Source organism: Streptomyces sp. NRRL S-340 (assembly GCF_000720185.1).
Taxonomy (GTDB): domain Bacteria; phylum Actinomycetota; class Actinomycetes; order Streptomycetales; family Streptomycetaceae; genus Streptomyces.
On sequence record NZ_JOIY01000010.1, the window covers coordinates 228097 to 337262 of the forward strand.

The following is a 109166-nucleotide window of genomic DNA, read 5'->3' on the forward strand; positions in this document are numbered from 1 at the left end:
GCGGCCTCGACCGGGAAGGGCACGATCCGGTCGGCGAGGCCTTCGAGGTCGATCCGGGTGGCCGGGGTGCCCTCGCCCTCGGGGGTCTCGTCCTTGTCGGCGGACTCGAAGGGGCGGCCGTGGCGCTGCGGCCCGAACGGGGACGGTGTGGTCGCGGCCAGGGTGATCAGGTGCGGGCGGGAACTCTCCACGAACGCCAGGTCGAAGACGTGCTCGTCGTAGACCGGGTCGAAGGAGCGGTGGGAGAGGAAGGCGAGGTGCTTGCCGTCCAGGGTGAACGCGGGCGCGTAGTCCTGGAAGCGCAGCGGGGTGGCCTCGGTGACCGACAGGTCGGTGGTGTTGGCCAGGCGGAGCTGGCTGAGCGGGCTCGGGCCCGGGTGGGACCAGGCGATCCAGGCAGAGTCGGGCGAGAAGGCGATGCCGGTGACGTCGCCGTTGTCGCTGCGGTCCACCTCGCGGACCTCGCCGGTCTCGCGTTCGACGAGGAGCAGGCGGCCGTCGTGGGAGGCGACGGCGGCGCGGCTGCCGTCGGGGGCCATGGCCAGTTCCAGGACCCGGCCGAGCTGTCCGGCGGCGAGGCGGCGCGGGGTGGCGCCGGGGGCGAGGCCGGTGGCGGGCGCGAACTCCAGGGCGTCCTCGCCCTCGGCGTCGGTCACCCACGCCACCCACTCCTCGCCGTCGGCGCGGAAGGTGCGCGGCAGCCGGGTGCGGACGCCGGGTTCGGCGGCCAGCGCGCGGGCCGGGCCCGAGCGGTGGGTGACCCAGTGGACGGCGCCGCGCACGGCGACGGCGCTGCCGCGGGCGGTGTGGTCGGGTGCGGCGGACCCGAACCAGCGGCCGGCGTTGACCGGGTGGGGCCGCAGGTCGACGCGCGGTCCGCCGAGGCGGATGCCGAGGCGGCGCGGTTCGGCGCCGTCCAGGTCGTCCAGGAGCCAGAGTTCACCGGCGCTCGCGTACACGACCCGGGTGCCGTCGGTGGCGGCGTGCCGGGCGTAGAAACCGTCCAGAGGGGTGTGGCGGCGCAGTTCGGAGCCGTCGGCGCGGGAGGAGTACAGCGCGCCGGTGCCCTCGTGGTCCGAGAGGAAGGCGACCCTGTCCCCCACCCACAGCGGGTACTCGAGGTTGCCGTCCAGGTCTTCGTGCAGGCGTACGAACTCGCCGGTGTCCTCCGGGTCGATCCACAGCTTCCCGGCCGTGCCGCCCCGGTACCGCTTCCACCAGGCCGCCTCGCGGCCCATGGTCGCGGACAGCAGTACGGTGTGCGGCCCGTACGCGACGGCACCGACCGGGCCGTAGGGCAGGACGGCGGCCTCCGAGCCGTCCAGCGGGACGGCGCGGGCCCAGGTGCGGCGCAGGCTGGCCTGGCCCTGGGTGCTGATGGCGAGGACTTCGCCACCGGGCGTCCAGCCCCGCACCTGGGTGCGCCAGCTGCCCCAGTGGGTGAGGCGCTCGGCGGGCCCGCCGTCGACCGGCGCGACGTGCACCTCGGGGGCGCCGTCACGGGTGGAGGTCCAGGCGACGGTGGTGCCGTCGGGCGAGATGCGCGGGTGGTTCACCGGCACGTTGTCGGCGCTGACCCGCCAGGCCCGCCCGCCGTCCAGCGGCGCGAGCCACACGTCGTCCTCGGCGGTGAAGGCGACCAACTCCCCGTGCAGGTGCGGAAAACGGAGATAGGCGGACGGTACGGTCGATGCGGAGGATGCGGACTGAGTCACCCGATCACCCTACGCAGCGCCCGCGGTCACGGACAGGGGAACGGATCACTTCGGTGATCACTTCGCGTTCCGCCCGGCCCGCACGGGCCGCCGCGGGCCGCCCGTCGTGCCGCTGCGATCGGGGCCGTCCTGCCGCTACTTGCCCCGGACGGGGCCGCAGGCGGGGTCGGTGCCGCACCAGAGGGTCCGGGTGACGGTGACGGTGACCACCGGCGCCGGCTGCCGGTGGGAGGGGCGGTGGGCGGGCTCGCGGGTGGCGGGCGGCCGGCCGCCGGGGCCGGTGGCCGCGTCGCAGTCGCCGAGCCCGTCCACGTGGAAGACCGTCCGGCCGCCCGCCTTCGCGGTCAGGTCGCCGCGCACGCAGACGCCGTCGACGGCCCGGGTGACCTTCCCGGTGACGGTGATCTCCCGGCCGTCCCCGGTACGGCCCCGGCAGTCGACGGTGACGACGGTGACCCGCGACGCCGACGGCTGCTGCCGTCCCGGCGTGTGCGCCCTGCCGCCGTCGCCGTCGCGTGCCGTGCAGCTGAGCCGGCTCACGGACGTGTGACGCCGGTTCAGTTCGGCGGTGGCCGTGCGGTCGGTCGTGTACGACACCGTCGCGGTGCTCAGCCCGCCGGGGTCGCACGCGGCGAGCGCGCCCGCGGCGGCCACCGCGAGCCCGGCCGCGGCCAGCGCCCGCCGTCCGCCCGGCAGGTGCCGGAACCGTCTCGATACCCCCATACCCGGCAGAGTGCCACCGGGGAGCCGTGGGCGGTAGAGCGCATACGGCCACCTGTGCGCCGTGCGCGCCCGCGCGCGGTCAGGACCGCAGCAGCAGCCACTCCTGGAGCTCCACCAGGTTGCCCTCCGGGTCCTTCAGGTGGGCGACGCGCATCCGGTCCGTCAGGGGGGCCGGGCCGTGCAGCAGCGTGGCGCCGCGGCCGGTGATCTCGGCGCAGTAGGCGTCCAGGTCGTCCACGCGCAGCACCACCAGGGAGCGGTGCCCGGTGGCGGTGCCGCCCAGCTCGCCCAGCACCTCCGCCATCATCGCCCGGTCCTGGAGGGCGATGCCCGCGGACCCGGTGGCGGGGCTGAACTTCTCGTACGGCCCCTGCGCCGCGCCGGACTGCGGCTTGAGGCCGAGCACGTCGGCGTAGAAGCGGTAGGAGGCGGCGAAGTCGGTGACGAGGAGCCGTACTTGGGCGAGTTCCACGGTGTTTCCCCCCTGGCGCGGTCAGGACCAGCGGCCCGTGCGGCCCAGGAGCAGGGCCGCGGCGGCGGTGCCGGCGGTCGATGTACGCAACACAGTAGGCCCCAGGACGTAGGGCCCGGCGCCGGCCTCGGCGAACAGCGCCAGCTCCTCGGGGGAGACGCCGCCTTCGGGCCCCACGACCAGCACGATCTCTCCCCGGGCGGGGAGTTCGGCGGTGGCCAGCCGCTCCCGGCCGCTCTCGTGGAGCACGGCGGCGAAGTCCGCTCCGGCGAGGAGTGCGGCGACCTGCCTGGTCGTCGCGGCGTCCGCGACCTCGGGGAAGCGCACGCGGCGCGACTGCTTGCCGGCCTCGCGGGCGGTGGCCCGCCACTTGCCGAGCGCCTTGAGTCCCCGCTCGCCCCTCCACTGGGTGATGCAGCGGGAGGCGGCCCAGGGCACGATGGCGTCGACGCCGACCTCCGTCATGGTCTCCACGGCCAGTTCACCGCGGTCACCCTTGGGAAGTGCCTGGACGACGGTGATCCGGGGCGAGGGCGGGGGTTCCTCGGTCACCGGGCCCAGCCGCACGACGAGCCGGTCCTTGCCCTCCGTGGCGCTCACCTCGCCCTCGGCCCACCGTCCGGCGCCGTCCGTGAGCACGACCCGCTCGCCGGTCTGCAGCCGCTTCACCGAGACGGCGTGCCGCCCCTCGGCGCCGTCCAGCACGAACGGGCCCGGGCCGCCCTCCAGCCGGTCGGCCACGAACACGGGTGCGGTCATCGCGCATCGCCTCCCCTGCGCGGACCGGCCGCCGACTGACGCCGGGCGGCGTCCAGTTCGTCCGCCAGCACCTCGACCAGCTCGCCCGCGGGCAGCGCGCGGACCTGGCGGTGGCCCTGCCCCGCCCACAGCGCCATGCCCTGCGGGTCGCCGGCCTTCGCGGCGGCCTTGCGCAGCGGCGAGGTGAGGTGGTGGACCTCCGGGTAGGCGGCGGGCGCGTACGGGCCGTGTTCGCGCACGAAGCGGTTGACCAGGGCGCGGGCGGGCCGCCCGGAGAACGCGCGGGTCAGCTCGGTGTGCGGGAAGACGGGGTCGGTCAGGGCCTGCTTGTGCAGGGCGTGCGCCCCGGACTCGGGGGCGGCGAGGAACGCCGTGCCCAGCTGGGCGGCGCTCGCTCCGGCCGCGAGGACGGCGGCGATCTGGCTGCCGCGCATGATGCCGCCGGCGGCGACGACCGGCAGGTCCACGGCCTCGCGGATCTGCGTGACCAGGGAGAGCACGCCGATGCCGGCGCCGTCGTTCTCCGGCCGGTCGCGGTGGGTGCCCTGGTGGCCGCCCGCCTCCACGCCCTGGGCGATCACCGCGTCCGCGCCCGCCCGCGCCACGGCCAGCGCCTCGTCGACGGTGGTCGCGGTGGCCAGGACGTACGTGCCGACGCGGTGCAGGGAGTCGATGACCTGGCGGGTGGGGACGCCGAAGTGGAAGGAGACCACGGGGACCGGGTCGTCCAGGAGGACGGCGAGCTTGACCTCGTAACCGTCGTCCCGCCCGCACTCGGGGTCGCCCAGCTCCGTCTCGTACCAGGTGGCCTCACCGGCCAGCTGCTGCGCGTAGAGGTCCACGGCGCCGGACGGGGGCGCGGCGTAGGCCGTTTTGGCGGAGCCGGTGCCCGCACCGGAGTGCTCCGGCTGGGGCATGAAGACGTTCACCCCGAAGGGGCGGCCGGTCAGCCCGCGCATCTGCTTGATCTCCTGGTACATGCCGTCCGCCGTCTTGTACCCGGCCGCCAGGAAGCCCAGCCCGCCGGCCTCGGACACCGCGGCGGCGAGCTGTGGCCCGGCGGGGCCGCCCGCCATCGGAGCCTGCACGATCGGACGGGGGAAGAGATCGGTCAGCGCGGACAATGCGGAGGACATGACCGCATGGTGTCACGTCCCGCGTACGGCTCCGAATCCGGGCGCCCGCCGGCAGGTGCCGGGGGGCGGCCACCGGCGTCGGTGGCCGCCCCCCGGCACAGCGGCACGGCGTTCAGCCCGCCTCAGCGGCCGTTGAACGCGTCCTTCAACCGGGAGAAAAGGCCCTGCTGGCCGGGCTGGAACTGCCCCTGGGGCCGCTCCTCGCCGCGCAGTTCGGCCAGCTCGCGCAGCAGTCGCTCCTGCTCGGGGTCGAGCTTGGTCGGGGTCTGGACCTCGACGTGGACGATGAGGTCGCCCCGGCCGCCGCCGCGCAGGTGCGTGACGCCGCGGCCGTGCAGCGGGATCGACTGGCCGGACTGCGTGCCGGGCCGGATGTCGACCTCCTCCATGCCGTCCAGCGTCTCCAGCGGCACCTTGGTGCCGAGGGCCGCCGCGGTCATCGGGATGGTGACCGTGCAGTGCAGGTCGTCGCCGCGCCGCTGGAACGTGGCGTGCGGCAGCTCGTGGATCTCGACGTAGAGGTCACCGGCCGGGCCGCCGCCGGGACCGACCTCGCCCTCGCCCGCGAGCTGGATCCGCGTGCCGTTGTCCACACCGGCCGGGATCTTCACCGTCAGGGTGCGGCGGGCGCGGATGCGGCCGTCGCCGGCGCACTCCGGGCACGGGGTCGGCACGACGGTGCCGAAGCCCTGGCACTGCGGGCAGGGCCGGGAGGTCATGACCTGGCCCAGGAAGGACCGGGTGACCTGCGAGACCTCGCCGCGGCCGCGGCACATGTCACACGTCTGCGCGGTGGTGCCGGGCGCGGCGCCCTCGCCGTTGCAGGTGGTGCAGACGACGGCCGTGTCGACCTGGATGTCCTTCGTCGTGCCGAAGGCCGCCTCGTCCAGCTCGACCTCGAGCCGGATCATGGCGTCCTGGCCGCGCCGGGTGCGCGAGCGCGGCCCGCGCTGCGACGCCGTGCCGAAGAACGCGTCCATGATGTCGGAGAAGTTGCCGAAGGAACCGGCACCGAAGCCGCCCGCGCCGGCCCCGCCGGACTGCGAGAGCGGGTCGCCGCCGAGGTCGTAGACCTGCTTCTTCTGCGGGTCCGACAGCACCTCGTAGGCGGCGTTGATCTCCTTGAACCGCTCCTGGGTCTTCGGGTCCGGGTTGACGTCCGGGTGGAGCTCGCGCGCGAGCCGCCGGAACGCCTTCTTGATCTCATCCTGCGACGCGTCGCGGCGCACGCCGAGAACGGCGTAGTAGTCCGTGGCCACTTACGACTCCGCCAGGATCTGTCCGACGTACCGTGCCACTGCGCGTACCGCTCCCATCGTTCCCGGGTAGTCCATGCGGGTCGGTCCGACCACGCCGAGCTTGGCGACTGCCTCGCCGCCCGAACCGTAGCCCACCGACACGATGGACGTGGAGTTGAGTCCTTCGTAGGCGTTCTCGTGACCGATGCGCACGGTCATGCCCGGATCCTGTGTCTCACCGAGCAGCTTCAGCAGGACGACCTGCTCCTCCAGCGCCTCCAGAACGGGCCGGATGGTGAGGGGGAAGTCGTGGGGGAAGCGGGTCAGATTGGCGGTGCCGCCGATCATCAGCCGCTCCTCGTTCTCCTCGACGAGGGTCTCCAGGAGGGCGGAGAGCACGGTGGCGACCGTCCCCCGGTCCTCCACGTCGAAGCCGTCGGCGAGGTCCTCCACCAGGTGCGGCACGTCCGTGAAGCGGCGGCCCGCGACCCGGCTGTTCAGCCGCGCCCGCAGGTCCGCCAGGGACGTCTCGCCGAACGGCGCCGGGCAGTCGATCATCCGCTGCTCGACCCGCCCGGTGTCCGTGATCAGCACGAGCATCACCCGCGCGGGCGCGAGCGAGAGCAGTTCCACGTGCCGGACGGTCGAACGGGTCAGCGAGGGGTACTGCACCACGGCCACCTGCCGGGTCAGCTGCGCCAGCAGCCGCACCGTGCGGGCCACCACGTCGTCGAGGTCGACCGCGCCGTCGAGGAAGTTCTGGATGGCGCGCCGCTCGGGCGCGGTCATCGGCTTGACCCCGGCGAGCTTGTCGACGAAGAGGCGGTACCCCTTGTCGGTGGGGATGCGGCCGGCGCTGGTGTGCGGCTGGGCGATGAAGCCCTCGTCCTCCAGGGCGGCCATGTCGTTGCGGACGGTGGCCGGTGAGACGCCGAGGTTGTGCCGCTCGGTGAGGGCCTTGGACCCCACCGGCTCCTCGGTGCCGACGTAGTCCTGGACGATGGCACGCAGCACCTGCAGCCTTCGCTCGCTGAGCATCGCGCACACCTCCAGAGTCGTCACTCGGTTCCCGCCTGGCACTCGGCGCATACGAGTGCCAGCATCCCCCGGCCCAGTGTACGGCCGTCGGGTACGCCGGGGGCAAGACTGGTCCGCGCAACGCTAGCGTCCAGGTATGACGGTGACTTGGGAAGACCTGGGGTGGGAGCGGCTGGCCGAGGGCGTGGGCCGGGTGCGGCTGCCGGTGTGGGACTGCACGGCCGGACTGGTCGTCGGGGACGGTGCGGCACTGTGGGTGGACCCGGGGGCGTCCGTCGCGCAGGGCGCGATGTTGCGTGCGCGGGCGCGCGAGATCACGCGCGGCCGTGTGACTCTTCTCGCGCTCACGCACCTGCACTTCGACCACGTCTTCGGGGCTGCGGCCTTCGAGGGGGCGGCCGAGGTCTTCGCCGCCGAGGGGGCGGGCGCGGTGCTCGGCGACGCGCGCGAGCGCGCGGAGCTGCGCGCGGACGCGGTGCGCCAGGGGCTGGACGCGCGGGCGGCCGAGGAGGCCGCCGCGGCCCTGGTACGGCCCGGCCGCGAGGTCCGCGACCGGCTGACCGTCCCGCTGGGCGGCGGCCGGGAGGTGCTGCTGGCGAACGTGGGCCCGGGGCACACCGCGCACGACCTCGCCGTGGTGGTGCCCGGTGAGCGGCCGGCCCGGGGGCCGGTGGTCTTCTGCGGTGACCTGGTCGAGGAGTCCGGCGAACCGCAGGCGGGCCCGGACGCCGTGGCCGAGCGGTGGCCGGCCGCGCTGGACCGGCTGCTGGAGCTGGGCGGCGAGGACGCGCTGTACGTCCCCGGGCACGGCGCCACGGTCGACGCGGCCTTCGTCCGGGCCCAGCGGGACGCGCTGGCCGAACGCTTCGGCGTGTCGCGCTGATCAACGCCCCGGATCTCCCTATCGTCACTCGAATGCGCCAGTACTCCGCCGACCTGACCCCGCCCTGGAAGAAGAAGTCCCAGCCGGTGCCGGAGGTCGCGGCCGAGCCCGGCCTGGTCGTCGAGGAACCGGTGACCGGCTTCTGCGGGGCGGTGATCCGCTGCGAGGCGGGCACGGTGACCCTGGAGGACCGTTTCGGCAAGCACCGCGCCTTCCCGCTCCAGCCGCGGGGCTTCCTGCTGGAGGGGCGGCCGGTGACGCTGGTGAGGCCCGCCACTGGTCCGGTACGGCCCACCCGCACGGCCTCCGGTTCGGTCGCCGTGCCCGGCGCACGCGCGCGTGTGGCCCGCGCCGGGCGCATCTACGTGGAGGGCCGGCACGACGCCGAACTGGTCGAGAAGGTGTGGGGCGACGACCTGCGCGTCGAGGGCGTCGTCGTGGAGTACCTGGAGGGCGTCGACGACCTCCCCTCGGTCGTCGCCGAGTTCGCGCCCGGCCCGGACGCCCGCCTCGGCGTCCTCGTCGACCACCTCGTCCCGGGCAGCAAGGAGTGGCGCATCGCCGAGTCGGTGACCAGCGAGCACGCCCTGGTCGTCGGCCATCCGTACATCGACGTCTGGGAGGCCGTGAAGCCGGCCTGTCTCGGCATCGGGTCCTGGCCCCGGATCCCGCACGGCCAGGACTGGAAGAAGGGCGTCTGCCGCGCGCTGGGCTGGCCGGAGAACACGGGCGCCGCCTGGCAGCAGATCCTCGCGCGGGTGCGGTCGTACAAGGATCTGGAGCCGGAGCTGCTGGGCCGGGTCGAGCAGCTGATCGATTTCGTGACGGAACCCGCGTAGCTCCCGCGGCCGGGCGCGCCTCAGTCCACCAGGTCCCGCACCACCGCGTCCGCCAGGAGCCGCCCGCGCAGGGTGAGCACGGCGCGTCCGGCGTCGTACGGGCCCTGTTCCAGGAGCCCGTCGGACAGCGCGCGCCGGGAGGCGGCCAGGCCCTCCGGACGCAGCAGGGAGAGCGGCACGCCCTCCTTGAGCCGCAGCTCCAGCAGGATCCGCTCCACCCGGCGGTCCTCCTCGGTGAGGAGTTCGCGCCCGGCGCCCGGGGAGCGGCCCTGGGCCAGGGCGGCGGCGTACGCGCCGGGGTGCTTGACGTTCCACCAGCGCACGCCGCCGACGTGGCTGTGCGCGCCGGGGCCCGCGCCCCACCAGTCCGCGCCGCGCCAGTACAGCTCGTTGTGCAGGCAGCGGCCCGCCTCGGAGGTGGCCCAGTTGGACACCTCGTACCAGTCGAAGCCCGCCGCGGACAGCGTCTCCTCGGCGATCAGGTACCGGTCGGCGTGCACGTCGTCGTCGGTCATGGGGACCTCGCCGCGGCGGATCCGGCGGGCGAGCCGGGTGCCCTCCTCGACGATCAGCGCGTAGGCGGAGACGTGGTCGGGGCCCGCGCCGAGGGCCGCGTCCAGGGAAGCGCGCCAGTCGTCGTCGGACTCGCCGGGGGTGCCGTAGATCAGGTCCAGGTTGACGTGCGTGAAACCGGCCGCGCGGGCCTCGGCGACGCAGGCCTCGGGGCGGCCGGGGGTGTGGGTGCGGTCGAGGATCTTCAGCACGTGCTGCCGGGCGCTCTGCATGCCGAAGGAGATCCGGTTGAAGCCGCCCTCCCGCAGGGCCGCCAGGTACGCCGGGCCGACCGACTCGGGGTTGGCCTCGGTGGTGACCTCCGCGTCGGGGGCCAGACCGAACTCCTCGCGGACCGCCGCCAGCATCCGTACGAGGTCGTCGGCGGCGAGCAGCGTGGGCGTGCCGCCGCCGACGAAGACCGTACGCACCTGGCGCGGGTCGTCGCCGAGGACCTTGCGGGCCAGACGCACCTCCTCGACGAGGGCCGCCGCGTAGTTGTCGCGGGAGGCGAGCACACCGCCGGTGCCGCGCAGCTCGGTGGCGGTGTAGGTGTTGAAGTCGCAGTAGCCGCAGCGGGTGGCGCAGTAGGGCACGTGCAGGTAGAACCCGAGGGGCCGGCCGGCGGCCCCGGCGAGCGCGGACGCGGGCAGCGCGCCGTCGGCGGGGACGGGCTCGCCGTCGGGGAGTGCGGAAGGCATGCCTTCCATTGTCCAGTACGGCGGCCCGTACCGTGCCTGGAGCACGGGGAGGGCCGGGTCGTCACTGTGCCTGGAGCACGAGGAGGGCCAGGTCGTCCTCGGGCGGGCGCTCGCCGAACTCGTGCACGAGCTGCCGGATGCGTTCGGCGATCAGGCCGGCGTCGAGGCCCGAGCAGTCGGCGAGGGCGGCGGCGAGCCCGTCGCCGTCGTCGAACTGGCGGGAGCCGGAGCGCCGCTCGGTGACCCCGTCGGTGACGCACAGGAGGGTGTCGCCGGGCGCCAGCTCGAAGCTCTCGCACAGGTACGTCTCGTCCTCGATGACGCCGAGCAGGGTCTGCGGGCGGGCGACCGTGCGGACGTCGCCGTCGCGGGCGAGGACCAGCGGCAGCGGGTGACCGGCGCAGGCCAGGGTGCAGCGCACACCGCCCTCGAAGGGGGCCAGCTCGCCGTAGAGCAGGGACAGGAAGCGGGTCTGCGGGGCGTCGCCGGGCGCGGCGGGGCCCACCAGGGCGCGGGCCGCGGCGTCGGCGGCCTCGGTGGCGTCGTCGAGGAGGAGCTGGTTGAGGCGGTCGAGGACGTCGGCGACGCCGTACCCCTCGCGGGCCAGCAGCCGCAGCCACGGTCGGGCGAGTCCGATGACCACGGCGGCCTCCGGCCCCTTGCCCTGGACGTCGCCGATGGCGAAGCACCAGCGGCCGTCGCCCGCCGGGAAGAGGTCGTAGAAGTCGCCGCTCGGGCCGCCCTGGTCGCACGGTTCGTAGACGAGGGCGCTGCGCACGCCGGGGATCTCGGCGACCGCGCCGGGCAGCAGTCCGCGCTGGAGCACGGCGCTGATGGTGGCCTGGCGGGCGTACTGCCGGGCCGCGCCGATGCCGAGCGCGACCCGCCTGCTGAGGTCCTCCACCAGGCCGGTGATCTCGTCGGGGAAGCGGAGCAGCCCGGCCCGGCCGATGACGAGCGTGCCGAGCGGGCGGCCGCCCGCGATCAGCCGGTAGGCGAGCGCGGCTCCGTCCGCGGCGTGCGGGCCCAGCGCCTCGCCGGGCCACGGGTAGGGGACGGGACCGGAACTCAGTACGTCGTCGGCCGGGCGCGGCGGGTCCTTCTCCAGGGCACGGCGCAGCTCCTCGAGGTGGTTCTCGCTGACGTGCCAGACGCGGGCGAGGCGCGGGCCGGGCGCGCCGGTGGCGTCGTTCCACAGGCCGCGTGCCGTGGACTCGTCCTCCAGCCAGACCGCGCACCAGTCGGCCAGCCGGGGGACGACGAGCTGGCCGGTGAGCGCGGCGACGAGGTCCTCGTCGAGCTGCCCGGCGAGCAGGTCGGACGCCTCCGCGAGGAAGGACAGCGCGCCGCGGCCCAGCCATTCGCGGTCGCGTTCGGCGCGCTGGGGTGCGGGGGCGAGGATCTCGGCGACGCCGAGCCAGGGCGCGGCGTCCTGCCCGGCCGCCCCGGCGCTCCCCTCCTCGCCCGCGTCCTTCCCGGCGTCGGCGGACAGCCGCGCCCACACGGTCTTGACCCCGGCCCGGTAGGTGATGCCCCACTCCTGGGCGAGCGCGGCGACCAGCCGCAGGCCGCGGCCGTACTCGGCGGTCTCGCAGGGCGTCTCCCGGCCGGAGCCGTGACCTTGCCCGTGGTCGCGCGGGGCGCGCGAGGGGTGCCGGTCGGTCACCTCGACGACGCACGCGCCGGTCTCCGCCTCCATCCGGCAGGTCAGCTCGGTGTCCGTGCCCGCGTGGACGACGACGTTGGTGACCAGTTCGCTGACGACGACCAGCACCTCGTCGGCGAGCCGGTCCGCGATGCCGAGGCCGAGGTCGCGCCATTGCTGGAGGCCCGCGCGGACCAGCGCACGGGCGGTGCCCGGCGCCAGCGGGCTGCCGGGCAGCGTGGCGCACACCTCGCCATCCGCCTCCGCACCCTGCCGCGCGGCCGGCTCACCGGCGCGGGAACCCGTCTCCCGCTGCGTCGGAATGGCCCCCATCTACAGCTCCCCGAGCAATCGGACGATAGGTCGTTCGTTGCCGACAGGGTGACAGACCGGCCGCGCCCGTAAGCACGGAGTTACCGAACTCGACCGCCGGGGGCGAGAACTGTGCTACGCGTGAGCCAGACCCTCACGCCTCCCGTGCCCCCGCGTACATGTCGTCGATCAGGTGCTTGTACGCGCGCTCCACCACCGGCCGCTTCAGCTTCAGGGACGGGGTGATCTCGCCGTGCTCGACGTCGAGGTCGCGCGGCAGGAGGCGGAACTTCTTGATGGTCTGCCAGCGCTGCAGTCCCTCGTTGAGCTGCTTGACGTAGCCGTCGATCAGCTCGACGGTCTGCGGGGCGGCGACGACCTCGGCGTAGGGCCTGCCCCCCAGACCGTTCTCCCCGGCCCATTCCAGGATCGCGGCCTCGTCGAGCGCGATGAGGGCGGTGCAGAAGTTGCGGTCGGCGCCGTGGACCAGGATGTTCGAGACGTACGGGCACACCGCCTTGAACTGGCCCTCGACCTCGGCGGGCGCGATGTACTTGCCGCCGGAGGTCTTGATCAGGTCCTTCTTGCGGTCGGTGATGCGCAGGTAGCCGTCCGGGGACAGCTCGCCGATGTCGCCGGTGTGGAACCAGCCGTCGGACTCCAGCACCTCGCCGGTCTTCTCGGGCAGCTTGTGGTAGCCCTGCATGATGCCGGGGCCGCGCAGCAGGATCTCGCCGTCCTCCGCGATGCGGACCTCCGTGCCGGGCAGCGGCTTGCCGACCGTGCCGGTGCGGTAGGCCTCGCCGGGGTTGACGAAGGAGGCCGCGGAGGACTCGGTGAGCCCGTAGCCCTCCAGGATGTGGATGCCGGCCCCCGCGAAGAAGTAGCCGATCTCGGGGGCGAGGGCGGCGCTGCCCGAGACGCAGGCGCGCAGCCGGCCGCCGAAGGCTTCGCGGATCTTGGCGAAGACGAGGGTGTCGGCGACCTTGTGCCGGGCGGCGAGCCCGAAGGGCGCGGAGTGGACGCCGGTGCGCTGGAAGTTGTCCTGCGTGACCTTGGCGTACTCGCGTCCGACCTCGGCCGCCCACTGGAAGATCTTGTACTTGGCGTTGCCGCCTGCGCGAGCCTTGGCCGCGACCCCGTTGTAGACCTTCTCGAAGATGCGCGGCACGGCGGCCATGTAGGTGGGCTGCACGACCGGCAGGTTCTCGATGATCTTGTCGACGCGGCCGTCGACGGCGGTGACGTGCCCCAGTTCGATCTGCCCCGAGGTGAGCACCTTGCCGAAGACGTGGGCGAGCGGCAGCCACAGGTACTGGACGTCGTCGGGGCCGAGCAGGCCGGTGGAGGCGATCGCCTTCGCCATGTACGACCAGTTGTCGTGCGGGAGCCGGACGCCCTTGGGGCGGCCGGTGGTGCCGGAGGTGTAGATGAGGGTGGCGAGCTGGTCCTTGGTGATCGCGCCGACCCGTTCCTTGATCAGCTCCGGGTGCTCCTCCAGGTAGGCGGCGCCGCGCTGCTCCAGTTCGGCGAGGGTGAGGACCCAGTCGTCCTCGCCCCTCTCCACGCCCGCCGGGTCGATCACGACGACGTGGTGCAGCTCGGGCAGTTCGGCGCGCCGTTCGACGGCCTTGGCCAGCTGCGCGGCGTTCTCCGCGACGAGCACTCTGCTCTCGGAGTCGGACAGGATGAACGCGGACTCGTCGGCGTTGGTCTGCGGATAGACCGTGGTGGTGGCCGCGCCGGCGCACATGATGCCGAGGTCGGCCAGCACCCACTCCACGCGCGTGGAGGAGGCGAGCGCGACGCGCTCCTCGGGGCGCACCCCCAGGTCGATGAGTCCGGCGGCGATGGCGTACACCCGCTCGGCGGCCTGCTCCCAGCTCAGCGAACGCCACTCGTCCGGGCCCTCGCCGGAGGACGGCGGTACGGGGTAGCGGTAGGCCTCGGCGTCCGGTGTGGCCGCCACACGCTCCAGGAAGAGGGCCGCCACGGACGGCGGACGGTTCTCGATCAGGGTCTGTGCGTCGCTCACGACATCCTCCGGGGCCCGCGGCAGTGCGGCGGCTGGCTCAGGTGCGGCTGGGTTGACTCACGGGTGGTGGTTCGGCGTTGTTTAACTCGCGAGTAACTAGCGAGCAGGCATCAGGGTAAAGGGCGACCGGCCACCGCGTAAGGGGCTGTGGCCTGAGACTTCCCACAGAGCGCTACCACGCGCGTGCGCAGGGGCCCGCCGCACTTTCGTGCGACGGGCCCCTTTTCACCCGGTTCACCGGCGCGGCGGACGCCCGCCCCCTGTTGCCGCCGGTTACTTCTTGCCCTTGGCCGGCGCCGCGCTGTCATCGCTGGAGAGCACCGCGATGAAGGCCTCCTGCGGAACCTCCACGGAACCCACCATCTTCATGCGCTTCTTGCCCTCCTTCTGCTTCTCCAGCAGCTTCCGCTTGCGCGAGATGTCACCGCCGTAGCACTTGGCGAGGACGTCCTTGCGGATGGCGCGGATGGTCTCGCGGGCGATCACGCGCGAGCCGACGGCCGCCTGCACGGGGACCTCGAAGTTCTGCCGCGGGATCAGCTCCTTGAGCTTGGCGACGAGCCGCACGCCGTACGCGTACGCCTGGTCCCGGTGGGTGATCGCCGAGAAGGCGTCCACCTTGTCGCCGTGCAGCAGGATGTCGACCTTGACGAGGCTCGAGGACTGCTCGCCCGTGGGCTCGTAGTCCAGGGAGGCGTACCCGCGGGTCTTGGACTTCAGCTGGTCGAAGAAGTCGAAGACGATCTCAGCCAGCGGGAGGGTGTAGCGGATCTCGACGCGGTCCTCGGACAGGTAGTCCATGCCGAGCAGGGTGCCGCGCCGGGTCTGGCACAGCTCCATGATCGCGCCGATGAACTCGGTGGGCGCGAGGATCGTGGCCCGCACGACCGGCTCGTACACCTCCGCGATCTTCCCCTCGGGGAACTCGCTCGGGTTGGTGACGGTGATCTCCGTGCCGTCCTCCATGATCACGCGGTAGACCACGTTGGGCGCGGTGGCGATCAGGTCGAGGCCGAACTCGCGCTCCAGCCGCTCCCGGATCACGTCCAGGTGGAGCAGGCCGAGGAAGCCGACGCGGAAACCGAAGCCGAGCGCTGCGGAGGTCTCCGGCTCGTAGACGAGCGCGGCGTCGTTGAGCTGGAGCTTGTCCAGCGCCTCGCGCAGCTCCGGGTAGTCGGAGCCGTCCAGCGGGTACAGCCCGGAGAAGACCATGGGCTTGGGGTCCTTGTACCCGCCGAGCGCCTCGGTGGCGCCCTTGTGCTGGCTGGTGACGGTGTCACCGACCTTGGACTGGCGGACGTCCTTCACACCGGTGATCAGGTAGCCGACCTCGCCGACGCCCAGACCGTCGGCCGGCAGCATCTCCGGGGAGTTGGTGCCGATCTCCAGCAGCTCGTGCGTGGCGCCGGTGGACATCATCCGGATCCGCTCGCGCCTGTTGAGCTGGCCGTCGATGACACGGACGTACGTCACCACGCCGCGGTAGGAGTCGTAGACCGAGTCGAAGATCATCGCGCGAGCGGGGGCGTCCTTGACGCCGACCGGGGCCGGGATCTGGTCGACCACCTTGTCCAGCAGCGCCTCGACGCCGAGACCGGTCTTGGCGGAGACCTTCAGCACGTCGTCGGGGTCGCAGCCGACCAGGTTCGCCAGCTCCTCGGCGAACTTCTCCGGCTGCGCGGCCGGCAGGTCGATCTTGTTGAGGACCGGGATGATCGTGAGGTCGTTCTCCATCGCCAGGTAGAGGTTGGCGAGAGTCTGTGCCTCGATGCCCTGGGCCGCGTCCACCAGGAGGATCGTCCCCTCGCAGGCGGCGAGCGAGCGGGACACCTCGTAGGTGAAGTCGACGTGCCCCGGCGTGTCGATCATGTTGAGGATGTGCGTGTTGCCGGGCTCGTGAGTCGGGGCCCACGGCAGCCGCACCGCCTGGGACTTGATCGTGATGCCGCGCTCGCGCTCGATGTCCATGCGGTCGAGGTACTGGGCACGCATCTGCCGCTGCTCGACCACACCGGTCAGCTGCAGCATCCGGTCGGCGAGAGTGGACTTGCCGTGGTCGATGTGCGCGATGATGCAGAAATTGCGGATCAGCGCCGGGTCGGTACGGCTCGGCTCGGGCACATGGCTGGGGGTCGCGGGCACGCAGGGTCCTGATTCTTGAGGCGTCCGCATACGTGTGCTTGTCCGTCTGCGGTCTCGGGTCGGATCGATACGTAGTCTTTCCATGGTCCCATGTCCGGCCGGGACCGGTGCGCCGCGACCGGTTTGGGCGCTGGAACGGGCCGCTGGTAACGTGGGGGGCTGTGTCTCATGCCCTCTAGCGCGAGGCACATCGGAAAATTTTCGAAAGAGAAGGCTCATTCGTGGCGAACATCAAGTCCCAGATCAAGCGGATCAAGACCAACGAGAAGGCTCGGCTGCGCAACAAGGCGGTCAAGTCCTCCCTGAAGACGGCGATCCGCAAGGCCCGCGAGGCCGCTGCCGCGGGTGACGTCGAGAAGGCCACCGAGTACCAGCGCGCTGCCGCGCGTCAGCTCGACAAGGCCGTCTCCAAGGGCGTCATCCACAAGAACCAGGCCGCCAACAAGAAGTCGGCGCTTGCTTCGAAGGTCGCGTCCCTCAAGGGCTGAGTCCCTGACTTGACGCCGGACGGACCCGAGCGGGCCCTCTCTCATCCGCTCCCGCCCGGCCCCCCGGACCCGTGCGCGGCCTGCGTTCGCCACGCGGGCATGGGTCCACGAGCGTCATCCGAAGGCCCCGACGGCCCTCCCTTCCCCAGGGACGGCCGACGGGGCCTTTCGGCATTCTGCTGGGAGTGAGCGCGTCGGGACGGACCGGGCGGTTCGGGCGGGGGCGGACCCGTCGGGCGGGGATCTGGTGCCGGGGCTGGGGGGAGGGCCCGGTGCTTTCCGCAGGGGAGGGCGGTGCCTAGGGAGGGCCGGTGCTTCCGCGAGGGGAGGGCGGTGCCTAGGGAGGGCCGGTGCTTTCCGCGAGGGGGGTCGGTGCCTGGGCCGTCCGCGGGAGGGGGTCGGAACTGTCCGTGAAGGACGGGTGGGCGCCGAGGACGTCCGAGGGAAGGCGAGCGACGGCGCTTTCCGTGAGGGAGGTTCGGTGCCTGGGCCGTCCGGGGGAGCGAGTGACGGCGTTCCGCGAGGGGATGGGCCCCGAGGTCGTCCGGGCCGGCACCCGCACCGCCTGCGACGGAGGATCCGTGCCGTTCGGACGGAAAGGGGATCAGCCGCGTCCTCATGAGCAGGCCGGCACCCGGAGCGGGCCGGCACCCGCACCGCCTGCGACGGAGGATCCGTGCCGTTCGGACGGAAGGGGGGGTCAGCCGCGACCTCGTGAGCGGGCCGCGCGGGCGATGGTGACCACCGCTTTCTCCAGGGCGTACTCCGGGTCGTCGCCGCCGCCCTTCACGCCGGCGTCCGCCTCGGCCACCGCGCGCAGGGCGACCGCCACCCCGTCCGGGGTCCAGCCGCGCATCTGCTGGCGGACGCGGTCGATCTTCCACGGCGGCATGCCCAGCTCCCGCGCCAGGTCGGCGGGGCGCCCGCCGCGCGCCGACGACAGCTTGCCGATGGCCCGCACGCCCTGCGCCAGCGCGCTGGTGATCAGCACCGGAGCCACGCCGGTCGCGAGCGACCACCGCAGCGCCTCCAGGGCCTCCGCCGCACGGCCCTCGACGGCCCGGTCGGCGACGGTGAAGCTGGAGGCCTCCGCCCGGCCCGTGTAGTAGCGGGCGACGACGGCCTCGTCGATCGTGCCCTCCACGTCCGCGACGAGCTGGGACACCGCCGACGCCAGTTCCCGCAGATCACTGCCGATCGCGTCGACCAGCGCCTGGCACGCCTCGGGCGTCGCCGAGCGGCCCAGCCCGCGGAACTCGCCCCGCACGAAGGCCAGCCGGTCGGCCGGCTTGGTCATCTTCGGGCAGGCCACCTCCCGCGCGCCCGCCTTGCGGGCCGCGTCCAGCAGGCCCTTGCCCTTGGCGCCGCCCGCGTGCAGCAGCACGAGGGTGATCTCCTCGGCGGGCGAGGCCAGGTACGCCTTCACGTCCTTGACCGTGTCGGCCGACAGGTCCTGCGCGCTGCGGACGACCACGACCTTGCGCTCCGCGAAGAGCGAGGGGCTGGTCAGCTCGGCGAGCGTGCCGGGCTGCAACTGGTCCGGGGTCAGGTCCCGCACGTCCGTGTCGGCGTCGGCGGCCCGCGCGGCGGCCACCACCTCCCGCACGGCACGGTCGAGCAGCAGGTCCTCCTGGCCCACGGCGAGTGTCACCGGGGCGAGAGGGTCGTCGTTCGCAGTCTTCCTGGCCATCGCGACAAGCATCGCACGACCCACTGACAACGCCCCCGCCCCGCGACCGCCCGTGCTCCGGCACCGGGGCGCATCAGTGGCATCGGGACGGATCAGGACTCACGGCCCGTCCCCGGCTGCGACGACTGCCCGCCGCGACGGCGCCATGCCGCCTTGCCGCCTCGCCGCTGCGCGCCTCGTCACTGCGACGGCTCACCGCTACCGCTGTCCATCGCTACGGCTCCTCGCGCCAGCCGTCCCACTCCCCCGCGAACGCGTCCAGCTCCGCCGGGTCGAGCCGGTCCTCCTCGTCGCGCAGGACGACGAGCCACTGGGCGTCCTCGGCGTCGTCCTCGCCCGCCAGCGCGTCCCGTACCAGCTGCGGCTCCTCCCGCAGCCCGAACCGCTCTCCCAGCGCCTCCGCGGCCTCCTCGGCCGCATCGCGGTCGGGCAGCACCAGAACATGTCTCACGTCACTCACGCACGCCATTGTCGGTCACCGCCTGTGCGTCCCGTCAGCGACGGCGGGCCGGCCGCTCAGCCCTTGGGCACGACCTGTATGTCGAGTTCGACCTTGATGGTCGGGCCCACCACGGCGATGCCGCGCGCCAGCATCGTCTGCCAGCTCACCGTGAAGTCGTCACGGTGCAGTTCGGTGGTGGCGCGGCAGGCGGCCCGGACCTCGCCCTCCATGCCGTTGCCGAGGCCGAGGTACTCCGTGTCCAGGGTGACCGTACGGGTCACGCCGTGCAGCGACAGTGCTCCGGTGACGGCCCATTTGTTGCCGCCGCGGTGCGCGAACCGGTCGCTGTAGAACTCCAGGGTCGGAAACCGCGCCACGTCCAGGAAGTCCCCCGAGCGCAGGTGGTCGTCGCGCATCTTGACGTTGGTGTCGATGGACGCCGCGTCGATCACCACGTGCATCGCCGAGCGCTCGGCGTCCTCGGCGACCCGCACCACTCCGGCGAACGAGTTGAACCGGCCGCGGATGCGGGCCAGCCCGATGTGCCGGGCGGTGAAACCGATCGCGGAATGCGTGGGCTCGATCTCCCAGTCGCCGGGCGCGGGCAGCTCGGGCGGCTGCGCGACCTGGAGCGTCACATCGCCGAGCGAGGTGAGCGAGTTCTCGGCGACCGTCGCCGCGGCCCGGTAGGGCGCGTACCCCTCGGCGGACACCGCGAGCCGGTACTCCCCCGCGGGCACCGCCGCCACGAACGACCCGAACGGGTCCGTCCCGCCGCTGACCACCTTGCGCCCCGCGGTGTCGGTCACCGTGAACTCCGCCTGCGGCACCGGCTGGTTGACGGGATCGAGCACCCGGCAGCTCAACGCCCCCGCGCTCGGTGGGGTCCACACCGCCGCCAGGGGACTCGTCCGTTGCGCCCGCTTCGTTCGGCTTCCCAGCAACCGGCCGATCATCTACGACACCTTCTGCACGATGTGAAAACAGCTGTTACCAAAGAAGCATTCGATCACCGATGGGGCTTTCGAGGCAACACGGGATCACATCATGGGAAACCGTCACATGTGCCGTGGCTCGCACGAGTGGCACCGTGTGGCCCGAATTCATCACTCTCGCGTGATTTCGCACAGCCCCCCGTAGCCTCCGAACTGACGACGCCCCACCGCCGTCGGCCGCGTTCGGCAGCGACAGCGCGCATCAGCCCGGCGCCGGCCGCGTCGGGCGATGCGCCACTCGGAGCCGCGGCGTCCACCGGCCGGAGTGAGCCGGAGGATGCTCACCCGGACGCCGCGCTCGCAGTGGTACGCCTCAGCCCGCTCGGCAGCCGTGTCCTCACTCCCGGGCCACGCGCAGCGCCGTGCCCTCCCCGGTGACGGCCAGTGTGCCGTCGTGGTCCGTTCGCAGGACCGTCGCTCCCTCCGCCCGCAGTGCCGCCACCGTGCGCGGGGCCGGGTGGCCGTACATGTTGTCCGCGCCACACGAGATCAGGGCCAGCCTCGGGGACACCAGCCGTATCAGGCCGGGGTCCTGATACGCCGATCCGTGGTGGGCGACTTTGAGGACGTCCACCCGGGTCAGCCCTGTCGCCTGCGGGGAACGCGCCAACTCCTGCTGGGCGAGGGGTTCCAGGTCGCCCAGCAGCAGCAGCCGCAGGCCGCCGGAGCGGACGAGCAGGGTGACGCTGGCGTCGTTGGGGCCGTCGGGCCGGGCTGAGGGGCGGTCCGGCGGCCACAGGACCCGCCAGGACAGGGCGCCCGTGCGCCGCTCCTCCCCCGCGACGGCACGGCTGAGGGGGACGCCCCGCCGCGCCGCCTCCTTCCGTACGAACCCGGCCTGTTCGGCGGGCTCTTCGTACCCGGTGGTCTCGATAGCGCCCACCGAGCGCCCCCGCAGGACACCGGGCAGGCCGGTCACGTGGTCGGCGTGGAAGTGGGTCAGGACGACCAGCGGGATCCGGGTGATCCCGAGGGCGCGCAGGCAGCGGTCGACGCGCCGGGGATCGGGTCCGGCGTCCACCACCACACCGGCTCCCGGCCCCGCCGCCAGTACCGTCGCGTCGCCCTGCCCCACGTCGCACATCGCGAACCGCCACCCCGGCGGCGGCCAGCCGGTGAACACCCGGGTCAGCGACGGCGGCCGCACCACCGCCAGCAGGAGCAGCACCCCGCAGACGCCGCACAGCCACGGACGCCCCAGCAGCCGCCGGCCCAGCAGCACGGCCCCCGCCGTGACCAGCCCCAGCAGCAGCGCTCCGGTCCAGTCGCCCGGCCAGTCCACTGCCCCGCCGGGCAGTCCCGCGCCGGTGCGGGCGACGCCCGCGATCCACCGGGTGGGCCAGCTCGCGCACCAGGCGAGCGCCTTGGCCGGCGCCATCGCCAGCGGGGCGCACGCCAGTGCCGCGAAGCCCAGCACCGTGGCGGGGGCGACCGCGACCTCCGCCAGCAGGTTGCACGGCACCGCCACCAGGCTCACCCGGGCGGACAGCACGGCGACGACCGGCGCGCACAGCGCTTGCGCCGCGGCCGCCGCGGCGAGCGCCTCGGCCAGGCGGGCGGGCACCCCGCGCCGGCGCAGCGCCGTGCTCCAGCGGGGCGCCAGCGTGAGCAGGGCGCCGGTCGCCAGGACCGAGAGCAGGAAACCGTAACTGCGGGCCAGCCACGGGTCGTAGAGCACCAGCAGCAGAACGGCCGTGGCCAGGGCGGGGATCAGCGATCTGCGCCGACCGGTGGCCAGGGCGAGCAGCACCACCGCCCCGCAGGCCGCGGCCCGCAGCACGCTCGGGTCGGGCCTGCACACGACGACGAACCCGAGGGTGAGCGCCGCACCCAGCAGTGCGGTGACCCGCAGCGGCAGGCCGAGTCCGGGCGCGAGGCCCCGGCGCTCGGCCTGCTGGGCCAGGCCGGGCGGCCCGATGAGCAGGGCGAGGAGGATCGTGAGGTTGCTTCCCGAGACGGCCAGGACGTGGGCGAGGTCGGTCTCCTTGAACGCCTCGTCCAGTTCGGGGCCGATCCGCGAGGTGTCCCCGACGACCAGTCCCGGCAGCAGGGCCCGCGCGTCCGCCGGGAGTCCGTCGGTCGCCGCACGCAGCCCGGCCCGCAGCCGTCCCGCCAGGCGCTGCGGCCCGGACGGGCCCCCGGTCACCTCGGGCGCCGCGCCGTCCCGGACCCTCAGCACCGCGGCGATCCGGTCGCCGCCCGTGAGCGGGGGCGCCAGCCGTGCCGTCACCCGCAGCCGCGTGGACGGCAGCAGCCCCAGCCAGGGCGAGCCCCGGCCCCCGGCGGCGGACGCCCCCGGCCCGTCGCCTCCCCGCGCGCCGGCGCCCACGAGGACCAGCACCGGGGCACGGGTACTCACCGCCGTACCGTCCGGTCCCCGCACACGTCGCACCTCGGCGTCGACCAGCACGGAGACCGGTGCCATGTGGTCGCCGCTGACCCGGGGCCGGGTGAGCCGCGGGTCGGAGGTCAGCTCGACCTCCGCGGTGACCGTCGCGTACTGCCGTGCCAGCCCCGGGACCGGGCCGCGCCGCAGGTCCGCGCCGTGCAGTCCCGCCGAGGCGGCGGCTGCCGCGGCGGCGAGCAGCGCGGCCGAGACGGAGGTGCGCACCCAGGCCGGCGCGGCGCCGCGGAGGCGGCCCGTCCGAGCGCTGGGCTGCTGTCCGGTCCGTGCCCGGTCCGGCGGGTGCCGGTGGCCGCGCCGCCGGCTGAGGGCGAGGACGGCGGTCGTCGCGAGAGAGACGATCACGAAAACCGTCACCCACCTCGCGGAGACGTCGAGCGTCAGGGCCGCCGTCGCCCAGGCTGCGAGCGCGGGTGGCACGAGCCGGAGGTCGGCCGGTCCCTCCTGCCGTGGGTGAGCGGCTCCGAGCCGGTTGCCGGAGTCGGCGTGCACCGGCGGGCGAGCGCGGCCGGCGGGCGCGGCCGGCAAAGGCCCGGGCGGGGCTCCGGTCGGCGCCTTCCTGTCCGCGCTCATTCCCGCACCAGGTTGCGCAGGTCGGCGAAGCGGCGGTCGCCGATACCGCTGACCTGCCGCAGTTCCCGCACCGAACGGAAACCTCCGTGCTGCGTGCGGTAGTCGATGATGTGCCGGGCCAGTACCGGGCCGACGCCGGGCAGAGTCTCCAACTGGTCGGCGGTGGCGGTGTTGAGGGAGACGGGGGCCGCCGGTGCCCCTGCCGCGCCCGGGCCGGACCCGCCGCCGGCCGCCCCTCCCGGCGCGGCCGGACCTGTCCCGGCCGGTCCTGTCGCGGGTGCCGGTCCGCCGACGACCACCTGTTCGCCGTCCACGAGGAACCTGGCCCGGTTGAGACCGCCGAGGTCGGTGCCCGGCCGTGCGCCGCCCGCCGCCCGGATCGCGTCGGCCACCCGCGCACCCGCCGGGAGGCGGTGGACCCCGGGGTGGCGGACCTTGCCGCTGACGTCCACCACGATCTGCGGCGCCCCGGACGAGGGTGCGGTGGCCGGCACGGAGACCGAGACGCCGTCCCAGGCGCTCCTGCCCTCGTCCGGGCCGGGGCGCGGTGCCGCCGCACGCACCACTTGGGGGGCCGCGACGGACTGGGGGCGGCCGGTCCAGAAGTGCTGTACGGCCAGGGCCGCGACGGCCACGAGCACCACCGTCAGGGCGATCACGTTCCTGCGCTCGAGCGCGCACCGCGTCTGCAACCACAGGGGCATCCGCTCCCGCAGCGCGAGACCGGCCCGCTCCCGCCACGCCCGCTCCCCCGGCGTCCACTCCCCTGGGGTCCGGTCGTGCAGCGTCCGGTCGTGCAGCGTCCGCTCCTCTGGGGTCCGGTCGTGCGACGTCCGGTCCCGCCACGTCCGCTGCCGCGGCGTCCGGTCCTGCCAGGTCCGCACCGCGCCGGCCACGTCGGGGGTGCCGGCCGTGTCGGGGGCATCGGGCGCGTCGGCTGCGCCAGGCGCGCAGAACGCGTCGGCCGCGTCGGACGCGCCGGCCACAGCGCCCGCACCGGCCTCGCCGCCCGCCTCCCCGGTGCGCACCGCGTCGGACGTGCCCGGCCCAGGGGTCCGGGGCGGTCCGCTGCCCGACTCCCCGGCCGGCGCGGTGGAGCCGGCGAAGAGGACTTCCGCGCGCCGGCGCAGATCCTCGGCCGGGGCCTGCCGCTGACGCAGGGCGTGACGTGCGGGAGCGTGGCCACGGTGCGGGTGACGGCGGTCGCGGGTCCTGCCGTCCGAGCCGGGAACGCGGCCGGGTCCGCTGGTGGCGGTCGCCGTACCGGAACGTGAGTGTGAGCGTGGTCGAAGTGCCATGCCGTCAGCATCGGGCAGCCCGGCCGCCCCGCGATGATCTTGCTCGTTTCCCGGGGACTACCCACCGGTTGTGGACAACTCCGTCACCCGCGTGAGTGATCCCTTGAGCTGTCCTCCCCGCTCCGTCGACGACTGGGCCGCCCCCGACCGGCTCCGCCGGCGGCCGAGCCGCCCCGGCAGCCCCGTCGCGTCCGAGCCGTCGGCGTCTCAGCGCGGAGAGACCACGACCCCGAGCAGCCCCGGGCCGGTGTGCGCGCCGATGACCGCACCGACCTCGCTCACGTGCAGGTCGGCGAGTCCCGGTACACGGGCCCGCAGCCGGTCGGCGAGAGCCGCCGCCCGCTCGGGGGCGGCGAGGTGGTGGACGGCGAGGTCGATGCCCGCTCCGCTCGCCCGCTCGGCCACGATCTCCTCCAGGCGGCCGATCGCCTTGGAGGCCGTCCGCACCTTCTCCAGCAGTTCGATCCGGCCGTCCTGGAGTTGCAGCAGGGGCTTGACGGCGAGGGCGGAACCGAGCAGGGCCTGGGCGGTGCCGATACGGCCGCCGCGGCGCAGATAGTCGAGGGTGTCGACGTAGAAGTAGGCGGAGGTGCCCGCGGCCCGTTTCTCCGCGGCCGTGACCGCGTCGTCCACCGTGCCTCCGCCGCCGGCCGTCTCGGCGGCGGCCAGGGCGCAGAAGCCGAGTGCCATCGCGACCGTCCCGGTGTCCACGACCCGGACCGGCACCGGTGCCTCGCGCGCCGCGAGCACGGCGGCGTCGTAGGTGCCCGACAGCTCGGCGGACAGGTGCAGCGAGACGATCTCGGTCGCCCCGGACGCGGCGACCTTGCGGTAGGTCTCGGCGAACAGCGCGGGGCTGGGACGCGAGGTGGTGACGGACCGCCGCTTCTGCAGCGCCTGGGCCAGGGAGCGGGTCGAGATCTCGGTGCCCTCTTCGAGCGCCTGGTCGCCGAGGACCACGGTCAGCGGGACCGTGGTGATGCCGTGGCGCTCCATCGTCCGGGGCGGCAGGTAGGCCGTTGAATCGGTGACGATCGCGACATGGCGGGACATGAGCTGGAGGTTACCTGCCGTAGCGCCGGGGCGGCAGCCCAGCCCCTCTGACCGGGTGGACGCGTGGCCGGATCAGGTGGTGCTCTCCGGGCGGGGCTTCTTCTGCCAGGAGTACGGGGGGCGGCGTCCCGGCGGGGTCAGGGCGGCGCGGGGCCGGTCCTGGGCGGACTCCGGCCGGGGGGCTTCGGCCGGCGGGGTGCGCCCGTCGGAGCCGGTGGTCCCGGCGGCCGGTGCCCCGGCGCGCGGCGGCGCGGCGGAGGGCTCGCCCCATGCGGGGGTGTCGGCCGCGGGCTGCGCGCTGGTCCAGTGCCGCAGGGCGTCGGCCTCGACGCCGATCTGAGCGCTCAGGGTGTCCAGGTCGTCGTCGGCGAAGCGGCGGGCCCGGTCGCGGGCCGCCCAGCGCAGGGCGTCGGCCGACTGCGTGATGCGGCGGGTCCGCTCGGTCAGGTGCGGCAGCCGCTCGGCGAGCGTCGCCCGGTCCGGCTCGCTCTCCAGGCGCTTGAGTTCGTGGTCCAGCTCGTGCCCGTGGGCGCTGAGGCGGTCGAACAGGGCGACGGATTCCTTGAGCGACTCGTCCTCGGCCGCGCCCGCGTGGAGGGCGTCCTGGGTGGCGCGCATCGAGGTGCGCAGCGTGAGCCGGAGCTGGGCCAGTTCGCCCGCCGGGCCCGGCTGGGCGAAGGACTTGGCCCGCAGGGTCTGGTCCTCCACAGCGCGGCGGGCCTGGCTGATCGTGCGGTCCACGCCGCGCTTGGCGGCGCCGACCGCCTTGACCGCGGCGTAGGCGCCGAGGGCCAGACAGAGCACGAAGAGCACGGCGACGACCGCGACGACTGCTTCCACGAAGCTCCTCCTCGGCTCGGCGGCGCAGGCCGCGCCGCTCTTCCACGGTAAACGCACAGGGCAGGTCCAGGGTTCCGTCCGAACCCCGAACCTGCCCGTAGGGGACTACCCCGAGGCGAGCGCGTCTCACGTCACGCGGGCACGATGTTCACCAGCTTCGGCGCCCGCACGATCACCTTGCGGACGGCCGCGCCGCCCAGTGCCGCGACGACCTTCTCGTCGGCCAGCGCGACCTTCTCCAGTTCGTCCTCGGAGATGGACGGGGAGACCTCCAGGCGCGCCTTGACCTTGCCCTTGATCTGGACGACGCAGGTCACGGCCTCGTCGACCGCGTACGCCGGGTCGGCGACCGGGAAGTCGCGGTGGACGACGGAGTCGGTGTGGCCCAGCTTGTGCCACAGCTCCTCGGCGATGTGCGGGGCCAGCGGGGCCACCATCAGCACCAGCGGTTCGGCGACCGCGCGCGGTACCGGGCCGCCCGTCTTGGTCAGGTGGTTGTTCAGCTCGGTGACCTTGGCGATGGCGGTGTTGAAGCGCAGGCCCTCCAGGTCCTGGCGCACGCCGTCGATCGCCTTGTGCAGGGCGCGCAGCGTCTGCTCGTCGGGCTCGGCGTCGGTGACGGTGACCTCGCCGGTGGTCTCGTCGACGATGTTGCGCCACAGCCGCTGCAGCAGCCGGAACTGGCCGACCACCGCGCGCGTGTCCCACGGCCGGGAGACGTCCAGCGGGCCCATCGCCATCTCGTACAGGCGCAGCGTGTCGGCGCCGTACTCGGCGCAGATCTCGTCCGGGGTGACGGCGTTCTTCAGGGACTTGCCCATCTTGCCCAGCAGCCGGGAGACCTTCTCGCCCTGGTAGTAGTAGGCGCCGTCGCGCTCCTCCACCTCGGCGGCGGGCACCGCGATGCCACGGCTGTCGCGGTAGACGAAGGCCTGGATCATGCCCTGGTTGAACAGCTTGTGGAACGGCTCGGCGGAGGAGACGTGTCCCAGGTCGTACAGGACCTTGGACCAGAAGCGCGCGTACAGCAGGTGGAGCACGGCGTGCTCGGCGCCGCCGACGTACAGGTCGACACCGCCGTGCGGCTGGCCCTCGCGGGGGCCCATCCAGTACCGCTCGATCTCCGGGTCGACCAGCTGCCGCTCGTTGTGCGGGTCCAGGTAGCGGAACTCGTACCAGCAGGAACCGGCCCAGTTGGGCATGGTGTTGGTCTCGCGGCGGTACTTCCTGGGACCGTCGCCCAGGTCCAGGGTGACGTTGACCCAGTCCTCGTTGCGCGACAGGGGCGTCTCGGGCTGGGTGTCGGCGTCGTCGGGGTCGAAGGTGCGCGGCGAGTAGTCCTCGACCTCGGGCAGTTCCAGGGGCAGCATCGACTCGGGCAGCGGGTGGGCGATGCCGTCCTCGTCGTAGACGATCGGGAAGGGCTCGCCCCAGTAGCGCTGGCGGCTGAACAGCCAGTCGCGCAGGCGGAAGTTGACGGTGCCCTCGCCGGTGCCGGACCGCTCCAGCCACTCGGTGATGCGCGCCTTGGCGTCGACGACGCCCAGGCCGTCCAGGGAGATCTCGTCGTTGGAGGAGTTGATGATCTTCGCGTCGTAGGACCCGAAGGCGTCCTCCCACGTGGAGGTGTCCGTGCCGCGGCCGTCGGTCGGCTCGACGACGCAGCGGATCGGCAGCTCGAAGGCGCGCGCGAACTCGAAGTCGCGCTGGTCGCCCGCCGGGACGGCCATGATCGCGCCGGTGCCGTAGCCCATCAGCACGTAGTCGGCGATGAAGACGGGGACCTGCTCGCCGTTGACCGGATTGGTCGCGAACGCGCCGATGAAGACGCCCGTCTTGTCCTTGGCCTCGGCCTGGCGTTCCACGTCGGACTTGGCGGCGGCCTGCGCGCGGTAGGCGGCGACGGCCTCGGCGGGGGTGGCGTGGCCGCCGGTCCACACCTCGTGGGTGCCCTCCGGCCAGGCGGCCGGGGTGAACTTCTCGACCAGCGGGTGCTCGGGGGCCAGCACCATGTACGTCGCGCCGAACAGGGTGTCCGGGCGGGTGGTGAAGACGGTGATCCGCTCGCCGTCGATCGGGAAGTCGACGCGGGCGCCCTCGGAGCGGCCGATCCAGTTGCGCTGCTGGAGCTTGATGGCCTCCGGCCAGTCCAGCTCCTCCAGGTCCTCCAGCAGCCGGTCGGCGTAGGCGGTGATGCGCATGTTCCACTGGCGCAGCTTGGCCTTGAAGACCGGGAAGTTGCCGCGTTCGGAGCGGCCTTCGGCGGTGACCTCCTCGTTGGCCAGCACGGTGCCCAGGCCGGGGCACCAGTTGACGGGCGCGTCGGAGGCGTAGGCCAGGCGGAACTCGCCCAGGACGTCGGCACGCTCGGCGGCGGTCAGCTCGCCCCACGCGCGCTTGTGCCCCGGTACGGGCCGCTCACCGGACTCGAACCGCGCGATCAGCTCACTGATCGGGCGGGCCTGCCGGGCCTCGTCGTCGTACCAGGAGTTGAAGATCTGCAGGAAGATCCACTGGGTCCACTTGTAGTAGTCCGGGTCGATCGTGGCGAAGGACCGGCGCTTGTCGTGACCCAGGCCCAGCCGGCGCAGCTGGGCCTTCATGTTCTCGATGTTGGCCTCGGTGGACACGCGCGGGTGCGTGCCGGTCTGCACGGCGTACTGCTCGGCGGGCAGGCCGAAGGCGTCGAAGCCGAGGGTGTGCAGCACGTTGTGGCCGGTCATCCGCTGGAACCTGGCGTACACGTCGGTGGCGATGTAGCCCAGGGGGTGGCCGACGTGCAGGCCCGCACCGGAGGGGTACGGGAACATGTCCATGATGAACTTCTTGGGGCGGGCGACCAGCTCCGGGTCGCCCGCCAGGTCACCCTTGGGGTTGGGCGCGGCGTACGTCCCGTCCGCGTCCCAGAAGTCCTGCCAGCGTGCCTCGATGTCGGCCGCCACGGCGGCCGTGTAGCGGTGCGGCGCAGCCTCCGCCGACATGGCGGCGGGGGCGGCGGGGTTCGTCTCGCTCATGATCCTCAAAGCTCCATCGATCGTCTCTGCCCGCGGCTGCGACTTTCCGGAAATGAAAAATCCCCTCGCACAGGAGGGGACGCCGCGCCGATTCCGACCAACCGATTCGCCCGGCGGTCGGGACTGATCAGCGCGGCTCGCTAAGCAGAAGGCGTACGGCACGCATGGCGTCAGGGTACCGCAGCCGTCGAGCGCCCCGCGACAGCCTGGCGATCACCCGGCGTGACGACCGCCGACGGGGGACGGCCGGGCTGGTCGGCGCGTTCCTCGGGGCGCGGCCGTGGATGCGGGCGGCCGCACGGGACCTGCCGGCCGAACCTGCCGATCCTCCCGCCGGGCGCGGGCGGCGTGCGCCGGGCCGTTGAGCGAGCGGGCGGGGCGGCGGTCCGCAGGCAGGCCGGTGCGCCGGGGAGGGCCGGTGCACGGCCGGGCCTCAGACCGTCACACCGACCGGTACGCCGAAGGCGGGCCACCCTGGTGGGTGACCCGCCTTCGACTTCTGTGGAGCTAAGGAGAATTGAACTCCTGACCTCCTGCATGCCATGCAGGCGCTCTACCAACTGAGCTATAGCCCCTTGCTGCGTTCCGCCCGGTTTCCCCGGCGGCGACGCCAACATTACACGGTCCAGGGGGTGCTTCACCAAATCGGTTTCCGCTACGCCCGTTATGACCGGTATTCACCACTCGGGCGGGGGACACGCAGGGTCTGACCTGCGGTGCTCACGCCGTGACGAACGAGTAGAACCGCTTCAGCGTGCAGTGCTCCTCCAGCAGCCGCCCGTAGATCGGTTCGCCCTCCAGCTCGCGGTACGTCTCGATCGGGTCGCCTTTTATGATCAGCGCCCGCGCGCACTCCTCGCACCAGTACTGGTAGTCGGGGTTGATCGGCTCCATGTCACGGACGATCGGCGTACCGCTGCCGCACCAGTCGCACTTTCGCCTGTGTGCACCCATCGATCAGCTCCAGCTGTGGCCGCAGGCCGTGCACACGTACGACACCCCGCCGTTGTCACCGAGGACCTGGGCAACGTGGAGCGAGCCGCAGGAGGGGCAGACGAGGCGGGTGATGGTGTCCCGTATCAACGCCGCGCCGAGGAGGTGACCGCCCTCCTCGAGGATGCTCGCAGGCATCGTCACTCCCTCCCAGTCGGGCCGCGCCCCCTTCCGGCCGTTTGATTCTGCCACGGCCGGGCCAATACGGTCAGCGACGCCTCGGTACCGGTCCGGCCACGGCGGCCGGCGCGGCGACCGGGCCGGCGGGGCAGGCGCACGCCGGGGTGTCCTTGCGGAGGTATACGCCCCTGGGCCTCGGGTGGCTCGAGCCGGCTGGGGCGGAACGCAGAGAATCCCGCCCCTTCAGGGACGGGATTCTCATCACCGATCACTGGCACTCGTGAAGAGTGCCGATCTGTGGAGCTAAGGAGAATTGAACTCCTGACCTCCTGCATGCCATGCAGGCGCTCTACCAACTGAGCTATAGCCCCTCGTTCGCTCCCCGCTCGGCGGGGCGAACAAGAAGAACTTTAGCCTGCGACCTGCCGGAAAGTGAAATCCGGGCTTCGGGGCCCCGGCCGGGCCGACCCGGCGGAGACGGGCGGCCGGTCCGTCGCACCGGCCAGACGTCGCGACGGGCGCCGGCCGGGCGGCGCCGTGGGGGACCGACGGGCCGGTCGGGGGCGGCCGGGCGTGGCGGTACCTGGCGGTACGAACGGCCACGCCGCCCGCCGGTCGGCGCAGGGGACAGCCGGGCCGTCCGGTCCGCCATGGGCGCCGGGGGCGGCCGGTGCGCGGTGGGGCGCCGCCCGCCAGCGGCGAGGCCGGCGCGCTCGCACGGGCGGGCCCGGGCGGCCAGACGGCCAGGCGGGCCCCCGCGGCGACGCGGGTGGGGGCCGGGGTCAGGTGTCGTCGCCCAGGACCGGTTCCGGGAGGGTGCCGGCGTTGTGTTCCAGCAGGCGCCAGCCGCGGGCGCCCTCGCCGAGTACGGACCAGCAGCAGTTGGAGAGGCCGCCCAGGCTCTCCCAGTGACGGGCCTCCAGGCCGAGGAGGCGCCCGATGGTGGTGCGGATGGTGCCGCCGTGGCTGACGACGACGAGCGTGCCGTCCTCCGGCAGCTTGTCCACGTGCCGCAGCACCACGGGGGCGGCGCGGTCGGCGACCTCGCTCTCCAGTTCGCCCCCGCCCCGGCGTACCGGCTCGCCGCGCTTCCAGGCGGCGTACTCCTCGCCGTACCGGGAGATGATCTCCTCGTGCGTCAGCCCCTGCCAGGCACCCGCGTAGGTCTCGCGCAGGCCCTCGTCGCGGGCGACGTCCAGGCCGGTGAGGGCGGCCAGCTCCGCGGCCGTGCGGGCGGCCCGCTTCAGGTCGGAGGAGACGATCGCGTCGGGACCGAGGGAGGCCAGCAGGCGGGCGGCGCGGCGGGCCTGGCCGATGCCGGTCTCGGTCAGCTCGACGTCCGTGGACCCCTGGAAGCGGCGCTCCACGTTCCAGGACGTCTGGCCGTGCCGCCACAGGATGACGCGGCGGCCCCGGCCCTGCGGCCGGCCGGCTGCCTCACCGGCGCCGCTCACCGCCACTCACCGTCCGGCTGCGCCGGCTCCTCGGCGGTCTGGAGCCTGGCGTGCTCCTCGGCCTTGCCCCGGGTCGCCCTGGCGTCCTCGGGCAGTTCCAGCTCGGGGCAGTCCTTCCACAGCCGCTCCAGGGCGTAGAAGACACGCTCCTCGCTGTGCTGGACGTGGACGACGATGTCGACGTAGTCGAGGAGGACCCAGCGGGCCTCGCGGTCGCCCTCACGGCGCACCGGCTTGGCGCCCAGCTCCTTGAGCAGACGCTCCTCGATCTCGTCGACGATGGACTTGACCTGGCGGTCGTTGGGTGCGGACGCCAGCAGGAAGGCGTCGGTGATCGACAGGACGTCACTGACGTCGTAGGCGATGATGTCGTGCGCGAGCTTGTCGGCGGCCGCCTGGGCGGCGGTGTTGATCAGCTCTAGGGAACGGTCGGTCGCGGTCACTACAGGGCTTTCCGTCGGCGGTCACTTGAGACCAAGGGTCTCACGGACCGCCGACGGAGCCCCACGCGATTACGGGATCACCGGGCGGAGGCGGGCTTGTAGTCCTGGCCGAGGACGACGGAGACGTCGGCGTTCGCGGTGACCTTGCCCTTCGTCACGGCGCCCGCGGGCAGGCCCAGCGTCTTGGCCGCCTCGGTGGCGTCGTCCTTGTGGGCGGCGTCGGCGTAGACGACCTCGGACGCGGAGCGGACCGCGGCCGCCGTACCGCCCTCGACGAAGGTGAAACCGCCGTTGAGGAGGGCGACGCGCGCCTTGTCGGTGTCGGCCTTGGCGCCGGAGGCGTTCTGGACGGCGACGCGGACGGCCGAGCCCTGGGCGGGGCTCTTCGCGGTGCCGCCCAGGACGGCCTTGACCACACTGTCACTGGTCTGCGCGGACAGCGTGCCGTCGCTCTGCACGGGCAGCAGCGCGGTCTTCCAGTCACCGCCCTTGGCCAGCTCCGAGAGCTTGGCGAGGAACGTGCCGAGGTCCTTGTCGGTGAGTGAGGGGTCGAGGATCTGCGCCAGCGTCTGCACCGTGGTGGTGGCGGCCTGCGGGTCGGAGGAGATCTTGCGCAGCACGCCCTGCATCACCTGTCCGAACCGCTTCAGCTGGGCGTTCTCGTCCTCGCCCGGGGCGCGGTAGGTGGCGTAGGCGACGGCCATCCGGCCGCTGAGGGTCTGGGCCCGGCCCTTGTGGACGAGCACCGTCGTGCCCTTCTTCTTCACGTCCGGGTCGGGCACGTCGGCGTCGGTGTCGGCCTCGATGCCGCCGACCAGGTCGACGAGGTTCTGCAGGTAGGGGGTGTCCAGGCGCCAGGTGCCCTGGATGCTGGTGCCGAGCACGGTGTCGAGCTGCTCACGGGTCCCGGAGGAGCCGTCGTCCTTGACCGACTTGGCGAGGGTCGTGGCCGTGCCGTCGTCGGCCGCCACCGCCAGGGAGTTGGGCAGCAGCACGGTGGTGCCCTGCTTGGTGGTGGTGTTGTCGACGAGCAGCGCCGTCGAGGTGCCGCCCTTGGCGGTGTCGTGCAGGTGGACGACGATGACGTCGCGCTTCTGGGCGCCCGCGGCGGTCGCCGCGCCACCGCCGTCGCCCGACGACGACACCCCGGGGAGCTTGCCCGCGTACCAGAGCCAGCCGACGCCGCCGACCGCGACCAGGGCGAGGACCACCGCCAGGGCGATCACGCGGCTGCGCGCGCGGCGGCGGGCCTCCTCGCGGCGCTCGGTGCGGTTCTCGGTGAACTTCAGCCAGTCGATGACGTCCTCGGAGTCGTCGGTCGGCTCCTCGACGAACGCGAACTGCTCGGTGTGGTACTCCCCCGCTCCCGCCTCCGGCCGGTCGGACCGCTCCGCGGTCTCCTCCCCCGCCGGGTTCGCCGCGGGGTGCGCGGCAGGGCCGGCGGCCTGGTCCGCCGGCGGGCCGGCCTGCTGCGGGATGCGGGCGGCGGTCTGCTCGGCGACCCGGTGCTGCTGCCCGCCGCCGGCCGCCTGACCGTAGGGGTCGTAGGGGTCGTACGGGGCCGCCGGAGCCGTAGGGGTGCCCTGGCCGTAGGGGTCGTAGGGGTCGTAGGCACCAGCGGCTCCGGGAGCCCCCTGGGGCTGGTGCGCCGGGTACGGCTCCTGCGACGTCGGGTAGGTCCCGTAGGGGTCGTCGGCGGCCGGGGCGGCCTGCTGCCCGCCGCCCGCGGCGTACGGGTCGTAGCCGTAGCCCTGCGGGCCGTACGCGTCGTACGTCTGCTGCGGGGTCTGCTGCGCGGGGACCTGCCGGTACACAGGCCGGCCGTAGTCGTCGTAGCCGACCAGTTCGTAACCGTCGTCCCCGTACGCAGCGTCGTATCGGTCGTTCACCGGTGCCCCTCTCGGCTCACTCGCCGCGGTACAGCTCGCGTTTGGCGATGTAGCGCACGACTCCGTCCGGCACCATGTACCAGATGGGGTCCCCCTTGGCGACTCTCGCCCGGCAGTCCGTGGACGAGATGGCGAGGGCGGGGACCTCGACGAGCGAGACACCGCCCTCGGGGAGACCGGGGTCGGTGAGGTGGTGACCCGGCCGGGTCACCCCGATGAAGTGCGCGAGGGAGAACAGCTCCTCCGAGTCGCGCCAGGTGAGGATCTGGCCGAGGGCGTCGGCACCCGTGATGAAGAACAGGTCCGTGTCCGGATTGAGGGCGCGCAGGTCGCGCAGGGTGTCCACGGTGTACGTGGCACCGCCGCGGTCGATGTCGATGCGGCTGACGGAGAACTGCGGGTTCTCGGCGGTCGCGATGACCGTCATCAGGTAGCGGTCCTCGGCGGCGGAGACCTTGCGGTGGGACTTCTGCCAGGGCTGGCCGGTGGGGACGAACACCACCTCGTCCAGCTGGAACTGCGCGGCCACTTCGCTGGCCGCCACGAGGTGACCGTGGTGGATCGGGTCAAACGTTCCGCCCATGACGCCCAGGCGGCGCTTGCCCGAGGACGAGGGGCCGCTGCCGGGTCCGTCGCCGAGGTGCTTCACCGTGTCACTCACCGGACCGGTAGGCATGTCCTGCTCTCCCATGCGTGCAGACCCTACCGGCCCGGCCCGAAGGCTCCCGCCGGGCTCAGCGGTCGCGGTTGAAGCGGGTGGTGATCCAGAGCAGGAGCAGCAGGATGATGAGGGCGGCGCCGCCCGTCACCGCGGGGTTGAGGCTCTCGTGGTTGCCGCCCTCGGCCTCGGCGAGGTTGACCAACTGGGCAGCGGTGCTGGGGATGCTCATCTTCGGCAGACCTATCCGGGTGTGGGCGGGATAAAGATGCCCGCCCATCGTAAGCGCCCGCCTTCACGGCGCTCACCCCGACTCCACGGTTGCGCGGCCCCCGGCACCGGGTGCGGGGACCGTGCGGGGGTGCGGGAACCTTGCGGGAGGGTCAGTCGTCGTTCCGTTTGTAGCCGCGCAGCAGGAACCAGCCGGTGAGCACGCAGCCCAGGACCATCACGACCAGGACGATGCGGAGCAGGTCGCCCGACCCCTGATGCTGCGCTGTGGTGTTCGCGGCCTCGGCCAGCCGGGCGGCTGCGGGGTAGTGCTCCATGGCGTGACTCCTTCGCTGTACTGCCCGTCCACGGTATCTCCGCCTAGGCTGGCCCCTGCTTCGGGGGCACATTGGGCGACACAGACGCACATGGGGGATCACATGTCCGACGACCGCCGCGAACACCACGGCCCCGAGCGGGCGCCCGGCCGGCGGCGCACGCGCTTCCCGGGGATCTCCTCGCGTGCGTACGAGCACCCGGCCGACCGCTCCGCGCTGGTCGCGCTGCGCAAGCTGAGCGGATTCGACACCGTGTTCAAGGCCCTCAGCGGCCTGCTGCCCGAGCGCAGTCTCCGGCTGCTCTTCCTGTCCGACTCGGTGCGCGTCTCGGACGAGCAGTTCGCACACCTGCACGACATGCTGCGGGACGCCTGTTACATCCTGGACCTGGAGAAGGTCCCGCCGATGTACGTGAACCAGGACCCGCAGCCCAACGCCATGTGCATCGGCCTGGACGAGCCGGTCATCGTCGTGACCACGGGGCTGGTCGAGCTGCTCGACGAGGAGGAGATGCGCGCGGTCGTCGGCCACGAGGTGGGCCACGCCCTCTCGGGCCACGCGGTGTACCGCACGATCCTGCTGTTCCTGACCAGTCTGGCGGTGCGGGTGGCCTGGATCCCGCTGGGCAACATCGCGATCATGGCGATCGTGACGGCGCTGCGCGAGTGGTTCCGCAAGTCGGAGCTGTCGGCGGACCGGGCCGGGCTGCTGGTCGGGCAGGACCTGCGGGCGTCCATGCGCGGCCTGATGAAGATCGCGGGCGGCAACCACCTGCACGAGATGAACGTCGACGCCTTCCTGCGGCAGGCCGAGGAGTACGAGTCGGCGGGCGACCTGCGCGACTCCGTCCTGAAGATCCTCAACGTGCTGCCGCGCACCCACCCCTTCACCACCGTGCGCGCCGCCGAGCTGAAGAAGTGGGCCGAGTCCCGCGACTACCAGCGGATCGTGGACGGCCACTACCCGCGCCGCAGCGAGGACAAGGACACCTCGGTCAGCGACTCCTTCCGGGAGTCGGCCGCGCACTACGCCGGCCATGTGAAGAACTCCAAGGACCCGCTGATGAAGCTGGTGACCGACCTCGCGGGCGGGGCGGGCGACCTGGGCGACCGGTTCCGGCGCGGCTTCAGCGGATTCACCGGCTCGGCGCCGCCCAAGGACACCCGGGGCGCCGAGGACTCCGGTGCCGGGGGCGCCGCGCCCGGGGAGGGCCGGGACGCCAGGGACGAGCCGCCCGGCGAAGGCTCCTCGCGCGAGCGGCGGGAGCGGCGGGAGCGGGACGAGGACTGAGCCTCACGCCTTCGGCTGGGCGCCCGGCGCCAGCGCGCCGCACACGGCGCTCACGCCGTCGGGCGCGTACGGGTCGGTCGCGGCCGGGCCGCCCGCCCGCGCGCTCCGGCCGGCCAGCAGCGGCTGGAAGCGGTCGGCCGCGTCGTCGCCGCAGGACAGCGGGCCCGCCTCGACGGTGGCGAGGACCAGTTGGACCTGGTGCAGCCGCAGGTCGTCCGGGTCGAAGCGGAACCGCAGTTCCCGCCGGACGGTGAACAGCGAGGCCGGGGCCGTGGCGCCGGCGCCCGCGGGCTTGAGCGCGTAGACGAGGACGGGGTCGGCGGTGACCTCCAGGGTGGCGGAGTCCGCCTCGGCGACGCGGAGGGATCCCCGCACCCGGACGAGGGGGTCGGCGAGCTGGACGCGGCGGGGGTCGAAGCGGACCAGCCATGCGGTGGCGGCGGCCTCGCCCGCACCCCCGCCGACGCTCCCGGCCCCGCCCCGGCCGGTGCTCGCGCCGCCGCTCCCGCCGGCGTCCGTGCCTGTGACGCTCCGGTCGAACTGGGCGAGCTGGCCCGGGTCGAGCAGGGCCCGCACGGCGTCCGTCCGGTCGCCGACGAGCACCCCGGGGTCGAGGGAGGAGGCCACGATGTAGTCCCGCGCGCCGGTCAGGGCGGCGACGACCTGGCTGTCCGAGAAGTGCGCCGTGCCGCGGTGGGCGGGCAGCGGCAGGCCCTCGGCGCCGGTGGCGTACCGGGCGGCGGGACTGCGCGCGTACAGGCCCGCGAGGTCGCTGCTGCCGGGCACCTCGCCGGCGGGGGCGAGCGGGACGACGGTCGCCCGCAGCTGTTCGACGGCGCGCGGCGGCAGCAGGGACCGGTACGGCGTGCGTACGCCCATGTAGATCGCGGTGGCGAAGGCGACGGCGATCAGCAGGACGAGGAACAGCGCCTGCCGCGGCAGGGCGCGGTGCGGACGCGGGCGGCGGCGGACGGCGGGCGTGTGGTCGGTCATCCGCTCCTGGGCGGAGTACTCCTGGAGGCGGGCAGCGCGGACGAACGACTCGTCGAAGACGACGGATCGGTATTCGTCCTCCGCGCCCGAGGGGGTGCCGTCGGGAACCCCTTCAGGCGGGTCGCCAGGCCCTCCCATACTTTCAGGGTAGGTCCCGGCGAGCGCCGGTAAACGCGCTGCTGTGCGCCAAGTTCTGACAACCGCTCACCGGCGTGGCCGGCGGGCGCTCAGTGGCTGCGCGGGACCGCCGGCACGGGCGGACGGGAGGGGGCGGCGGACGCCGGGGGCGCGGCGGCGCTGCCCTGCTCCAGGCCGGTCGAGGCGGGCGGCGGTGCCTGCTCGCGGCTGCCGGACGAGCCGCCCCGGTAGACCGCCGCGAAGGCCAGGGCGACCATGCCGATGCCCATGACGAGCGCGAGCACCCAGGCGACGGGCCGGTGCCAGCGGACCTGTCTGCCGAACGCGCCGGGGCCGCCGAAGCGGCGTTCGAGCACGTCGGGATCGTCCAGGTCGTCGAGGCCGTGGCCGGCGCCGAGCGCGCGCGGACCGGCCCCGAAACCGTCGTCGTAGCGCTCGCCTCTCGCGCGGGCTCGGCGGGCCTCGGCCTCGGTGGCCTCGGCTCTGGCCTGCGCCGCGGCCAGGAGGCGTTCGACGGCGGTCGGCTCGTGGATCACGGCCGCCCGTACGAAGGCCTCGTCGAAGACCACGGAGGCGAACTCTTCGTCCGACACCCCGCGGTCGTGGTCGTCGTCGGGCTCCCAGCCGTCCGGGAACGGCGTGCCCCCCACGTCCTCCGGCACGGATCCAGAGTAGACCTGGGGGGTCAATTTGGGCAGACGGTGCGGAAATTCATCCGCCAGGTGAGACGGCCGGCGACGGCCGCGGGGCGGCGGCTCAGCGCCGGATGTGCCCGTCGCCGGTGACGATGTACTTGGTGCTGGTCAGCTCCGGCAGGCCCATGGGGCCGCGGGCGTGCAGCTTCTGCGTGGAGATGCCGATCTCCGCGCCGAAGCCGAACTGGCCGCCGTCGGTGAACCGGGTCGAGGCGTTCACGGCGACGGTGGTGGAGTCGACCAGCCGGGTGAAGCGGCGGGCGGCCTGCTGCGAGGTGGTGACGATGGCCTCGGTGTGGCCCGAGCTCCACAGCCGGATGTGGCTGACGGCCCGGTCCAGGGAGTCGACGACGGCGGCGGCGATGTCGTAGGACAGGTACTCGGTGTCCCAGTCCTCCGGGGTCGCCTCGACGACCGTGGCCCGGGAGTCCTTGGCGTAGGCCATGACCCGTTCGTCGGCGTGCACGGTGACCCCGGCGTCGGCGAGGGCGTCCAGGGCGCGCGGCAGGAACTCGGCGGCGATGTCCTGGTGGACGAGGAGCGTCTCGGCGGCGTTGCAGACGCTGGGACGCTGCGCCTTGGAGTTGATCAGGATGTCGACGGCCATGTCGAGGTCGGCCTGGGCGTCGACGTAGACGTGGCAGTTGCCGGTGCCGGTCTCGATCACGGGGACGGTGGACTCGTTGACCACGGTGCGGATGAGGGAGGCGCCGCCGCGCGGGATCAGCACGTCGACCAGGCCGCGGGCGCGCATCAGCTCGCGCACGCTCTCACGGCTCTCGCCGGGGACGAGCTGGACGGCGTCGGCGGGCAGCCCGGCGCCGCCGACCGCGTCGCGGATCACCCGGACCAGGGCGGTGTTCGACTCGTAGGCGGAGGCCGAGCCGCGCAGCAGCACCGCGTTGCCCGACTTCAGGCACAGGACGGCCGCGTCCACGGTGACGTTGGGGCGGGCCTCGTAGATGATGCCGACCACGCCGAGCGGGACACGGACCTGGCGCAGGTCCAGCCCGTTGGGCAGGGTGGAGCCGCGGACGACCTCGCCGACCGGGTCGGGCAGCGCCACCACGTCGCGCACGTCGGCGGCGATGGCCCGCACCCGCTCGGGGGTGAGCGTGAGCCGGTCGACGACGGCCTCGGCGGTGCCGGCCGCGCGGGCCTTGGCCACGTCCTTCGCGTTGGCCTCGACGATCTCGCTGGTACGGACCTCCAGGGCGTCCGCGATGGCGAGCAGCGCGTCGTCCTTCTCCGCGCGCGGCAGCGGCGCGAGGTCGGCTGCGGCGGCCTTGGCCCGGTAGGCGGCCTGGGCCACCGGGGACATCGAGTCGTACGGCGAGAGCGTGGTCATGGGGGAAGCGTAGTGCGCCGAGCTGGGGCGTTCACGCGCTGTTCCACACCGCGAGACGGCTACGGCCGGCCGTGGGACGGCCGGACGGAAGAGCCCGGAGAGGGCGGAAGGGACGGTCAGAAGGGGTGGACGCCGACCGGGGTGGCCGGGGGCGGCCCGTAGCCCTCGGCCAGGCGCTGGTGGTAGGTCTCGCGGTCGATGACCTCCAGGCCGACGATCTCCCAGGGCGGCAGCCGGGCGCTCTGCCGGTGCTCGCCCCACAGGCGCAGGGCGACGGCGGCCGCGTCGTGCAGGTCGCGGGCCTCTTCCCAGTAGCGGATCTCGGCGTGGTCGTCGGCGTAGCGGCTGGTCAGCAGGAAGGGGTGGTCGTGGGCGAGCTGTTCCAGGCCGCGCCGGACCTCCTGCAACGGGGTCCCGGCACCGGAGACCCGCAGGGTGATGTGCCACAGCCGGGGCAGGTCCGCCGGTTCCTCGCGCCCGTCGTGCGCCCGGCGCGTCCCGCGCTCCCCCTCGCGCTCGTGGGCCTGCTGCTCCCGCGCGTACCGGTCGCCGGCGGCGACGCTGGTCAGGGCCCGCTCCTCACCGGGTGCGCGGGAGGGGGACCCGCCGGCACCACCGCGGGACGCCGCCGCCCCAGGGCGCACTCGTCTCACGACGGCCTCCTTCACCCAGTGCTCGTGCGGAATGTGTCCCCGGGACAAAGTGCAGCAGGCCCTACGGCTCCGTGGGGCGGTTTTGCGGAAGGTCCCCCACCTTCAGGGACCGGACGGCCGGACGTTTCGGCCCATTACGGCTCCAGGAGCACCAGGTCGTCCCTGTGTACGACCTCGCGTTCGTACGCCGGTCCCAGCTCGCGGGCGAGTTCCCGGGTGGAGCGGCCGATCAGCCGGGGGATCTCCTTCGCGTCGAAGTTGACGAGGCCGCGGGCGACGGGGTGGCCGCGGCCGTCGCGCAGTTCGACCGGGTCGCCGGCGGCGAAGTCGCCCTCGACGCCGGCGATGCCCGCCGGGAGCAGCGACTTGCGGCCCTCGACGACGGCGTGCACCGCGCCGTCGTCGAGGGTGAGGGCGCCCTGCGGGGTGGAGGCGTGCTGGAGCCACAGCAGCCGGTCGGCGGAACGCCTGCCGGTGGGGTGGAAGTAGGTGCCGGTGTCGTTGCCGGCCAGGGCGTCGGCGGCGTGCACGGCGCTGGTGAGGACGACGGGGATGCCCGCGGCGGCGGCGATCCTGGCGGCCTCGACCTTGGTGACCATGCCGCCGGTGCCGACTCCCGCCTTGCCGGCGCTGCCGATCTCCACGCCCGCGAGGTCGGCGGGGCCGCGCACCTCGGTGATCCGGGAGGTGCCCGGCCGGCTCGGGTCGCCGTCGTAGACGCCGTCGACGTCGGAGAGCAGGACGAGCAGGTCGGCGCGGACCAGGTGGGCGACGAGGGCGGCGAGACGGTCGTTGTCGCCGAAGCGGATCTCGTCGGTGGCGACGGTGTCGTTCTCGTTGACGATCGGCAGGGCGCCCATGGCCAGCAGCTTGTCGAGGGTGCGGGAGGCGTTGCGGTGGTGGGCGCGGCGGCTGGTGTCGTCGCCGGTCAGCAGGACCTGGCCGACGCGGATGCCGTAGCGGGCGAAGGAGGCGGTGTAGCGGGCCACGAGCAGGCCCTGGCCGACGCTGGCGGCGGCCTGCTGGCGGGCGAGGTCCTTGGGGCGGCGGCGCAGGCCGAGCGGCGCGAGACCGGCGGCGATGGCGCCGGAGGAGACGAGGACGACCTCCTTGCGGCCGGGGCCGCCGTGCTTGGCGAGGGCGTCGACGAGGGCGTCCACCCGGTCGGCGTCCAGGCCGCCGGCGGCGGTGGTCAGCGACGAGGAGCCCACCTTGACGACGATCCTGCGGGCCTCCCGCACGGCCTGCCTTGCCCCTGCCACCTTGCCGCCCGTCCCCTCCGTGTTCCGGTGATCCCGTCCCTGCGGTGATCCGCCTCGCAATCTACGCGAGCCGGCCGGCGACCGCTCGTTCGTCCAGTACGCGGACGAATGACCGGATCGCACCCCGGGGCGCGCCTGAAACGTGAGGTGTCTCTCAACTGCCGCTCAAGCCCGGTGAGCCAGCGCCCGGTTGACCGGAAGATGGCGCAAAACCATCGGTGAGGGTCCGTATTTGGCCAACGACTCCTTCACAGGTGTTCAACAAACTCTCCGAAGTGCGTATCTTCGCGTGGCGCTCTGTCGTGTCCCTGCTCAACTTCTGCACCAACGGGGGGACATGCGCGCGGCCGGCACCAGTCTGTCCGGCGGCGTTCCGCCGCCTTCGCGCAGCCGTCGGGCACCGACAACGAAGGACCGCTTTGGACACCACCTACTGGAGCAGACGACGCGTTCTCGGCGCCCTCGCCGCCACCGCGGCCGTCACCGCCACGTCGAGTCTCGTCCTCAACCCCGTCGCCGCCCGGGCCGCCGACACGCCCCCGGCGGACGACGACGGCGACCCGCTCAACCTGCCCGACACCGACCGGGCGAAGGCCGTGAAGGCGTGGCTGCTGGGCGGTCCGGCCGTGCGCGCCGCCGCGGAACTGGCGCTGAGCGGCACCGACGCCGACATCCAGACCTTCCTGGCCACCGAGCTGCCCGCGGCCACGGCCGAGGACAACCGGGTGGCCGTCCTGACCTCGCTGGCGGCGGGCGGCACGGGCACCCGGCGGGCCGCCTCCGCCGCGCTCGACGGCGGCGACGCGGCCGTCACCGACTACCTCGGCACCGGCTTCAAGACCGCGATCGTGGAGGACCTGCGCGTCGCCACCAGCACCGTGATGGCGACCGGGGACAAGGCCGTGCGCCGGGACGGCGACGCCGCCCTGAGCGCGGGCACGCAGGAGGCCCTGGAGGACTTCCTCACCGAGGGCCAGTACAGCGCCCGCCTGGAGGACATGCGCTTCCAGGTGTCCGCGCTCACCGTGAACGCGGGCCCCGAGGTGCAGAAGTACGCCACCCGGGCGCTGGACGGCACCGCCGACGACGTCGAGTGGTTCCTCGACACCGGCCAGCACATCGCCCGGGCCCGGGACCAGGAGTCCGCCAAGATCGAGGAACTGGTCGCGGTCGTCGAGCGCGAGGGCAAGATCGCCGACGCGAAGACGAAGGAGGCCGAGGAGGCCGCCGCCCGCGCCGTCGAGGCCGCCGCGAAGGCCAAGGAGGCCGCCGAGAAGGCCGCGGCCGAGGCCCAGGCCGCCCAGGAGGACGTGGTCAAGTCGGGCAAGGCGGCCCGCAAGGCGGCGCAGGCCGCGCAGGGCGCCGCCGACTCCTCCCGGGTCGCCATCCGCGCCTCGCACGCCGCCGTGCAGGCCTCCCGCCGGGCCGCCTACGCCGCCACCGCCGCGAGCCAGGCGGCGGCCACCGCCGGTTCCGCCGCCGCCCGCGCCTACAACGCGGCCATCGCCGCCTCCAAGGACGCCTCCAAGGCGTCCGCCGCCAAGGACGCCGCCGTCGCCGCGCGCAACGCCGCCGCCAAGGCGCGCAGCGCCGCGAAGGCCGCCGACTACGCCGCCACCTCCTCCGCCCAGGCCGCGAGCGCCGGTTCGGCCGCCGCCTCGGCCGCCCGCAACGCGGCCGCCGCCGCGAACGCCTCCGCCGCCGCCGCGTCCGCCGCCGGCAAGGCGCAGGCCGAGGCCGCCGAGGCCAAGCGGCAGGCGCAGATCGCCAGCAGCAACGCGCAGATCGCCACCAACGCGGCCGGCACGGCGCAGGCGCTGGCGAACACCGCGGCCAGTGCCGCGCGCACCGCACGCGACGCCGCCAACAGCGCGGCCGACCACGCCGACAAGGCCGCGGACGCCGCCGAGTGGGCCGTCAAGTACGCGGGCCAGGCCGTCGAGTACGCGAAGAAGTCCACCGAGTTCGCCAACGCGGCCACCGCGGCGGCCAACACCGCGACCGACGCCGTCAACCAGGCGGTCGCGGTGGAGAAGCAGGCCCGCGACGCCGAGTGGCAGCGGCTGGACGAGGACCTGAAGCAGGCGCTGGAGGAGGCCCGCGACCTCGCGCAGATCGAGGAGCGGGAGCGGGCGGAGTACGCCGAGAAGCGCACCCAGGTCTCGCAGGCCGAGCAGGCCACCAAGGACCTCGTCGCGCAGGCCGAGGCGGCCCTGAAGAGCGGCGACCTGGGGCTCGCCGCCACCCTCGGGCGCAAGGCGGCCCTCGCCCACCTGGACTCCCGCGGTTCCTGGTCGCGCGAGGCGGCCCGGTTCGCGCTGTCCGGCGCGGACGCCGACGTGCACGGCTGGATCGACACCGACCGGGCGCTCGCCCAGAAGCAGGACGACCGGGAGACCGTCCTGTACCTGGCGCAGATCACCACCCCGGACGTGGCCGACGCCGCGACCAGGGCGCTGGAGAGCGACGACCCGGACGCCGGCACCTCCTTCCTCGCCACCGGTGTGGTCGAGGCCGCCGCGACCGACAACCGGGTCGCGGTCTCCCGCGTCCTGGCGGCCGGTCCGGGCAGCGCGGTGACGAAGGCGGCGAACGACGCCCTGAACGCGGGGACCGCCGAGGCCCTGCACGAGTTCCTCAGCGTCACCTACGAGGCGGCGCAGCGCGAGGACGACGCGGTCGCCACCGCCGCCCTCATCGACAAGGGCGGCCCGTACACCAAGGCGCACGCCCAGGCCGCGATGGAGGGCCCGACGTGGATGCGTCGCAACTTCATCGCCTCGGTGCAGTACAAGACCGCGCAGCTCGACTACGACTCGGCCGCCCACATCGCCGCCGTGCAGGGCGCGATCGCCGCCGCCGCGAAGATCGCGAACAAGGCGCAGGAGGACGCCGCCCGGGCGCAGGAGGCGGCGGCCAAGGCCCGCAACGCCGCCACCGAGGCGCTGCAGTGGGCGGACAAGGCGAAGAAGGCCGCCGACCAGGCCGCCGCGTCCGCGCAGCAGGCGGACGCGAACGCGGACGCCGCCGAGCAGTCGGCCAAGGACGCGCAGGCCTCCGCCGACCGCGCGAAGGCCGCGGCGGCCACCGCCCGTACGGCCGCGCGCTCGGCGAACTACTCCGCCAACCGCGCGGTGGACGCCGCGCAGCGCGCGGTGGCCTCGGCGAACTCGGCGCAGGCGTCGGCGGCCTCGGCGCGTGCCTCGGCCGTCCAGGCGGGCAAGGACGCGCAGACCGCCGCCGCGGCGGCGAGCCAGGCCCACCAGATCGCCGCGGCCAAGCGGAAGGCGGAGATCGCGGCGGCGGCCAAGGCGGCGGCCGAGCAGGCCCGCAAGGCCAAGGAGGCCGGCCAGAACCCGGCCGACACGTCCGACAACGACGATGTCAAGGGCGGCCTGCCCTGGTGGAAGAAGGACGCCCGGTGGCTGGCGAACGCCACCAACTGGGCGAGCATCGGCACCGGGTTCGCCTCGGTGGGCATCGGCCTGGTCGGGCTCGGGGTGGGTGTCTTCTTCCCGCCGGCCGGACTGGCGCTCGAAGGCATCGCGGCCGGCTTCGGATATGCCTCGCTCGCATTCACCGGACTGAACGTCCTGTTCACCGGAATCGGCTACGGCTGGACGAGCAGCGAGTTCCAGTCCTCTCTCGGGAGCGCCGCCCTCAGCCTGATCACGTTCGGGCAGTCCAAGTGGATCGGCGCGCTCGGCGGGGCCAAGGTGGCGACCAAGCTCACGCAGGCGGGACACGATCTCATCTCGCCGGTGACGGGTCTGCTCGGATCCCTCTTCTGACCGGTCCGGTGTAAGGTCCCCGCCAGGGCCGGCGGCGCATCCGCCGCCGGCCCTGGCGGGTTTTCGGAAAGGAGCGGCCATGCTCGCGCGGCTTCCCCTCGGCTGGCTGCTGCTCATGGCGGCTCTCGCCGCTTTCCTGCTCACCGCCGAGATGCACCGCTGGATGAAAGTCCGCAGGCTGACCCTGTGGGTGGCCGTCGTTTCCGCGGCCTGCTGCCTCGGCATGGTGGCGGTGGGAAATCTCCAGCAGCAGCACTGGAACGCGCGGCAGATGCTGGTTCTTTACTCCTTCACCTGGACGGGTCTCGCCCTCGGTCTGCTCCCTTCCGGGAAACTCTTCACCGAATGGTGCGAAGAATGGCGAAGGGGCGTACGCAGGGACAAGTACGAGTACCCTGCGCGATATCAGGCGGCCGTCTACGTTTCGGTTATCGTGATGGGATTTCTGGCGTTTCTGCTGGCCGTCTGAGAAACATCCCCCCACTGTGATTCACCTCACAACAGGGCCCCCACTTTACGCCCCATTTAGGTACTTTGCGAAGTGGACAAGGGTTCATCGCAGAGGGTTTTATAGCCAAGTTCGAGCAGTTTCCCGACAGTCGGACAGAAGCCCGGTCAGGGCCGTATGCCAAATGAATGGCAGGGCGGGCACGCCGCCATTCGTTCGATTGCCGGGAGTGGGGGCACTGCGCGTCACTTCCGGCTGCCTTCACACGACTGCATGAAACGCGCTCCGGACCATCCGATCCGGAGGCCGACGAGTGAGGACTGTGATGAAGGCACGTGCCGTAATGGCGAAGCCGTACCAGAGAAGGATCGCCGGCACCGTTCTGGCCGCCGCGGCCGCGGGCGCCCTGGCGTTCACGGCACTGACGGGCGGTACCTCCGCCGCCAAGGACGTCACGGCCGACTCGGTCACCTCCGTCGCCGGCGAGGCCCCCGGCTACGCCGTGGAGGACTTCAACTACCCGGGCGCGGACAAGATCCTCGCGGAGAAGAACATCGTCCTCAAGCGGGGCGACGGGCACATCACGCTCGCCGACTGCGCGAGCGGCACCGGCTTCCTCGAGGTCTGGGCCCGCAGCAAGGACAAGATCTGCTTCCAGGTCACCGGGAACACCGGCTGGCTGACGATGGAGATCCCCTCCGTCTACGCCGTCCGGGGCAACGACTACGCGGCCCAGGTGGACATGACCGTCGACTCGGAGCAGAAGAGCTTCGACGTCGCCAAGAACACCTGGACCGCGGTCGGCGAGAGCGCTGACCCGCAGGGCCGGGAGCACATGCTCGTGGAGATCCGCACCTCCAAGTAACCCCGGGCCCTCCGCCGTCCGCCCCCCTCCTCCGCGCGGCCGCACCGGCCTCACGGATCACAAGCTCAAGGACTTTCTTCATGCCACATTCCAGACACGTGCGTCTCGCCGCACTCGCCACCGCGGTCCTCGCGGGCCCCCTGGCCGTGTGCGCCGCGCCCGCGTCCGCCGTCACCGGCAACCCGGTCACCGACGCCTCCTTCGCCCCCACCGCGCAGGTCATCGTCGGCGACCACGACCACGGCTGCTCCGGCGTCCTGGTCGACACCGAATGGCTGCTCACCGCGGCCAGCTGCTTCGCCGACAACCCCGCCACGGACCTCACCGTGCCCGCCGGCAAGCCGAAGGTGAAGACGACCGCGACCATCGGCCGTGCCGACCTGAGCGGCACCGACGGTGCCGTGCGCGAGATCGTCGAACTGGTGCCCCGCACCGACCGCGACGTGGTCCTGGCCCGGCTGAACCGCCCGGTCACCAACGTCGCCCCCATCGCCCTGGCCACCACCGCGCCCGCCGCCGGTGAGGAGCTGAAGTTCGCCGGCTACGGGCGCAGCAAGACCGAGTGGGCGCCCCTGAAGCTGCACAGCGGCGCGCTGACCGTGGACTCCGCCGACGCCACCACGGCCGCGGTCACCGGCAAGGACGGCGCCGCCGCCTGCATGGGCGACAGCGGCGGTCCCGTGGTGCGCACGAGCAGCGGCACCACCCAGCTCGTGGCCCTCAACAGCCGCTCCTACCAGGGCGGTTGCTTCGGCATCGACGCGACCGAGACCCGTACCGGCGGTGTCACCACCCGCGTCGACGACCTCGCCTCCTGGGTGAGCTCCAAGACCGGTGCCGCGCGCATCACCGACTTCAACTGCGACGGCGTCGAGGACGTCGCCATCGCCGACCCGAAGGCGGCCGTGGCCGGCAAGGACGGCGCGGGTGTCGTCCGCATCGTCTACGGCGGCGGCAAGGGCACCGCCGAGATCAACCAGGACCTCGACTGGGTGCCCGGCGGCTCCGAGGCCGGCGACTGGTTCGGCGAGGCCATGGACACCGTCGACTACAACGAGGACGGCTGCACCGACCTGGTCGTCGGCACCCCCTCCGAGGACCTCGGCACCGCCGCCGACGCAGGCATGGTCGACATCCTCTACGGCGCCCCGGCCGGCATCGGCACCGGCTCCCTGAAGGACACCCACTTCGAGCAGGGCTCGGGCACCGGCTCCTTCAAGTCGTCCACCGCGGAGGCCGGTGACCGCACCGGCCAGTCCGTCGCGGCCGGCGTCACCGCCGCGGGCGAGCCGTTCGTCGTGATCGGCTCCCCGGGCGAGGCCATCGGCAGCGTCGCCAAGGCGGGCATGATCTTCTACGTGCACGGCGACACCAACATCGCCATCAGCCAGGACAGCACCGGCGTGCCCGGCGCCGTGGAGGCGAACGACGGCTTCGGCGGCGCGGTCGCGGCCGACGCCAACCACATCGCCGTCTCCGCCTCGAACGAGACGATCGGCACCGACGCCGGCGCCGGCAACGTGGCGGTCTTCTCGCACCAGCTGAACTCCGAGAAGCGGCCCACCCCGCTGTTCGGCCTCGACCAGGACCTGGACACCGTCTCCGGCGGCGCCGAGCCGGGCGACCAGTTCGGCAAGTCGCTGGCCATGGTCGCCTACCGCCCCTCGGGCGCGGCCACCGCCAACGAGTCGATCATCGCGGTCGGCGTGCCGGGCGAGGACCTGGACATCGACGGCGTCAACAAGACCGACGCCGGCATGGTGCAGACCTTCCGCGTCACCGCGGCCGGTACCTACAGCCAGCTGAACTCGTACTCGTCCGGCACCAGCACGGACACCGTGCCGGGCACCGCCGAGGCCGGTGACCACTTCGGCACCGCCGTGGCCGCCGTGAACACCGCGCCGCGCGCGGTGAGCACCACGGCGACGATGAAGCTGGCCGTCGGCATCACCGACGAGGCCATCGGCACCACCGCGAAGGCCGGTGCCATCACCACCTTCTCGCTGCTCGGCTCGCCCGGCGCGAACAACCGCTGGATCGAGGCCGGCACCTCCGGCATCCCGGGTCCGGCCGGTGCCGACCAGCACCTCGGCCAGAGCATCCACTACAGCGGCACCCAGCTGTACCTGGGCATGCCCTACGGCCCGGGCAGCTACGGCACGGTCTACGCCCTGCCGCTGTCCAACGTGACCGCGGGCGGTTCCAACGCGGCCATCACCACGTACCAGCCCGGCAAGGGCGGTCTGCCGGCGGCCGGCGGCCGCTTCGGCTACGTGGTCCGCTAGCACCGCGCGACACAGCGGAAGGGGGGCTTCCCCGGCACTCGGTGCCGGGGAAGCCCCCCTTTCCGTGTCCTGCCGGATCAGAGCTCGTACGGGCTCTTCACCGGGAAGTAGGCGCGCAGGAACGAGCTGATGATGCGGGCCTGCTCCTGGTCGGGGACCTCCGCGTCCTGCGACTCGCCCAGGCAGAACGCGTCGTGGCCGCGGATGGCGAGCAGACGCGTCAGCTCCGGGTGACGGGAGTAGGTGCCCACGTCGATGTAGGCGCAGCGGATGCTGCTCGGCACCGCGCTGCCCGTCAGGAAGCCGTAGTGGTGGTGCAGCGAGGAGACCATCGAGATGTCCTGCCAGCCGCGCATCGGGTTGGCGGCGGTGCGGGCCACGCTCTCGGGGAAGTCCGCCTCGATGCTCTCCAGGACACTCCTGCGCAGCGGGTGCGGGGCGTGCGCGAAGCTGTTCGCCACGGTCACCCCGAAGCGCTCCTCGAGCAGCTTGCGGTTGTTCTTCGCCGCGGCGAAGTAGCCCTCGTCCGTCTCGGCCGGATCCCCGATCGGCACGGTGGTGGGCGTCCAGTAGAAACGGCTGGTGCCGTTGGCCTGGAAGAACTTCTGCGGGTTGAGCGGCCTGCCGATGAACACGTCGTCGTTCATGTACAGGAAGTGCTCGGACAGCCCGTCGATGTGGTGCAACTGGCTCTCGATGGCGTGCGAGTTGAACGTCGGCAGGCAGGACGGGTCGGTGAAGATGTCGCGGTGCGACACCACCTCGATGTCCGGGTGCTCGGTGTTCAGCCACTGCGGGGTCTGGTCGTCGGTGACCAGGTAGATCTTGCGCACCCAGGGCGCGAACATCGCCAGGGAGCGCAGCGAGTACCGCAGTTCGTCCCGGTTGCGGAAGCGCGCGGCCTCGTCACCGGAGCCGGAGGCCTCGGCGGCGAAGCCGAGTTCCGCGCGCCGCCGCGCCCGCCGCTCCTGCCAGCTGGGGTCCGAGTCGTCGACCCAGGTGTAGACGACGTCCACCGGGAAGGTGATGTCGCTGACCAGCTGCTTGGTGAACGGCTCCAGCGTCGGGTACTCCCGGTCGCGCACGCGCAGGCGGGCGTCCGCGGTCAGCGACGGCAGCTTCGGGCCGACGGCGCTGGCGCGCAGCGGCGCGACGAACTGGCCGTCGCCGCCCTCCTCCTCCGGGACCTGGCGCCAGAACTCCACGTCGCAGCCGTAGGCGGGGCCGAAGCGCAGCGTGCGGCTGGAGGTCACCACGGGACGGAAGACCCGCAGCCCGGCCACCTCTCCGGCGGCCTCCAGGCGCTCGGCGAGCAGGACGCCGGGCGCGTGCGTGCGGGGCTTGAGGAGTTCGGCGTAGACCGCCTTGCCCTCGTAGTCGGTGGCCAGGGCCTTGCGGACGGCCGCCTGGTGGACGGTGTCCACCGCCAGGCGCCGGCGCGGGCTGTCCTCCCGGTCGCGCACCAGCACGTAGGGGATGCCGTGCTTCTCCAGCGCGGCGACGACGGTCTCGAAGTTCCGCTGCACTATGTCGGTGCCCTGGAGGTCGTCGTGGACCTCGGAGAGCCGGCCGCTGGCCCGTACCAGGGAGCGGTTGGACGCGCCGATCACCAGCTCACGGGCGCGCTGGTCGCCCGACGAGGGCGCGGTGCGGTCGGCGGCGACCGCGGCGTGGAAGCGGCCGGCCCCGCCGTGCGCGACGCGATGGGCCATGCGGTCGGCGCGCTGCGCCATGCGCTGCGGGTCGTCGCGGCGGTAGAGCAGCTCGGTGAACAGCTCCTCCCACTGCTTGACGATCACGTCGGCGGCGAAGCGCGCGGAGCCCTCGTGGGCCTTCTCGCCGTAGGAACGCAGCAGTTCCTCGTCGCCCATCAGACGGGAGATCGCCTCGGAGAGGCCCTCTATGTCGTTGGGCGCCACGAGCAGCCCGTCCACCCCGTGCCGGATGATCTCGGCGGGACCGGTGACGATGTCGTACGCCACCGCCGGGACGCCCGCGGCGAAGGCCTCCAGGAGCACCAGCGGGAACGCCTCGCCGTCCTGCGAGGGGAGCATGGTGAGGCTGGCCTTGGCCCATTCCTCGGTCATGTGCTGGCTGGGGCCGAGGATCTCCACGGAGTCGTGCAGACCGAGGCCCTGGACCATGTTGCGCAGCCGGGACATCTGCGGGCCGTCGCCGAAGATGCGCAGCCGCCAGCCGGGGTGCTCGGGCAGCGCCTTGGCGAACGCCTGGATGGCGTGGTCGACCTGCTTGTCGGGCACGAGCCGGCGGGGCATGACGATGCTCTTGCCGGTGAGGCTGGAGCGGGGGCGGAAGCCCTCGGGGATGGCGTTCGGGATGGCCGCCAGGCGCGGGGCGGCCTTGCCGAGCGACTCCTCCAGCCACTGCTTGGTGCGCTCGGTCAGCACGACCAGCGCGTCGATCTCCGGGGCCCGCAGCAGCAGCGGTTCACCGGTGCCGCCGCGCAGCTGCGAGGGCCGGTGCTCCTGGTGGATGGTGATCACCCGGGAGGGCACCAGGTCGGCGACGGCGGACATCAGCGCCGGGGAGGTGGTGATGAGGATGTCGGTGTCGAGGGTGCGCAGGGCGCGGTTCATCTCGACGTCGGAGAGGGCGTCGAAGGTCGCCTCCCACTTGGGGCTGATCAGGTCGCTGGGCAGCCCGGCCAGCCGGCGGCACTCCTCGGCGCCGATGTCGCTGTCGCGCACCGGGCGCTCGGTCTTGCCCGTGCGGTCCACCAGGTAGCGCACGGGGACCCGCTCGTCCACGGAGAAGAAGGGGCGCTCACGGGTCTTGAAGACGCTGAGCACCTCGACGGTGTGCCGGGGCGCCAGGTGCGTCGCCTGGGTGTAGACGGCCTGCTCCGTGCCGCCCATCTCGTCGCCCCAGGTGAGCAGAAACGTGATCTTCATTGGTGTCAACATCCAGAGGGGAGGTGGGCCGCTCGGAAGGCGAGGCTGCCGATGGGCGTGTAATACGGGTTGATCCTGAGCACGGAGTCGTCGTCGGCGGTCAGCAGCCGGTGCGGCATCCGGAAGACGTCCCCGGGGCTGCGTACGTCGGTGCGCTGCCGGGAGATCTTCAGCGCCCGGCGGCGCGGGCGCTGGAGCCGTACGTCGAAGATCTGCTCCTTGGTGCCGAGGTCGCCGAAGTCGGCCACGGTGAGCGAGCAGACGAAGACGTCGCCGTGCCAGGTGGCCGGGACGACCCGGGCCGCCTTGCCGCTGCGGCGGACGAGTTCGACGTCGCCGCTGCACTCCTCGGCCGGCGCGTTGACGAGCCGGCCCTCCAGCGTCACCTCGGACCAGCCGATCTTCACGGCCAGGATCTCCGCCTCGGCGTCGTCCCTGCCCACGGAGACGTACGCGCGTCCGGTGCCGGAGGCGATCAGACGGCAGTAGGTGCCGTCCGGGCGCACCGGCTCGGGGACGGTGGGGCCGTCCGGCATCAGCCGGGGCGCCTTGGCCACCGCGAAGCGGCGTTCGGTGCCGGCGGCGTCGGTGAAGACGACTGACAGCCGCCACTGGCCGGACCCCAGCAGGAACCTGCGTACCCCGGCGGGCACCGGCGGGTGGGCGTCGGCGTCCGCCTCCAGCAGGTCGAGGACGGCGGTGCCCTGTGCCTCGACCTGTCCGTCACTGCGCTGGACGAGCGTCAGCGGGATCACCACGGGGGTGGAGGATCCGCCCAGCAGCAGGGAGGCGGACGAGGCGGTCACCTCGCCGGGCACGCGGACGCAGAAGTTCAGCGTCCGGCCGTCGAGCAGGGAGAGGTGCTCGGCGGTGACCCGCGGCCAGTCGTCGGCGCTCGGCGGGACCAGGACGAGACTGTCCAGTCGCGACCGTGCCGAGCGCACCACGTCGTACCCCTTGCGCATCACCTTGTGCGGGGTAGGGAGTTGTCTCATCGGTTGTCTGCACCACGCTCGTAGGGGCTGGGGTACGGGAAGTACTCGTCGAGGAAGCGGCCCATCAGGGCCTGCTGGCGGCCCAGTTCGGCCTCCGTGGACGTCGTGTCGTTCAGGCAGAACACGTGCGCGTCACGCTGCGCGAGCAGCCGCCCGAGCACGCGCTCGACACCGGGTTTGCCCACGTCGCAGTAGCGGTACACGAGTCCTTCACCGGAGAAGGAACGCTGGGTGTGGAAGGCGTAGTAGTGGTGCAGGGACGAGGCGACCGAGATGTCGTCGACGCTGCGGAACCGGCTGGCGGCGGTGCGCCGGTGCTCCTCGGGGAACTCCCGCTCGATCTCGTCCAGCACCCCGCGGTGCAGCGCGTGCGGCACGTGCTTCATCTTGCGGAAGATGTTGTCGCCGAAGCGCTCGGCGATGAGCCTGCGGTTGTTCTTCCCGGCCGCCGCCACCGGCGGGTCGTCCGGGGAGGGCTCGCCGAAGGGGACGAGGGCGGGCGAGAGGTAGAACTTGCCGAGCCCGTTGGGCAGGAAGAAGTGCTGCGGGAGCACCTCCTGGCCGAGCATCACGTCGTCGTTGAAGTACAGGAAGTGCTCGGAGAGACCCTCGATGTGGTGCAGCTGGCTCTCGATCGCGTGCGAGTTGAAGGTCGGCAGCGCGTCGGGGTCCTTGAAGATCTCCTTGTGGCTGACGACCTTGATCCGCGGGTGGTCGGTGTTCAGCCACTGAGGCGTCTGGTCGGCGGTCACCAGGTAGATGTTGCGCACCCAGGGCGCGTACAGGTGGAGCGAGCGCAGCGAGTAGCGCAGCTCGTCGCGGCTGAGGTAGCGGGCCGCGTTGGCCGCCTCCTCGTGGTAGGGCCGGTCGGAGAAGGCGGCCCGCCGGCGCACCCAGTCCGGGTCGGAGCCGTCCACCCACGTGTACACCACGTCGATGGGGAACGTACGCCGTCCGACGGCGGCCGCGGCGAAGGCCGGGCGGGTCGGCACGCGCACCGGCTCCTGCTCCCGCTGCTCCTGCTCGGCGGGCAGCGGGGCGAGTTCGGTGAACAGGCTCTCGTCGGCCTCGACGGACGCCTCGTGGACCGGGACGGCCTCGGCGACGACGTTGCGCCGGGGGGAGACCAGTTCGCCGCCCTCCTCCCGCCAGAACTCGATGTCGCAGCCGTAGCGCAGGCCCAGCACCAGGCGGCCCGTCTGGTCGGTGAGATACCAGGTGCACCGGAAGACGTCGGCGCCGGCGACCCGCTTCCAGGGACCCGCGCCGTAGCCGGGCAGCGCCGACTCCTCCTGGACCTGGCGGCCGCGGACCGGGACCACGTACCCGGGACGGACCCGGCAGGCCTGGCGCAGTGCGGTGAGCACCCGCTCGCGGTCCTCGCGCCGCACGGCGAGCGCGGCGGAGGTCTCGGAGTCCGAGCGCACGCAGAAGTACTCGACGCCCGCGCCGCGCAGCGCGGCGGCCACCTCGTCGAGGTTGGCCCGGCGGGCCTCGAGCGGCGTGATACCGGGGACGACGTGGGCGATGCGCGGTGTCCCGTCGACGCTGACGACGGTCCTGTCGTGCCGTGCCAGCAGCGACCGGTGGCGCCGGACCACCCGCACCCGCTTGACCTGGTTGCGCACCTCGGCCGCGGCGGCGATCCCCGACTTGAGCTGCTCGCGGAAGTCGGTCCCCACGTGCTCGGCGATCACTCGCCGCGCGCCGACCGGCACCGCGCGGCGGTACACGCCAACCAACCGGGAGGCTTCAGGGTTTCGCACTGCGGGAGCTCCTCCGACGGGAACGGCTGGGTGAACGGCGCGCCCCCACTAGGTGATCCGGTAAAAACACGGCGAGACAAGTATGCAGTGTGTTTACCCCACGTCCGCATGGCCGTGCCACAACCGCAACCGCCAGCAAATGCGGCATACCGGGCCAATCGGCTACGAGTGTTGACATAAATCACAGCCGGGAACCGGGCATGCCCCCGCCGCGTCCGGGAGCGCTCGCGGCTCCCGGACCCAGCGGGGACATGCAGGTCAGAACGGCTCGAAGTCGTCGTACTCGCGCTCGGAGTCGTCGCGCTCGGCCTGCCGGTCGCGGCGGCGCTGCGCGGCCGGGCGGGGTGCCTCGAAACGGTGGTCCTCGCCACGGCGGCCGAGCATCTCCGCGCCCGCCATCACCGAGGGCTCCCAGTCGAAGACGACCGCGTTGTCCTCGGGGCCGATCGCCACGCCGTCACCGTTGCGGGCGCCCGCCTTGAGCAACTGCTCCTCGACGCCGAGGCGGTTGAGCCGGTCGGCCAGGTAGCCCACGGCCTCGTCGTTGTTGAAGTCGGTCTGGCGCACCCAGCGTTCGGGCTTCTCGCCGCGCACGCGGAACAGGCCCTCGTCCTCGCGGGTGACCGTGAACCCGGCCTCGTCGACGGCCTTCGGCCGGATGACGATCCGCGTCGCCTCCTCCTTGGGCCGCGCCACACGCGCCCTGGCGACCAGCTCGGCCAGCGCGTACGACAGCTCCTTCAGGCCCATGTGCGCCACCGCCGACACCTCGAAGACGCGGTAGCCGCGCGCCTCCAGGTCCGGCCGGACCATGTCGGCGAGATCCTTGCCGTCGGGCACGTCGATCTTGTTCAGGACGACGATGCGCGGCCGGTCGCCCAGGCCGCCGTACTGCCGCAGCTCCTCCTCGATGATGTCGAGGTCGGAGACCGGGTCGCGGTCCGACTCCAGGGTCGCGGTGTCCAGCACGTGCACCAGCACGCTGCACCGCTCCACGTGCCGCAGGAACTCCAGGCCGAGGCCCTTGCCCTGGCTGGCGCCGGGGATCAGACCGGGCACGTCGGCGACGGTGTAGACGGTGGATCCGGCCGTCACCACGCCGAGGTTGGGCACCAGGGTCGTGAACGGGTAGTCCGCGATCTTCGGCTTGGCCGCGCTGAGCACCGAGATCAGCGACGACTTGCCGGCGCTCGGGTAGCCGACCAGCGCCACGTCGGCGACGGTCTTCAGCTCCAGGACGATGTCCTGGAGGTCCCCCGGCTCGCCGAGCAGCGCGAACCCGGGCGCCTTGCGGCGGGCGCTCGCCAGCGCCGCGTTGCCGAGGCCGCCCCGGCCGCCTTGCGCTGCGACGTACGAGGTGCCGTGACCGACCAGGTCGGCCAGTACGTTGCCCGCCTTGTCGAGGACGACCGTGCCGTCCGGCACCGGCAGGACCAGGTCCTCGCCGTCCTTGCCGGAACGGTTGCCGCCCTCGCCGGGCTTGCCGTTGGTGGCCTTGCGGTGCGGGGAGTGGTGGTACTCGAGCAGCGTGGTCACGGACTGGTCGACGGTGAGGATCACGTCGCCGCCGCGGCCTCCGTTGCCGCCGTCGGGGCCGCCCAGCGGCTTGAACTTCTCACGGTGCACGGAGGCACAGCCGTGGCCCCCGTTACCCGCGGCGACGTGCAGCTCGACGCGGTCCACGAAGGTGGTCATGGTTCGTGCCTCCAGAACTTACGGGAATGTCTCTTACGTAACACGCGAAAGGCGGACCCGCCTTCCCGACCGGGAAGTGAGGTCCGCCTCGCGAAAGTCTCCGGTCAGGCGACCGGAACGATGTTCACGACCTTGCGGCCACGGTGGGTACCGAACTCCACCGCACCGGGCTGCAGCGCGAACAGCGTGTCGTCGCCGCCGCGGCCGACGCCCGCACCGGGGTGGAAGTGGGTGCCGCGCTGGCGGACGATGATCTCACCGGCGTTCACGACCTGACCGCCGAAGCGCTTCACGCCGAGCCGCTGGGCATTCGAGTCGCGACCGTTCCGGGTGGACGATGCGCCCTTCTTGTGTGCCATGTCTCCTCAGTCCCTTACTTCGCAGCCGCGGGGATCTCAGTGACCTTGATCGCCGTGTACTGCTGGCGGTGGCCCTGACGACGGCGGTAGCCGGTCTTGTTCTTGTAGCGCAGAATGTCGATCTTCTGCCCCTTGTGGTGGTCCACGACCTCAGCCTGGACCTTGATGCCGGCCAGCACCCACGGGTCGCTGGTCACAGCGTCGCCGTCGACAACGAGCAGGGTCGAGAGCTCGACCGTGTCGCCAACCTTGGCAGTGGAAATCTTGTCAACCTCAACGATGTCGCCGACAGCAACCTTGTGCTGGCGACCACCGCTGCGCACGATGGCGTACACGCGGATCTCACTCTCTCGCTCGGGAAACGGCACCCCCGCAGGCCAGCCGCCCGCACTGCGGACGACCTCTCCCGGCCAGCCCAGTGCCCGGGAGGAAGAGGTTTACGGGGATGTGACGTGCTCAGTCGGCACGCCGACGGTCAAGATTACGGTCCCACCCCCGAAGGGGTCAAACCGGGCCCGGCCCCACGGATGCGCGACTGTCCACGGCCGAGGGACCGGGCCGCACGGCCGCGGCCGTCCCACCCGGCATGGGGTCCCCCTCGTCCGGGTCCGGTCGCAGGGACGGGCCGGCCGTGGGAGCCGAACCGCGTGCGTCCGGGAAGCGGAACCAGCCCCGCGGGCCGCGTACCGCCGCCCCCGGGCCGGGGGTGGCGGCAGGAGACGCTTCCCCGCCCCGGGGTCACGCGCGACCCCGGTGGTCGCGGTGCGGCTCCCGTGCGCGGGTCCGAGCGGCCCGCGGTCCGGGCAGGTCCGTGGACCGGCCCGGACCGCGGGTGCGGCTCAGCTCTCGTCGGCCGCCGTGGAGGCCGGCGCGGACGCCGTCTTCTTCGCGGCCGTCTTCTTCGCGGCGGTGGCCGTCTTGGCGGTCTTCGCCGCCTTCTTGGCCGTCGCCTTCTTCGCGGCGGTCTTCTTGGCCGCCGTCTTCTTGGTCGCGGCCTTCTTCGCCGTGGCCTTCTTGGCGACCTTGCGGGCCGTCTTCTTGGCCGGAGCGGCCTCCTCGGCAACGTCCTCCGCCTCGGGGGCGGCGGCCTCCTCGGCAGGCGTGTCCGTACCGGCCTGGCCCGACGGGACGACCACGACGGCCGCCTCCTCGGACGCGGTCGGCGCGGTGGCCTTGCGCACGGCGCGACGGCGCGGACGGGCCGGAGCCGCCGCCTCGGCCGGCACCTCGGCCGGAGCCTCGGGCTCCGCCTGCTCCGCCTGCTCCACCGGCTCGGCCACCGGCGTCCCGGCCGAGGCCTGCTGCGCCTCGGGCGCGGTCTCCGGGACCGTCACCACGGCCGCCTCGGCGCCCTGCGGGGAACCGGCCGGTGCCGACGCCCTGCGGGTCGCGCGGCGGCGGGTACGGCCCTTCGGCGCGGCCTCGTCGGCGACCGAGGCCTCGGCCGCCGGTGCGGCCGGGACCACCGGGTCCTCGGCGGCCACGGGCTCGGCCTGCGCCTGCTCGGCGGGCTCCGGCCGCACCGGACGCACGGCCTCCTGCGCGGCGGTCACGTCCTGCGCCGTCGCGGCGGCGGGCGCGGCCGGGGCCGCCCCGTCGGCCGAGGCCTTCGGTGCGCCCGCCGGAGCGGACGCCCGCCGGCTCGCCCGGCGCCTGCCACGGCCCCGGGAGGCCGCGGCCTCCGCCTCGGCGACGGAGCTGTACAGCTCCTCGTCCGGAGACATCTCGAACGCGGGCAGTGCGACCGGCTCGGAGACCGCGGGGGCCTCCACGGCCTCGGCGACGGCCTCGGACTCGGCCTCCGCCTCCTCCTCGGCGGTCGGCACGGCGACCTGGGCCGCCACGGCCTCGTGCTCGTGCTCGTGCGGCTGCTCGGCACCGGCACGGGCGCGCTTGCGGCGCTTGCCGCCGCCCGCGCCGCCCGCCGACGGCTGCTCCAGGTGGACGATGACACCGCGCCCGTTGCAGTGGACGCAGGTCTCGGAGAAGGACTCCAGCAGACCCTGGCCGACCCGCTTGCGGGTCATCTGCACCAGGCCCAGCGAGGTCACCTCGGCCACCTGGTGCTTCGTGCGGTCCCGGCCCAGGCACTCCAGCAGGCGGCGCAGCACCAGGTCGCGGTTGGACTCCAGGACCATGTCGATGAAGTCGATCACGATGATGCCGCCGAGGTCGCGCAGCCTGAGCTGGCGCACGATCTCCTCGGCCGCCTCCAGGTTGTTCCTGGTGACCGTCTCCTCCAGGTTGCCGCCCTGGCCGGTGAACTTGCCGGTGTTGACGTCGATGACGACCATCGCCTCGGTCCGGTCGATCACCAGGGAGCCGCCGCTGGGCAGCCAGACCTTGCGGTCCAGCGCCTTGGCGAGCTGCTCGTCGATCCGGTACGTGGCGAAGACGTCCACCTCGCTCGTCCAGCGCGACAGGCGCGGGGCGAGGTCGGGCGCGACGTGCGAGACGTAGCCGTGGACGGTCTCCCAGGCCTCGTCACCGCTGACGACGACCTTGGTGAAGTCCTCGTTGAAGATGTCGCGCACGACGCGGACGGTCATGTCCGGCTCGCCGTACAGCAGCGTCGGCGCGCTGCCGCCGCCGTTCCTGGCCTTCTTCTGGATCTCCTCCCACTGCGCCTGCAGCCGCTCGACGTCGCGGCGCAGCTCGTCCTCGCTGGCGCCCTCGGCGGCGGTGCGCACGATGACGCCCGCGTCCTCGGGGACGATCTTCTTGAGGATGGTCTTCAGCCGGGCCCGCTCGGTGTCGGGCAGCTTGCGGCTGATGCCGGTCATCGAGCCCTCGGGGACGTACACGAGGTAGCGGCCCGGCAGGGAGACCTGGCTGGTCAGACGGGCGCCCTTGTGTCCGATCGGGTCCTTGGTGACCTGCACCAGCACGGACTGCCCGGACTTCAGCGCGGACTCGATGCGGCGCGGGCCGCCCGACATGCCGAGCGCCTCGAAGTTGACCTCGCCCGCGTACAGCACGGCGTTGCGGCCCTTGCCGATGTCGATGAAGGCGGCCTCCATCGACGGCAGGACGTTCTGCACCTTGCCGAGGTAGACGTTGCCGACGTACGAGGTCGACTGCTCCTTGTTGACGTAGTGCTCGACGAGCACGCCGTCCTCCAGGACGCCGATCTGCGTACGGTCGCCGTTCTGCCGCACGACCATCACGCGCTCGACGGCCTCGCGGCGGGCCAGGAACTCGGCCTCGGTGATGATCGGGACGCGGCGGCGGCCCTGCTCACGGCCTTCCCTGCGGCGCTGCTTCTTCGCCTCCAGGCGGGTCGAGCCCTTGATGGACTGCACCTCGTCCGTGCCGTCACCGGGCCGCTCGTCCTTCTTGCCGCGCGGCTCGCGGACCTTGACGACGGTGCGCTCGGGGTCGTCGGCGGACGACTCGGCCTCCGGGCCGCCGTCCCCGGCCCGACGGCGCCTGCGGCGGCGGCGACGGCTGCTGCTGTTGCCGCCGGAACCCGCGGTCCCCGCGTGCTCCTCGTCCTCGTCGCCCTCGTCGCCCTCCTCGGCGTCCTCCTCGACCTGCTCTGCGGTGTCCTCGGCGTCCTGCGCGGCCTGCGCGGCGGCGAGGTCCCCGCTCTCCTCCGGCTCCTCGTCACCACCGGCCTCCGCGGACTCGCCACGGCGGCGGCGGCGGCCGCCCCGGCGACGGCGGCGGCGGGAACCGGACTCCTCGCCGTCGTCGCCGTCAGCGGCGTCCTCGGCCGGCTCCTCGGCCTCCTCCGCCTCGTCCTCGGCGGCGGTGACGGCCTGCGGGGTCCGCACTGCCTGGGGCTCGGGCTCCTCGTCGTCCCCGGCGCCCCGGCGACGGCGGCGGCGCCGCGATCCGGCCTGCTCGGCCGGCTCGGGCTGCGCGGCCTTCTCCGCCGGCGGCGCCTCGGCCACCGCGGACTCGTCGGGCTCCTCGTCGGGGACGGCCTCCGCGGCGGCCTCGGCGGCGGCCCGCTGCGGGGTCTGGAACTTCGGCTCGGCGAAGACGGGCTGCTGGAAGACGGCGACGGCGGGGCGGGCGGGCTTGCGCGGCGCCTCCTCCGCGTCCCCGGCGGCGGCCTGCGCGGCGGGCTCGGCGAACCCGGTCGCGGCACGCCGCACGACCCGGCGACGGCCACGGCGCGGCGCGGCCTCCTCCGCGGGCTCGGGCTCGGCGGCGGGAGCCTGTGCGGGCTCGGCGGCGGGGGCCTCGGCGACCGGCTCGCTCACCTCGGCGGCGGGCGCCGACACACGGCGGGTGGCGCGGCGGCGGGTCCGCTGCGGGGCGGCGTCCTCCTCGGCGGGGACGGCGACGGGCGCGGGCTCGGCCGCCGGCTCTTCGGTCACGGGCGTCTCGGCGGCGGGCGTCTCGGCGGCGGCTGTCGCCGCACGGCGAGTGGCGCGGCGGCGGGTGCGCTGCGGAACGGCGTCCTCCTCGGCGGCGGCCTCGGCGGCCGGGGCCTGGGCCTGCGCCTCGGACACGGTCTCGTCCGTACCGCCCTCGGGCGTACCGGCCGGGGCCGACACACGGCGAGTGGCGCGGCGGCGGGTCCGCTGCGGGGCGGCCTCCTCGACGGCCTCGACGGGCGCCGCACCCGCGGCGTCGGCCGCGGGCTCCGCGGCAGCGGCAGGGGCCTCGGACGCGGCGGCCTGCGGCGCACCGGCGGCGGACGCGCGGCGCCGGGTGCGCCGGGCGGGTGCGGGCGTCTCGGCGACCGCCTCCGCGGCGGCGGGGGCGGTCTCCTCGGCGGCCTGCACGGCCTCCGTGGTCTCCGCTGCCTCCGGGGCACCGGCGGGCGCGGATGCGCCGCGCGTGGCACGGCGGCGGGTACGGCGCGGGGCGGCGGCCTCGCCGCTCTCCACGGTCCCGGCGGACGTCTCGTCGACGGCCGGGGCAATGGCCTCGGCCGACGCCTCGGCGGCCACCGGTACGACCGTCTCGGCCTCCGCGGCTGCCCGGGCGGCCTTGGGCGCCCCGGTGGGCGCGGAGGCCCGGCGGCGGGTACGGCGCGCGGGCGCGGCCGGCGCCTCGGGCTCCGCGTCCACGACGCCGGTCCCTGCGGCGGCATCCTCCGCCTGCTCCGCGAGCGCGGCGGCCTCGGCCGGCGCCGCGGCGGAGGCGGTGATCTCGGCCGGGGCCTCGGAGCCGGCGGCCGGCGGGCCCGCCGGGCGGGATGCGGCACGGCGCCGACGACGCGGCGGCAGGGTGTCGCTGGGGGTGTTCAGTTCTTCGGAACCCTGGGTGGGTTCGGTCGGTTCGAGCATGCGGGCGAATCTCCCGTCAGGCTCCCGGGCGCCGCGCCTGGTCCGGTGTCCGATCGCATCGATCGGACACCGTTGACGTCCGCGGCCTCGCGGTTGCGCGATGGCCGCCGTCCGGGGCGCGGGCGCCGCACGGGAGCTCTCTGTGTCCTGTCTCGCCGGTTCCGTACGCTCTTGTCGCGTACGGCCTGGCGAAAGTCTTCTGGTCGGTGCGCTGCCCGACCCAGGTGGCTCCCGAGTACGAGGGCGGCGCTTCGACGTCCGTCCCTACGGAACCTTCCCTAAGCGGGCGCCTTCGCGGCGGCAGCGTCGGCGGCCCCTGATGAAGCGGCCGGGGCGGCCGGGTCTGCCTCGCGGTCGGGCGCGAGCGGGTCGGTCACCGTGCCGGTCTCTTCATCGAGCAGCCCCTGCGCCAGCCTGGTCACCGCTGCGGGGACCGGCGGCGCCAGGTCGGCCACGGCGCGGAGACCGGACAGGACGTCGTCGGGTCGTACGGCAGGCGTCACGTGCCGAACAACCAGCCGCAGTATCGCACAGGGCTGGTCGGTCGGCCTATCAGCCGCCGAACCGTGCGTTTCGACGCTCTCCAGACTCACGACCGCGGGACGGGCGTCGAAGGTGCGCGTGCCGTTCTTGGTCATGCGCTGTACCTCGACGCTCCCGGCGCCGTTGAAGGCGGCGACCGCACGGTCCGCCTCGGCCGGGTCGACGCCGTCCAGCCGCAGCTCCCACACGGAAGCCGTCAGCCGGTCGGCGAGCCCCGGCGTGCGGGCCTCGACCGCCTCGACGATGTCCAGCCCGGCGGGCATCGACTCGTCGAGGAGGCCGCGCAGCCGCTCCGGGTCGCGGGACGCGGTGAGCGCGATCTCCAGGTACTCCGCCTCACTGCCCGTGCCGGTGGGTGCGGCATTGGCGTAGGACACCTTGGGGTGCGGGGTGAACCCCGCCGAGTACGCCATCGGCACCTCGGCGCGGCGCAGCGCACGCTCGAAGGCGCGCTGGAAGTCACGGTGGCTGGTGAACCGGAGGCGGCCGCGCTTGGTGTAGCGCAGTCGGATGCGCTGCACCGCGGGTGCGGGCGGCGGGCCTTCGGGCTGTCGCTTGCCCAGTGTCGTTCAGTCCTTCGTGAGAGTGGTCCTTACTTATCAAGAGTACGTGCACCGAACCCTTGAGGTTCCCCTCGGGCGGGGGGCAGCGCGAAGCGGCGGGTCGCGAGGTCAGGAGGTCAGGAACAGGCGTCCGCGCCCCCGCAGCGGGTGGTGGCCGGAGAGCCGAGGGGTGGAGCAGTCGACCACGTCAGCGGCTGTCCGTGTGCTGACCGTAGTTGTAGAGGCTCGCGACACCCGCGTGGAACGGATCACCGACGTCATCCGCAACCCGGCGAAGTACCACCCGACGAGGACTCACCACGCGCCGCCGCCGGCGGTTCACGTGACTGCCTGGCAGTGACGAAGAAGTTCAGCGGGCCTCCCCGACCGCGCGAGTGGTCGGCCTGCGGCCGAGGTCGTCGGCGCGTCCTGCGGTAAGAAGGGACACGGCGAGGCCAGCCGCGGCCACGCCTGTCAAGGCCTTCGTCCGATCTTAAGATCCGGCGACCTGTGAGGAGCAGCGCTACCTCTCAGCAGAGATGTCCGTACCCTTCGGCGCCCGATAGCAGCGTGAATTTACATCCACGGTGATGATCTGCTTCAGGTTACTCATCACCTCGCGCAAATCGTAAACCTCGGCGCCGGTCACGGCCCCTCGGGAATCTCAGCTCGCGCTGGGAGAACTCGCAGCAATCGGCTTGTCCGATGACCAGAAGTCGGAGCGGACGTTGGGCCGAGGGATCGGATATTTGTAATCAGGGCCGTTCGGTGAGGTGGTCGGTTCGGCGACGTCTGAATGTTTTACGCAGGGAGAATCGGCGGAGAAGGTGAACTGTCCGTCCCCTCCCACGCTCACGGAGATCCCGAAGCCGTCCTTCGTCTCGGCGAAGATCGCTGGAAACTTGCGACTCTTGTTGACCGACTTGATCGTGTATCCGCGCTGCTCCCACGAACGCTGCACCACGCCGAGGAGATTTCCACGGCGCTCCTCGGAGACGATCGTCATGACCACCCGGCGCCGTGTCACATCGCAGGTTCCCGTTGTGGTCGCGCCGTGCGTCCAGTGAACCTCGGGCTTGATGGCGTCCAGTGTCGCGTCGAGCATACCGTCCTGCTGCTCGGCCGCCTCCTGCATGGTGATCTTCGCAGAGGTGTTCTGGTGTTCTTTCACGGTTCCCCCCGAAGAGTCTCCGCTTGCGCCACACGCCGAGGCTACGAAGCAGGTGGCGATAGCGATCAAATGAATGATACGTACTTTTTTCACCGTGGTTGCTCCCGGCTAATTTCCCCCGAATTTCCGGACACGACCAATGCGATATTACGCTCCGACTCGGATGGTCGTCGAGACCCGCCGTCGTCATTGACGTTAAAGTAGTCGGAGTGGGCCGGGGTGACACCTTGGCCCGCGATGATCGGAGCAGGCCCGTCGTCAACCGCAAAGCGGTTTGCTCCGAACTCGTGGCTCGCAGGATCCGTCCCGAACCACAACTGATCGCCTGACGGATCAGCAAGGTAGGAGGGGATGGGCCCTCCCAGCAGGGCGACGGCCTCTGCCTTTGAGGGCAGTTTGGTCACGAGATCATTGTCTGCCGCACCGACGAACACGTGATTCTTGCCGACGTTCAGGTCCTGTGCGTGATCCGCACCTGTGCCGGGGCTGCCCACGAGGACGATGTCGTCGACACCCGGGATGCCGCCGTGGCGTTGAGCGGCCTGACCGACGGTGAATGACCCGTAAGAGTGGCCAACTGCTGTGATGTGTGGGTCTGCGTGGTCGTTTGTGGCGGAGATTCCGGCCATGAACTGATTATAGTTGGTGGCTCCGGATTCGGCCTTATCTGCCCCCATGACGTCGAAATTGCTAACATTCTGCGGCAAGTTGCTATCAAATCCTGCCTGCGGGGCATCGTAGCCGAGCCATGCGATCGAGGCGCTTGATGCATCAAACGACTGGGCGTCAATGGCGATATCGCTGGCCCGTTTGAGGTCGCCTCCAGCGAAGCCTGCGTCCAACGATGTGTTGAGACCGGGGACGTAGGTGGAGACGTTCTTGGCGGTGTCCGGATTCCCGTAGGCCACGATCGCCCGACCGTTGCCTTCTGTGCCGATCCCCAACAGGTACATGGGAGGCATTTTTGGATCGTGCTCCAGGAGCTTGCGCTGAATCTCTTTCATGCCCTCCAGTTGCGACCGGGACTTCGCGTCATCCCGTCCTTCCAGCTGGGCGATCAACAGCTGGATGTTCTCGCGGTTAGCCTCATCGCGGGCCAGGGCGGGGACGCCGTCCAGGCTTCCCACCACCTCGGGAAACGCAGCAACGTACTCCTCGCGCTGCTCTTTGCTGAGGTGATCCCACCACTCCTTGCGCTCAGCGGGCGACTTGTCGAAGGGGATCTCCTTACCCAAGTACTTCTCCGCTGCGCCGCTGACTGCGTCGACGTCCGACCCCACATTCGCCCACGTCTTGATGTCGACTGTGAGACCAGGTGCCGCCTTGAGCTTGTCGAGCGCCGAGCTGTACCGCTCGTCGATGTCACAGGCTTCCCGCAGAGCTGTGGCTATGCGGTCAGCGATGTCTTGAGCCTTGGCACGCTGCGGATTTGGGCTCTTCAGAACGGGCGCATCCGGTCCGAGAGCAGGGTCGTACATACCATTCCCGTCCCGGTACAGGCCGGGGTTTCCCACGCCGATGAGCCCGTTGTCGCCCATAACCGAACCGCCGGGGACCGCGCCGTCGGCCGGATATTCGATGCTGCCGTTGTCGTTGACGGTGTACCCGAGATTGGCGGCGTCATCGAGGGCGTCGCGCAACCGCCTTTGCGGGGAGCCGAGTTCGGCGGCCAGGCCGTCGAGTGTGCCCCGGATGAGGCCGGTCTCGGTGTGGATGTAGCGGTAGTTCTCGCTGAGGCGCTTCAGTCGCTTGACGGCCGAGCGTGCGGACTCGCTGTCCTGGGTCTTGGTGAGCTTGCCGGTCATGTCACCCTCAACGCTTTCGCGGGCGTGGTCGGCGAAGTTGGAGGTCCCGGCCCAGCCGTCGGCGGCGTCGGTTAGCTCCGACAGCTTGAGGTCGCGAAGCTGCTGCCAGGTCATTCCGGAGCTGGTGCCCATCGTCTACTCGCCCCTCCGAATGCCCGGCACCCTGACCGCCTCCGCTTTGTGGCTCACTTCGGCGTCGACTTCGCCGAGATCTACTGCTACCTGTCGCAGTTTGGGTTCAAGCGAGCTGCACTCGTCACGTACCCGGCCGAGACGGTCGTGCCATGACTTGTGCACGGCCTTGAGCGAGCCGAGGCTGGCCAAACCCGCGAGCCCGCCACCGATGCCTTCGTGGGTGCTTGTCAGGTCATCGCGTGCCGTGCTCGTACGGGTCTGCAGGTCCTCCGAGGTGCCAGCCGCCGTCGTCCATGGGCCGCCCTTGTGCTTGAGCGTGCCGTTGCCGCCGGCCCCGTCGGACTGCTTCGCGTGGCCGCCCGCCCTGGTAAGGCCGTTGAGGTTCATATGGGCGGAGTTCCGCTCGGCGGCGTGCGCCTTGAGCTGCTCCCACTCGTCCCATGCCACCGGCGATCGTCCTCCCCATATCCCGAGCTATGCTCAGGAGAGCCGCGTTCAACGTCGCTCGTGCGCTGTGCGGTTGCCGCGTCAGACTTTACGGGTCAGGTGCGCTGCGTGACGTCTGCCGGATCACTCAAACCGGCGCTGAGTATCCGTACCTACCTCCTGCACCGTGCGTGGAACGCGCCCACCTGCTTCTGTCACGGCCTAAAACGATCGCCGACCGTCGGCGGGACCTTGGCCGTACTGGCTGATCGGGTCCCCCGCAGTGCCGGGCCGACGTCGACGCCGCGCGCCGACCACGGCCGCGGTTCCACCGAGCAACACGACCACGCCTGTACCGATGGCCACGCCGAGCGTGGTGGTCCCGCTGCCCTCCTTAGCCGCCGCGGCGCCGCCGCGACCATGCCCGGCAGCCGATGCCGACAGGGAAGGAGGCGCACTCGCCTTGGCCGGGAAGTCGGGCAACGGATACGTGTTGGCAGGGCCCGGATCTCCCGGGTTGGTCAGAGCGAGGCGGGGGCGAACAATGCCGTAGCCGATCGCGTCCGTACGCTTCGAGCCGTCCACCGGGGCGCCGATGGTGTTCAGCATGACCCGCAAGACCTGGTTGTTCGTCCAGGTCGGGTGAGCGGACCAGATCAGAGCGGCACTCGCCGACGCCAACGCCGTGGCATCACTGGTGCCGTGTGACGTGCACAGACCGGTTCTGCCTCCGCAGGCCTCGACCATGTCCTCGCCCGGGGCGGCCATGTCGACCTGCGGCCCGAACTCGGACTCGGCCGTCTTCTTGAGGTTCTTCCCGATGGCCGCAACACCGACAGCGCCCGGAGTCGCCGCCGGGTACATCACCGGGTTGCCCTTGTCTCCGTCGTTGCCGACACCGGCGAAGACCAAGGCTCCCTTGTCCAGTGCATGCTTCACCGCACTGGTCAGCTCCGTTCCGCCGACGGTGGACGCCTGGGAGATGTTGATGACCTTCGCACCGTGGTCGCTGGCGTACCGGATTCCCGTGGCCATCGCCGTGGCGAACTCCTTGTCCGCCACGGCCGGATCGAGCTTCTCGACACGTGGCAGGCGGACGGGGAGGATCCTGGTCCCGGGTGCGAGGCCGAACGCCCCGTGCCCGCCGGCACGTGCTCCGGTAGCAGCGATGAAGCCGGCCATGCTGGTGCCGTGGCCTTCATAGTCGGTGTGCTCGTCACCACGTTCGGTGCTGGCCATGTCCTTGCCCGGCAGGATCCGGCCCGCCAGGTCGGGATGGTCCGCGTTCACCCCGGTGTCGAGGACCGCGACGGTGATGCCCTTGCCGGTGCTGGTCTTCCACATCTGCTCGGCCTTCATCGCGTCCAGGAACCACTGCTGGCCGCGCACCGAATCGGCATGGGCGGGCAGGACTGCCGCGCCCACGAGCAGCATTCCTGCAGCGGTGGTGAGTGCCCCGCGGCGGGCGGTGAAGCTCGGCATGTGAAGCGGTCCGTTCCCTGCGAGACGGTCAGTCGACAGTGGGAGGCACGATACGGCGCCTGTCGGGCAGCCAGGTCTCCTCGTCCTCGGCGACGAATTCGGGACGCTGATCGCGGCGGTCCTTGTTGCGGCGCTTCTTGCCGTCACGCTGCGGAGTGCGGAGGCCGCCCGCGATCCCGTCACGCGATGCCGCCGTGCCCGGGACGGCACGCTCACCGGAGGCTGTACGGGCCGTGCGCTGGGCGGGAGGAGCGCCCATGACACCCCGCTCGGGAGCGGCAGTGCTGCCCGCAGGCGTCTGTCCCCGGGGCGCTGCTGTCCCTGCGAAGCCTTCGTTGCCCACGACGCCTCTTCCGGTGCCAGGACGGGGCACAGATCCGGGACGTCCCCCTGGCATCGAGCCGGTCATGCTGCGGCCTCCCGCTCGCCCGCCGGGCATGCTGCGCCCCATGGTGACCTGTCCCTCGGGTTCGCCACCGACAACGATGCCCCGGTACGGCATCGCCCTGCCCGTGGGCGGCTGCGAGGGACGGCCGCCCACGATCCCCCGAGCACTGCCCGGAGTGCGTCCGTACTGCGCCGATGCGGTCGCGTGACCGGCACCGGGAGCGGTACGTCCGTCCTCAAAGCCGGGCATGCCCGTCCGGGGGCGGGCGGTTCCCTGATCCGGTGTGGGCGGACGGGTGGCACCGATGGTGCGGCCTTGTCCAGGGGCCTGCGACGGACGGGAAGGCAGCTTCGCCCCCGAGATCGTACCGGTGCGTCCCGTCGCCGGGCCGGTCATCGGCGGCACCGGCACGCTTGGCGTGCTCGGGCCGGACGTGGCCGGACTGTGCGTGGGCAGCGGCGTAACACTTGTCGCGGTCGGCGTGTGCGTGGTGGGGAGAATCGCTGTCGAATCGATCCCGGTGTGCGGAACACTGGCGGGATCCGCGTGCAGAGTGCCGCCTGCAGACACCCCACCGGCATGACCCGTCACTGTGCCCTGCGGCGCATGGCCCGGCGTCCCCTCGGACGCAATGCCGGCATGGCCTGTGACTCCTGCGCTGGACACCGCGCCAGACGGAGCCGACCCAGTAGCGGTCCCCGGGAAGGCCGTGTCCTTGCCAGATCCGACGCTCTTGGAGCCCTTCGGTACGATCGCGGCCGGTGGCGGCGGGATCGTCGGCTTCTTCAGTGCCGTGATCTGTTCCGCTGACAGCTGGTACGCCTGCCCCAGCTTCGTCATCTCGTCCGCGGTCTGCTGGCGCACCTGCTCCTTCTGCGCGGTCGCCTTCGCCAGGATGCCCGCCGAATCAGGGTCGTGTGGCGCCGCCTTCGCCGCATCGATGTTCGCCTGGGCCCCACCGTCGTCACGGGGTACCGACGCCTTCGCACGGGCGATCGCGTCCGCGGCGTGTGACAGGTACATGCCCGAATCGTTGGCGTAGTCCACGACCCGCAGCGTGGCGTTGGCGAAGTCTCCACTCCACGTGCGGAAGGAGTCGGCGCCCTGTCCCTTCCACTCCACATACTGCGGACGGGTCTTGAGTTCACCGGCGATCTTCTCGATCTCCTTGGCAGCCGCGAGGAACTTTTCCGCCCCAGCCTGCAGGTCATTGGCGTTCGCCTCATCGAGCCACGCCAGCATCTCCTCATGGGACATGTCCGCGAACGGATCGGCGCCCATCAGATGCCACCCGCAGTCTCGGCGTCCGGCGCCTCGGCCGAGGACTTCCGACCGCCCGGCCCGCCACTGTGCTCGCCCGCCTGGTGGGGCAGATCGGGCGTGTACTCGGCGCCGAAGTTCTTCTTCGCCTCCGCGTGGATGGCGTTGAGCCGGTCACGGACATCCGCATCCACGTTCTCGTATCCCTGGTGCGAAGCGAGCACCGCGAGCCCCATGCCCTCGATCGAGTCCGAGACCAGCTTGGACAGCTCCTCCAGCGACTCGACCATCGTGGCGTGCGCGGTGTACAGCCTGTCAGCCGGATGCCACACCCCTGCCCCGCCGCCGTAGCTGGCGCGGGTCGGCTGGTCCATGCCCACGTGATGCGCGCTGGCCGGCGACTGCTTGAGGTCTTGGACGAGCTGGTCGATGCGCTTTTGGAACCTCGTGAACGACGTCAGCTCCGTCATCAGGTCCTGGGCGGCACCTGCGGCGTCCTTCACCGCGTCGAAAGCCCCCGACGCCCATGAGCTGTTGTCCCCCATGGGCACATGACCTCCTCAGACACATCCCGTGGCCTGCAAGCCAACTACCGTGACTGTATTGGCGTCCTGACCAAAGCGCCTGAGTACCGGTACTCAGGCGCCTCACCAGGCAGGAATTGGCGCGAAGCCAACCCGTGGCGGCCGACCAAGCCCGGTGGCCCGCCCCGCGCCGCCCGCGCATGCCCCACAAGGGCAGGCCGATCCTCCACGACCTGAAGCGCGGAGGAACATGCCCAGAGGCATCAGGGCGCGGCTATCCGCACCGCTACGGAGACATCGCCGATCACGCGGTCAGCACCACGAGCTTCCTCACGAGCCACGGCGGTGCACCCCCTGTCCCACGTCACCTTGTAGCCAAAAGAGGCGTCTTCAACGTCCGAGAGGCGTCCTGAGCCCTCACCCGAACGCCTCTCGTCACCTAGACTGCATCGCCGCTGCTCAAGCCGGCTTCTTCACACTCAGCGGCAGCAGCTTCCGCCCCGTAGGGCCGATCTGGATGGACGTGTCCATCGCCGGGCACACCCCGCAGTCGAAGCACGGCGTCCAGCGGCAGTCCTCGACCTCCGTCTCGTCGAGGGCGTCCAGCCCGGGCCCCTGGCGCATCCTGTGGCAGGAAAGATACGGCGAGACCGGCCGCGGCGACGTCCGTCAGCACTGCTGCCCGGTCTTTAGAATGACGGGGTACGAGGAGCCGCGTCACCTCTCGTCAGAGATGTTCGTGCCCGCCGGCGCCCGATAGCAACGTGAATTCACATCCACAGTGATGATCTGCTTCAGGTTTCCCGAGCGTTTCTTCGCCCACTCGATCGCGACAGCGTGATGCGTCTTCTCGTTGACTGCGATGATTTCCGGGTTGCGGGCCATCGACTTCGTCTCGCCGTCCTTGGTGATTCTCCAGCCGTGCGCGGGAAGTTCTTTGCGAAGGTTGTCCATGGCCTGCTGGAAGGTTCCCGATTTCAGGTCGTAGACGGACCACGGGTGATGAATCGAGTAGTATTTCTCCATGTCGGGGTCGACGGCGTCGCAATTATTCACTGCGGCGCTGGGCTCCGTAACTTTTCCCTTTACACCCATCCAGTCCAGGAGTCCGCCGGAGACGTCGTTGACCTCGTCCTTCGAGGCCTGAATCGCCTGCTCCTGCGGCTTGTAACCGAGCTTTTCTTCGTCACTCTTGGAATCCACAGATGCACACCCTGTCAATACGAGGGAGGCGGCCGCAAGGGCGGACAATTTCGCCAGCGACCCGCTCCTCCACGCCACATTCACCCAGTTAATCCTCAACAGTTACACCTTCATAGTCGCCCACGATGACACGAGCCTGATTCTTCAACGCTTCTGACGGGTTTCCGTTCTTGGCGACATCCCAGTACGCTCCATGTCCCCCGCCGTCCGTCTTCATGACAGTCGACCCGAAACTGTCATCGGTGGGAATCGTGAAGTCACCTCCGAGCCCGACGAGCCTACCGCCGCCGGTAACGAAATCATCGTCGCCGGTTCCTTGCATTGCCCACATGTGGTGCGGATCGATACCGAGGTCACCGGAACGGGCCGCCTGCATGCCGGGGCTCCCTGCCACGACCACGTCGTCGGCGGCGAGCGGGCCGTCCAGGAACGATCCCGCTTTAGCTGCGTCCCCGATCACTGTCGAGCCGTAGCTGTGCCCGATCAGTGTCGTGTGCCCAAGATTATTGGGGCCCGACTCGGTCTGGTGGGCGACGCGGGTTCCGTCCATGAATTCCCGCAGAGTCGGCCCGGCCTTTTCCGCGTACGAGTCATGGATGGCTTGCGGGATGATGTCGCCCTTGTGTCCGGGATATGCCGAGCGTGGGGCTGGTCGTAAGCCTGTCCGAGCTTGGTCATCTCGTCGGCTGCCTGCTGACGCAACTACTCCTTGTGCGCGGTCGCCTTCGCAAGGATCTTCGCCGTGTCCGGGTCTTTGGGAACGGCCTTCGCGGCGTCGATGCCGGCCTGCGCGTCACCGTCTTCGCGCGGGATCGACGCCTTGGTACGAGCGATGGCATCGGCAGCGTGAGAGAGGAAGGTGCCGGAGCCGTAGCTGTAGTCAGCGATCCGCAAGGTGGCGTTGGCCAGATCCCCGCCCCAGGCGCGGAAGGCATCGGCGCCCAGGCCCTTCCACTCCACGTACTGTGGGCGGATCTTGAGCTCGGTGGCGATCTTCTCGATCTCCTCGGCCGCCGCGAGCAGCCTGTCCGCACCGGCCTGGACGATGGCCGGATCGGCTCTGTCGAGCCACGCCAGCATCTCCGCGTGCGACATGTCGGCGAACGGATCGTCACCCATCAGATCCCTCCGGCGGTCTCGCCGCCCGCCGTGTCCGGCGTCGGCGTGCTGGTCCGGTCGCCGTGCTGGTCTCCCGTCCGCTGCTTGGCCAGGCCGGGCACGTACTTGCCGCCGAAGTTCTTCTCGGCCTCCGCCGTGATGGCGTGCAGCCGGTCGCGGACGTCGGCGTCCACGTTCTCGTAACCCCTGTGTGAGGCGAGGACCGCGACGCTCATGCCCTCGATCGAATCCGAGAGCATCTCGGACAGCTTCTCCAGCTCGCTGATCACCTTGGTGTGCGCGGTGCCGAGCGTGTCGGCCGAACCCCACGTGCCGTCGCCTCCGCCGAAGTGCACACGGCCAGGCTGGTCCTTCCCCACCTGGTGGGCACCGGCCGGCGACTGCTTGAGGTCATGGATGAGGGCGTCGATGCGCTTCTGGAACGCGGTGAACGACGTCGGCTCCGTCATCACGCCCGCAGCGGCACCCGCCGCCATGTCGAAGACGCCCGACATCCATGAACTGCCGCCCCCCGTGGACACGTACCCTCCAAACACGCTCCGTAGCGCACCGGCCGACTCCAGTGACAATAGTGGCGTCCTGCTACAGAGCACTTGAGTACGCGTACTCAAACCTCTCCCCCGTGCGACAACTGGCACGAAGCCGTCCCCCAGCGGCCGAGGATGCCCGGTGGGGCTCGGCGGCCGCCCCCTGCACCTGGAGAGCGGGGCGTCTGCGGTGCGGTAGACGTCCCGGCAGTCGTTCTCGTCGCACCCGCCGTTCTCAGCACCGGTCAGCCAGGTCAGCTCGTCATCGCCGTGGTGCAGCCCGGCCGCAGCGCGCTCGAGAAACGCCCGGAGTTCCGGGTTCCTCGGTGGCCTCCGTCGACAGCCGTCGAGCGAACCGAGCACCGCGGCCGTCTCGTCCTCTGCGGACGTCCCGCCCCAACCTCAGCGGTGCGCCGCCGGGGCTCGGTCCATCCCCACTCCCCGGTTTCAGCCCGGCAGCGGGCCGCGACCCCCCGCAGCCCGCCCGGCCCGCTCCCGGCCGCCCCTGATCAGTGCGTGTGCCCGCTATCAGTGCGTGTGCCCGCTCCCCGCCGGCTTCTTCACACTCAGCGGCAGCAGCTTCCGGCCCGTCGGGCCGATCTGGATGGACGTGTCCATCGCCGGGCACACCCCGCAGTCGAAGCACGGCGTCCAGCGGCAGTCCTCGACCTCCGTCTCGTCGAGGGCGTCCGACCTCCTCGTAGGAGCGCTCGCGGGTGGTGTACCAGTCGACGTCGACGCCGAAGGGGGCGAGCGCCTTGTCCGCGCAGGCCATCCAGCGGTCGTAGGAGAAGTGCTCGCGCCAGCCGTCGAAGCGGCCGCCGTCCTCGTAGACCGCGCGGATCACCGCGCCGATGCGGCGGTCGCCCCGGGAAAGCAGGCCCTCGACGATGCCGGGCTTGCCGTCGTGGTAGCGGAAGCCGATGGAGCGGCCGTACTTCTTGTCACCGCGGATCTTGTCGCGCAGCTTGGCCAGGCGGGCGTCGGTCTCCTCGGCCGACAGCTGCGGGGCCCACTGGAAGGGGGTGTGCGGCTTGGGAACGAACCCGCCGATGGAGACCGTGCAGCGGATGTCGTTGGCGCCGGAGACCTCGCGGCCCTTGGCGATGACGCGGGTCGCCATGTCGGCGATCTGCAGGACGTCGTCGTCGGTCTCGGTGGGCAGGCCGCACATGAAGTACAGCTTGACCTGGCGCCAGCCGTTGCCGTAGGCGGTGGCGACGGTGCGGATCAGGTCGTCCTCGGAGACCATCTTGTTGATGACCTTGCGCATGCGCTCGGAGCCGCCCTCGGGGGCGAAGGTCAGGCCCGAGCGGCGGCCGTTGCGGGTCAGCTCGTTGGCCAGGTCCACGTTGAAGGCGTCGACGCGGGTGGAGGGCAGCGAGAGGCCGATCTTGTCGTCCTCGTAGCGGTCGGCGAGGCCCTTGGCGATGTCGCCGATCTCGCTGTGGTCCGCGGAGGAGAGCGACAGCAGGCCGACCTCCTCGAAGCCGGTCGCCTTCAGGCCCTGCTCGACCATCTCGCCGATGCCGGTGATGGAGCGCTCGCGCACCGGACGGGTGATCATGCCGGCCTGGCAGAAGCGGCAGCCGCGCGTGCAGCCGCGGAAGATCTCCACCGACATCCGCTCGTGGACGGTCTCCGCGAGCGGGACGAGGGGCTGCTTGGGGTAGGGCCACTCGTCCAGGTCCATCACGGTGTGCTTGGACACGCGCCACGGCACGCCGGACCGGTTGGGGACGACGCGGGCGATACGGCCGTCGGGGAGGTACTCGACGTCGTAGAAGCCGGGGACGTACACCCCGCCGGTCTTCGCCAGGCGGAAGAGCACTTCCTCGCGGCCGCCGGGGCGGCCCTCGGCCTTCCAGGCGCGGACGATCTCGGTGACCTCCAGGACCGCCTGCTCACCGTCGCCGATGACCGCGCAGTCGATGAAGTCGGCGATCGGCTCGGGGTTGAAGGCGGCGTGGCCGCCGGCCATGACGATCGGGTCGTCGACCGTGCGGTCCTTGGCCTCCAGGGGGATGCCGGCCAGGTCCAGGGCCGTGAGCATGTTGGTGTAGCCCAGCTCCGTGGAGAAGGACAGGCCGAACACGTCGAAGGCCTTCACCGGGCGGTGGCTGTCCACCGTGAACTGCGGGACGCCGTGCTCCCGCATCAGCGCCTCCAGGTCGGGCCACACGCTGTAGGTGCGCTCGGCGAGGACGCCCTCCCGCTCGTTGAGCACCTCGTAGAGGATCATGACGCCCTGGTTGGGCAGGCCGACCTCGTAGGCGTCCGGGTACATGAGCGCCCACCGGACGTCGCACTCGTCCCAGCTCTTGACGGTGGAGTTGAGTTCGCCGCCCACGTACTGGATCGGCTTCTGCACATGCGGGAGCAAGGCTTCGAGCTGCGGGAAAACCGACTCGACGGTCATCGCGGGGAACTTTCGTGAGCTGACAGGGGGGACCCTCAAGCCTAACCCGGCCGGAGGGCTGCCCCGAACGGCCGCGGTACCGGCCGGCGGCGGCCCCCGACGGGCCGGCGCCGGCCGGGTCCGGTGCGCTACGCCGACATGGGCCGCTGCACCCTGATCGACTGCAGCAGGCCCACCGCCACCCATACCGCGAACATGGACGAGCCGCCGTAGGAGACGAACGGCAGGGGCAGGCCGGTGACCGGCATGATGCCGAGCGTCATGCCGATGTTCTCGAAGGCCTGGAAGGCGAACCAGGCGACGATCCCGGCGGCGACGACGGTGCCGTACAGCTCGGTGGTCTCGCGGGCGATGCGGCAGGCACGCCACAGGACGACGCCGAGCAGCACGATGATCAGGCCCGCGCCGGCGAAGCCCAGCTCCTCCCCCGCGACCGTGAAGACGAAGTCGGTCTGCTGTTCGGGGACGAACTGGCCGGTGGTCTGGGAGCCGTGGAAGAGGCCCGCGCCGGTGAGACCGCCGGAGCCGATGGCGATACGGGCCTGGTTGGTGTTGTAGCCGACGCCGGACGGGTCCAGGCTCGGGTTGGCGAAGGCCGCGAACCGGTTGATCTGGTACTCGTCGAGGATGTGCAGCTGCCAGATGGCGATGCAGCCGACCGCGCCCGTGGCGAGCAGGCCGAACACCCAGCGGTTGGAGGCGCCGGAGGCGAGCAGCACGCCCAGGATGATGGCCACCAGGACCAGGACCGTTCCCAGGTCGGGCATGAGCAGCACGACCAGGATCGGTACGGCGGCCAGGCCCAGGGACTGCAGGACGGTGCGGTGGTCGGGGTACTCCTTGTCGCCGGCGTCCACCCGCGCGGCGAGCATCATCGCCATCCCGAGGATGATCGTGATCTTCACGAACTCCGAGGGCTGGATGGAGAAGCCGCCGCCGAGCACGATCCAGTTGCGGCTGCCGTTGATGGTGGCGCCGAGCGGGGTGAGCACCAGCAGGATGCCGAAGAGCGAGGCGCCGTAGAGGATCGGGACCGCGCTGCGCAGCGTGCGGTGGCCCAGCCAGACGGTGCCGATCATCAGGGCGAACCCGATGCCGGTGTTGAGCAGGTTGCGGATCAGGAAGTAGTACGGGTCGCCCTGGTTGATCTCGGTGCGGTTGCGGGTGGCCGAGAAGACCAGGGCGGTGCCGATGCCGGAGAGCGCGAGCGCCGACAGCAGTATCGGCCAGTCCAGGCGGCGGACCACCGAGTCACGGGCGAGGAGCCGGGTCCAGCCGGCCCGCTGGGGCCCGTAGCCGGGGACGGAGAAGTTGTTCGCGCCGGTCATGCGCCGCTCCTCCGGCTTCCCCTGCTTCCCCGGCGGCGCGGGCGCCTGCGGGTGTCACGGTTGCCCGTGGAGGTGTTGGTGGTCGCGGGTGTCTGCTGGCCGTCGGGGGCGGTGGTGGTGCCCTGCTCGGCGACCTGCTTGGCGATCTTCTCCTGGTCCTTGGCCGGGTCGCCGGGGATCTTCGGGGCGGGGATGGTGCCGTCGGGCTGGATCTTCGGCAGGCTCGTCTGCGGCGTGGGCAGCAGGGCCTTGCGGTTGTCGACGGAGCCGTCGGCCTGCACGCCGTACAGGGCGCTGTAGATGTTGCGCACGGCCTCACCGGAGGCGCCGGAGCCGGTACCGGCCTGGGCGATGGTCATGATGACCGTGTAGTCCTTGGTGTAGGTGGCGAGCCAGGACGTGGTCTGCTTGCCGTAGACCTCGGCGGTACCGGTCTTGGCGTGCAGCGGGATCTTGTCCTGCGGCCAGCCGTTGAACTTCCAGGCGGCGGTACCGCGCGTGGCGACGCCCGCGAGCGCCTGGTCCATCATGTCGCGGGTGGCCTTGGTGATGGGCAGCCTGCCGTGCGCCTGGGGCTTGATCTCGGTGACGTGCTTGCCGTCGGGGCTGATGACGGCCTTGCCGATGGTCGGGGTGTACATGGTGCCGCCGTTGGAGATCGCGCCGTAGATCACGGCCTCCTGGATCGGGGTGAGCAGGGTGTCGCCCTGGCCGATGGAGTAGTTGATCTCGTCACCCTCGCGCATCTTGTTGCCTTCGAGGCAGTTCTCGTATGCGATCTTCTCGACGTAGGTGCCGTTCTTCTTGCCGGACTTGCACCAGGCGTCCTTGTTGGCCTCCCAGTAGCGCTGCTTCCACTGGCGGTCGGGGACGCGGCCGGTGACCTCGTTGGGCAGGTCGATGCCGGTCTCCTTGCCGAGGCCGAACTGGTGGGCGGTCTTGAAGAACCAGTCCTTGGGCCGGCCCTTCTTCGGGTTGATCCCGCCGTCCTTCTTCCACTCGCTGTCCGCGAGACCGTAGAAGACGGTGTCGCAGGAGACCTCCAGGGCGCGGCCGAGGGTGATGTCGCCGAAGTTCTCGCCCTCGAAGTTCTTGAAGGTCTGGCCGCCGACCGAGTAGGAGCTGGTGCACGGGTAGGCGCCGTTGAAGTCGTAGCCGGCCTGGACCGCGGCGGCCGTGGAGACCACCTTGAAGGTCGAGCCGGGCGCGGACTGACCCTGTATGGCGCGGTTCAGCAGCGGGTAGTCGGAGTTCTTCCCGGTGAGCTTGGCGTAGTCCTTGGCGGAGATGCCGCCGACCCAGACGTTGGGGTCGTACGTCGGCGCGGACGCCATGGCGACGACCCGGCCGGTCTTGGCCTCCATGACGACGACGGCGCCGGAGTCGGCCTTGTAGTTGGTGCCGGTGATGCTGTCGTACTGCCGGCGTGCGGCCTTCATGGCCTTGTCCAGCTCGTACTCGGAGACCCGCTGGACGCGCGCGTCGATGCTGGTGACCAGGTTCGAACCGGGCTCGGCCGCGTCCGACTTGGCCTTGCCGATGACCCGGCCGAGGTTGTCGACCTCGTAGCGGGTGACGCCGGCCTTGCCGCGCAGTTCCTTGTCGTACTGCCGCTCGAGCCCGGAGCGGCCGACCATGTCGGAGCGCAGGTAGGGCGAGGAGGTGTCCTTGGCCCGCTGGATCTCGTCGTCGGTGACGGGCGAGAGGTAGCCGAGGACCTGCGCGGTGTTGGACTTGCCGGGGCCCGCGTAGCGGCGCACGGCCTCGGGCTCGGCGGTGATGCCGGGGAAGTCCTCGGCGCGCTCGCGGATCTGCAGGGCCTGCTTGGGCGTGGCCTCGTCGGTGAGCGGGATGGGCTGGTAGGGCGAACCGTTCCAGCAGGGCTGCGGGGTCTTGGCGTCGCACAGCCGGACCTTCTGCTGGATCTCCTGCGGGTCCATGCCGAGGACGCCGGCGAGCTTGGTGAGGACCGCCTTGCCGTCGTCCTTCTGCTTGAGCAGGTCGGTGCGGGAGGCGGAGACCACCAGGCGGGTCTCGTTGTCGGCCAGCGGCACGCCGCGGGCGTCCAGGATGGAGCCGCGCGTGGCGGGCTGGACGACCTGCTGGACGTGGTTGCCGGACGCCTCCTTCTGGTAGTGGGCGCCCTCTCGGATCTGGAGGTACCACAGCCGGCCGCCGAGGGTGCCGAGCAGGGAGAGGACGAGGATCTGGATGACGACGAGCCGGGTCTGGACCCGTGGGGTCCGGCCGGTCTCGGGAATGTTGGTCACTGGTGCTGCCTCCCCCTCTCAGTGTGCGGACGCGTCGTGTCCGGCGCAGCCGTGGGACCCACCGCCGTTCAACCGCCGTGCTGTCACAGGCGCTTGACCCCCTTGATGCGGCCCACCCGGGTGGTGCGGGTGCGGGCCTTCGTCTTCAGACCGCCGAGCGCGCCGCGCTGGCCGCCGATGCGCAGTCCGGTGCCGGAGGAGAGCCAGCCCGAGGAGATGTCGGACTTCTTGGCCGAACCGGCCTCGGCGAGCGGGTCGTTCTCGGCGCGCCGGGCCAGCGCCATGATGCCGGGGACCACGAACGGCGCGAGCAGCAGGTCGTAGACGGCGGCGCTGATCAGCAGGCCGGGCAGGCCGACGTGGCGGGCGGCGGTGTCGCCGACGAGGGCGCCGACCCCGGCGTACAGCAGGGTGGAGCCGATGGCGGCGGCGACCACCACGGCCATCGGGCCGGTGGCCGACCTGACCTGGCCGGTCTCGGGCTTGATGAGTCCGGCGAGGTAGCCGATGACGCACAGCACGAGGGCGTAGCGCCCGGCGGCGTGGTCGGCGGGCGGGGCGAGGTCGGCGAGGAGGCCGGCGCCGAAGCCGACGAGGCAGCCGCCGACGTGGCCGTAGACCATGGCCAGGCCGAGCACGGTGAGCAGCAGCAGGTCGGGGACGGCGCCGGGCAGGTGCAGCCGGGCCAGGACGCTCACCTGGATCACCAGGGCGACGACGACCAGCACGGTGGAGAGCAGGATCCGGTTGAGACGCATGGGGACTTTTCTCGCTCCTACTGCTGCTGGCCGTCGGTGGACTGCGCGTCGGGCCCGCCGGTGGTGCCGGTGTCGGGCAGGCCCGTGGTGCCGTCCCCGGAGCGGCCGGCGGTGTTCGCGTCGGCGGAGGGGGTGACGGTCACGGTGACGGTGGGCGTCGGGGTCGGCTTGGGCTTGGGCGGCAGGACCGTGTCGCGCGGATCCTTCTTCGGGGCCTGGACGACGACGCCGACGACGTCCAGCTTGCTGAAGCCGACGTACGGGGTGACGTAGACGGTGCGGGTCAGGTCGCCGCCGGAGGGGTCGACGCGGGAGACCACACCGACCGGGACGCCGGGCACGAACGGCTTGTCGGACTGCGAGCCGAAGGTGATGAGCCGGTCGCCCTTCTTCACCTCCGCCTTGCCGTTGAGGAGCTGGACGCGCATCGGGCGGTCGCCCTGGCCGGAGGCGAAGCCGAGTTCGTCGCTGCCCTCCATGCGGGTGCCGACGGTGAAGTCGGGGTCGTTGGCGAGCAGGACGGTCGCCGAGTCGGGGCCGACGGTGGTGACGCGGCCGACGAGTCCGTCGCCGTTGAGGACGGTCATGTCGCGGCGGATGCCGTCGTTCGAGCCGGCGTCGATGGTGATGGTCCAGGAGAAGCCCTGCGCGGCTCCTATGGCGATGACCTGGGCGCCCTTGATGCCGTACTGGCCCTGGCCGGCCAGCTTCAGCATCCTGTCCAGCTGGCCCAGGCGGCTGCGGGTGCGGTCGTCGCTGCCGAGCTTGGCCTTGAGCGCCGCGTTCTCCTTCTCCAGCGCGGCGAGCCGGTCGTGGCGGTCGCCGGAGTCGCGGACCGCGGAGACCGCGTTGCCGACCGGGTCCACCGCCCCCGACACGCCGTTCTCGATCGGGCCGAAGACGGTGGCGGCGGCGCGCCGGGCGCCGTCCACCGGGGAGTTCTCCCCGCCGCGGATGTCCACCGTGATCAGCGCGAACGCTACGGCGATCAGCAGCACCAGGAGCAGCCGGCTCTCTTTCGTGTCCCTCACGTGCGGCGGCCGTGCCCTTCCTCGTAGGAATTCGGGTGGCCCCTGGAGAACGCCGGTGGCGAAGCGCAAACCCGAGGGGCCCGTTCGTGGGAGCTTATGCCTCTATATCAACGATCCGCCGTACGAGAGGAGATCATCTCGTACGGCGGAATCGAAAAGCTGCGTCATCGGCGCGGCTGGGCGTCCAGGACCTGCTGCAGCGCCTCGAACTCCTCGACGCACTTTCCGGAGCCGAGCGCCACGCTGTCCAGCGGGTCCTCGGCGATGTGGATCGGCATGCCGGTCTCCCGGCGCAGCCGCTCGTCCAGGCCGCGCAGCAGCGCGCCGCCGCCGGTCAGCACGATGCCCCGGTCCATGATGTCGCCGGACAGCTCCGGCGGGCACTTGTCGAGGGTCGTCTTGACGGCGTCGACGATCGCGTTGACCGGTTCCTCGATCGCCTTGCGGACCTCGGCGGCCGAGATGACGACGGTCTTGGGCAGGCCGGAGACGAGGTCCCGGCCGCGGATCTCGGTGTGCTCGTCGGCGTCGAGTTCGTACGCGGAACCGATCGTGATCTTGATCTGCTCGGCCGTGCGCTCGCCCAGCAGAAGGCTGTACTCCTTCTTGACGTGCTGGATGATCGCGTTGTCCAGTTCGTCGCCCGCGACGCGGATGGACTGGGCGGTGACGATGCCGCCGAGCGAGATGACCGCGACCTCCGTGGTGCCGCCGCCGATGTCCACCACCATGTTGCCCGTGGCCTCGTGGACCGGCAGGCCGGAGCCGATGGCCGCGGCCATGGGCTCCTCGATGATGTGCACCTGGCGGGCGCCGGCCTGCGAGGAGGCCTCGATGACCGCGCGGCGCTCGACGCCGGTGATGCCGGAGGGCACGCAGACCACGACCCGCGGACGAGCCAGATACCGCCGCTTGTGGATCTTCAGGATGAAGTAGCGGAGCATGCGCTCGGTGATCTCGAAGTCCGCGATGACGCCGTCCTTGAGCGGGCGCACGGCGACGATGTTGCCGGGCGTGCGCCCGATCATCTTCTTCGCCTCGGCGCCGACCGCGAGGATGCCACCGGTGTTCGTGTTGATCGCGACGACGGACGGCTCGTTGAGTACGATCCCGCGACCCCTGACGTACACCAGCGTGTTGGCGGTCCCGAGGTCGACAGCCATGTCACGGCCGATGAACGACATTGAGTTCCCCATCAGGATTCGTCTGGCCTTCCCTGAGAGCTTTTGAGGGCATTTCAGGTACGGCGAGGTGGGTGCTGTGACGTGAAGGCTTCCATCGTAAACGCGCCTGCACGAACACTGCGCGAGGGTCTTCGCCATTGTCAGCAGATGGCGTACCGCCTCGCTTGTGGAGACGGCCCATCGGGGGCACGCGTTCCCCCGATCGGCACCGGGTATGCCGATGGGCGGCCGGATGCGGACGGCCGCCCAGGTCAGGCGGTCAGATGAACTGACGGTACGTCAGAAAGGGTGAGCGGGGAGCCGGTGCCGGGGTCTCCCCCGGGCCGGCGCCCCCGGCTCAGCCGCGGCCGGGGAAGAAGATCTTCACCTCGCGCTCGGCGGACTCCTCGGAGTCCGAGGCGTGGATCAGGTTCTCCCGCACGATCACGCCGTAGTCACCGCGGATCGAACCGGGCGCGGCGGCGATCGGGTCGGTCGGACCGGCCAGGGCACGCACGCCCTCGATGACCCGCTCACCCTCGACGATCATGGCCACGACCGGACCGGAGGCCATGAACGCCACCAGCGGCTCGTAGAACGGCTTGCCCTTGTGCTCGCCGTAGTGCTGCTCCAGCGTGTCCTGGTCCAGGGTGCGCAGCTCCAGCGCGGTGATCTGCCAGCCGGCCTTGCGCTCGATACGGCTGATGATCTCGCCGGTCAGGCCACGACGGACCGCGTCGGGCTTGAGGAGGACGAGGGTGCGCTGGGTCACGATGGACTCCTTCTGCTGTACAGATGTGCGGTGGCACGACCCTACAAGGTCTCCGTCACACAGCGTCAGCCGAGGCGGAGCCGGCCCCGGCGGCCGGCGTGGCCCGCGCGGCCCCGGCCGGCTCGGCGCCCTCGGCCTCGGCGGCCTGGGCGGCGAATCTCGCCTTCGCCGCGTCGATCTTCCGGCCGAAGTGCACCGACGCCCACCACAGCCCGGCGAACACCGCGCCCAGGAAGTACATCACCGGCACGACGAACCCGGAGGCGATCAGCGCGATCTGCAGCGCCCAGCCGAGCGCCACCCCGCCGGGCCGGTTCAGCATCCCGCACAGCAGCACGCACAGCACCATCGCGATGCCGCTGACCGTCCACACGGTCGACATGGACAGGTCCGGGTCCTTCATCGCGACCAGCGCGGCGAAGCCGATGACGAAGAACTCACCGATCAGAGTCGAGGAACACAGCGTACGCACGGAAAGTCAGCCCCTCCCGAGGAGCAGTCGGGCCTCACCGACGGTGATGACGGAACCGGTGACGAGCACACCGCCGCCGGAGAACTCGCCCTCCTCCTCGGCGAGCGTGATCGCCGCCTCCAGCGCGTCCGGCAGCCGCGGCTCCACCTGGACCCGCTCCTCGCCGAACACCTCCACGGCGACCGCGGCCAGCTCGTCGGCGTCCATCGCGCGGTGGCTGGAGTTCTGCGTGACCACGACCTCCGCGAAGATCGGCTCGAACGCCTCCAGCAGACCGCGCACGTTCTTGTCGCCGCTCGCCCCGACCACACCGATCAGCCGGCTGAAGTCGAACGCCTCCCGCACCGCCTCGGCCGTGACCTGCGCGCCCGCCGGATTGTGCGCGGCGTCCAGCACCACGGTCGGCGACCGGCGCACGACCTCCATCCGGCCCGGCGAGCTGACCGACGCGAACGCCTTGCGGACCGTCTCCGCGTCCAGCGGCTCCGCGCGCTGCGCGCCCACCCCGAAGAAGGCCTCCACGGCGGCGAGCGCCACGGCCGCGTTGTGCGCCTGGTGCGCACCGTGCAGCGGCAGGTACACCTCCGGGTACTCGCCGCCCAGACCGCGCAGCGTCATCAGCTGCCCGCCCACGGCCACCTGCCGCGCCACGACACCGAACTCCAGCCCCTCACGGGCCACCGTGGCGTTGACCTCCACGGACTTCTTCAGCAGCACCTGCGCCGCGTCCACCGGCTGCTGCGCCATGATCACGGTGGCGTCCTGCTTGATGATCCCGGCCTTCTCCCCGGCGATCTCGCCCGTGGTGCCGCCGAGCCGGTCGGTGTGGTCGAGGCCGATCGGGGTGATCACCGCGACGTCACCGTCGATGACGTTCGTGGCGTCCCAGCTGCCGCCCATGCCCACCTCGACGACGGCGACGTCCACCGGCGCGTCCGCGAAGGCCGCGTACGCCATGCCGGTCAGCACCTCGAAGAAGGAGAGCCGATACTCCTGCGCGGCGTCGACCATCTCCACGTACGGCTTGACGTCCTGGTACGTCTCGATGAACCGCTCGGCGGAGACCGGCGCGCCGTCCAGGCTGATCCGTTCGGTGACCGACTGCACGTGCGGGGAGGTGTACCGGCCGGTGCGCAGCTCGAAGGCGCCGAGCAGCGCCTCGATCATGCGGGCGGTGGAGGTCTTGCCGTTGGTCCCGGTGATGTGGATCGAGGGGTACGACCGCTGCGGCTCGCCCAGGACGTCCATCAGCGCGGCGATCCTGCTGACCGACGGCTCCAGCTTGGTCTCGCCCCAGCGGCTCGCCAGCTCCGCCTCGACCTCGCGCAGCGCCTTGTCGACCTCCGGGTCCTCGGGCCGCGCGGGCACGTCGGTGCTCGGCGGCCCGCCCTGGGTGCGCAGGGTGCGGCTGCCGGCCTCGATCACCGCGAGATCGGGGTCGCGGGTCGTCTCGGCCTCGATGATCTCCTCGAAGGAGTCCACGGGATCGGGCTGCTCGCTGTCGTCGTACGGGGGGAGGTCGCTCACGGGGCCCAGTGTACGGAGCGGGCGGGCCGGACGCGGCGCCGGTGCGGGGGGTGGCGGCCTCAGCCGGCGTCGGTGCGGGGCAGCGGGGCGGGGAGCGGTGCCGGTGCCGGGGGGGGCGGGGCCGGGGGGCCGGTGCGCGGCGTCGGGCGCGCGGTGGTCGGCGGCGCGCATTCCCGCGCGCCCCGGGGAACGCTGAAGGCCCCGGAAGCCTTCTCGGTCCCCGGGGCCTTCAGCGGCGTACGGACGTCACGCCTGCGGCAGCCGCTCCAGCTGGGCGGTGATGCGGGCGATGTCCTCCTCGGCCTTGGCCAGCCGCGTACGGATCTTGTCGACCACGTGGTCGGGTGCCTTCGCCAGGAACGCCTCGTTGCCGAGCTTGCCGTTCGCCTGGGCCTTCTCCTTCTCGGCCGCCGTCAGGTCCTTGGCGAGCCGCTTGCGCTCGGCGGCCACGTCGATCGTGCCGGACAGGTCCAGCGCGACCTCCGCCCCGGCGACCGGGAGGGTGGCCGTGGCGGTGAACGCCTCGCCCTCCGGCTGGAGCCGCAGGAGCTGGCGGATGGCGGCCTCGTGCGGGGCGAGCGCCGTGCCGTCCAGGGTCAGCCGGGCCGGGACGCGCTGGCCCGGCTGGAGGCCCTGGTCGGCGCGGAAACGGCGGACCTCGGTGATGACCGACTGGAGCGTCTCGATCTCCCGCTCGGCGTCCGCGTCCCGGAAGCCGCTGTCGGCCGGCCACTGGGCGACGACGACCGACTCACCGCCGGTGAGGGTGGTCCACAGCGTCTCCGTGACGAACGGGACGACCGGGTGCAGCAGGCGCAGCGTGACGTCCAGGACCTCGCCGAGGACCCGCTTGCTGGCCTCGGCGGACTCGCCGCCCGCCTGGAAGGTGGTCTTGGACAGCTCGACGTACCAGTCGAAGACCTCGTCCCACGCGAAGTGGAACAGCGCGTCGGACAGCTTGGCGAACTGGAAGTCCTCGTAGAACGCGTCGACTTCGGCGACGACGGAGTTGAGCCGGGAGAGGATCCAGCGGTCCGTGGCGGACATCGCCGACGGGTCCGGCAGCGGGCCGTCCACCGTCGCGCCGTTCATCAGCGCGAAGCGGGTGGCGTTCCAGATCTTGTTGGCGAAGTTGCGCGAGCCCTGGACCCAGTCCTCGCCGATCGGCACGTCGACGCCGGGGTTGGCGCCGCGCGCGAGGGTGAAGCGCAGCGCGTCGGAGCCGTACTTGTCCATCCAGTCCAGCGGGTTGACCGCGTTGCCGAAGGACTTCGACATCTTCTTGCCGAACTGGTCGCGGACCATGCCGTGCAGGGCGATGGTGTGGAACGGCGGGGTGCCGTCCATCGCGTACAGGCCGAACATCATCATCCGGGCGACCCAGAAGAAGAGGATGTCGTAGCCGGTGACCAGGACGGAGTTCGGGTAGAACTTCGCGAGCGACTCGGTCTGCTCGGGCCAGCCCAGGGTGGAGAAGGGCCACAGGCCGGAGGAGAACCAGGTGTCCAGGACGTCGGTGTCCTGGTGCCAGCCCTCGCCGGCCGGGGCCTCGTCGTCGGGGCCGACGCAGACGACCTCGCCGTCCGGGCCGTACCAGACCGGGATGCGGTGGCCCCACCACAGCTGGCGCGAGATGCACCAGTCGTGGAGGTTGTCGACCCAGTCGAAGTACCGCTTCTCCATCTCCTGCGGATGGATCTTGACCTTGCCCTCGCGGACCGCGTCACCGGCGGCCTTGGCCAGCGGGCCGACCTTGACCCACCACTGCATGGACAGGCGCGGCTCGACGGTGGTCTTGCAGCGCGAGCAGTGGCCCACGGAGTGGACGTAGGGGCGCTTCTCGGCGACGATCCGGCCGTCGGCGCGCAGTGCGGCGACGATGGCCGAGCGGGCCTCGAACCGGTCCAGGCCCTGGAAGGGGCCGTGCGCGGTGATGACGGCGTGCTCGTCGAGGACCGTGATGGCGGGCAGGTCGTGGCGGCGGCCGATCTCGAAGTCGTTCGGGTCGTGGGCCGGGGTGACCTTGACGGCACCGGTGCCGAACTCCGGGTCGACGTGCTCGTCGGCGACGACGGGGATGGAGCGGCCGGTCAGCGGCAGCTTGACGAGCTTGCCGACCAGGTGCTTGTAGCGCTCGTCGTCGGGGTGGACGGCGACGGCCGTGTCACCGAGCATCGTCTCGGCACGGGTGGTGGCGACGACGATGGTGTCGTCCCCCTCGCCGTACTTCATCGAGACCAGCTCGCCGTCGTCGTCCTGGTACTCGACCTCGATGTCGGAGATCGCGGTCAGGCAGCGCGGGCACCAGTTGATGATGCGCTCGGCACGGTAGATCAGCTCGTCGTCGTAGAGCCGCTTGAAGATGGTCTGGACGGCCTGGGACAGGCCCTCGTCCATGGTGAAGCGCTCCCGCGACCAGGCGACGCCGTCACCGAGGCGGCGCATCTGGCCGGAGATCTGCCCGCCGGACTCGCCCTTCCACTGCCAGACGCGCTCGACGAACGCCTCGCGGCCCAGATCGTGGCGGGACTTGCCCTCCTTGGCCAGCTCGCGCTCGACGACGTTCTGCGTGGCGATGCCGGCGTGGTCCATGCCCGGCTGCCACAGCGTCTCGAAGCCCTGCATGCGCTTGCGGCGGGTGAGGGCGTCGATGAGCGTGTGCTCGAAGGCGTGGCCCAGGTGCAGGCTGCCCGTGACGTTCGGCGGCGGGATGACGACGGTGAACGGCGGCTTGTCGCTCTTCTCGTCCGCCTCGAAGTAACCCCGCTCCACCCAGCGCTCGTACAGCGGCCCCTCTACGTCGGCCGGCGCGTACTGGGTCGGCAGTTCGGTGTCGGGCGCTGGTGGCTGCTGCTGAGCGTTCTCGGTCACGGGGTCAGTTTAGAGGCGTCACGGCGCTGTCCCGAACCGCATTCTTCTGTAACGGTGCGCACCCCGATGGCCTGCGCCCGGCGGGCCTGCGCCAGGATGTCAGGTACGCATAAGTATCTGGAGGGGAACCCAGTAATGAGCTACAACCAGCCGGGCCCGTACGGCGGGCAGCCCCAGCAGCCCGGGCCGTACGGTCAGCCGGGCCCCTACGGCCAGCAGCCGCCGCAGGCGCCGCCCGCGCAGCCCGGCTACGGCTACCCCCAGCAGGCCCCGCCGCCCCAGCCCCAGCCGGGGTACGGCTACCCGCAGCAGCCCCAGCCCGGCCCGTACGGCCAGCAGCCTCCGCAGCCGCAGCCCGGTCCGTACGGCCAGCAGGCGCCGCAGGGCATCCCGGCGCAGGCTCCCTACGGCCAGCAGCCCCAGCCCCCGTACGGCCAGCAGCCCCCGTACGGCGGCATGCCCCAGCCGCCGGCCGCCGACAGCGGCGGCGGCCGCGCCAAGAAGACGGCGCTGATCATCGGCGCGGTCGCGGTCGTGGCGGCGATCGCGGTCGGGGCGTACATGGTGATCGGCGGCGGTGGCGGCAGCTCCGTCGCGGACGACGGCCCGCACAAGCTGGTGACGCCGGCGACGGTGCTGGGTGACTACCAGAAGTCCGACGGTGAGAGCGGCACCATGTCGAAGGACGACATGAAGGACGCCGAGAAGTGGGGCGTGCACAACCCCAAGGACGTCAGCGCTTCCTACAAGTCCGGGGACAAGAACGCCCCGCTGGCCATGAAGCAGCTCCAGTTCAGCGGCGTCTACGGAACCATCGACGACCCCGCCAAGACGGTGGACGCGATGTTCGCCCACATGAAGGACCAGACCAAGAAGGGCAGCGAGGACGAGGACGTCACCCTGATCGGCGAGCCCAAGGCGTACACGCCCGACGCGCTCGACGGCGCGGTCCTCAAGTGCCAGCAGGCGAAGTTCGCGAACTCCGAGGCGAGCACCGGTGCGCCGAAGGCCGTGAACATGACGGTCTGCATCTGGGGCGACCACAGCACCCTCGGCTTCGTCATCCCGATGGACATGGCCGACATGCTGTCGGGCAAGAGCACCGAACCGTCGGCAGCGGCCGACACCACCGCCAAGCTCCGCAAGGAGGTCCGGGTCAAGCTCTGACACCGGCACCGCACAGGGAAGGGGCCCCGGTCGAGCGACCGGGGCCCCTTCCCTGTGCGTGCGGGCGGCTACGCCGTCTTCTGCTCCCCCGCTCCCCGGCCGCGGGCGTCGCGCGGGATCAGGGTCGGGTTGACGTTGGAGAGGACCACGTCGGCGGTGATGACGACGCGGGCGACGTCCTTGCGGGACGGGACCTCGTACATCACGCCCTGGAGGACCTCCTCCATGATGGCGCGCAGGCCGCGCGCGCCGGTCTGGCGCAGGATCGCCTGGTCGGCGATGGCCTCCAGCGCCTCGCGCTCGAAGTCCAGCTCCACACCGTCGAGTTCGAACAGGCGCTGGTACTGCTTGACCAGGGCGTTGCGCGGCTCGACCAGGATCTTCAGCAGGGCCTCGCGGTCCAGGTTGTGGACCGAGGTGATGACGGGGAGGCGGCCGATGAACTCGGGGATCATGCCGAACTTGACCAGGTCCTCGGGCATGACGTCCTCGAACTGGTCCTTGGCCTCCAGCTCCCGCTTGGAGCGGATCGTGGCGCCGAAGCCGATGCCCTTGGCACCCGCGCGGCCCTCGATGATCTTCTCCAGGCCGGCGAAGGCACCGCCCACGATGAACAGGACGTTCGTCGTGTCGATCTGGATGAACTCCTGGTGCGGGTGCTTGCGGCCGCCCTGCGGCGGGACCGAGGCCGTGGTGCCCTCGAGGATCTTCAGGAGTGCCTGCTGGACGCCCTCGCCGCTCACGTCCCGGGTGATCGACGGGTTTTCGCTCTTACGGGCGACCTTGTCGATCTCGTCGATGTAGATGATCCCGGTCTCGGCCTTCTTGACGTCGTAGTCGGCCGCCTGGATCAGCTTCAGGAGGATGTTCTCGACGTCCTCGCCCACGTACCCCGCCTCGGTCAGCGCCGTGGCGTCGGCGATGGCGAACGGCACGTTCAGCATGCGGGCCAGGGTCTGGGCCAGCAGGGTCTTGCCGGACCCGGTCGGGCCGAGCAGGAGGATGTTGGACTTGGCCAGCTCGATGGCGTCCTCGCGGCCCTGGCCGCCGCCGTTCTCCCCGGCCTGGACCCGCTTGTAGTGGTTGTACACCGCGACGGACAGCGCCTTCTTGGCGGCCTCCTGGCCCACCACGTAGCCGTCCAGGAACTCGTAGATCTCGCGGGGCTTGGGAAGCTCCTCCCAGCGCACCTCGCTGGTCTCCGCGAGTTCCTCCTCGATGATCTCGTTGCAGAGATCGATGCACTCGTCGCAGATGTACACACCGGGCCCTGCGATGAGCTTCTTGACCTGCTTCTGGCTCTTGCCGCAGAACGAGCACTTGAGCAGATCGCCGCCGTCACCGATGCGTGCCACGGTGTGCTTCCCCTTCGCCTGGGAGACGCCTGGACGCGTTGAGTCCAGCGTTTCCTGGTGCTGCCTTATGTCGACGGTACCTTGCCGGGCCCCCCGTTCGGGCCCCCCTTGGCACGGTTCACTTCGACGTGACCGCGCCAAGGGGCGACGGGCGGGTGCGGTGTCCGCGTCAGCGGACGGCGGCGTTGTTCATCTTGCGGGTGGAAATGATCTGGTCGACGAGCCCGTAGGACAGGGCCTCCTCGGCCGTGAGGATCTTGTCGCGCTCGATGTCCTCGCGGATCTTCTCGATCGGCGTGGTGGAGTGCTTGGCCAGCATCTCCTCCAGCTGCGCGCGCATCCGCAGGATCTCGTTGGCGGCGATCTCCAGGTCGGAGACCTGGCCGCGGCCGGTCTCGCTGTAGGGCTGGTGGATCAGCACGCGCGCGTTCGGCAGGGCCATGCGCTTGCCCGGCGTGCCGGCCGCCAGCAGGATCGCGGCGGCGGAGGCCGCCTGGCCCATGCAGACCGTCTGGATGTCGGGCTTGACGAACTGCATCGTGTCGTAGATGGCCGTCAGCGCGGTGAAGGAACCGCCGGGGCTGTTGATGTAGACCGAGATGTCACGGTCGGGGTCCATCGACTCCAGGCACAGCAGCTGCGCCATGACGTCGTTGGCGGAGGCGTCGTCGATCTGGACGCCGAGGAAGATCACGCGCTCCTCGAAGAGCTTCGCGTACGGGTCGTACTCGCGCACGCCCTGGGAGGTGCGCTCCACGAAGCGCGGAATGACGTAGCGGGACTCGGCCGTGGGGCCGGTGTACTCGGCGCGCGTACGGTCGTAGATGCCGCTGCCGGGGAAGTCGTTCACGATGTCTCCTGGAAAGGGGCTGGGCGGTCGGCCGGGAGCTGGACGGGCTGAGTCGGCTCAGGCTCCGGTGCCGCCGCCGCCCGGCATGCCGGCGGCGTGGGTGATGACGTCGTCGATGAGGCCGTACTCCTTGGCCTCGTGGGCGTCGAACCAGCGGTCGCGGTCCGAGTCGCGGGTGATCTGCTCCACCGACTGGCCCGTGTGGTGGGCGGTCAGCTCGGCCATGCGCTTCTTGGTGTGCAGCAGCCGCTCGGCGTGGATCTTGATGTCGGAGGCCGAACCGGCCAGGCCCGCGGAGGGCTGGTGGATCAGGATCTCGGCGTTGGGCAGCGCGAAGCGCTTGCCGGGCGTGCCCGCGCTCAGCAGGAACTGGCCCATCGAGGCCGCCAGGCCCATGGCGATGGTCACCACGTCGTTCTTGATGTACTGCATGGTGTCGTAGATCGCCATACCGGCCGTGATGGAACCGCCGGGGCTGTTGATGTACAGGAAGATGTCCTTGTCCGGGTCGGCGGCAAGGAGCAGCAGCTGTGCGGTGATCTTGTTCGCGATGTCGTCGTCCACGGGCTGCCCGAGGAAGATGATCCGCTCGCCGAGCAGCCGGTTGTAGACCTGGTCGCCGAGGCCACCACCGATGGAGGGCTCGCCGGCGGCGGAGGGCATCAGATTCGTCACGTATCCACCTGCTCGTCTTACGACGGCGCCGGGCCGTCTCACGTGTTCTGCCGGGGCGTGGGGCCGTCCGGCCGGTTCCGGGGACTCCCCTGCCCTCGTATTCATGGACCCTAACGCGCGGGCCCCTTCGGGGAATCCCGCGAAGGGGAGTGTTCGCCGGGGGCGTAGCGCCGGGGCCCTCGGGGCGGGGTGGCCAGGTGTGACGACGGGCCCTGGGGAACATGCCCCAGGGCCCATCGTACGTACGTCGCGGACGCCGTGCCGGATCAGGCCTCGGCCTTCTCCTCGCCCTCGCCGTCACCCTCGGCGGAGGCGGCCTCGGCGGTCTCGCCCTCGGCGGCCTCGTCCTCCTCGTCCTCCAGGTCGACGATCTCGCCGTTGGTGTCCTTCACGGTCGCGGCCTCGACCACGACGGCCAGGGCCTTGCCGCGGGCGACCTCGCCGACCAGCAGCGGAACCTGGTTGTTCTGGACGACCGCCTGCGCGAACTGGTCGGGGGACATGCCGGAGGAGGCCGCGCGGCGCATGAGGTGCTCGGTCAGCTCCTCCTGGCTCACGTTGAGCTTCTCCTTGTTGACCAGCTCGTCCAGGACGAACTGCGTCTTGATGCCCTTGACCGCGGCGTCGCGGGTCTCGGTCTCGAACTCCTCGGCGGTCTTGCCCTGGATCTCCAGGTACTTGTCGAGGGTCAGGCCCATCTGGCCGAGCTGGTGGTGCTCGAGGTTGTGCTTGCGGGTGTTGATCTCGTCCTCGAGCAGCTTCTCGGGGACGGGGACCTCGACCAGCTCGAGCAGCTTGTCCAGGACGCGCTCCTGGGCCTGCGTGGCCTGGTCGTACTGCTTCATGTTCTCCAGGCGCTTGCGGCTGTCCGCGCGCAGCTCCTCGAGGGTGTCGAACTCGGAGGCGAGCTGCGCGAAGTCGTCGTCCAGCTCGGGCAGTTCGCGGGCGGCGACCTGGGTGACCTTGACGGTGACCTCAGCCTCCTTGCCGGCCGCCGAGCCGCCCTTCAGCTCGGAGGTGAAGGTGGCCTCGCCACCGGCCTCCACGCCCTTCACGGCGTCGTCGATGCCGTCCAGCAGCTCACCGGAGCCGATGGTGTAGGAGACGCCGTTGGCGATGCCGTCCTCCAGCACCTCGCCGTCGACCTTGGCCTCCAGGTCGATGGTGACGACGTCGCCGTCCTCGGCGGCGCGCTCGACCGGGCTGGTCGAGGCGAAGCGCTCGCGCAGCTGCTCGACCGCCTTGTCGACGTCCTCTTCGGTCACCTCGATGGCGTCGACCTCGACCTCGATGCCGGAGTAGTCCGGGATCTCGACGGTCGGGCGGACGTCGACCTCGGCGGTGAAGTTCAGCGTCTCGCCGTCCTTCAGCTCGGTGATGTCGACCTCGGGCTGGCCCAGCGGGTTCAGCTCGGCCTCGTTGACCGCGTCGGTGTAGAACTTCGGAAGCGCGTCGTTGACGGCCTCCTCCAGAACCGCACCGCGGCCGAACCGCTGGTCGATGACCCGGGCCGGGATCTTGCCCTTGCGGAAGCCCTTCACCGTGACCTGCTGGTTGATCTTCTTGTACGCCGCGTCGAGGCTGTCCTTGAGCTCCTCGAAGGGCACCTCGACAGTGAGCCGAACCCGAGTCGGGTTCAGGGTCTCCACGGCGCTCTTCACGGTTCGGTCTCCTTGTGGCTGACTTCTTGGATTTCGCCGGAGCCAGAGGGTTGTCCGGCGGATTAGCCGCCCGGAGGAGTTCGTAGGCCAGAAGGCCGGACACACGGGCGCGCAGTCTGCATAGTAACCGCAGCCGGTCAGCGCCCCAAAAGGCGATCACGGGAATCACGGGAATCCGCTGTGTGCACGGCGTGTCCGGGGGCGACGGGGGGAGTACGGCGTGTTCGACGGGGGGCGGCGGGTGGCGGCGGTCGTTCTGGGGCGTCTGCCGCCTGGCGGTCCGGGAGCGCCCGGCCTCGGGGCACCTGGCACCCGCCGTGCCCGGGCCGTATGGGGGCCCTGGGCTGTCCGGGGTGCCTGGGACCGGGGTGCCTGGGTCCGGGCCGCGTGCGGGCCGGCCGGGGCGCCCGGCCCGTGCGGGCCGCGTGCGGTGACGCCGGCCCGGTGGCCGGCGGATGGTCGGGGTGGCGGGATTTGAACCCACGGCCTTCCGCTCCCAAAGCGGACGCGCTACCAAGCTGCGCCACACCCCGTCTGGTGCGACACGTAGGGTACATGGCCGCAGGCTGTGCGGCCTCGTAATTGCCTCCCGGGGGGTGCGGGGGTGGTTCCTTGCGGGGTGGTGCGGCTCGGTGAGACAGGGCGCCGCACCGGGGCTCGCCCCGGCCCCCTCTCGCCGGTGGGCGACAAGACGCCGCCCGGGGCGCCGCCCCGGACCGCCTTTCCCACCCACCCACCCGGCTCGGTAAGGAGCAAGGTGCCCTCCCGGGGCTCCGCCCCGGACCCCGTGCGGGGGCTCCGCCCCCTGCACCCCCACCAGGGCCCCGCTCCCGCAACCCCATCAGGGCTTCGCCCCCCGCACCCCTCAGCGGGGCTCCGCCCCGGCACCCGGCCAGGGGGCCGGCCCCAGCCGCTGCACCCCACCAGGGTTCCGGCTCTGCCCTCGCACCCCGCCAGAGCATCGGACCCGCCCTACGTCCCGCCAGGGCTCCGACCTCTGTCCCTGTGCCCCGCCAGGCAGTCTGTCCCTATGCCCCGCCAGGGCTCTGGATCCGCCTCTGTCTCCGCAGGCCCCGTCGGACTCCGGCACTGCGCCGGGCCGGGCCCGTGCGGCCGGTACGGGCTGGGTGTGGGCCGGGCCCATGAGATCGCGCTGTGCGCGAGCGATGAGCGGGGGACGGGCAGGGGGCCGCGATGGGGGCGGGAGGCCTTGCGACCGTCGGGAGGGGGGCGGCGGGGCCGCCGCTCGTGCGGGCGCACCGGCGCGGTGCGGGCGGTCGCTGCGGGCGCCGGGCCCGGAAGGGGTGTGCGGGGAAGGGGCCGGACCCGCTACGATGCCTGTGTGCCGCGGTCGGTCGATCAGCGGCGCGCGTTGTGTGCGGGCGTAGCTCAATGGTAGAGCCCCAGTCTTCCAAACTGGCTACGCGGGTTCGATTCCCGTCGCCCGCTCCATGTGGCCAGGGGCCAGGTCAGGGGAGTGATTCCCGGACCTGGCCCCTCGGCGTTCGCGAGGCGAGGCGGGCCGAGCCTGCCCCGGGCCGGGTCGGGCCGGGGTCCCGTCCGCCTCAGAAGTTGATCGAGTTGATCGTGTCCGCTATCGAGTTCATGAAGCGGTTGATCGACGGGGCCATGCCGGTGGAGGCGAGGAAGAAGCCGAAGAGGACGGCGACGATGGCCGGTCCCGCCTTGATGGAGCCCCCTCGGAGCAACACCACCAGGATGATCGCCAACAGCAGCACCACTGACAGTGAAATGGCCACAACTGATCACACCTTCGGTCGGTCCGCTCTCCCGGCCCGGGGCTCCCACCCCACGCCCCCGCTGGAACCATCGTGCCACCAACACGGCCCGCCTATGCCGCGCCTGACGCATCATCGGTCAGGTCCGTGACACGCGGCCCGCGCACCACAGGGGGTGACGCGCCCCGTCCACCAGGCCCCATCAGGCCCCACCGGGCGTTCCCGCGCACGAAGTCGCGGCGGTGGGCCGGTGCGGTGGCGTCCCCGGCGGGCTCCGGCGACTCGCCGGGTAATTCGGTGATTTCGTTTCGATGTCTGCACAGGTCGTTCGCCGGTAATTCGAATTCCCGTCGCCGGGCGGCCGCCATCCGTCCGCACCGGTCAACTGGTCATGACCAATCCGGACATTGAGGGTTCCGGCCCGTGCGGCCGGTGTGGTGCGCGCCACCACCCGGTCACGTATTCCTCGCAGAATTCTGGGCAGCCGCCGCGCATAGCCGGGATCGCCGTCGGAGGTTCCGCGAAAACCGCACGGACGACGCTAAGGTGCCTCAGATGTTCCACGCTGCCTCCTCCCCCGGCCAGAACAGAACACCTCTCCCCCCAGCCCAGGCACCGGTTCCGGAAGGGCCGGTCCCGGACGGACCCCGCAGCGGCGCGGGCCGGTCCGGAAAACAGCGCGATCCCTTCTTCGACAATGCGAAGTACCTCGCGATCGTGCTGGTGGCGTGGGGACATTCCTGGGCCCCCGTGATGAGCGGCAACCGGTTCCTGGAAGGCGCGTACAACGTCGTGTACCTCTTCCACATGCCGGCGTTCGTCATCATCTCCGGTTTCTTCTCCCGTGATTTCGATCTGCGGCCGAGCCGGGTGAAGCGGCTGATCACCGGTGTCGTCGTGCCGTACGTCCTGTTCGAGACGGCGTATTCACTCTTCCGTGTCATCGCCGGCGGTTCCGGTGACCGGTCCGTCAGCCTTCTCTCACCCTGGTACCTGACCTGGTTCCTGTGCGCCCTGTTCATCTGGCGGCTGACGGCTCCCGTGTGGAAGCTGGTGCGCCACCCCCTGCCGGTCGCCCTCGGGATCGCGATGCTGGGCTCGGTGTCCCCGGCCATGGGCGGCACGCTGGACCTGCCGCGCGTCCTGCAGTTCCTGCCCTGCTTCGTGCTGGGGCTGTGCCTGAAGCCGGAGCACTTCCGGCTGGTGCGCCGCCGCTCGGTGCGGCTGCCGGCGGCCGCCGTGTTCGCGGCGGCGCCGGTCCTCGGCTGGTGGACCGCGCCGAGCGTGAACACCGGCTGGCTCTACCGCAACGGCGCCGCTCAGGACCTGGGCGCGCCCTGGTGGGCGGGGCCCGTCATGGTGCTGGTGACGTTCGCGGGCGCGGTGCTGCTGACCGGGTGCTTCCTCGCCCTGGTGCCCGGGCGCCGGATGTGGTGCACGGCGCTCGGCACGGGCACGCTGTACGGCTATCTGCTGCACGGCTTCGTGGTCAAGGGCGTGCTGTACGCGGGCTGGTTCGAGACGCCCTGGCTGCACAGCCCGCTCGGCGCGCTCCTCGTCACCGTGCTCGCGTCGGCCTGCGTCACCCTGCTGTGCACCCGGCCCGTGCGCGAGGTCTTCCGGTTCGCCGTGGAGCCGAGGATGGAGTGGGCCTTCCGGCGGGAGCCCGCGCGCCCGGACAGCGGTCGCGCCGGTGGGGTGGACGGCGGTCACTCCGGTGGGAAGGGCGGCGGCCACGCCGCTGGGGCGGGGCACGAGGCCTTGGCCGGCGCGGGTGCCGGGACCGCGGCCGCTGGTGCCGGGGCCGCCTAGGTGTGCTGTTCGGACAGGTTGGTGACGCGGCTGGCTGGTGGGTGGCCGCCGACGGCGCCGCCGCGCTGAGCGGGCGCACGCCCCGGCCGACCGCCCTCCTCCGCGCCCCGGGCGTATGCCGCCTCTCGAAACCGGCCGGCCGCCTGTTCCTCCGCTCGCCTCCGCCGGACGGCTGTGGCCGCAGGTCCACGCCGGACGGCCGGGGCCGTCCGGCACCCGGTCAGGCGGGCGGCTCGCCCTTCAGGTGCCGCATCAGCCGCTCGAAGTGCTGCCAGCCCGACAGGTCGGACGGGTCGCCCGGGAAGTCGTAGTACAGCGCCGGGCGGGTCTTCGGGCCCAGTTCGCGCGGGCGCCGGCCGAGCGGGGTGTTGCGGGCGCGGTCGCCGGGCATGGCGCGTACCTCCTCGGCGCCGAGGACGAAGGCGTACGGGACGCCCGGACCCTCGAACCGCGGCGGCACCGACAGGTCGCGGCGGGCCCGGCGGATCTGCACCAGCATGGACTGCAGGTCGTGCCGGGTGGCGAGGATCTCCGCCGCGCTCGGCACCGCGTGTGCCGGCACCTCCTGGCCTGGGCCGTAGCCGAACGCCAGGGTGACGTCCTCCTCGACGCCGCCGGTGGTGCGCGAGACGCGGACGGTGGCGAGGCCGGGGCGCTCCGGGGTGCCGACGACCACGAACCAGGTCGGCTCGGGCGCCCGTTCGTGGGCGACGTCGGTGAACTGGCGCAGGGACCAGGGCAGGTTGGCGGGCTCCTCGGTGCCCCAGCCGGCCGGCGGCTCGCCGGTGATCTCGCGCCACACGGCCTCCAGGGCGCCGCCGAGGACGAGGCGGTCGTCGGCGGGGTGGACGGCCCGGTAGGAGATGGCGAGCTGGCGTTCGCCGGTGTCGGCGACGTCCCGGGTGAAGGCGGCGGCGACCGGGGTGCGCGGGTCGTCGGGGGTGGCCTGCGGTGACTCGACGGTGACGAACAGGCCGTTGTTCCACTCCAGGACGGCGCCGGACAGGCCGTCGTAGTAGCCGTCCTGCTCGTCCTGGACGACCCAGCGCGAGGGCCAGCCGGGCAGGGCGGTGCGGACCGCCGGGGACAGGCGGGTACCCGCGGGGGTGACGATCTGCAGGCCGAGGCCGGCGTCGGCGGCCGCCCGGAAGGCGTCGGCGAGCCAGGCGGTCATGGCGACCACGGGCCGGTCCTGGATGACGACGGCGACCTTGTCGGTGAGGACGTCCACGGCGGGCTGGGCGGCGGCGGGCACGGGGGCCACGCTCACCCCGTCGGTCTTCACCACGGCCAGCGACCGCGCGGCCTCGGGGGGCCAGGCGGTGCCGCCGACGAGGGCGGCGAGCCGGGCCGCGAAGGTCCCGGCGAGGTCCTCGCCCTCCTTGACGCCGGTGGTGGCGCGGGCCTCGGTCCACCAGTACGGCACCTCGGGCTCGCTCGCGCCGAGCAGCCGCTGCGCTTCTCCCCTGACCTGGACGAGCAGCGGTGCCTCCACGGAGACGAGGGGCCTGCCCTCTTCGTCGCAGAGCCGCACCACGGCCCCGCCGTCCTCGGCGCCGACCAGTTTGTCGGGGCCGCCGGAGAGCAGGCCCGCGATCACGCTCAGCGGGTCGGGCATCTTCTTGGTCAGGGCGACGACGTCCTTGGTCATGACTTCTTTCACCTGTTCCCGGCGTAGACGGTCTGGATCAGCCGGTTCGGCTCGCCCCGGCGGACCAGCACGCCGCGGCCGGGCGGCTGCTGGCTCGCGTAGACGCCGGGGAAGAGCTGGCCCTCGCCGCGGTCGCCGGACATCACGAGCGCCGCGGAGCCGGACTCGCGCAGGCCCTGGAGCAGCGGCTCGTACAGGCCGCGGGAGGCGCCCGCGACCCGGCGGGTGAGGACGAAGTGCAGGCCGATGTCGACGGCGGAGGGGATGTACGGGACGAAGGGGGCGAGGGGCTGCTGTCCGGCGGTGGTCAGGACGTCGTAGTCGTCGACGAGGATGACGATGCGCGGTCCGGAGCCCCAGCTGCCGGGTTCCAGGTCGGCGGGGTCGGCGCTCTCGTCGGGCAGCCGTTTCTCCAGTTCGCCCGCGATGCCGGTGGCCAGCGCGCCGGCCAGCTTGGCGTTGTAGGCGTAGCCGCCGCGGTACTCCTCCGGGACGGCGCCGCGCAGGCCGCGGCGGGGGTCGAAGACGCCGAAGACCAGCTCGTCGTCGCCGTACCGTTCGATCAGGCCCTCGGCGATCACCTTGAGCAGGTTGGTCTTGCCGCACTCGCTGTCGCCCATGATCATCAGGTGCTGGTCGTGCTCGAACAGGTCGAGCAGGACGGGCGCGAGTTTCGTCTGGTCCAGGCCGACGGGGACGCGGCGCGGCTCGGCGGCCGGGCCGGGCAGCAGGCCCGGTTCCAGCAGGTGCGGGAGGACGCGCACCGGCTGGGCGACGTCGCCGGTCCAGGTGGCGCGGACGGTACGGGCCGTGCGTTCCAGTACGGTGCCGAGTTCGGCGGTGTCGCCGAGGCCGTCGGTGCGGGGCAGCGCGACCTGGGCGAAGAGTTTGCGGTCGGTGAGGACGCGGCCCTTCTCCTCCGGGGAGAGGGTCTCGGCGAGCTTGCGGTCGATGCTGGACTCGCTGGGGTCGTTCAGCCGCAGTTCGACGCGGGTGCCGAACTGGGACTGGGTGGCGATGCGCACGTCGTTCCAGCGCAGCATGCCCGCGACGACGTGGATGCCGTAGCCGCTGCCGCGCTTGAGGATGTCGACGACCGCGTCGTCCAGTTCCTCGAAGTCGTCGCGCAGCGCGCCGAAGCCGTCGATGAGCAGCACGATCTCCGTGGACGCCAGTTCGGGCAGCCGGCCCGCGGCGCGCAGGGTGCGCAACTGCTCCAGGGAGTCGATGCTGTGGATGCGGAACAGTTCCTCGCGCTGGTCGAGCATGCCGCGCACCGAGTCGATGGTGCGGGCGGCGCGCTCGCGGTCGGCGCGGCCTGCGACGCCGCCGACGTGCGGCAGCCCGGACAGTGCCTGGAGGCCGCCGCCGACCAGGTCGAGGCCGTAGACGCCGACCTCCTGCGGGGTGTGGGTGAGCGCCAGGGACAGGGCGAGGGTGCGCAGCAGGGTGGTCTTGCCGGACTGGGGGCCGCCGATGACGGCGGCGTGGCCGCCCGCGACGGTGAGGTCCAGGTACCACTGGCCCTGCCACTGCTTGGTCGGGTCGTCCAGGACGCCCAGCGGCACCTGGAGCGGGCCGCGCCGCCTGGCGAGCTGCATGCCGCGCGCGCCCACCTCGACGGGCCCGGCGACCTTGTCGAGGGCGACTGCGTCGGGCAGCGGGGGCAGCCAGATGCGGCGTACGGTGCGGGCGCCCGCGTTCTCGATCTGCCGGACGAGGACGCCCATCTCGGTGGGGCCGGTCTCGCGGCGCCGCATCTGCGGTTCCTCGGCCCCCGCGGACTCGTCCTGGCCGAGGGTGTTGTACGCCGCGTACTCCAGGGCGAGCGGCCCGGTGTCCTCGGTCTCGCGCTGCACGGGGCCCCGGTAGGCGCCGGAGACGTAGCTGGCCTTGAACCGCTCGTAGTGGCTGGTGTCGACCTTGAGGTAGCCGAAGCCGGGCAGTGGGGGCAGGTGGAAGGCGTCGGTGGTGTCCAGGACCGTGCGGGACTCGTCGGCGGAGAAGGTGCGCAGGCCGAGCCGGTAGGACAGGTAGGTGTCCAGGCCCTTGAGCTTGCCGCCCTCGATGCGCTGGCTGGACAGCAGCAGGTGCACGCCGATGGAGCGGCCGATGCGGCCGATGGACAGGAACAGGTCGATGAAGTCGGGTTTGGCGGTGAGGAGTTCACCGAACTCGTCGATGACGACGAACAGGTGCGGCAGCGGTTCGAGGTCGGGGCGCTTCTCGGCGCGCAGGGCGGCGTAGTGGCCGATGTCGGCGACGTTGCCCGCGTCCTTGAGGACCTGCTGGCGGCGCTTGACCTCTCCGGCGAGGGAGGCGTGGACGCGTTCGACGAGGCCGGCCTGGTTCTCCAGGTTGGTGATGACGCCGGCGACGTGCGGGAGGTCGGCGAACGGGGCGAAGGTGGCGCCGCCCTTGTAGTCGACGAGGACGAGGGCGAGGTCCTCCGGCGGGTGGGTGGCGACCAGGGCGAGGACGAGGGTGCGCAGCAGCTCGGACTTGCCGGAGCCGGTGGCGCCCACGCACAGGCCGTGCGGGCCCATGCCCAGTTCGGAGGACTCCTTCAGGTCGAGCAGGACCGGTTCGTGGGCGTCGCTGACGCCGATCGGGACGCGCAGGAAGGCGCGTTCGCCGCGGGGCGCCCACAGCCGGTCCAGGTCGAGACGGGCGACGTCGTCGATGCCGAGGAGGTCGGCGAAGTCGACGGGCCCGGTCAGCGGGGCGTCGACCATGGACTCGGCGGACAGCCTGAGCGGGGCGAGCATGCGGGCCAGGCCCTCGGCGAAGGGCACGCCGACCTCGTCGACGGTGCCGTGCGCGCTGACCGGTTCGGCCTCCCGCAGGTCCTCGATGAGGATGCGGTCCTCCTCGACGGTGATGCGCACGCCGACGCTGCCGGGTTCCTGGACGCGTTCGTCGAGCAGGTGGAGCACGGTGACGCTCATCTCGCGCAGGCCCACCGCGTCGTCGGGGCGCGGCAGTTCGACGGCGTCGGCGCCGTGTCCGTCGGCGACGACGAGGAGCCGGGAGGTCATGGCGAGGGCGTCGGGGCCGGACAGGCCGCGCCGCACCTCGGCGGCGTAGGAGGCGCGGCGGCGCAGTTCGGCGCCGGTCTGCCGGGCGAGCCGGGGCAGGGAGGGGGCGATGCGGCGGGCGGCGACGGGGCCGTCGAACTGCTCGGTGTCGAGCAGGTGCGGCAGCCACTTGGCCCATTCCCAGTCGCCGATCCGGTCGCCGGGGGCGGCCAGGGCCATGGCGACGTCGTCGGGGGCGTGGGTGGCGGCGGTCTGCACCATCAGGGCTCGGGCGACGCGGAGGGTGTCCTCGCGGCGGCCGATGACACTGATGTTGCCGACCCGGTCGAGCGGGACGGTGAGCGGCAGTTCGGTGCCGGTGCTGAAACGGGACATCAGCGCGGACGCCTCGTTCAGCATGAACTGGTCGGGCGGGGTGAGCACGGAGGAGCCCTGCTGGGCCACCTTCAGGTCCCGTACGGGCATCTCGCCGGTGCCGACCCGCACCCGCAGGAAGTCCCCGTCCGTCCGTCGCCGCTCCCACAGCCGGGCGGGGTCGCGCACGATGTCGTAGAGGGCGTCCGGCGGCGGGTTGAGCACCTGCGCCCGCTCGCGCCGCTCGCGTTCCTCCCTGGACAGTTCCTCGCGCAGGTCCTCCAGGTAGGCGAGGTAGGCCTCGCGCTGGGTGCGGCGGGTGCGCTGCGCCTTGCCGCGCTGGGAGAAGACCAGCGTCAGGGAGCCGGCCAGGGTGACGACGAGGATGATCGCGCCGAGGCCGGCGAACTGGCTGTTGCGCACGACCGTCATCATCACGACGGACGACATGACGCCGGCCACGGGCAGCAGCGAGGTGGCGATGGAACCGGCCTTGCCCTCGGGCAGGTTGGGCGGTGCCTCTATGGTGCGCGGCTCGGGGGCGGCCGGGGGCCGGGTGGTCCGGGCCGGGCGGTGGATCAGTCGGGTGCTCATCGTGGGTGCCTCGTCCTCGTGTTCCCCTCGTCTACGGGGTCCAGCGGCTCGTCTACGGGGTTCGGCGGCGCGTCCGCGGGGTTCAGCGGCGCGTCTGGGACAGCCGGAAGACCTCGGCGGCCAGGGCGGTCGCAGCCTGCCGGGTGGCGCGGGCGAGCAGGTCGGTGCGGATGGCGCCGCCGGCCGCCAGGTGCCGGTCGTAGGGCAGCACGCGGACGGCCGCGCCGGTCGCCTTCAGCTGCTCGGCCGCCTTGCCCAGGTCGACCCCGGTGTGCGGCACGGTCTCGGTGAGCACGACGACGGTGGAGGTGGTGATGGAGCGGGGCAGTCCGCGCATCCACTCCAGGACGGCGTGCGTGCTGGCGAGGCCCTCCAGCGTGGCGGGCACGGTGAGCACCCGGGCCTGCGCGGCGGACAGCGCGGTACGGGCGACCTCGGCGGGCAGGGTCTCGCAGTCCACGACGGTCACGCCGAAGTAGCGGCGCAGCGAGACCATGACCCGTTCGTAGCCCCTGGTGTCGAGCATCGCCCCGACCTGCCCCTGGCTGCCGGGCAGCAGCCAGGCGTTGTCGGGGAGCTGGACGAGGTAGCCGGTGACGTCGAGCAGGGACATCTGCGGTTCGACCAGGCCGGCCAGGTCGCCGGTGGTCCAGCGCAGGCTCTCCGCGCCGAGCCGCAGCGGCAGCGAGCCGAGCGCCGGGTCGGCCTCGACGACCAGCACCGGGTCCTGCCGGTAGTGCGCGTAGGTGGTGCCGAGCAGCGCGGCGACGGTGGTCTTGCCGGAACCGCCGCGGATGGAGGTCACGGCGATCTGCCGGCCGGTGGTGACGGCCTGCTGGAGCACCTCGGCGGTGGCGGTGGTCTCGGCGACCTCGCGCGCGGCCGAGGAGGAGACGGTACGGCGCACCGCGCGCAGCGCCCGCGCCGTGAACGGCTCACCGCGGCGCGGCTTGCCGCCCGCGGCGGCCAGCCGCTTGTCGACCACGGGACGGGAGTCGGGGGCGGCGGTGCGGTGGGCGTGGGGCGCGGGCCGCGCGGCGGCGCCCTGCGGGGCGGGCTGGGCCTGGGGCACGGGGTGCTGGGGCGCGGGGTACTGGGCCGGGGCCTGGGTCTGGGCGGGGGCCTGCTGGGGCGGGTAGCCGTACGCCGGGCTCGCCGCCGTGGCGGGCGCCGGGGCCGGGGCCGGTGTCTGCTGCTGTTGCCCGGGTGCGCCCGCGGGCGGCGCCTGCCGCACCTGCGGCTGGGCCTGCCCCCGTTGCTGCGGCTGTTGCTGCGGCAGATCCTGCTGCGCCCGCCGCACCTGCGCCGGTTCCTGTTCCTGCGGTTCCCGCCGGGACGTGCCGCTCCTCAGATCGCGCAGCACGTCGCTCTGCCAGTTGTCCCCGTTCGGCATGTCGCCTTCTTCCCTGCCTCGTCATCCCGCCCGGAGCGCCGGCGCGTCGTCCGTCAGTCTCAGAACTTGTCGAGCAGTTGCCCGTAGATGCCGAACACCCCGACGGCGAGCGGGAACAGCCCGATCACGCCGAGGGACTCGATCAGGTCGGCGAACCGCCGCAGCCGCACCCGCACGTGCTCGGGCGGCTCCACCGCGAGGACGAGCAGCGGGAGCAGCGCGGCCACGCCGAGCAGGACCAGCGCGCCCGCGCCGCCCGCGTGGTGCATCCACAGCACCGCGAGCCGCACGACGAGCACGGCCGCCGCCGCGAACAGGGCCACGACCTCGGCGACCAGCGGGAAGGCCCGCGCCCGGGAGAGCAGTACGACCGCGGTCAGCGAGGCCAGCGTCACCGTCCACGCGGTCGGCCGCTGGGCGGTGGTCAGCAGCCAGCCGCCGGCGGCGGCGGAGACGGCGGTGACCACCGTGGCCAGCGCCAGTCCGCGGTGGGTGGCGGCGAGGGCGTTGGCGACCTGGTGGCGGCTGACCGAGACGCCCGAGCTGCGCCGGTCGTCGAGTCCGGTGAGCCCGGAGGCCATCAGGGCCAGCCGCGGCAGCAGTCCGAGCAGGACCACGGAGATCACGGCCATCACCGCGCCGAGCCGGTCCGGCCGGTCCTGGAGGGCGGCTGCGGCCTCCCACACGAGCGCGATCACGGCTGCCGCGCCCGCGCCGACGAGGCCGCCGCGGCCCAGCGGTGAGAAGTAGGCCAGCAGTACGAGGGTGACCACCAGGGCGCCGACCACACCGGCCAGCCGGGCGGTGCCCGACCAGCCGTAGGCGTCGGCGGCGGTCCACGCGGTGAGCAGGCCGAGCCCGCCGGTGGCGAGCAGCAGCGCGGTGGCCAGTCCCCGGTTGCCCTGGCCGATCCGGGCCACCAGGGCACCGGCGACCAGGCACACGGCGGTGACGGCGGCGAGCGCGGCGGTGACGTTCTCCAGCGCGAACTCCCGCCGGGCGAGCAGGCCCGCGGCCACCGCGAAGGCCACGGTGGCCACCCCGGCGCTGGCCCGGCGCGCGGCCGGGCGCCAGCGCCAGGCGCGCAGGTCGAGGTCGTCGGCGACCTGGTCGGTGACGTCGTGCACGACCGGCGCGGGGGGTGCGGCGTGGGCACGGACGAGCTGGAGGACCGCGCCGTCGGGGACCTCGGCCGAGGACAGGGTCGCGTCGTGCGGCAGGACCGAGCCGTCGGAGGTGATCAACTGCCGGGTGGCCGGCCGCGTGGACGCGCGGTCGTCCAGCAGCCGCAGGATGTCGGGGAGCAGTTGGCCGATCGGGGTGTCCGAGGGCAGGACGATGTCGGCGCGTCGGCGTTCACCGACCAGGGTGACCCGGCTCAGCTGGGTCCGTGACGTCGTTGCTGTGCTCACCACTCACCGGAACCTATCATCGCGATTTCTCCGTCACCGGCCCTGCGTGACGTGATCATGTCGGTCGCGCACAGCTTCCTCACCGCTTCTCCCCCCGCCCGCCGGGCGCCTTCGACCCGGAGGGCGTACCGGAGGCGGACGGTCCGCCCGACGCGGAGGGGGACGGGTTGTACAACTGCTCCTGCTGTTGCTGCTGCTTCTTCTGCTCGGCCTTCTGCTTGGCCAGGGTGGACTGGAGGAACGACCAGCCGACGCATCCCGCGCACAGGACGGCGGCGATGGCGATGCCCGCGAAGACCTTGCCGAGCCGTTCGTCCACCGTGCGCCGTCCGCGCTGCGCGCCGAACAGCAGCGCGTCGCGCATCCGGCGCCGGCGCACCGCCACCGACTCGAGCAGCTGGCTGTCGTAGTCCCGTGCCATCCCGTCGTCCTGTGCGTAGCTGTAGGTGCGTGCTCGTGCTGTGTACGTGCTGGTGCTGTCGTAGGTGCTGGTGCTGTCTGAGTGCTCGTTGGCGTGTGCGTACTCGTGGCGTGTGCGCGCCCCGTGCCAGGTGCGAACGGTCGGTCGTGCGGTCAGTGGCGGGGCGGTCGTGCGGTCAGTCGTCCGGGCCGAGGCCGAGGTGGCCGCGCATCGTGGCGTACTTGTGCGCGAGCCGCCGGGCGGTGGGCTCGTCCAGGACGGCGAGGCGGCGCGGGTCGGCGTTGTGCGCGAGATCGGCCGCCTTGACCAGCCGGGCGCCGGGAGTGGCCAGGATCCGGCGCGCGTACGCCTCCGGTTCCTCTCCCGGCCGCTTGGTCACGGCCCGTACGACGTCCTTGGCCCGCTGCGGCAGCGGGGCCGCGTCGAGCCACTCCTCACCGAGCGCACCGTCCTCCAGGGCGTCGTGCAGCCAGGCGGCGGCGACGAGGTCGTCACCTCCACCCCGTGCGCGAACCCCCTCGGCGACGGCCGACAGGTGCTCGGCGTACGGCCGTCCGGCCTTGTCCGTCTGCCCGGCGTGCGCGGCACGGGCGACGGCTTCGGCCTCGGCCGGACTCATCTGCGCCCCGGCCCGCACCGGCGCCTGCGCCCGCTCCGCGCGGGGCGACCTTTCCTGCGGCATCGCGGATCCCCCTACTTCGCTTCCGCAACATAAAGCATGAACGGGCCGCCCGTACACCCGGGGTGCGGCCCGGCGGCCCCTGCCCTCTCGTCCCGCCTGGAGGCATTCCAGGTGCGCAAGGAGAGCGCAACGGCGTCCAGCAGACCGATCTTCAGCGCCGTGGCCAGTGTTCCCTCGCACAACCGCTCGCCCCGCACGATCGCTGTGGCGGCGCGTACCGCGTCAGCGGGGTGCAGGGCGCCGACGGGCGCGTGCGGGTCCATGGGGTTGTCGACCCAACGGTGCTCCGGGGTGACGGCACCCACCCCGCTGAGCGCGTGGACGGCGCGCCACAGCGGTTTCGTGTAGACCGGGAAGGACACGTGGTACACCCCCTCCCGCAACAGCTGTCCCCCGCCTGATCCGACCTCGCGGTCCTCGTCCGTGAGCAGGTCGAAGGCGTCGGACAGCTCCTGCCAGGCCTGGCTGTCGCACGGGTGGAGCTGGGCGAGCAGACGCTGGTCGTCGGCGGCCGTGACCGTACGGGAGAGTTCCTCCAGCGCACCGACGGAGTGGGCGCCGGTGACAGGACCGGCACCGGGTTCCCGGCTGAGCGAGGCGACCACGGCGTGCGGCGCCAGGCCCTTCCCTTGGGCCTCGTCCAGTTTCCGGTACCACTCCCGTCCCGCCTGGTAGGCACCGAGACTGCTCGCCGGCCGATCGATCCAGCCGACGCCGTCGAAGTCGCCCCAGGCATAGCCGATGACTTCACCGTCGGGGGTGGTGGCAGTGGTGTAGTGGACGGGGTGGCGCGTACCGCTCGACATGTCCGGCGGTGGTCAGTCCTGGTCGGCCAGGTTTTTGACGGTGCCCAGGTCCGGCGCCTGCCGCAGGGAGCCGGGAACGACATGGCTCGGGCCGGCGGGGTCGGTGTCCCGGACGATCTCGGCCAGGGCCGCCGTCGGGCGCAGGCCCCGCGTTTTGGCGTCCCGGAGCTTGGAGACGTACAGGGCCCCCCGGTTGAAGGCCTCGTCGCCCCCGGCCCGGCGTACCTTCCAGCCTGCGGCGTCGTCCTCGTCGTTGGCCCAGACATAGCCCAGGACCGTCCCCTGCGGGTTCGCCACGGTCACGAACTGGACAGGCTTGTCAGTGCTGCGGGCGTAGTGCGGCGCGCTGGCGACCTCGTTGAACCGAAGGGGCTCGGTGGTCCGAGGAGAGACGTGCCGTTCGCGGCTCATGGTGTTGCCTTCCTGTACTTGCTATCTGGGCAGGACTTCCCCGTACACCTGCACCTGGCCATTTTCCATGAACACGCGTGTCACCCGGTATGCCGTGCCTCGTCCGAGCAGCAGTTCCCGCTCACCCATGCCGAATTTGCCGACCTTCTCGACCCACAGGGCCGGAGTCCCCTTGGGGACCCTGAGATGCAGGATCGCTTCGGAGTGCGCGAAGGCACTCACCGGATGGTCGCCGAGCGACGTCGACAGGTATCCGGGGTCGCCATAGGTGTTGTGCAGCATTTCGAGCGGATCGTCGAGCTGGAGGTGCCCGATGCCGGTGCCACGGACGACCATCACGTCCTCGGGAACGGGGTGGCCGGCGAGCGCCTTGTCGACCTCGTCGATGTTGTGCTGGACATATGGGCTCCACTTCGACGCGTCGCCCCGCAGGTACCCGTTCATCTCCTTGTACGTGCCCCAGCCGTCCGGATGCGGAGCCGGAAGGTTGTAGTCGGGCTCGTCCGTGTAGTCCCACACCGCCTTGCGCTCGACCTCCGGCATGTTCTCGGCGTAGTGGTTCCAGTACGCCTGGCCGTATTTGATGGCATCCGTGTCGGCGGCGAAGGACCTCGTGCCGTCGGAAATCTCCGCGTACGCCACTTGATGCTGCTGGGCGGGCGTGAGCCTGTCCCACTCGGCGTCGGACACGAGCGGCTTGTACTCGAACGGCTCCCCGGCGGCCCCGTGCCCTGGCCCGTCGATGCCCGCGTGCTCCGCGGTGCCGTGGTGAGCGGCGGTGTCCACTGCGTGGTGACCGAGGTCCGTGGAATCGCCCGCATGCACGGGCTCGTCCGCATGACCCGCGTGGTCGGCGGAGTGGTCACCGCTGTGGTCCGGGTGGCCGCTTTCGTGGTGGTCATGCTCCGGCCCGTGGGAGGAGCCGCCGCTGTGGCCGCCGGGTGTGTCGTGGGTGGGGCCGTGCGAGCCGCCGTGATCGTGACCGTTGCCGTGGCCACCGCTGCCGGGGACGTCGTGGGTGGGCGTGCCCGCGGGGGTGTGCTCGTGCGAGTACGGGGTCGCCGTGTGGTCGTAGGAGGTCGGAGTGTGGTGGTACGAGGTCGGAGGGGTGTGGTCGTAGGACGACTGAGGCACCGTGTGGTCGTACGAGGACGAATGTGTCGTGTGGTCGTACGAGGACGAATGTGTCGTGTGGTCGTAGCGGCCGGCCGCGTCGGTCGTGTGGGTCACGCCGTCGGCGCCCGTGTGGACGCCGGCGTAGACCGGCTGCTGGCCGTGGATCGTCCAGTGGTCCGGCAGGTCCGGGACCTTCGGGAGGTTCGGGGCGGCCTCGTGCGGGATCGGTGTCGTGTCGACGACGCCGTCGGGCGTCATGATGTTGCCGTGCGGGTCCAGCAGGCGCCCGTCGGGCAGGTGGACCGAACCGTCCGGCAGCGTCGGCATGTCGATCTTGCCCATGCCCTTCAGGGCCTTGGAGATGTCCCCGATCTTCGACAGGCCCGCGCCGGCGCCCTTGGCGACATACGTCATCGGATCGATGACCCTGCCCGCCTTCCCCGCCACCGACAACGCCTTC

Annotated in this window: 84 protein-coding genes, 4 tRNA genes and 1 pseudogene (1 of these 89 running past the window's edge); 11 read left to right on the plus strand and 78 right to left on the minus strand. The window is 72.0% G+C overall.

The features are described 5' to 3' along the window. The 7 genes from IG64_RS10535 to hrcA form a co-directional block, all read right to left on the minus strand. Nucleotides 1-1715 carry the 5' portion of a S41 family peptidase gene (locus tag IG64_RS10535; protein ID WP_051812611.1) on the minus strand. The gene continues 1504 nt to the left of window position 1, outside the view, so 1715 of the gene's 3219 nt are visible here — the first part of the coding sequence; its start codon is at nucleotides 1713-1715; the stop codon falls past the left edge of the window. 135 nt (nucleotides 1716-1850) lie between these two features. Continuing rightward, nucleotides 1851-2438, minus strand: coding sequence for a hypothetical protein (locus tag IG64_RS10540; RefSeq protein ID WP_051812613.1), 588 nt, complete (start codon nucleotides 2436-2438; stop codon nucleotides 1851-1853). A gap of 79 nt (nucleotides 2439-2517) precedes the next feature. Further along, nucleotides 2518-2910: a VOC family protein gene (locus tag IG64_RS10545; protein ID WP_037854359.1), complete on the minus strand. Its 393-nt coding sequence runs from the start codon at nucleotides 2908-2910 to the stop codon at nucleotides 2518-2520. A gap of 21 nt (nucleotides 2911-2931) precedes the next feature. After that, entirely contained in the window at nucleotides 2932-3669 is a 738-nt protein-coding gene (locus IG64_RS10550) for a 16S rRNA (uracil(1498)-N(3))-methyltransferase (RefSeq protein ID WP_037854361.1), read from the minus strand. Beyond that, nucleotides 3666-4805: a nitronate monooxygenase gene (locus IG64_RS10555; RefSeq protein WP_037854363.1), complete on the minus strand. Its 1140-nt coding sequence runs from the start codon at nucleotides 4803-4805 to the stop codon at nucleotides 3666-3668. The genes IG64_RS10550 and IG64_RS10555 overlap by 4 nt, the downstream gene beginning before the upstream one ends. Nucleotides 4806-4927: 122 nt before the next feature. Further along, complete coding sequence (gene dnaJ, locus IG64_RS10560; protein WP_037854366.1) at nucleotides 4928-6064, minus strand: molecular chaperone DnaJ; 1137 nt, start codon at nucleotides 6062-6064, stop codon at nucleotides 4928-4930. Beyond that, nucleotides 6065-7081: a heat-inducible transcriptional repressor HrcA gene (gene hrcA, locus IG64_RS10565; RefSeq protein ID WP_037854367.1), complete on the minus strand. Its 1017-nt coding sequence runs from the start codon at nucleotides 7079-7081 to the stop codon at nucleotides 6065-6067. A gap of 136 nt (nucleotides 7082-7217) precedes the next feature. Between hrcA and IG64_RS10570 the strand changes: the two genes are divergently transcribed. Together IG64_RS10570 and IG64_RS10575 are read left to right on the plus strand one after the other, a co-directional pair. Continuing rightward, nucleotides 7218-7964 carry an MBL fold metallo-hydrolase gene (locus IG64_RS10570; RefSeq protein WP_037854369.1) on the plus strand — a complete coding sequence of 249 codons (747 nt, stop codon included), beginning with the start codon at nucleotides 7218-7220 and terminating at the stop codon, nucleotides 7962-7964. A 32-nt stretch (nucleotides 7965-7996) separates the two neighbouring features. Further along, complete coding sequence (locus IG64_RS10575; protein ID WP_037854372.1) at nucleotides 7997-8803, plus strand: DUF3097 domain-containing protein; 807 nt, start codon at nucleotides 7997-7999, stop codon at nucleotides 8801-8803. Nucleotides 8804-8823: 20 nt separating this feature from the next. On the opposite strand, the gene hemW is transcribed toward IG64_RS10575, so the two are convergent. The 4 genes from hemW to lepA form a co-directional block, all read right to left on the minus strand. Continuing rightward, complete coding sequence (hemW, locus tag IG64_RS10580; protein WP_037854374.1) at nucleotides 8824-10056, minus strand: radical SAM family heme chaperone HemW; 1233 nt, start codon at nucleotides 10054-10056, stop codon at nucleotides 8824-8826. Nucleotides 10057-10117: 61 nt separating this feature from the next. Beyond that, the gene (locus tag IG64_RS10585; RefSeq protein WP_037854377.1) at nucleotides 10118-12034 is read right to left on the minus strand and encodes an ATP-binding SpoIIE family protein phosphatase; all 1917 of its coding nucleotides are present in this window, start codon (nucleotides 12032-12034) and stop codon (nucleotides 10118-10120) included. 133 nt (nucleotides 12035-12167) lie between these two features. Further along, nucleotides 12168-14048, minus strand: a complete 1881-nt coding sequence (locus tag IG64_RS10590; protein ID WP_037854380.1) for an AMP-dependent synthetase/ligase — start codon at nucleotides 14046-14048, stop codon at nucleotides 12168-12170. 273 nt (nucleotides 14049-14321) lie between these two features. Next, nucleotides 14322-16190, minus strand: a complete 1869-nt coding sequence (gene lepA, locus IG64_RS10595; RefSeq protein WP_037854382.1) for a translation elongation factor 4 — start codon at nucleotides 16188-16190, stop codon at nucleotides 14322-14324. A 221-nt stretch (nucleotides 16191-16411) separates the two neighbouring features. On the opposite strand from lepA, the gene rpsT reads away from it, so the two are divergent. Next, a complete protein-coding gene (gene rpsT / locus IG64_RS10600; protein ID WP_015660447.1) occupies nucleotides 16412-16678 on the plus strand; it encodes a 30S ribosomal protein S20 in 267 nt (88 codons plus the stop codon). A 700-nt stretch (nucleotides 16679-17378) separates the two neighbouring features. Here rpsT and holA read toward each other — a convergent pair. The 18 genes from holA to IG64_RS41560 all read right to left on the minus strand — a co-directional run bounded on the left by holA (nucleotide 17379) and on the right by IG64_RS41560 (nucleotide 35092). After that, entirely contained in the window at nucleotides 17379-18368 is a 990-nt protein-coding gene (holA, locus tag IG64_RS10605) for a DNA polymerase III subunit delta (RefSeq protein WP_199811560.1), read from the minus strand. A gap of 214 nt (nucleotides 18369-18582) precedes the next feature. Continuing rightward, nucleotides 18583-18828: a hypothetical protein gene (locus tag IG64_RS10610; RefSeq protein ID WP_078883927.1), complete on the minus strand. Its 246-nt coding sequence runs from the start codon at nucleotides 18826-18828 to the stop codon at nucleotides 18583-18585. Nucleotides 18829-18884: 56 nt separating this feature from the next. Beyond that, nucleotides 18885-19766, minus strand: a complete 882-nt coding sequence (locus IG64_RS10615) for a YceI family protein (RefSeq protein WP_037854393.1) — start codon at nucleotides 19764-19766, stop codon at nucleotides 18885-18887. A 376-nt stretch (nucleotides 19767-20142) separates the two neighbouring features. Beyond that, nucleotides 20143-22701 (minus strand): ComEC/Rec2 family competence protein, encoded by a 2559-nt coding sequence (locus tag IG64_RS10620; protein ID WP_037854576.1) that lies wholly within the window; start codon nucleotides 22699-22701, stop codon nucleotides 20143-20145. A 77-nt stretch (nucleotides 22702-22778) separates the two neighbouring features. Further along, complete coding sequence (locus IG64_RS43230; RefSeq protein ID WP_063758783.1) at nucleotides 22779-23567, minus strand: ComEA family DNA-binding protein; 789 nt, start codon at nucleotides 23565-23567, stop codon at nucleotides 22779-22781. A gap of 720 nt (nucleotides 23568-24287) precedes the next feature. After that, on the minus strand, nucleotides 24288-25133 hold the full coding sequence (locus IG64_RS10630) for a DegV family protein (RefSeq protein ID WP_037854397.1): 846 nt from the start codon (nucleotides 25131-25133) through the stop codon (nucleotides 24288-24290). A 72-nt stretch (nucleotides 25134-25205) separates the two neighbouring features. Continuing rightward, nucleotides 25206-25973, minus strand: coding sequence for a hypothetical protein (locus tag IG64_RS10635; protein ID WP_037854399.1), 768 nt, complete (start codon nucleotides 25971-25973; stop codon nucleotides 25206-25208). A 131-nt stretch (nucleotides 25974-26104) separates the two neighbouring features. Next, nucleotides 26105-28987: a leucine--tRNA ligase gene (gene leuS / locus IG64_RS10640; RefSeq protein ID WP_037854402.1), complete on the minus strand. Its 2883-nt coding sequence runs from the start codon at nucleotides 28985-28987 to the stop codon at nucleotides 26105-26107. A gap of 502 nt (nucleotides 28988-29489) precedes the next feature. Continuing rightward, nucleotides 29490-29562: transfer RNA gene (locus tag IG64_RS10645), tRNA-Ala, on the minus strand. Between the two features lie 145 nt (nucleotides 29563-29707). Continuing rightward, complete coding sequence (locus tag IG64_RS10650) at nucleotides 29708-29941, minus strand: hypothetical protein (protein WP_006136074.1); 234 nt, start codon at nucleotides 29939-29941, stop codon at nucleotides 29708-29710. A 3-nt stretch (nucleotides 29942-29944) separates the two neighbouring features. Next, nucleotides 29945-30118 carry a hypothetical protein gene (locus IG64_RS40300; protein WP_107474217.1) on the minus strand — a complete coding sequence of 58 codons (174 nt, stop codon included), beginning with the start codon at nucleotides 30116-30118 and terminating at the stop codon, nucleotides 29945-29947. A 280-nt stretch (nucleotides 30119-30398) separates the two neighbouring features. Beyond that, a tRNA-Ala gene (locus tag IG64_RS10655) sits at nucleotides 30399-30471 on the minus strand. Between the two features lie 411 nt (nucleotides 30472-30882). Beyond that, complete coding sequence (locus IG64_RS10660) at nucleotides 30883-31560, minus strand: histidine phosphatase family protein (protein ID WP_037854405.1); 678 nt, start codon at nucleotides 31558-31560, stop codon at nucleotides 30883-30885. Beyond that, nucleotides 31551-31997 (minus strand): ribosome silencing factor, encoded by a 447-nt coding sequence (rsfS, locus tag IG64_RS10665; RefSeq protein ID WP_037854407.1) that lies wholly within the window; start codon nucleotides 31995-31997, stop codon nucleotides 31551-31553. The genes IG64_RS10660 and rsfS overlap by 10 nt, the downstream gene beginning before the upstream one ends. Before the next feature lie 77 nt (nucleotides 31998-32074). Further along, nucleotides 32075-33886: a LytR C-terminal domain-containing protein gene (locus tag IG64_RS10670; protein ID WP_037854408.1), complete on the minus strand. Its 1812-nt coding sequence runs from the start codon at nucleotides 33884-33886 to the stop codon at nucleotides 32075-32077. Nucleotides 33887-33902: 16 nt separating this feature from the next. Further along, nucleotides 33903-34577: a nicotinate-nucleotide adenylyltransferase gene (nadD, locus tag IG64_RS10675; protein WP_037854410.1), complete on the minus strand. Its 675-nt coding sequence runs from the start codon at nucleotides 34575-34577 to the stop codon at nucleotides 33903-33905. A 43-nt stretch (nucleotides 34578-34620) separates the two neighbouring features. Further along, on the minus strand, nucleotides 34621-34776 hold the full coding sequence (locus IG64_RS41555) for a hypothetical protein (protein WP_199811562.1): 156 nt from the start codon (nucleotides 34774-34776) through the stop codon (nucleotides 34621-34623). Between the two features lie 151 nt (nucleotides 34777-34927). Further along, nucleotides 34928-35092, minus strand: coding sequence for a hypothetical protein (locus IG64_RS41560; RefSeq protein WP_037854412.1), 165 nt, complete (start codon nucleotides 35090-35092; stop codon nucleotides 34928-34930). Nucleotides 35093-35194: 102 nt separating this feature from the next. Here IG64_RS41560 and IG64_RS10685 point away from each other — a divergent pair, with 102 nt between their 5' ends. Continuing rightward, nucleotides 35195-36382 carry a M48 family metallopeptidase gene (locus IG64_RS10685; RefSeq protein WP_037854416.1) on the plus strand — a complete coding sequence of 396 codons (1188 nt, stop codon included), beginning with the start codon at nucleotides 35195-35197 and terminating at the stop codon, nucleotides 36380-36382. A gap of 3 nt (nucleotides 36383-36385) precedes the next feature. Here IG64_RS10685 and IG64_RS10690 read toward each other — a convergent pair whose 3' ends face one another. The 5 genes from IG64_RS10690 to proB form a co-directional block, all read right to left on the minus strand. After that, entirely contained in the window at nucleotides 36386-37513 is a 1128-nt protein-coding gene (locus IG64_RS10690; protein WP_037854420.1) for a hypothetical protein, read from the minus strand. A gap of 89 nt (nucleotides 37514-37602) precedes the next feature. Then, on the minus strand, nucleotides 37603-38202 hold the full coding sequence (locus tag IG64_RS10695; RefSeq protein WP_078883921.1) for a hypothetical protein: 600 nt from the start codon (nucleotides 38200-38202) through the stop codon (nucleotides 37603-37605). 67 nt (nucleotides 38203-38269) lie between these two features. After that, nucleotides 38270-39556 (minus strand): glutamate-5-semialdehyde dehydrogenase, encoded by a 1287-nt coding sequence (locus tag IG64_RS10700; protein ID WP_037854425.1) that lies wholly within the window; start codon nucleotides 39554-39556, stop codon nucleotides 38270-38272. Between the two features lie 116 nt (nucleotides 39557-39672). Next, nucleotides 39673-40200, minus strand: coding sequence for a hypothetical protein (locus IG64_RS10705; protein ID WP_037854426.1), 528 nt, complete (start codon nucleotides 40198-40200; stop codon nucleotides 39673-39675). Nucleotides 40201-40343: 143 nt separating this feature from the next. Beyond that, on the minus strand, nucleotides 40344-41471 hold the full coding sequence (proB, locus tag IG64_RS10710; protein WP_078883922.1) for a glutamate 5-kinase: 1128 nt from the start codon (nucleotides 41469-41471) through the stop codon (nucleotides 40344-40346). Between the two features lie 419 nt (nucleotides 41472-41890). Here proB and IG64_RS10715 point away from each other — a divergent pair, with 419 nt between their 5' ends. From IG64_RS10715 to IG64_RS10730, 4 genes are all read left to right on the plus strand, one after another. Beyond that, complete coding sequence (locus IG64_RS10715; protein WP_037854430.1) at nucleotides 41891-45262, plus strand: ALF repeat-containing protein; 3372 nt, start codon at nucleotides 41891-41893, stop codon at nucleotides 45260-45262. A gap of 79 nt (nucleotides 45263-45341) precedes the next feature. Next, nucleotides 45342-45731 (plus strand): hypothetical protein, encoded by a 390-nt coding sequence (locus IG64_RS38640; RefSeq protein WP_051812615.1) that lies wholly within the window; start codon nucleotides 45342-45344, stop codon nucleotides 45729-45731. Nucleotides 45732-46053: 322 nt separating this feature from the next. After that, on the plus strand, nucleotides 46054-46575 hold the full coding sequence (locus tag IG64_RS10725) for a hypothetical protein (RefSeq protein ID WP_199811563.1): 522 nt from the start codon (nucleotides 46054-46056) through the stop codon (nucleotides 46573-46575). A gap of 80 nt (nucleotides 46576-46655) precedes the next feature. Then, a complete protein-coding gene (locus IG64_RS10730) occupies nucleotides 46656-48860 on the plus strand; it encodes a S1 family peptidase (RefSeq protein WP_037854431.1) in 2205 nt (734 codons plus the stop codon). Nucleotides 48861-48937: 77 nt separating this feature from the next. Here IG64_RS10730 and IG64_RS10735 read toward each other — a convergent pair whose 3' ends face one another. The 29 genes and pseudogenes from IG64_RS10735 to IG64_RS10875 form a co-directional block, all read right to left on the minus strand. Continuing rightward, complete coding sequence (locus IG64_RS10735; protein WP_037854434.1) at nucleotides 48938-51772, minus strand: stealth conserved region 3 domain-containing protein; 2835 nt, start codon at nucleotides 51770-51772, stop codon at nucleotides 48938-48940. A gap of 5 nt (nucleotides 51773-51777) precedes the next feature. Continuing rightward, nucleotides 51778-52767 (minus strand): hypothetical protein, encoded by a 990-nt coding sequence (locus tag IG64_RS10740; protein WP_107474218.1) that lies wholly within the window; start codon nucleotides 52765-52767, stop codon nucleotides 51778-51780. After that, nucleotides 52764-54533, minus strand: a complete 1770-nt coding sequence (locus IG64_RS10745; protein WP_037854438.1) for a stealth family protein — start codon at nucleotides 54531-54533, stop codon at nucleotides 52764-52766. Before IG64_RS10745 ends, IG64_RS10740 begins: the two co-directional genes overlap by 4 nt. Nucleotides 54534-54791: 258 nt before the next feature. Further along, nucleotides 54792-56228, minus strand: a complete 1437-nt coding sequence (gene obgE / locus IG64_RS10750) for a GTPase ObgE (RefSeq protein ID WP_037854439.1) — start codon at nucleotides 56226-56228, stop codon at nucleotides 54792-54794. 104 nt (nucleotides 56229-56332) lie between these two features. Then, nucleotides 56333-56587, minus strand: coding sequence for a 50S ribosomal protein L27 (rpmA, locus tag IG64_RS10755; protein WP_037854440.1), 255 nt, complete (start codon nucleotides 56585-56587; stop codon nucleotides 56333-56335). Between the two features lie 14 nt (nucleotides 56588-56601). Beyond that, nucleotides 56602-56922, minus strand: coding sequence for a 50S ribosomal protein L21 (gene rplU / locus IG64_RS10760; protein ID WP_004931419.1), 321 nt, complete (start codon nucleotides 56920-56922; stop codon nucleotides 56602-56604). A gap of 504 nt (nucleotides 56923-57426) precedes the next feature. Beyond that, nucleotides 57427-61833 carry an Rne/Rng family ribonuclease gene (locus IG64_RS10765; RefSeq protein WP_037854443.1) on the minus strand — a complete coding sequence of 1469 codons (4407 nt, stop codon included), beginning with the start codon at nucleotides 61831-61833 and terminating at the stop codon, nucleotides 57427-57429. Nucleotides 61834-62111: 278 nt separating this feature from the next. Further along, nucleotides 62112-62897, minus strand: coding sequence for a TIGR03936 family radical SAM-associated protein (locus IG64_RS10770; protein ID WP_037854444.1), 786 nt, complete (start codon nucleotides 62895-62897; stop codon nucleotides 62112-62114). Nucleotides 62898-63582: 685 nt separating this feature from the next. Further along, complete coding sequence (locus tag IG64_RS10775) at nucleotides 63583-64089, minus strand: hypothetical protein (protein ID WP_420709906.1); 507 nt, start codon at nucleotides 64087-64089, stop codon at nucleotides 63583-63585. Nucleotides 64090-64178: 89 nt separating this feature from the next. Beyond that, the gene (locus IG64_RS10780) at nucleotides 64179-66026 is read right to left on the minus strand and encodes an alpha/beta hydrolase (RefSeq protein WP_037854446.1); all 1848 of its coding nucleotides are present in this window, start codon (nucleotides 66024-66026) and stop codon (nucleotides 64179-64181) included. 3 nt (nucleotides 66027-66029) lie between these two features. Beyond that, nucleotides 66030-66476, minus strand: coding sequence for a hypothetical protein (locus IG64_RS10785; protein WP_037854448.1), 447 nt, complete (start codon nucleotides 66474-66476; stop codon nucleotides 66030-66032). A gap of 201 nt (nucleotides 66477-66677) precedes the next feature. Continuing rightward, nucleotides 66678-67937 carry a type VII secretion-associated serine protease mycosin gene (gene mycP, locus IG64_RS10790; RefSeq protein WP_051812617.1) on the minus strand — a complete coding sequence of 420 codons (1260 nt, stop codon included), beginning with the start codon at nucleotides 67935-67937 and terminating at the stop codon, nucleotides 66678-66680. A 28-nt stretch (nucleotides 67938-67965) separates the two neighbouring features. Further along, complete coding sequence (locus tag IG64_RS41115) at nucleotides 67966-69606, minus strand: hypothetical protein (RefSeq protein ID WP_158771526.1); 1641 nt, start codon at nucleotides 69604-69606, stop codon at nucleotides 67966-67968. Next, complete coding sequence (locus tag IG64_RS10805; RefSeq protein WP_051812619.1) at nucleotides 69606-70130, minus strand: hypothetical protein; 525 nt, start codon at nucleotides 70128-70130, stop codon at nucleotides 69606-69608. Before IG64_RS10805 ends, IG64_RS41115 begins: the two co-directional genes overlap by 1 nt. A 438-nt stretch (nucleotides 70131-70568) precedes the next feature. Next, nucleotides 70569-70733, minus strand: a complete 165-nt coding sequence (locus IG64_RS41120) for a hypothetical protein (protein WP_158771528.1) — start codon at nucleotides 70731-70733, stop codon at nucleotides 70569-70571. A gap of 93 nt (nucleotides 70734-70826) precedes the next feature. Then, nucleotides 70827-71312, minus strand: a complete 486-nt coding sequence (locus tag IG64_RS37530) for a hypothetical protein (protein WP_051812621.1) — start codon at nucleotides 71310-71312, stop codon at nucleotides 70827-70829. An 88-nt stretch (nucleotides 71313-71400) separates the two neighbouring features. Continuing rightward, nucleotides 71401-71925 carry an alpha/beta hydrolase gene (locus IG64_RS10815; protein ID WP_078883923.1) on the minus strand — a complete coding sequence of 175 codons (525 nt, stop codon included), beginning with the start codon at nucleotides 71923-71925 and terminating at the stop codon, nucleotides 71401-71403. An 89-nt stretch (nucleotides 71926-72014) separates the two neighbouring features. Further along, a complete protein-coding gene (locus IG64_RS10820) occupies nucleotides 72015-72431 on the minus strand; it encodes a hypothetical protein (RefSeq protein WP_037854453.1) in 417 nt (138 codons plus the stop codon). Then, nucleotides 72431-72952 carry a hypothetical protein gene (locus IG64_RS10825; protein WP_158771530.1) on the minus strand — a complete coding sequence of 174 codons (522 nt, stop codon included), beginning with the start codon at nucleotides 72950-72952 and terminating at the stop codon, nucleotides 72431-72433. The genes IG64_RS10820 and IG64_RS10825 overlap by 1 nt, the downstream gene beginning before the upstream one ends. A 534-nt stretch (nucleotides 72953-73486) precedes the next feature. Then, nucleotides 73487-75377, minus strand: a pseudogene (locus IG64_RS10830) (TIGR03960 family B12-binding radical SAM protein). 128 nt (nucleotides 75378-75505) lie between these two features. Then, entirely contained in the window at nucleotides 75506-76705 is a 1200-nt protein-coding gene (gene rodA, locus IG64_RS10835; protein ID WP_037854455.1) for a rod shape-determining protein RodA, read from the minus strand. Next, the gene (gene mrdA, locus IG64_RS10840) at nucleotides 76702-78975 is read right to left on the minus strand and encodes a penicillin-binding protein 2 (protein WP_037854457.1); all 2274 of its coding nucleotides are present in this window, start codon (nucleotides 78973-78975) and stop codon (nucleotides 76702-76704) included. The genes rodA and mrdA overlap by 4 nt, the downstream gene beginning before the upstream one ends. 83 nt (nucleotides 78976-79058) lie before the next feature. After that, nucleotides 79059-79733 carry a rod shape-determining protein MreD gene (mreD, locus tag IG64_RS10845; RefSeq protein WP_037854460.1) on the minus strand — a complete coding sequence of 225 codons (675 nt, stop codon included), beginning with the start codon at nucleotides 79731-79733 and terminating at the stop codon, nucleotides 79059-79061. Between the two features lie 17 nt (nucleotides 79734-79750). Beyond that, nucleotides 79751-80764: a rod shape-determining protein MreC gene (gene mreC, locus IG64_RS10850; RefSeq protein WP_037854463.1), complete on the minus strand. Its 1014-nt coding sequence runs from the start codon at nucleotides 80762-80764 to the stop codon at nucleotides 79751-79753. A 164-nt stretch (nucleotides 80765-80928) separates the two neighbouring features. Further along, nucleotides 80929-81948 (minus strand): rod shape-determining protein, encoded by a 1020-nt coding sequence (locus tag IG64_RS10855; RefSeq protein ID WP_037854464.1) that lies wholly within the window; start codon nucleotides 81946-81948, stop codon nucleotides 80929-80931. Nucleotides 81949-82285: 337 nt separating this feature from the next. Beyond that, entirely contained in the window at nucleotides 82286-82699 is a 414-nt protein-coding gene (ndk, locus tag IG64_RS10860; RefSeq protein ID WP_037854465.1) for a nucleoside-diphosphate kinase, read from the minus strand. Nucleotides 82700-82754: 55 nt separating this feature from the next. After that, the gene (locus tag IG64_RS10865; RefSeq protein ID WP_037854467.1) at nucleotides 82755-83171 is read right to left on the minus strand and encodes a DUF4233 domain-containing protein; all 417 of its coding nucleotides are present in this window, start codon (nucleotides 83169-83171) and stop codon (nucleotides 82755-82757) included. A 6-nt stretch (nucleotides 83172-83177) separates the two neighbouring features. Continuing rightward, complete coding sequence (gene folC, locus IG64_RS10870; RefSeq protein ID WP_037854469.1) at nucleotides 83178-84698, minus strand: bifunctional tetrahydrofolate synthase/dihydrofolate synthase; 1521 nt, start codon at nucleotides 84696-84698, stop codon at nucleotides 83178-83180. A 246-nt stretch (nucleotides 84699-84944) separates the two neighbouring features. Next, on the minus strand, nucleotides 84945-87569 hold the full coding sequence (locus IG64_RS10875; RefSeq protein ID WP_037854471.1) for a valine--tRNA ligase: 2625 nt from the start codon (nucleotides 87567-87569) through the stop codon (nucleotides 84945-84947). 135 nt (nucleotides 87570-87704) lie between these two features. Between IG64_RS10875 and IG64_RS10880 the strand changes: the two genes are divergently transcribed. Beyond that, nucleotides 87705-88736: a hypothetical protein gene (locus IG64_RS10880; protein WP_037854473.1), complete on the plus strand. Its 1032-nt coding sequence runs from the start codon at nucleotides 87705-87707 to the stop codon at nucleotides 88734-88736. Between the two features lie 68 nt (nucleotides 88737-88804). Here IG64_RS10880 and clpX read toward each other — a convergent pair whose 3' ends face one another. From clpX to IG64_RS10905, 5 genes are all read right to left on the minus strand, one after another. Continuing rightward, complete coding sequence (clpX, locus tag IG64_RS10885; protein WP_037854474.1) at nucleotides 88805-90091, minus strand: ATP-dependent Clp protease ATP-binding subunit ClpX; 1287 nt, start codon at nucleotides 90089-90091, stop codon at nucleotides 88805-88807. Between the two features lie 169 nt (nucleotides 90092-90260). Then, entirely contained in the window at nucleotides 90261-90941 is a 681-nt protein-coding gene (locus IG64_RS10890) for an ATP-dependent Clp protease proteolytic subunit (RefSeq protein ID WP_037854475.1), read from the minus strand. Between the two features lie 57 nt (nucleotides 90942-90998). Then, on the minus strand, nucleotides 90999-91604 hold the full coding sequence (locus tag IG64_RS10895) for an ATP-dependent Clp protease proteolytic subunit (RefSeq protein WP_051812654.1): 606 nt from the start codon (nucleotides 91602-91604) through the stop codon (nucleotides 90999-91001). Between the two features lie 278 nt (nucleotides 91605-91882). Then, nucleotides 91883-93277, minus strand: coding sequence for a trigger factor (tig, locus tag IG64_RS10900; protein WP_037854477.1), 1395 nt, complete (start codon nucleotides 93275-93277; stop codon nucleotides 91883-91885). Between the two features lie 456 nt (nucleotides 93278-93733). Beyond that, a tRNA-Pro gene (locus IG64_RS10905) sits at nucleotides 93734-93810 on the minus strand. A gap of 845 nt (nucleotides 93811-94655) precedes the next feature. Between IG64_RS10905 and IG64_RS10910 the strand changes: the two genes are divergently transcribed. After that, nucleotides 94656-94729 (plus strand) — tRNA-Gly (locus IG64_RS10910). A 113-nt stretch (nucleotides 94730-94842) separates the two neighbouring features. Here the strand turns inward: IG64_RS10910 and IG64_RS10915 are convergent. Continuing rightward, on the minus strand, nucleotides 94843-95037 hold the full coding sequence (locus tag IG64_RS10915) for a hypothetical protein (protein ID WP_037854478.1): 195 nt from the start codon (nucleotides 95035-95037) through the stop codon (nucleotides 94843-94845). Nucleotides 95038-95571: 534 nt separating this feature from the next. On the opposite strand from IG64_RS10915, the gene IG64_RS10920 reads away from it, so the two are divergent. Then, on the plus strand, nucleotides 95572-96828 hold the full coding sequence (locus IG64_RS10920; protein ID WP_037854479.1) for an acyltransferase family protein: 1257 nt from the start codon (nucleotides 95572-95574) through the stop codon (nucleotides 96826-96828). A 220-nt stretch (nucleotides 96829-97048) separates the two neighbouring features. On the opposite strand, the gene IG64_RS10925 is transcribed toward IG64_RS10920, so the two are convergent. The 9 genes from IG64_RS10925 to IG64_RS37535 all read right to left on the minus strand — a co-directional run. Next, nucleotides 97049-98479: a DUF6177 family protein gene (locus IG64_RS10925; RefSeq protein ID WP_037854482.1), complete on the minus strand. Its 1431-nt coding sequence runs from the start codon at nucleotides 98477-98479 to the stop codon at nucleotides 97049-97051. A gap of 8 nt (nucleotides 98480-98487) precedes the next feature. Next, on the minus strand, nucleotides 98488-102465 hold the full coding sequence (locus IG64_RS10930; RefSeq protein ID WP_037854485.1) for a type VII secretion protein EccC: 3978 nt from the start codon (nucleotides 102463-102465) through the stop codon (nucleotides 98488-98490). 82 nt (nucleotides 102466-102547) lie between these two features. Continuing rightward, entirely contained in the window at nucleotides 102548-103858 is a 1311-nt protein-coding gene (locus tag IG64_RS10935) for a hypothetical protein (RefSeq protein ID WP_037854487.1), read from the minus strand. A gap of 59 nt (nucleotides 103859-103917) precedes the next feature. Continuing rightward, nucleotides 103918-105273: a type VII secretion integral membrane protein EccD gene (gene eccD, locus IG64_RS10940; protein ID WP_037854489.1), complete on the minus strand. Its 1356-nt coding sequence runs from the start codon at nucleotides 105271-105273 to the stop codon at nucleotides 103918-103920. A 76-nt stretch (nucleotides 105274-105349) separates the two neighbouring features. After that, nucleotides 105350-105691, minus strand: coding sequence for a hypothetical protein (locus tag IG64_RS10945; RefSeq protein WP_037854490.1), 342 nt, complete (start codon nucleotides 105689-105691; stop codon nucleotides 105350-105352). Between the two features lie 175 nt (nucleotides 105692-105866). Further along, nucleotides 105867-106310 (minus strand): HD domain-containing protein, encoded by a 444-nt coding sequence (locus IG64_RS10950; protein ID WP_037854591.1) that lies wholly within the window; start codon nucleotides 106308-106310, stop codon nucleotides 105867-105869. A 74-nt stretch (nucleotides 106311-106384) separates the two neighbouring features. Then, nucleotides 106385-107179, minus strand: coding sequence for a DUF6508 domain-containing protein (locus IG64_RS10955; protein WP_037854492.1), 795 nt, complete (start codon nucleotides 107177-107179; stop codon nucleotides 106385-106387). 12 nt (nucleotides 107180-107191) lie between these two features. Next, nucleotides 107192-107590 carry a hypothetical protein gene (locus IG64_RS10960; RefSeq protein ID WP_037854494.1) on the minus strand — a complete coding sequence of 133 codons (399 nt, stop codon included), beginning with the start codon at nucleotides 107588-107590 and terminating at the stop codon, nucleotides 107192-107194. Between the two features lie 21 nt (nucleotides 107591-107611). Continuing rightward, a partial coding sequence (locus IG64_RS37535) for an ADP-ribosyltransferase (protein WP_234438466.1) occupies nucleotides 107612-109166 on the minus strand: 1555 nt, incomplete at its 5' end.

Excerpts from the sequence above, each read along its gene's own strand:
- IG64_RS10895 (WP_051812654.1), bottom strand. The coding sequence starts at position 91,604 with ATGCCCTCCGCCGCCGGCGAGCCCTCCATCGGTGGTGGCCTCGGCGAC.
- IG64_RS10955 (WP_037854492.1), bottom strand. The coding sequence starts at position 107,179 with ATGTCGAGCGGTACGCGCCACCCCGTCCACTACACCACTGCCACCACC.
- IG64_RS10615 (WP_037854393.1), bottom strand. The coding sequence starts at position 19,766 with ATGATCGGCCGGTTGCTGGGAAGCCGAACGAAGCGGGCGCAACGGACG.
- IG64_RS10730 (WP_037854431.1), top strand. The coding sequence starts at position 46,656 with ATGCCACATTCCAGACACGTGCGTCTCGCCGCACTCGCCACCGCGGTC.
- IG64_RS10855 (WP_037854464.1), bottom strand. The coding sequence starts at position 81,948 with ATGTCGTTCATCGGCCGTGACATGGCTGTCGACCTCGGGACCGCCAAC.
- IG64_RS10735 (WP_037854434.1), bottom strand. The coding sequence starts at position 51,772 with ATGAAGATCACGTTTCTGCTCACCTGGGGCGACGAGATGGGCGGCACG.
- IG64_RS10540 (WP_051812613.1), bottom strand. The coding sequence starts at position 2,438 with ATGGGGGTATCGAGACGGTTCCGGCACCTGCCGGGCGGACGGCGGGCG.
- rodA (WP_037854455.1), bottom strand. The coding sequence starts at position 76,705 with ATGACCGGCGCGAACAACTTCTCCGTCCCCGGCTACGGGCCCCAGCGG.
- IG64_RS10740 (WP_107474218.1), bottom strand. The coding sequence starts at position 52,767 with ATGAGACAACTCCCTACCCCGCACAAGGTGATGCGCAAGGGGTACGAC.
- IG64_RS10930 (WP_037854485.1), bottom strand. The coding sequence starts at position 102,465 with ATGAGCACCCGACTGATCCACCGCCCGGCCCGGACCACCCGGCCCCCG.
- IG64_RS10685 (WP_037854416.1), top strand. The coding sequence starts at position 35,195 with ATGTCCGACGACCGCCGCGAACACCACGGCCCCGAGCGGGCGCCCGGC.
- IG64_RS10575 (WP_037854372.1), top strand. The coding sequence starts at position 7,997 with ATGCGCCAGTACTCCGCCGACCTGACCCCGCCCTGGAAGAAGAAGTCC.
- rpmA (WP_037854440.1), bottom strand. The coding sequence starts at position 56,587 with ATGGCACACAAGAAGGGCGCATCGTCCACCCGGAACGGTCGCGACTCG.
- hrcA (WP_037854367.1), bottom strand. The coding sequence starts at position 7,081 with ATGCTCAGCGAGCGAAGGCTGCAGGTGCTGCGTGCCATCGTCCAGGAC.
- IG64_RS10780 (WP_037854446.1), bottom strand. The coding sequence starts at position 66,026 with ATGGGCACCAGCTCCGGAATGACCTGGCAGCAGCTTCGCGACCTCAAG.
- IG64_RS41120 (WP_158771528.1), bottom strand. The coding sequence starts at position 70,733 with ATGCGCCAGGGGCCCGGGCTGGACGCCCTCGACGAGACGGAGGTCGAG.
- IG64_RS10920 (WP_037854479.1), top strand. The coding sequence starts at position 95,572 with ATGTTCCACGCTGCCTCCTCCCCCGGCCAGAACAGAACACCTCTCCCC.
- IG64_RS10550 (WP_037854361.1), bottom strand. The coding sequence starts at position 3,669 with ATGACCGCACCCGTGTTCGTGGCCGACCGGCTGGAGGGCGGCCCGGGC.
- IG64_RS10925 (WP_037854482.1), bottom strand. The coding sequence starts at position 98,479 with ATGACCAAGGACGTCGTCGCCCTGACCAAGAAGATGCCCGACCCGCTG.
- IG64_RS10765 (WP_037854443.1), bottom strand. The coding sequence starts at position 61,833 with ATGCTCGAACCGACCGAACCCACCCAGGGTTCCGAAGAACTGAACACC.
- hemW (WP_037854374.1), bottom strand. The coding sequence starts at position 10,056 with ATGCCTTCCGCACTCCCCGACGGCGAGCCCGTCCCCGCCGACGGCGCG.
- IG64_RS10945 (WP_037854490.1), bottom strand. The coding sequence starts at position 105,691 with ATGGCACGGGACTACGACAGCCAGCTGCTCGAGTCGGTGGCGGTGCGC.
- IG64_RS10690 (WP_037854420.1), bottom strand. The coding sequence starts at position 37,513 with ATGGGAGGGCCTGGCGACCCGCCTGAAGGGGTTCCCGACGGCACCCCC.
- IG64_RS38640 (WP_051812615.1), top strand. The coding sequence starts at position 45,342 with ATGCTCGCGCGGCTTCCCCTCGGCTGGCTGCTGCTCATGGCGGCTCTC.
- IG64_RS10880 (WP_037854473.1), top strand. The coding sequence starts at position 87,705 with ATGAGCTACAACCAGCCGGGCCCGTACGGCGGGCAGCCCCAGCAGCCC.
- IG64_RS10960 (WP_037854494.1), bottom strand. The coding sequence starts at position 107,590 with ATGAGCCGCGAACGGCACGTCTCTCCTCGGACCACCGAGCCCCTTCGG.
- mreD (WP_037854460.1), bottom strand. The coding sequence starts at position 79,733 with ATGCGTCTCAACCGGATCCTGCTCTCCACCGTGCTGGTCGTCGTCGCC.
- mycP (WP_051812617.1), bottom strand. The coding sequence starts at position 67,937 with ATGCCGAGCTTCACCGCCCGCCGCGGGGCACTCACCACCGCTGCAGGA.
- IG64_RS10555 (WP_037854363.1), bottom strand. The coding sequence starts at position 4,805 with ATGTCCTCCGCATTGTCCGCGCTGACCGATCTCTTCCCCCGTCCGATC.
- IG64_RS10570 (WP_037854369.1), top strand. The coding sequence starts at position 7,218 with ATGACGGTGACTTGGGAAGACCTGGGGTGGGAGCGGCTGGCCGAGGGC.
- IG64_RS10805 (WP_051812619.1), bottom strand. The coding sequence starts at position 70,130 with ATGGGGGACAACAGCTCATGGGCGTCGGGGGCTTTCGACGCGGTGAAG.
- IG64_RS40300 (WP_107474217.1), bottom strand. The coding sequence starts at position 30,118 with ATGCCTGCGAGCATCCTCGAGGAGGGCGGTCACCTCCTCGGCGCGGCG.
- IG64_RS10820 (WP_037854453.1), bottom strand. The coding sequence starts at position 72,431 with ATGGGTGACGATCCGTTCGCCGACATGTCGCACGCGGAGATGCTGGCG.
- obgE (WP_037854439.1), bottom strand. The coding sequence starts at position 56,228 with ATGACCACCTTCGTGGACCGCGTCGAGCTGCACGTCGCCGCGGGTAAC.
- IG64_RS10700 (WP_037854425.1), bottom strand. The coding sequence starts at position 39,556 with ATGACCACGCTCTCGCCGTACGACTCGATGTCCCCGGTGGCCCAGGCC.
- holA (WP_199811560.1), bottom strand. The coding sequence starts at position 18,368 with ATGGCCAGGAAGACTGCGAACGACGACCCTCTCGCCCCGGTGACACTC.
- IG64_RS41555 (WP_199811562.1), bottom strand. The coding sequence starts at position 34,776 with ATGAGCATCCCCAGCACCGCTGCCCAGTTGGTCAACCTCGCCGAGGCC.
- nadD (WP_037854410.1), bottom strand. The coding sequence starts at position 34,577 with ATGGGAGAGCAGGACATGCCTACCGGTCCGGTGAGTGACACGGTGAAG.
- IG64_RS41560 (WP_037854412.1), bottom strand. The coding sequence starts at position 35,092 with ATGGAGCACTACCCCGCAGCCGCCCGGCTGGCCGAGGCCGCGAACACC.
- IG64_RS10950 (WP_037854591.1), bottom strand. The coding sequence starts at position 106,310 with ATGAGTCCGGCCGAGGCCGAAGCCGTCGCCCGTGCCGCGCACGCCGGG.
- IG64_RS10650 (WP_006136074.1), bottom strand. The coding sequence starts at position 29,941 with ATGGGTGCACACAGGCGAAAGTGCGACTGGTGCGGCAGCGGTACGCCG.
- IG64_RS10585 (WP_037854377.1), bottom strand. The coding sequence starts at position 12,034 with ATGGGGGCCATTCCGACGCAGCGGGAGACGGGTTCCCGCGCCGGTGAG.
- IG64_RS10630 (WP_037854397.1), bottom strand. The coding sequence starts at position 25,133 with ATGTCCCGCCATGTCGCGATCGTCACCGATTCAACGGCCTACCTGCCG.
- leuS (WP_037854402.1), bottom strand. The coding sequence starts at position 28,987 with ATGAGCGAGACGAACCCCGCCGCCCCCGCCGCCATGTCGGCGGAGGCT.
- IG64_RS10935 (WP_037854487.1), bottom strand. The coding sequence starts at position 103,858 with ATGCCGAACGGGGACAACTGGCAGAGCGACGTGCTGCGCGATCTGAGG.
- IG64_RS41115 (WP_158771526.1), bottom strand. The coding sequence starts at position 69,606 with ATGGGCGCCGATCCGTTCGCGGACATGTCCCATGAGGAGATGCTGGCG.
- IG64_RS10725 (WP_199811563.1), top strand. The coding sequence starts at position 46,054 with ATGGCGAAGCCGTACCAGAGAAGGATCGCCGGCACCGTTCTGGCCGCC.